The 115,343-nt window shown below is 46.9% G+C and carries 108 protein-coding genes, 1 tRNA gene, 2 pseudogenes and 1 riboswitch (1 of these 112 running past the window's edge); of the genes and pseudogenes, 70 read left to right on the top strand and 41 right to left on the bottom strand.

The features are described 5' to 3' along the window. A protein-coding gene (locus tag HWY38_RS00900) for a 3D domain-containing protein (RefSeq protein WP_032876757.1) crosses the window boundary here: on the top strand, positions 1 to 200 show its end. 442 nt of this gene lie to the left of the window's left edge; the window shows 200 of its 642 coding nt (coding positions 443–642); its start codon lies beyond the left edge, outside the window; its stop codon occupies positions 198 to 200. Positions 201 to 229: 29 nt separating this feature from the next. On the opposite strand, the gene HWY38_RS00895 is transcribed toward HWY38_RS00900, so the two are convergent. Beyond that, the gene (locus HWY38_RS00895) at positions 230 to 706 is read right to left on the bottom strand and encodes a divergent PAP2 family protein (RefSeq protein WP_224181083.1); all 477 of its coding nucleotides are present in this window, start codon (positions 704 to 706) and stop codon (positions 230 to 232) included. Positions 707 to 853: 147 nt separating this feature from the next. Between HWY38_RS00895 and HWY38_RS00890 the strand changes: the two genes are divergently transcribed. After that, entirely contained in the window at positions 854 to 2,344 is a 1,491-nt protein-coding gene (locus tag HWY38_RS00890; protein ID WP_224181082.1) for a leucyl aminopeptidase, read from the top strand. A gap of 132 nt (positions 2,345 to 2,476) precedes the next feature. Next, positions 2,477 to 3,805 (top strand): Na+/H+ antiporter NhaC family protein, encoded by a 1,329-nt coding sequence (locus tag HWY38_RS00885; protein ID WP_224181081.1) that lies wholly within the window; start codon positions 2,477 to 2,479, stop codon positions 3,803 to 3,805. 46 nt (positions 3,806 to 3,851) lie between these two features. Here the strand turns inward: HWY38_RS00885 and HWY38_RS00880 are convergent, their stop codons facing one another. Next, on the bottom strand, positions 3,852 to 4,445 hold the full coding sequence (locus HWY38_RS00880; protein ID WP_003151994.1) for a biotin transporter BioY: 594 nt from the start codon (positions 4,443 to 4,445) through the stop codon (positions 3,852 to 3,854). A gap of 99 nt (positions 4,446 to 4,544) precedes the next feature. Here HWY38_RS00880 and HWY38_RS00875 point away from each other — a divergent pair, with 99 nt between their 5' ends. From HWY38_RS00875 to HWY38_RS00840, 8 genes are all read left to right on the top strand, one after another. After that, on the top strand, positions 4,545 to 5,141 hold the full coding sequence (locus HWY38_RS00875; protein WP_224181080.1) for a sulfite oxidase-like oxidoreductase: 597 nt from the start codon (positions 4,545 to 4,547) through the stop codon (positions 5,139 to 5,141). A gap of 175 nt (positions 5,142 to 5,316) precedes the next feature. Continuing rightward, positions 5,317 to 6,186, top strand: a complete 870-nt coding sequence (locus HWY38_RS00870) for an alpha/beta hydrolase (protein WP_224181079.1) — start codon at positions 5,317 to 5,319, stop codon at positions 6,184 to 6,186. Between the two features lie 135 nt (positions 6,187 to 6,321). Next, complete coding sequence (locus HWY38_RS00865) at positions 6,322 to 7,107, top strand: 2,3-dihydro-2,3-dihydroxybenzoate dehydrogenase (RefSeq protein WP_224181078.1); 786 nt, start codon at positions 6,322 to 6,324, stop codon at positions 7,105 to 7,107. Positions 7,108 to 7,130: 23 nt separating this feature from the next. Continuing rightward, entirely contained in the window at positions 7,131 to 8,327 is a 1,197-nt protein-coding gene (dhbC, locus tag HWY38_RS00860) for an isochorismate synthase DhbC (RefSeq protein ID WP_224181077.1), read from the top strand. A gap of 18 nt (positions 8,328 to 8,345) precedes the next feature. After that, on the top strand, positions 8,346 to 9,971 hold the full coding sequence (locus HWY38_RS00855) for a (2,3-dihydroxybenzoyl)adenylate synthase (protein WP_224181076.1): 1,626 nt from the start codon (positions 8,346 to 8,348) through the stop codon (positions 9,969 to 9,971). 17 nt (positions 9,972 to 9,988) lie between these two features. Then, complete coding sequence (locus HWY38_RS00850; RefSeq protein ID WP_224181075.1) at positions 9,989 to 10,915, top strand: isochorismatase; 927 nt, start codon at positions 9,989 to 9,991, stop codon at positions 10,913 to 10,915. Positions 10,916 to 10,930: 15 nt separating this feature from the next. Beyond that, positions 10,931 to 18,058, top strand: a complete 7,128-nt coding sequence (locus HWY38_RS00845; protein ID WP_224181074.1) for an amino acid adenylation domain-containing protein — start codon at positions 10,931 to 10,933, stop codon at positions 18,056 to 18,058. Between the two features lie 18 nt (positions 18,059 to 18,076). Then, complete coding sequence (locus HWY38_RS00840; protein WP_224181073.1) at positions 18,077 to 18,292, top strand: MbtH family protein; 216 nt, start codon at positions 18,077 to 18,079, stop codon at positions 18,290 to 18,292. Between the two features lie 44 nt (positions 18,293 to 18,336). Here the strand turns inward: HWY38_RS00840 and HWY38_RS00835 are convergent, their stop codons facing one another. The 3 genes from HWY38_RS00835 to HWY38_RS00825 all read right to left on the bottom strand — a co-directional run bounded on the left by HWY38_RS00835 (position 18,337) and on the right by HWY38_RS00825 (position 21,597). Further along, positions 18,337 to 19,014, bottom strand: coding sequence for a YukJ family protein (locus HWY38_RS00835; protein WP_015418117.1), 678 nt, complete (start codon positions 19,012 to 19,014; stop codon positions 18,337 to 18,339). A gap of 119 nt (positions 19,015 to 19,133) precedes the next feature. Further along, positions 19,134 to 20,264 carry an alanine dehydrogenase gene (ald, locus tag HWY38_RS00830; protein ID WP_003152011.1) on the bottom strand — a complete coding sequence of 377 codons (1,131 nt, stop codon included), beginning with the start codon at positions 20,262 to 20,264 and terminating at the stop codon, positions 19,134 to 19,136. Positions 20,265 to 20,367: 103 nt separating this feature from the next. Next, positions 20,368 to 21,597 carry a PucR family transcriptional regulator gene (locus HWY38_RS00825; protein ID WP_014418775.1) on the bottom strand — a complete coding sequence of 410 codons (1,230 nt, stop codon included), beginning with the start codon at positions 21,595 to 21,597 and terminating at the stop codon, positions 20,368 to 20,370. A gap of 315 nt (positions 21,598 to 21,912) precedes the next feature. Between HWY38_RS00825 and HWY38_RS00820 the strand changes: the two genes are divergently transcribed. From HWY38_RS00820 to HWY38_RS00745, 16 genes are all read left to right on the top strand, one after another. Continuing rightward, positions 21,913 to 22,206 (top strand): WXG100 family type VII secretion target, encoded by a 294-nt coding sequence (locus tag HWY38_RS00820; RefSeq protein ID WP_015418116.1) that lies wholly within the window; start codon positions 21,913 to 21,915, stop codon positions 22,204 to 22,206. Positions 22,207 to 22,281: 75 nt separating this feature from the next. Next, the gene (locus tag HWY38_RS00815) at positions 22,282 to 22,521 is read left to right on the top strand and encodes an EsaB/YukD family protein (protein WP_007408690.1); all 240 of its coding nucleotides are present in this window, start codon (positions 22,282 to 22,284) and stop codon (positions 22,519 to 22,521) included. Between the two features lie 14 nt (positions 22,522 to 22,535). After that, a complete protein-coding gene (gene essB / locus HWY38_RS00810) occupies positions 22,536 to 23,822 on the top strand; it encodes a type VII secretion protein EssB (RefSeq protein WP_224181072.1) in 1,287 nt (428 codons plus the stop codon). A gap of 54 nt (positions 23,823 to 23,876) precedes the next feature. After that, positions 23,877 to 28,352, top strand: coding sequence for a type VII secretion protein EssC (gene essC, locus HWY38_RS00805; RefSeq protein ID WP_224181071.1), 4,476 nt, complete (start codon positions 23,877 to 23,879; stop codon positions 28,350 to 28,352). Continuing rightward, the gene (gene esaA, locus HWY38_RS00800) at positions 28,349 to 31,465 is read left to right on the top strand and encodes a type VII secretion protein EsaA (protein WP_224181070.1); all 3,117 of its coding nucleotides are present in this window, start codon (positions 28,349 to 28,351) and stop codon (positions 31,463 to 31,465) included. Before essC ends, esaA begins: the two co-directional genes overlap by 4 nt. Positions 31,466 to 31,472: 7 nt before the next feature. Then, positions 31,473 to 31,946: a type VII secretion protein EssA gene (gene essA, locus HWY38_RS00795; protein WP_014418771.1), complete on the top strand. Its 474-nt coding sequence runs from the start codon at positions 31,473 to 31,475 to the stop codon at positions 31,944 to 31,946. 60 nt (positions 31,947 to 32,006) lie between these two features. Continuing rightward, the gene (locus HWY38_RS00790) at positions 32,007 to 32,738 is read left to right on the top strand and encodes a (S)-benzoin forming benzil reductase (protein WP_032876789.1); all 732 of its coding nucleotides are present in this window, start codon (positions 32,007 to 32,009) and stop codon (positions 32,736 to 32,738) included. Positions 32,739 to 32,901: 163 nt separating this feature from the next. Continuing rightward, on the top strand, positions 32,902 to 33,432 hold the full coding sequence (locus HWY38_RS00785) for an HD domain-containing protein (RefSeq protein WP_007613450.1): 531 nt from the start codon (positions 32,902 to 32,904) through the stop codon (positions 33,430 to 33,432). Between the two features lie 137 nt (positions 33,433 to 33,569). Beyond that, positions 33,570 to 33,806, top strand: coding sequence for a DUF2642 domain-containing protein (locus tag HWY38_RS00780; RefSeq protein WP_014418770.1), 237 nt, complete (start codon positions 33,570 to 33,572; stop codon positions 33,804 to 33,806). A 135-nt stretch (positions 33,807 to 33,941) separates the two neighbouring features. Then, positions 33,942 to 35,048, top strand: coding sequence for an AI-2E family transporter (locus HWY38_RS00775; protein WP_224181069.1), 1,107 nt, complete (start codon positions 33,942 to 33,944; stop codon positions 35,046 to 35,048). Positions 35,049 to 35,109: 61 nt separating this feature from the next. Continuing rightward, a complete protein-coding gene (locus HWY38_RS00770) occupies positions 35,110 to 35,331 on the top strand; it encodes a spore germination protein (protein ID WP_007408682.1) in 222 nt (73 codons plus the stop codon). Between the two features lie 72 nt (positions 35,332 to 35,403). Next, positions 35,404 to 35,652, top strand: coding sequence for a YueH family protein (locus HWY38_RS00765; protein WP_003152028.1), 249 nt, complete (start codon positions 35,404 to 35,406; stop codon positions 35,650 to 35,652). Between the two features lie 65 nt (positions 35,653 to 35,717). Then, positions 35,718 to 36,116, top strand: coding sequence for a YueI family protein (locus HWY38_RS00760; protein WP_224181068.1), 399 nt, complete (start codon positions 35,718 to 35,720; stop codon positions 36,114 to 36,116). A gap of 96 nt (positions 36,117 to 36,212) precedes the next feature. Next, the gene (locus tag HWY38_RS00755) at positions 36,213 to 36,764 is read left to right on the top strand and encodes a cysteine hydrolase family protein (protein ID WP_003152033.1); all 552 of its coding nucleotides are present in this window, start codon (positions 36,213 to 36,215) and stop codon (positions 36,762 to 36,764) included. A 17-nt stretch (positions 36,765 to 36,781) separates the two neighbouring features. Continuing rightward, on the top strand, positions 36,782 to 38,248 hold the full coding sequence (locus HWY38_RS00750) for a nicotinate phosphoribosyltransferase (RefSeq protein WP_014418767.1): 1,467 nt from the start codon (positions 36,782 to 36,784) through the stop codon (positions 38,246 to 38,248). A 129-nt stretch (positions 38,249 to 38,377) separates the two neighbouring features. Further along, positions 38,378 to 39,601, top strand: coding sequence for an EAL and HDOD domain-containing protein (locus HWY38_RS00745; RefSeq protein WP_007613436.1), 1,224 nt, complete (start codon positions 38,378 to 38,380; stop codon positions 39,599 to 39,601). A gap of 6 nt (positions 39,602 to 39,607) precedes the next feature. Here HWY38_RS00745 and HWY38_RS00740 read toward each other — a convergent pair whose 3' ends face one another. Next, positions 39,608 to 39,949 (bottom strand): hypothetical protein, encoded by a 342-nt coding sequence (locus HWY38_RS00740; RefSeq protein WP_224181067.1) that lies wholly within the window; start codon positions 39,947 to 39,949, stop codon positions 39,608 to 39,610. A 465-nt stretch (positions 39,950 to 40,414) separates the two neighbouring features. Between HWY38_RS00740 and degQ the strand changes: the two genes are divergently transcribed. The 6 genes from degQ (at position 40,415) to HWY38_RS00710 (ending at position 45,215) form a co-directional block, all read left to right on the top strand. Beyond that, positions 40,415 to 40,555, top strand: a complete 141-nt coding sequence (gene degQ, locus HWY38_RS00735; RefSeq protein WP_003152043.1) for a degradation enzyme regulation protein DegQ — start codon at positions 40,415 to 40,417, stop codon at positions 40,553 to 40,555. Between the two features lie 151 nt (positions 40,556 to 40,706). Continuing rightward, a complete protein-coding gene (locus HWY38_RS00730; RefSeq protein ID WP_079891857.1) occupies positions 40,707 to 41,618 on the top strand; it encodes a polyprenyl synthetase family protein in 912 nt (303 codons plus the stop codon). Continuing rightward, entirely contained in the window at positions 41,618 to 41,782 is a 165-nt protein-coding gene (comX, locus tag HWY38_RS00725; protein ID WP_007613432.1) for a competence pheromone ComX, read from the top strand. Before HWY38_RS00730 ends, comX begins: the two co-directional genes overlap by 1 nt. 11 nt (positions 41,783 to 41,793) lie before the next feature. Continuing rightward, positions 41,794 to 44,085 carry a histidine kinase gene (locus HWY38_RS00720; RefSeq protein ID WP_224181065.1) on the top strand — a complete coding sequence of 764 codons (2,292 nt, stop codon included), beginning with the start codon at positions 41,794 to 41,796 and terminating at the stop codon, positions 44,083 to 44,085. 80 nt (positions 44,086 to 44,165) lie between these two features. Further along, a complete protein-coding gene (locus tag HWY38_RS00715; protein WP_003152052.1) occupies positions 44,166 to 44,810 on the top strand; it encodes a response regulator transcription factor in 645 nt (214 codons plus the stop codon). 21 nt (positions 44,811 to 44,831) lie between these two features. Beyond that, complete coding sequence (locus HWY38_RS00710; RefSeq protein WP_007613430.1) at positions 44,832 to 45,215, top strand: hotdog fold thioesterase; 384 nt, start codon at positions 44,832 to 44,834, stop codon at positions 45,213 to 45,215. A 39-nt stretch (positions 45,216 to 45,254) separates the two neighbouring features. On the opposite strand, the gene mnhG is transcribed toward HWY38_RS00710, so the two are convergent. From mnhG to HWY38_RS00675, 7 genes are read right to left on the bottom strand one after another with little or no spacing between them, the layout of a single operon-like run. After that, a complete protein-coding gene (gene mnhG / locus HWY38_RS00705; RefSeq protein WP_123117416.1) occupies positions 45,255 to 45,629 on the bottom strand; it encodes a monovalent cation/H(+) antiporter subunit G in 375 nt (124 codons plus the stop codon). After that, the gene (locus HWY38_RS00700) at positions 45,613 to 45,897 is read right to left on the bottom strand and encodes a Na(+)/H(+) antiporter subunit F1 (RefSeq protein ID WP_017419420.1); all 285 of its coding nucleotides are present in this window, start codon (positions 45,895 to 45,897) and stop codon (positions 45,613 to 45,615) included. The genes mnhG and HWY38_RS00700 overlap by 17 nt, the downstream gene beginning before the upstream one ends. Further along, a complete protein-coding gene (locus tag HWY38_RS00695; protein WP_224181064.1) occupies positions 45,897 to 46,373 on the bottom strand; it encodes a Na+/H+ antiporter subunit E in 477 nt (158 codons plus the stop codon). Before HWY38_RS00695 ends, HWY38_RS00700 begins: the two co-directional genes overlap by 1 nt. A gap of 5 nt (positions 46,374 to 46,378) precedes the next feature. Next, positions 46,379 to 47,860: a Na+/H+ antiporter subunit D gene (locus HWY38_RS00690; RefSeq protein ID WP_038459658.1), complete on the bottom strand. Its 1,482-nt coding sequence runs from the start codon at positions 47,858 to 47,860 to the stop codon at positions 46,379 to 46,381. After that, a complete protein-coding gene (locus HWY38_RS00685; RefSeq protein ID WP_082998530.1) occupies positions 47,853 to 48,194 on the bottom strand; it encodes a Na(+)/H(+) antiporter subunit C in 342 nt (113 codons plus the stop codon). Before HWY38_RS00685 ends, HWY38_RS00690 begins: the two co-directional genes overlap by 8 nt. After that, entirely contained in the window at positions 48,194 to 48,625 is a 432-nt protein-coding gene (locus HWY38_RS00680; protein WP_007613424.1) for a Na(+)/H(+) antiporter subunit B, read from the bottom strand. The genes HWY38_RS00685 and HWY38_RS00680 overlap by 1 nt, the downstream gene beginning before the upstream one ends. Continuing rightward, positions 48,622 to 51,024 (bottom strand): Na+/H+ antiporter subunit A, encoded by a 2,403-nt coding sequence (locus HWY38_RS00675; protein WP_224181063.1) that lies wholly within the window; start codon positions 51,022 to 51,024, stop codon positions 48,622 to 48,624. Before HWY38_RS00675 ends, HWY38_RS00680 begins: the two co-directional genes overlap by 4 nt. Positions 51,025 to 51,267: 243 nt before the next feature. On the opposite strand from HWY38_RS00675, the gene HWY38_RS00670 reads away from it, so the two are divergent. Next, positions 51,268 to 51,486, top strand: a complete 219-nt coding sequence (locus HWY38_RS00670; RefSeq protein WP_224181062.1) for a hypothetical protein — start codon at positions 51,268 to 51,270, stop codon at positions 51,484 to 51,486. Positions 51,487 to 51,529: 43 nt separating this feature from the next. Here HWY38_RS00670 and nupQ read toward each other — a convergent pair whose 3' ends face one another. The 6 genes from nupQ to malK form a co-directional block, all read right to left on the bottom strand. Then, on the bottom strand, positions 51,530 to 52,489 hold the full coding sequence (gene nupQ / locus HWY38_RS00665; protein WP_003152071.1) for a guanosine ABC transporter permease NupQ: 960 nt from the start codon (positions 52,487 to 52,489) through the stop codon (positions 51,530 to 51,532). Continuing rightward, complete coding sequence (locus tag HWY38_RS00660) at positions 52,490 to 53,536, bottom strand: ABC transporter permease (RefSeq protein WP_224181061.1); 1,047 nt, start codon at positions 53,534 to 53,536, stop codon at positions 52,490 to 52,492. Continuing rightward, the gene (locus tag HWY38_RS00655; protein WP_224181060.1) at positions 53,529 to 55,061 is read right to left on the bottom strand and encodes an ABC transporter ATP-binding protein; all 1,533 of its coding nucleotides are present in this window, start codon (positions 55,059 to 55,061) and stop codon (positions 53,529 to 53,531) included. Before HWY38_RS00655 ends, HWY38_RS00660 begins: the two co-directional genes overlap by 8 nt. A gap of 141 nt (positions 55,062 to 55,202) precedes the next feature. Continuing rightward, positions 55,203 to 56,276, bottom strand: coding sequence for a BMP family protein (locus HWY38_RS00650; protein ID WP_007408665.1), 1,074 nt, complete (start codon positions 56,274 to 56,276; stop codon positions 55,203 to 55,205). 400 nt (positions 56,277 to 56,676) lie between these two features. Beyond that, on the bottom strand, positions 56,677 to 57,384 hold the full coding sequence (locus HWY38_RS00645) for a response regulator (protein ID WP_029326021.1): 708 nt from the start codon (positions 57,382 to 57,384) through the stop codon (positions 56,677 to 56,679). Next, positions 57,377 to 58,978 carry a malate sensor histidine kinase MalK gene (gene malK, locus HWY38_RS00640; protein WP_003152078.1) on the bottom strand — a complete coding sequence of 534 codons (1,602 nt, stop codon included), beginning with the start codon at positions 58,976 to 58,978 and terminating at the stop codon, positions 57,377 to 57,379. Before malK ends, HWY38_RS00645 begins: the two co-directional genes overlap by 8 nt. 174 nt (positions 58,979 to 59,152) lie before the next feature. Here malK and HWY38_RS00635 point away from each other — a divergent pair, with 174 nt between their 5' ends. Continuing rightward, positions 59,153 to 59,710, top strand: coding sequence for a YufK family protein (locus tag HWY38_RS00635; protein ID WP_007408662.1), 558 nt, complete (start codon positions 59,153 to 59,155; stop codon positions 59,708 to 59,710). Positions 59,711 to 59,724: 14 nt separating this feature from the next. Here HWY38_RS00635 and HWY38_RS00630 read toward each other — a convergent pair whose 3' ends face one another. The 3 genes from HWY38_RS00630 to HWY38_RS00620 all read right to left on the bottom strand — a co-directional run bounded on the left by HWY38_RS00630 (position 59,725) and on the right by HWY38_RS00620 (position 63,368). Further along, the gene (locus tag HWY38_RS00630; RefSeq protein ID WP_007408661.1) at positions 59,725 to 60,138 is read right to left on the bottom strand and encodes a thiol-disulfide oxidoreductase DCC family protein; all 414 of its coding nucleotides are present in this window, start codon (positions 60,136 to 60,138) and stop codon (positions 59,725 to 59,727) included. 21 nt (positions 60,139 to 60,159) lie between these two features. Further along, positions 60,160 to 62,034, bottom strand: a complete 1,875-nt coding sequence (locus tag HWY38_RS00625; protein ID WP_012118304.1) for a transglycosylase domain-containing protein — start codon at positions 62,032 to 62,034, stop codon at positions 60,160 to 60,162. Between the two features lie 89 nt (positions 62,035 to 62,123). Beyond that, positions 62,124 to 63,368, bottom strand: a complete 1,245-nt coding sequence (locus tag HWY38_RS00620; RefSeq protein WP_072589511.1) for a multidrug efflux MFS transporter — start codon at positions 63,366 to 63,368, stop codon at positions 62,124 to 62,126. Between the two features lie 151 nt (positions 63,369 to 63,519). Between HWY38_RS00620 and kapD the strand changes: the two genes are divergently transcribed. Continuing rightward, positions 63,520 to 64,137, top strand: a complete 618-nt coding sequence (gene kapD, locus HWY38_RS00615; protein ID WP_003152084.1) for a 3'-5' exonuclease KapD — start codon at positions 63,520 to 63,522, stop codon at positions 64,135 to 64,137. Between the two features lie 24 nt (positions 64,138 to 64,161). Here the strand turns inward: kapD and HWY38_RS00610 are convergent, their stop codons facing one another. The 3 genes from HWY38_RS00610 to HWY38_RS00600 all read right to left on the bottom strand — a co-directional run bounded on the left by HWY38_RS00610 (position 64,162) and on the right by HWY38_RS00600 (position 67,166). After that, positions 64,162 to 64,548, bottom strand: coding sequence for a kinase-associated lipoprotein B (locus tag HWY38_RS00610; RefSeq protein ID WP_015240473.1), 387 nt, complete (start codon positions 64,546 to 64,548; stop codon positions 64,162 to 64,164). A gap of 47 nt (positions 64,549 to 64,595) precedes the next feature. Beyond that, positions 64,596 to 65,879 (bottom strand): sensor histidine kinase, encoded by a 1,284-nt coding sequence (locus HWY38_RS00605; RefSeq protein ID WP_224181059.1) that lies wholly within the window; start codon positions 65,877 to 65,879, stop codon positions 64,596 to 64,598. Between the two features lie 123 nt (positions 65,880 to 66,002). After that, positions 66,003 to 67,166: a MalY/PatB family protein gene (locus HWY38_RS00600; protein WP_224181058.1), complete on the bottom strand. Its 1,164-nt coding sequence runs from the start codon at positions 67,164 to 67,166 to the stop codon at positions 66,003 to 66,005. A gap of 86 nt (positions 67,167 to 67,252) precedes the next feature. Here HWY38_RS00600 and HWY38_RS00595 point away from each other — a divergent pair, with 86 nt between their 5' ends. Next, positions 67,253 to 67,513, top strand: coding sequence for a DUF1871 family protein (locus HWY38_RS00595; RefSeq protein WP_224181057.1), 261 nt, complete (start codon positions 67,253 to 67,255; stop codon positions 67,511 to 67,513). 24 nt (positions 67,514 to 67,537) lie between these two features. On the opposite strand, the gene HWY38_RS00590 is transcribed toward HWY38_RS00595, so the two are convergent. Then, on the bottom strand, positions 67,538 to 68,359 hold the full coding sequence (locus tag HWY38_RS00590) for an alpha/beta fold hydrolase (RefSeq protein ID WP_224181056.1): 822 nt from the start codon (positions 68,357 to 68,359) through the stop codon (positions 67,538 to 67,540). Positions 68,360 to 68,510: 151 nt separating this feature from the next. Here HWY38_RS00590 and HWY38_RS00585 point away from each other — a divergent pair, with 151 nt between their 5' ends. The 3 genes from HWY38_RS00585 to yugI all read left to right on the top strand — a co-directional run bounded on the left by HWY38_RS00585 (position 68,511) and on the right by yugI (position 70,771). Then, complete coding sequence (locus HWY38_RS00585; protein ID WP_224181055.1) at positions 68,511 to 69,011, top strand: Lrp/AsnC family transcriptional regulator; 501 nt, start codon at positions 68,511 to 68,513, stop codon at positions 69,009 to 69,011. Continuing rightward, complete coding sequence (locus HWY38_RS00580) at positions 69,012 to 70,181, top strand: aminotransferase (protein WP_025285179.1); 1,170 nt, start codon at positions 69,012 to 69,014, stop codon at positions 70,179 to 70,181. It begins immediately after the preceding gene. 197 nt (positions 70,182 to 70,378) lie between these two features. Then, positions 70,379 to 70,771, top strand: coding sequence for a S1 domain-containing post-transcriptional regulator GSP13 (yugI, locus tag HWY38_RS00575; protein ID WP_007408653.1), 393 nt, complete (start codon positions 70,379 to 70,381; stop codon positions 70,769 to 70,771). A gap of 52 nt (positions 70,772 to 70,823) precedes the next feature. On the opposite strand, the gene HWY38_RS00570 is transcribed toward yugI, so the two are convergent. Beyond that, positions 70,824 to 71,060, bottom strand: coding sequence for a DUF378 domain-containing protein (locus tag HWY38_RS00570; protein ID WP_003152104.1), 237 nt, complete (start codon positions 71,058 to 71,060; stop codon positions 70,824 to 70,826). Positions 71,061 to 71,290: 230 nt separating this feature from the next. Here HWY38_RS00570 and HWY38_RS00565 point away from each other — a divergent pair, with 230 nt between their 5' ends. Further along, entirely contained in the window at positions 71,291 to 72,454 is a 1,164-nt protein-coding gene (locus tag HWY38_RS00565; protein WP_088461331.1) for an iron-containing alcohol dehydrogenase, read from the top strand. An 86-nt stretch (positions 72,455 to 72,540) separates the two neighbouring features. After that, positions 72,541 to 73,713: an iron-containing alcohol dehydrogenase gene (locus HWY38_RS00560; protein WP_003152109.1), complete on the top strand. Its 1,173-nt coding sequence runs from the start codon at positions 72,541 to 72,543 to the stop codon at positions 73,711 to 73,713. Positions 73,714 to 74,021: 308 nt separating this feature from the next. On the opposite strand, the gene ycaC is transcribed toward HWY38_RS00560, so the two are convergent. Then, positions 74,022 to 74,666 carry an isochorismate family cysteine hydrolase YcaC gene (gene ycaC / locus HWY38_RS00555; RefSeq protein ID WP_014418745.1) on the bottom strand — a complete coding sequence of 215 codons (645 nt, stop codon included), beginning with the start codon at positions 74,664 to 74,666 and terminating at the stop codon, positions 74,022 to 74,024. Positions 74,667 to 74,790: 124 nt separating this feature from the next. Next, a pseudogene (locus tag HWY38_RS00550) lies at positions 74,791 to 75,358 on the bottom strand (NADPH-dependent FMN reductase). A gap of 397 nt (positions 75,359 to 75,755) precedes the next feature. On the opposite strand from HWY38_RS00550, the gene HWY38_RS00545 reads away from it, so the two are divergent. Genes HWY38_RS00545 through HWY38_RS00535 form a run of 3 tightly spaced genes read left to right on the top strand, consistent with a single transcriptional unit; the run spans position 75,756 to position 77,955 of the window. Beyond that, entirely contained in the window at positions 75,756 to 77,108 is a 1,353-nt protein-coding gene (locus tag HWY38_RS00545; protein ID WP_044801734.1) for a glucose-6-phosphate isomerase, read from the top strand. Positions 77,109 to 77,129: 21 nt separating this feature from the next. Further along, a complete protein-coding gene (locus HWY38_RS00540; RefSeq protein ID WP_317986204.1) occupies positions 77,130 to 77,528 on the top strand; it encodes a transporter in 399 nt (132 codons plus the stop codon). 22 nt (positions 77,529 to 77,550) lie between these two features. Next, positions 77,551 to 77,955 (top strand): YugN-like family protein, encoded by a 405-nt coding sequence (locus HWY38_RS00535; protein WP_015418088.1) that lies wholly within the window; start codon positions 77,551 to 77,553, stop codon positions 77,953 to 77,955. Here the strand turns inward: HWY38_RS00535 and HWY38_RS00530 are convergent. Continuing rightward, the gene (locus HWY38_RS00530; protein ID WP_224181054.1) at positions 77,952 to 78,938 is read right to left on the bottom strand and encodes a potassium channel family protein; all 987 of its coding nucleotides are present in this window, start codon (positions 78,936 to 78,938) and stop codon (positions 77,952 to 77,954) included. The genes HWY38_RS00535 and HWY38_RS00530 overlap by 4 nt on opposite strands. Next, positions 78,935 to 79,189, bottom strand: a complete 255-nt coding sequence (locus HWY38_RS00525; RefSeq protein ID WP_015418086.1) for an Atypical membrane-integrating protein — start codon at positions 79,187 to 79,189, stop codon at positions 78,935 to 78,937. Before HWY38_RS00525 ends, HWY38_RS00530 begins: the two co-directional genes overlap by 4 nt. A gap of 132 nt (positions 79,190 to 79,321) precedes the next feature. Between HWY38_RS00525 and HWY38_RS00520 the strand changes: the two genes are divergently transcribed. From HWY38_RS00520 to HWY38_RS00490, 7 genes are all read left to right on the top strand, one after another. Beyond that, the gene (locus tag HWY38_RS00520; protein WP_015418085.1) at positions 79,322 to 79,585 is read left to right on the top strand and encodes a hypothetical protein; all 264 of its coding nucleotides are present in this window, start codon (positions 79,322 to 79,324) and stop codon (positions 79,583 to 79,585) included. 46 nt (positions 79,586 to 79,631) lie between these two features. Then, positions 79,632 to 80,309 (top strand): zinc metallopeptidase, encoded by a 678-nt coding sequence (locus HWY38_RS00515; protein WP_224181053.1) that lies wholly within the window; start codon positions 79,632 to 79,634, stop codon positions 80,307 to 80,309. A 42-nt stretch (positions 80,310 to 80,351) separates the two neighbouring features. After that, on the top strand, positions 80,352 to 81,641 hold the full coding sequence (locus tag HWY38_RS00510; protein WP_007408640.1) for a hemolysin family protein: 1,290 nt from the start codon (positions 80,352 to 80,354) through the stop codon (positions 81,639 to 81,641). 89 nt (positions 81,642 to 81,730) lie between these two features. After that, positions 81,731 to 83,389, top strand: coding sequence for a glycoside hydrolase family 13 protein (locus tag HWY38_RS00505; RefSeq protein WP_224181052.1), 1,659 nt, complete (start codon positions 81,731 to 81,733; stop codon positions 83,387 to 83,389). A gap of 121 nt (positions 83,390 to 83,510) precedes the next feature. After that, complete coding sequence (locus HWY38_RS00500) at positions 83,511 to 83,933, top strand: secondary thiamine-phosphate synthase enzyme YjbQ (RefSeq protein WP_007613358.1); 423 nt, start codon at positions 83,511 to 83,513, stop codon at positions 83,931 to 83,933. After that, on the top strand, positions 83,926 to 84,957 hold the full coding sequence (locus tag HWY38_RS00495; RefSeq protein WP_224181051.1) for a nitronate monooxygenase: 1,032 nt from the start codon (positions 83,926 to 83,928) through the stop codon (positions 84,955 to 84,957). The genes HWY38_RS00500 and HWY38_RS00495 overlap by 8 nt, the downstream gene beginning before the upstream one ends. 25 nt (positions 84,958 to 84,982) lie before the next feature. Next, positions 84,983 to 85,234: a hypothetical protein gene (locus HWY38_RS00490; RefSeq protein ID WP_032876847.1), complete on the top strand. Its 252-nt coding sequence runs from the start codon at positions 84,983 to 84,985 to the stop codon at positions 85,232 to 85,234. A gap of 17 nt (positions 85,235 to 85,251) precedes the next feature. Here HWY38_RS00490 and HWY38_RS00485 read toward each other — a convergent pair whose 3' ends face one another. Further along, complete coding sequence (locus tag HWY38_RS00485) at positions 85,252 to 85,989, bottom strand: protein-glutamine gamma-glutamyltransferase (RefSeq protein ID WP_007408635.1); 738 nt, start codon at positions 85,987 to 85,989, stop codon at positions 85,252 to 85,254. 141 nt (positions 85,990 to 86,130) lie between these two features. On the opposite strand from HWY38_RS00485, the gene HWY38_RS00480 reads away from it, so the two are divergent. From HWY38_RS00480 to HWY38_RS00460, 5 genes are all read left to right on the top strand, one after another. After that, positions 86,131 to 88,116: a methyl-accepting chemotaxis protein gene (locus HWY38_RS00480; protein WP_224181050.1), complete on the top strand. Its 1,986-nt coding sequence runs from the start codon at positions 86,131 to 86,133 to the stop codon at positions 88,114 to 88,116. Between the two features lie 184 nt (positions 88,117 to 88,300). After that, positions 88,301 to 90,289: a methyl-accepting chemotaxis protein gene (locus tag HWY38_RS00475; protein WP_224181049.1), complete on the top strand. Its 1,989-nt coding sequence runs from the start codon at positions 88,301 to 88,303 to the stop codon at positions 90,287 to 90,289. A 127-nt stretch (positions 90,290 to 90,416) separates the two neighbouring features. Next, positions 90,417 to 92,402: a methyl-accepting chemotaxis protein gene (locus tag HWY38_RS00470; protein ID WP_224181048.1), complete on the top strand. Its 1,986-nt coding sequence runs from the start codon at positions 90,417 to 90,419 to the stop codon at positions 92,400 to 92,402. 115 nt (positions 92,403 to 92,517) lie between these two features. Beyond that, on the top strand, positions 92,518 to 94,524 hold the full coding sequence (locus HWY38_RS00465) for a methyl-accepting chemotaxis protein (RefSeq protein WP_224181047.1): 2,007 nt from the start codon (positions 92,518 to 92,520) through the stop codon (positions 94,522 to 94,524). 65 nt (positions 94,525 to 94,589) lie between these two features. Further along, positions 94,590 to 95,114, top strand: coding sequence for a type 1 glutamine amidotransferase domain-containing protein (locus HWY38_RS00460; RefSeq protein ID WP_016938163.1), 525 nt, complete (start codon positions 94,590 to 94,592; stop codon positions 95,112 to 95,114). 31 nt (positions 95,115 to 95,145) lie between these two features. On the opposite strand, the gene HWY38_RS00455 is transcribed toward HWY38_RS00460, so the two are convergent. After that, positions 95,146 to 96,132, bottom strand: a complete 987-nt coding sequence (locus tag HWY38_RS00455) for a Gfo/Idh/MocA family protein (RefSeq protein ID WP_224181046.1) — start codon at positions 96,130 to 96,132, stop codon at positions 95,146 to 95,148. A 179-nt stretch (positions 96,133 to 96,311) separates the two neighbouring features. Between HWY38_RS00455 and HWY38_RS00450 the strand changes: the two genes are divergently transcribed. The 3 genes from HWY38_RS00450 to HWY38_RS00440 all read left to right on the top strand — a co-directional run bounded on the left by HWY38_RS00450 (position 96,312) and on the right by HWY38_RS00440 (position 98,594). Continuing rightward, positions 96,312 to 97,472 (top strand): AI-2E family transporter, encoded by a 1,161-nt coding sequence (locus tag HWY38_RS00450; protein ID WP_007613339.1) that lies wholly within the window; start codon positions 96,312 to 96,314, stop codon positions 97,470 to 97,472. A 91-nt stretch (positions 97,473 to 97,563) separates the two neighbouring features. Beyond that, positions 97,564 to 98,394, top strand: a complete 831-nt coding sequence (locus HWY38_RS00445; RefSeq protein WP_007613337.1) for an undecaprenyl-diphosphate phosphatase — start codon at positions 97,564 to 97,566, stop codon at positions 98,392 to 98,394. A 127-nt stretch (positions 98,395 to 98,521) separates the two neighbouring features. After that, positions 98,522 to 98,594 (top strand) — tRNA-Ala (locus tag HWY38_RS00440). 176 nt (positions 98,595 to 98,770) lie between these two features. On the opposite strand, the gene HWY38_RS00435 is transcribed toward HWY38_RS00440, so the two are convergent. Both HWY38_RS00435 and HWY38_RS00430 read right to left on the bottom strand, forming a co-directional pair. Next, positions 98,771 to 99,277 carry a hypothetical protein gene (locus HWY38_RS00435; protein WP_224181045.1) on the bottom strand — a complete coding sequence of 169 codons (507 nt, stop codon included), beginning with the start codon at positions 99,275 to 99,277 and terminating at the stop codon, positions 98,771 to 98,773. A gap of 125 nt (positions 99,278 to 99,402) precedes the next feature. Next, entirely contained in the window at positions 99,403 to 99,606 is a 204-nt protein-coding gene (locus tag HWY38_RS00430) for a hypothetical protein (protein WP_038464241.1), read from the bottom strand. A 391-nt stretch (positions 99,607 to 99,997) separates the two neighbouring features. Here HWY38_RS00430 and HWY38_RS00425 point away from each other — a divergent pair, with 391 nt between their 5' ends. The 3 genes and pseudogenes from HWY38_RS00425 (at position 99,998) to HWY38_RS00420 (ending at position 102,771) form a co-directional block, all read left to right on the top strand. Continuing rightward, positions 99,998 to 101,128 (top strand): tetratricopeptide repeat protein, encoded by a 1,131-nt coding sequence (locus HWY38_RS00425; protein ID WP_224181044.1) that lies wholly within the window; start codon positions 99,998 to 100,000, stop codon positions 101,126 to 101,128. 134 nt (positions 101,129 to 101,262) lie between these two features. Then, positions 101,263 to 101,388, top strand: a complete 126-nt coding sequence (locus HWY38_RS19100) for a hypothetical protein (RefSeq protein WP_258334715.1) — start codon at positions 101,263 to 101,265, stop codon at positions 101,386 to 101,388. A gap of 1,062 nt (positions 101,389 to 102,450) precedes the next feature. Beyond that, positions 102,451 to 102,771 (top strand): annotated as a pseudogene (locus HWY38_RS00420) (hypothetical protein). Between the two features lie 66 nt (positions 102,772 to 102,837). Here the strand turns inward: HWY38_RS00420 and HWY38_RS00415 are convergent. Further along, entirely contained in the window at positions 102,838 to 103,479 is a 642-nt protein-coding gene (locus HWY38_RS00415) for a cupin domain-containing protein (RefSeq protein WP_224181043.1), read from the bottom strand. 217 nt (positions 103,480 to 103,696) lie between these two features. On the opposite strand from HWY38_RS00415, the gene hmpA reads away from it, so the two are divergent. After that, positions 103,697 to 104,872 carry an NO-inducible flavohemoprotein gene (gene hmpA, locus HWY38_RS00410; RefSeq protein ID WP_224181042.1) on the top strand — a complete coding sequence of 392 codons (1,176 nt, stop codon included), beginning with the start codon at positions 103,697 to 103,699 and terminating at the stop codon, positions 104,870 to 104,872. A 141-nt stretch (positions 104,873 to 105,013) separates the two neighbouring features. Then, entirely contained in the window at positions 105,014 to 105,859 is an 846-nt protein-coding gene (locus tag HWY38_RS00405; RefSeq protein WP_224181041.1) for a glucosaminidase domain-containing protein, read from the top strand. A 33-nt stretch (positions 105,860 to 105,892) separates the two neighbouring features. Here the strand turns inward: HWY38_RS00405 and HWY38_RS00400 are convergent, their stop codons facing one another. The 3 genes from HWY38_RS00400 to cudC form a co-directional block, all read right to left on the bottom strand. Beyond that, positions 105,893 to 106,561 carry a potassium channel family protein gene (locus HWY38_RS00400; protein ID WP_007613331.1) on the bottom strand — a complete coding sequence of 223 codons (669 nt, stop codon included), beginning with the start codon at positions 106,559 to 106,561 and terminating at the stop codon, positions 105,893 to 105,895. 164 nt (positions 106,562 to 106,725) lie between these two features. Further along, positions 106,726 to 107,265 (bottom strand): biofilm surface layer hydrophobin BslA, encoded by a 540-nt coding sequence (bslA, locus tag HWY38_RS00395; RefSeq protein ID WP_015240450.1) that lies wholly within the window; start codon positions 107,263 to 107,265, stop codon positions 106,726 to 106,728. Positions 107,266 to 107,425: 160 nt separating this feature from the next. Continuing rightward, positions 107,426 to 107,980 (bottom strand): choline uptake/conversion transcriptional regulator CudC, encoded by a 555-nt coding sequence (cudC, locus tag HWY38_RS00390; protein ID WP_007613329.1) that lies wholly within the window; start codon positions 107,978 to 107,980, stop codon positions 107,426 to 107,428. Positions 107,981 to 108,180: 200 nt separating this feature from the next. On the opposite strand from cudC, the gene betB reads away from it, so the two are divergent. The 3 genes from betB to HWY38_RS00375 all read left to right on the top strand — a co-directional run bounded on the left by betB (position 108,181) and on the right by HWY38_RS00375 (position 111,532). Then, complete coding sequence (betB, locus tag HWY38_RS00385; protein WP_032876872.1) at positions 108,181 to 109,653, top strand: betaine-aldehyde dehydrogenase; 1,473 nt, start codon at positions 108,181 to 108,183, stop codon at positions 109,651 to 109,653. Between the two features lie 17 nt (positions 109,654 to 109,670). Continuing rightward, positions 109,671 to 110,879 (top strand): choline dehydrogenase, encoded by a 1,209-nt coding sequence (gene gbsB / locus HWY38_RS00380; RefSeq protein ID WP_224181040.1) that lies wholly within the window; start codon positions 109,671 to 109,673, stop codon positions 110,877 to 110,879. Between the two features lie 71 nt (positions 110,880 to 110,950). After that, positions 110,951 to 111,532, top strand: a complete 582-nt coding sequence (locus tag HWY38_RS00375; protein WP_224181039.1) for an MOSC domain-containing protein — start codon at positions 110,951 to 110,953, stop codon at positions 111,530 to 111,532. A 1-nt stretch (position 111,533) separates the two neighbouring features. Here the strand turns inward: HWY38_RS00375 and HWY38_RS00370 are convergent, their stop codons facing one another. After that, complete coding sequence (locus tag HWY38_RS00370) at positions 111,534 to 112,022, bottom strand: DinB family protein (protein WP_224181038.1); 489 nt, start codon at positions 112,020 to 112,022, stop codon at positions 111,534 to 111,536. 146 nt (positions 112,023 to 112,168) lie between these two features. Between HWY38_RS00370 and HWY38_RS00365 the strand changes: the two genes are divergently transcribed. Continuing rightward, on the top strand, positions 112,169 to 112,699 hold the full coding sequence (locus HWY38_RS00365; RefSeq protein ID WP_007613318.1) for an NfeD family protein: 531 nt from the start codon (positions 112,169 to 112,171) through the stop codon (positions 112,697 to 112,699). Positions 112,700 to 112,718: 19 nt separating this feature from the next. After that, positions 112,719 to 114,248: a flotillin family protein gene (locus HWY38_RS00360; protein WP_224181037.1), complete on the top strand. Its 1,530-nt coding sequence runs from the start codon at positions 112,719 to 112,721 to the stop codon at positions 114,246 to 114,248. A 30-nt stretch (positions 114,249 to 114,278) separates the two neighbouring features. On the opposite strand, the gene thiT is transcribed toward HWY38_RS00360, so the two are convergent. Beyond that, positions 114,279 to 114,860 carry an energy-coupled thiamine transporter ThiT gene (gene thiT, locus HWY38_RS00355; protein WP_224181036.1) on the bottom strand — a complete coding sequence of 194 codons (582 nt, stop codon included), beginning with the start codon at positions 114,858 to 114,860 and terminating at the stop codon, positions 114,279 to 114,281. Between the two features lie 100 nt (positions 114,861 to 114,960). Continuing rightward, positions 114,961 to 115,061: riboswitch (TPP riboswitch) on the bottom strand. Between the last annotated feature and the right edge of the window lie 282 nt (positions 115,062 to 115,343).

Genomic DNA, 115,343 nt, shown 5'->3' with positions numbered 1-115,343 from the left:
GCTCAAAAATTAAAGGCAGCCGCCTTGACCTCTACTTTGACACCGTCAAGGACGTCTATAACAATTGGGGCAAAAAAACACTTGAGGTCTACATGATTAAAAAAGGGAACGGCACAGTGACCGAGGACGAACTTGTAAAGCTGAACGAAACAAAGTCGATGCAAGTGTTCAGAAATCAATACAAAACGGTAAAAGAATAAAAACGCTTCAGCATCCGCTGAAGCGTTTTTTACATAAAGAGATAATCTAAAATCAATGTCAGCACAATACCGGTGACGCCGCCGAAGAACACTTCAATCGGCTGATGGCCGAGCAGTTCTTTCAGTTTCTTCTGTTTTTCCTTCTCTTCCGCTTTCTGAAAGTCCTTCGCTTCGCTGACAAACCGATTAAAGTCGATGACCAGTTTATTAATGACCGTCGCCTGTTCACCCGCATGCCGCCTGACACCTGTAGCGTCGAACATCGTAATGACGGCGAAAATCGCGGCGACTGCAAACAGGGACGAGTCCAGCCCCTGTTGCAAAGCGACTCCGGTTGACAGCGCAGTGACGGCGGCGGAATGGGAGCTCGGCATGCCGCCGGTGCTCGTCACAAGAGACCAGTCAAGTTTTTTGGATACGATAAATTGAATAGGCACTTTTACAACTTGGGCAAAAATAATGGCGGCAAAACTCGCCAGTAAAGGAAAATTCATAAGTACATCCATATGCGACATCCTTTCTGTATCTGCTGATTCCAATCGTATCGAAAAACTGCAGAAAACGCCCTTAGTTTGGTAAAATAAAATCAATGAAAAATGTTTTTTCATTATACCACTTTACATAACAAATACCCACATAAGGAGTGTGTACTCATGTTTTATGCATCTGATCAACTGCGGCATCCCGAAACACTGGTCATCGGTCTTTTTCAAAAAAGCACGCTGAACGGATTTACGAAGGAATTGGATGATAAATTGGACGGTCATCTGACCCAGCTGTTAAAGGATGGTGATGTGTCCGCCAAACGCAATCGTGTATCAAAAGTATACCCTCCGGCTCCGACCGGTATTAAACGTATTTATTTTATCGGCCTGGGAAGAGAAGCGGATTATTCGTTTGAAGATACGAAAGAATGCTTTGCACGAGTATTTCAGCAGATTCATCAAGATAAAAAACAGGAAGTATCTGTTTTGCTCGATACATTCGTCTCCGGTGAAGTGCCTGCCGCCGATGCCGCTCATGCGCTTTCAGAAAGCTGTCTGCTTGCGGTTTACGAAGTGCAGGATTATAAACATAAATCGAATGAGCCGGATCAGGAACTGAAATCAGTCTGCGCCGTGACCGAAGAAGACCTGAGGGAAGTGCAGGCCGGCCTGAACGTCGGCGCGGCATACGGCCAAGGGACGAATTCAGCCCGCACGCTTGTAAATATGCCGGGTAATATGCTGACGGCCACCGATTTGGCGTCATATGCCGCTGAGCTGGCGGCAAAATACGATTTTGAGTGTGAAATTTTAGAAAAAGATGAAATGGAAGAGCTCGGCATGGGCGGGCTGCTTGCAGTTAACAAGGGCTCATCCGAACCGCCGAAAATGATCGTTCTGAAGTATCAGGGCAAAGATCAGTGGGAAGACGTCATCGGCCTGGTCGGTAAAGGAATTACCTTTGATACGGGCGGATATTCAATTAAGCCGAAAACCGGCATCGTCGGCATGAAAAGCGATATGGGAGGAGCCGCTTCGGTATTGGGCGCGATGGAGATTATCGGCGAACTGCGGCCTGAACAAAACGTGCTCGCTGTCATACCGTCTACGGACAACATGATTTCGTCCGATGCGATGAAGCCGGATGATGTCATCGTTTCGCTCAGCGGAAAAACCATTGAGATTCTGAACACCGATGCGGAAGGGCGTCTCGTGCTTGCCGACGGCATCACATACGCCAAGCAGCACGGAGCCTCTGTCCTCGTAGACGTCGCAACGTTAACGGGCGGTGTCATTGTCGCCTTAGGAAACGAAATGACGGGCGCCATGACCAATCACGCCGCGTTTTATGAACAGGTGGCGGAATCGGCGAAAGAATCCGGCGAGCCGATCTGGCAGCTTCCGATTACAGAAAAGGATAAAAAACGGGTGAGAAACAGTCAGATGGCTGATTTGAACAATTCTCCGGGAAGAGAAGGCCACGCGATTATGGCGGGGGCATTCATTGGTGAATTCGCGGAAAACACGCCGTGGGTTCATCTCGATATTGCGGGAACCGCGACGGCGAATAAAGCGACATGCTTCGGCCCTGCCGGCGCAACAGGCGTCATGGCAAGGACGTTGGCTGTTTTGACTGAGCGCTTTACGCCCGAAAGATAACAGCATCCCGCTGCCTTGATGCAGCGGGTTTTTTGATTTCCAAAATCTTTAGTTGACTAAAGCGCAGAATATATGTTAACTTTAATTATCTACTACATTAGCAAACTAAAGGATTTTTGGAGGGACTCATCAATGAATGCTGTTGTTGTCGCAGTATTGCTTATGCTCGTCTTAAGCCTGCTGCGTGTCAATATTATTATAGCTTTAATGATCGGCGCGCTTGCCGGCGGGCTGACCGGCGGCTTAGGCCTCGGAGAGACGGTGAAGGCTTTTACGGACGGTCTCGGCGGAAATGCCACCGTCGCGGTCAGCTACGCGCTGCTCGGAGCATTTGCCGCGGCGCTGACAAAGACGGGGCTTCCCGATGCAATGGTGGAAGCGTCTGTCAAACTAATCGGAAAAAAGGAAGATTCGCGGAAAAAAGCACTGTCAAAAGTGTTAATCGTACTGATTATTTTAATCATATCCTGTTTCTCGCAAAACGTGGTGCCCGTTCACATTGCGTTTATTCCTGTATTGATTCCGCCGCTTTTAAAAATATTTAACGAACTTGAAATGGACCGCAGACTGATCGCGTGTGTGATGACATTCGGACTGACTGCGCCGTATATCGTTCTGCCTGTCGGTTTCGGACAGATTTTCCAGGGGATGCTGAGAGATAATATGGCGTCAGCCGGTTTAAAGGTGCCGCTCAGTGATATCCCGTTTGCTTTAATCATCCCGACGGCCGGGATGGCGGTCGGTTTAATTTTAGCCGTCATCGTCTTCCGGAAACCGAAGAAATATGAGACGAAGGAGATTGCCGGACTATCGTCTTCTCCTTATACGAAAAAAAGCATTGCCATCGCCCTGATCTCCATTGCCGTGTCGCTTGCCGTTCAGCTTTATCTGTCCCAGGTGCTCGGAGTGGAAGGTATGATCATGGGCGCGCTTGCCGGCTTGTTTACGCTGTTTATCAGCGGAGTTATGAAACGCAATGAAGCGGATAAGCTGATCACGGACGGCATGATTCTGATGGCTTTTATCGGGTTTGTCATGCTTGTTGCGGCCGGTTTTTCAAATGTATTGAATAAAACGGGCGATGTGGCTTCCTTGGTCAAAGCGTCAACAGGATGGATCGGCCACAGCCAATCAGTAGGCGCGCTCCTGATGCTGATCGTCGGTTTATTAATCACGATGGGAATCGGGTCATCATTTGCAACCGTACCCGTCATTACGACCATATTCGTTCCGCTGTGCGCTCAGCTCGGATTCAGCCCGATGGCGACGGTCGCGATAATCGGAGCGGCTGCGGCTGTCGGTGATGCGGGTTCTCCTGCAAGTGACAGTACGCTCGGGCCGACATCAGGCCTCAGCGCCGACGGCCAGCACCACCACATTTGGGATACGTGCGTACCGACATTTATTTTCTATAACATTCCGCTTGTGATATTCGGCTGGATTGCCGCACTTGTTCTGTAAAAAAAGGCTCCCGGAAAGGGGAGCCTTTTTTTATGCTGAGAACATCTTACGCCGGATTTCTGCTGAACCCCGTCGCTTTATGAATAGACCTGTAAACGGCAGGCGCGATTGATGCCAATAACAATGCTAAAATGATATCTTTTATGAAAAACCATATCATGTAAAACCAGGCCATTCCGTAGCTGATCGGAGCATGAAGCCATAATTTCAGCGCAATATACGTATAGGTCGTGCCAATGATATAAATGACGGCGGTACCGATCAAAGAGGCCCATGCATAATGCAGGCGGCCGGGTTTTTTTGTTTTTTCCAGCAGCCATCCGGCTGCAAATGCCGCCGGGATGTAAGCGAGAATAAATCCGCCGCTCTTTCCGATAAACGGCGCAAAGCCTGCTGAGAATTGGGCGAAAACAGGCGCCCCCGCGAGTCCGGCCAATGCGTATACCGTCATTGCGATGGCTGCCCGTCTGGCGCCGAGAAGCATCGCGGCTAACAGACAAAAGAAAGGCTGCAGCGATAACGGAATTCCCGCAACTTGCAAAAAAGGAGCCATTGATGTAATGTTGGCGCCGACGGCCATCAGTGCGGCAAACATGCCGATAAGCGCCATATCGCCCGCGCGAAGGTTGCGTTGTTTCATTTGTTTTTCCCCCTTACACTTGTACCAGATTAGCGTAATCGAAGGGTGATTGATTGTCAACAAAGATTTAATATAGGTTTACTAAATGGAGGGAGCCATATGTTTTTCGGGAAAACGAAACAAACAAAACATTCGGAACGGATTCCGCCAAACCAAAATGTCACAACGAAGTTTCCCGTGCTTCACGCCGGAAATGTTCCTTATTATGAAGATATGTCAAAATGGAACCTGCAGGTGTACGGGCTTGTTGACCGTCCTATGCTGTTAAGCTTTGAAGATATCAAAGCCTTTCCTGAAGCCGAAGTGAAAAATGATATTCATTGCGTCACGGGCTGGTCCCGTCTTGATAATATCTGGCAGGGCATACGCGCCAAAGACATCGCTGAGAAAGCGGGCGTGCACAAAGAAGCCGGTTTCGTCATTTTGCACGCTGAAGAGGGCTGGACGGCCAATCTGCCGCTTTCTGATTTTACGCGGGAGACATCCCTGCTGGCATATGCGCATAACGGCGAGCCGTTAACGCCAGAGCACGGCTATCCGCTCAGAGGCGTTTTCCCCCACCTTTATTTTTGGAAAAGCGCCAAATGGCTGCGCGGCATTCAGTTCACAAAGGAAAACCACCCCGGCTTTTGGGAGAAAAACGGCTACCATATGAGGGGAGACCCATGGAAGAATGAGCGCTTTACATGGGATTAAGCCCGTATCACTATATAGTTCTTAGGTACCTTATTGAAATAAGGTGCTTTTTTTATATCAAAAATCCATTGACTTTGTTTGGCAAAAAACCTATTATTTGAGGTGTCTTTTGATATTGAAAATCATTATCAATAAGCATAGATAAAGCAATTGCCGCAAAGGGGATGAACATATAATGGACGGAAAACAAATAAAGCGGGGTTTCACGCCGGCCGGCCGATACGCGGTTCCGGGCACAGAAGTAAGAGAAATGCGCTCTAAAGGAGGCCGTACGTATCGTATCTTTGTCTCTTTTCCTCAGGAAGAGCCGCCTGCATCCGGCTTCCCCGTCATATACCTGCTCGATGCGAATTCTGTGTTCGGCACAATGACCGAAGCTTTGCGGGTGCAAAGCCGACGGCCTGAAAAAACAGGCGTTGTTCCGGCGGTGATTGTCGGAATCGGCTACCCGACAGATCAGCCGTTTTCCGCCGAACGCCACAGTGATTTTACGATGCCGCTTTCTGAATCAGAACTGCCGGTGCATCCGCGCGGCGCGGCATGGCCCGAACAGGGAGGGGCGGAAGCATTTCTGGAGTTTATAGAAGAAGAAGTAAAGCCCGCGATGGAGCGGGATTATCCGATCGACAGAGGCAGGCAGACAATTTTCGGCCATTCGCTGGGCGGTCTTTTTGTGCTGCAAGTGCTTTTGACGAGGCCGGACATGTTTCAGACCTATGTTGCCGGGAGTCCGTCAATTCACTGGAACAAGCGTTTTATTCAGGAAAAAGCGGAACGTTTGTCAGACCGGCTCTCTGCGGAAAATCTTCAAGTCAGCGTATTGCTGGCTGCGGGAGAAATTGAAAAAACACATAAAAGCAGAATCCCGCAGCACGCAGAGACGCTGTACTCTTTATTATCGGGATTTGAAGATGATGGAGTCCGTGCTGAATACAGCGAGTTTGAAGGAGAGGGCCATATTTCTGTCCTGCCCGTTTTAATCAGCAGAGCCCTGCGTTTCTGCCTGAATCCGGGAGGGCCGCATACCCCGTATTCTCCCGCATGAGAAAAAACAGGCCCTTCGAACTAAATGCGGCTGATTCTAATTTTCTAATTGACTGCGTGTTTTGATTTGGATATGATTGTCTTGAATCATAAGTGATAATGATAATCATTATCAATATAGAAAGGGAATGATAATATGGACGCATTGGGAATGAAAGGGAAAACGGCCGTTGTCACCGGCGCCGCTCAAGGCATCGGAGAAGCAACAGCGCTTGCCCTTGCTGAACAAGGCGTAAATGTGGCAGCTATAGATACAAATGAAGACCTGCTTCTCAGGCTTACTGACAGACTCCGGCAAAAAGGCGTGCAGGCGCAGGGTTTTGCCGCAGATGTATCTGACAGTGCGGCTGTCAATAATATCATCGCCGCCGTTGAACGCGACATGGGGCCTATTGAAATATTGGCGAACGTTGCGGGCGTGCTGCGGCCGGGTCCGGTGCAATCTCTCAGTGATGAAGATTGGGATCAAACATTTTCTGTTAATACGACCGGCGTATTTCATGTGTCACGGGCTGTAAGCCGGTACATGATTGAGCGGAAAAAGGGCGCCATCGTTACGGTCGGTTCGAATGCAGCCGGCGTTCCGCGTGCTTCCATGGCGGCTTATGCGGCGTCAAAAGCGGCTGCCGCCATGTTTACGAAATGCCTCGGACTGGAGCTTGCGGCCCATCATATCCGCTGCAACATCGTATCTCCGGGTTCAACGGAAACCGACATGCAGCGGGCGCTGTGGCAGTACGAGAACGGAGCCCGGGACGTCATCAGAGGTTCGCTTGATACATATAAAACGGGAATTCCGCTTCAAAAGCTGGCGAAGCCTTCTGATATTGCAAATGCCGTTTTGTTTCTGGCTTCTGAACAGGCAAACCATATTACGATGCATGATTTATGCGTTGATGGCGGCGCTACTTTAGGCGTTTGATTTAACGAGAAGGAGGGACAAACATGACAAATCAACATGTATTGACGGAAGTGTCTGCAAAAGAGGTGCTGGACGCTTACAAGCCCGGGGCGTTCTTTTTAGCTTCCCCGAAAGGTACGATGCTTGCGGAAGGAATGTTTGCGGAAGTGCCTGATACAGACACGGAAAATCAGCTGGATTCACTGCCTGAACGCGTGAGACAGACGCTTCTTGAGGCAAAGAAAGCCGGCATCAAACATCCGATTGCGGCCGGCGCCATTCCTTTTGACGGCAGAAAAGCTTCCCGGCTTTTTGTACCGAAGAATGTCCATACGGCAGGCCCGCTTTCGTTTGCGGAATCTTCCGCAGAAAAGCCGCAATCCAATACATATGACATCCGTCCCATTCCGGAGCCTGAGGGCTTTATGAGCGGTGTGGAACAAGGCGTATTCAACATTACGGACGGTCCGCTCAGCAAAATCGTGCTGTCAAGGACGCTTCATCTGACCGCTGAAAAGAATATCGACATTCCTCAGGCCGTCAAGCATTTGGCGCAGCACAACCCGCGCGGCTATACATTCGCTGCGGATGTGACGGGAACGTCAGAAACAAGAAAAACGCTTTTCGGCGCAAGTCCTGAACTGCTGCTGTCCAAAAACGGAACATCGATTCTGTCCAATCCGCTGGCAGGTTCCAGACCACGCAGCACAGATCCCGCCGAGGATCAGAGAAGAGCGGAAGAACTGCTGCAATCAGCAAAAGATCTGCATGAACATGCCGTAGTTGTGGCCGCCGTGGCCGCCGCCCTTAAACCGTTCTGCCGTGTGCTTGATGTGCCGGAAAAACCGTCACTCATTAAAACTGAGGCGATGTGGCACCTGTCCACCGAGGTAAAGGGAGAGCTGCGTGATCCGTCAACGACATCACTTGAGCTGGCCATCGCCCTGCATCCGACACCCGCGGTATGCGGAACACCGACAGATGCGGCGAGAGAAGCGATTCAGGATATTGAGCCGTTTGACCGCAATTTCTACACGGGAATGGCGGGCTGGTGTGATGCTGAGGGTGACGGAGAATGGATTATCGCACTTCGCTGCGCCGAAGCGGAAACAAGGTCTCTCCGGCTCTTTGCGGGTGCTGGAATTGTCGCCGGATCAAAGCCGGAGGATGAACTGGACGAGACATCGGCGAAATTCCGCACCATGCTCCGGGCGATGGGACTTTACCAAGATGAGTTGTAAAAAAGGAGGGAACGGATCGTGCTGACTGGATTTACGCCATGGCCGGAAGAATGGGCTGACAAATACCGAAAAGACGGCTGCTGGAAGGGTGAGACGTTCGGAGGAATGCTGAAAGAGCGCGCGGCTTTATACGGAAATCAAACTGCCGTGACGTGTAAAGATGTACATTGGACCTACAAAGAATTAGATGAAAAGGCCGATCGTTTAGCGGCGGGGCTGCATGAGCTCGGAATTCAAAAGGAAGACCGCGTTGTCGTTCAGCTGCCGAATATCGCTGAGTTTTTTGAAGTGATTTTCGCGCTGTTCCGCCTCGGAGCACTGCCCGTTTTCGCGCTGCCTTCTCATAGAAGCAGTGAGATTACGTATTTCTGCGAGTTTGCAGAGGCGAAAGCATACATCATTCCTGATATGCATTCAGGTTTTGATTACAGAGCGCTTGCCAGACAGGTGAAAGACAAACTTCCGGATTTGGCGCATGTTATTGTAGCCGGCGAAGCTGAAGAGTTTCAGGAACTGAGCAGCCTGCATAGAGAGCCTGTTCAGCTTGAAGATGTAAGCCCGGCGGAAGTCGCCTTTTTACAGCTTTCAGGAGGCAGTACGGGGCTGTCCAAGCTGATTCCGCGAACACACGACGATTACATATACAGTTTGCGCATCAGCGCGGAAATATGCGGCTTGGATCATCACAGCGTTTATTTGGCCGCTCTGCCGACAGCGCATAATTATCCGCTCAGCTCGCCAGGTGTGCTGGGAACTTTATATGCCGGGGGCCGGGTTGTTCTGTCACCGACGCCGAGTCCGGATGACTGCTTCCCGTTAATTGAAAAAGAACGTGTCACGATTACAGCGCTCGTCCCGCCGCTTGCGATGGTGTGGATGGACGCATCCGGTTCGCGAAGTGATGATTTATCAAGCCTTCAAGTGCTGCAGGTAGGAGGCGCCAAATTCAGCGCTGAGGCGGCCCGCCGCGTAAAGAGCGCTTTCGGATGCACCCTTCAGCAGGTTTTCGGAATGGCGGAAGGATTGGTGAATTATACGAGACTGGATGATCCTGAAGAGATCATTGTCAATACGCAAGGCAGACCGATGTCACCTTTTGATGAGGTGAGGGTTTTAGACGATGACGGGCGGGATGTAGCCCCCGGTGAAGCGGGACATTTGTTTACACGCGGCCCTTACACGATTCGCGGATATTATAAAGCGCCTGAACATAATGAAAGATCATTCACAGCCGACGGATTTTATCAGACCGGCGATATCGTCAAACTGACGGCGGACGGCTATATCATCGTCGAAGGACGTGCGAAAGATCAAATCAACCGGGGCGGTGAAAAAATAGCCACTGAGGAGGTGGAAAATCACCTTCTTGCGCATCCTGCCGTTCATGATGCGGCTATGGTTTCAATGCCGGATGATTTTCTCGGGGAGCGATCCTGTGTGTTCGTCATCCCGAAAGGAGAAGCGCCGAAACCGGGAGAGCTGAAAGCATTTTTACGGGAGCGCGGACTGGCGGCATATAAAATCCCCGACCGGATTGAATTTATCGCTTCTTTCCCGAAAACTGGCGTCGGCAAGGTCAGTAAAAAGGATCTTCGCGAAACGATCGCCCAAAAAGTAAAGCCGGCTGAAATCAAACAATCTTAAAAAAGGAAGTGTTTACATTGGCTATACCGTCTATTCCCGCATATGCGCTGCCGACAGCGTCAGATATGCCTGAAAATAAAGTATCGTGGACGCTGAATCCGAAACGCGCGGTGCTTCTGATCCATGACATGCAGAATTATTTCGTCGATGCTTTTGCGAAAGGTGTCGCTCCGATCACAGAGGTGTCTCAGAATATCAAAAAAATAAAAGAGCAATGCAAAGCACTCGGCATTCCGGTGGTGTATACCGCGCAGCCGGGCAGCCAAGACCCGGCGGACCGCGCGCTGCTGACGGATTTTTGGGGGCCGGGGCTAAAAAGCGGGCCTTATGAAGAAAAGGTCATTCCGGAGCTTGCCCCGGATGATCAGGACATTGTCCTCACAAAGTGGAGATACAGCGCGTTTAAACGGACGAATCTCCTTGAGATCATGCGTGAAAGCGGCAGAGACCAGCTCATGATTACGGGAATTTATGCACACATCGGCTGCCTCGTCACAGCATGTGAAGCATTTATGGATGATATCCAAAGCTTCTTTATCGGAGATGCCGTTGCTGATTTTTCTTCAGAAAAACATAAGATGGCCATCGAATATGCGTCTCAGCGCTGCGCTTACACAGCTTTGACAAACGAAGTGCTGGAGCTGCTGGACGGCGCGCCGGTTTCTGAAGGAGAAGAGAAGGTTTCCGCCGTATTGACAAAAGACCGGGTGCGGGAACAAATTGCGGCGATTCTTCAAGAATCACCGTCTGATATTCCGGATCATGAAGACCTGCTGAACAGAGGTCTTGACTCCGTCAGAATCATGAGTCTTGTCGAACAATGGCGCCGTGACGGAGCCGAAGTGACGTTTGTGGAACTGGCGGAGAACCCGACGCTGGAAGAGTGGTGGAGACTTCTTTCTTCCCGATCTCAAAAAGTCTTGCCGAACGCAGATTATTTATAAAGGGGAGAGAATAGAATGCATGATACACAACAGCTGCCTCTGACAGGCGCACAGGCCGGTATCTGGTTTGCGCAGCAGCTTGATCCTGATAATCCGATTTACAATACAGGCGAGTACGTTGAGATAAACGGCGCGATCGATGTGAACATATTTAAAACCGCTCTCGAACGCGTGCTGACGGAAGCCGCGTCATTACACGCCCGCTTCGAAGAGGGAGCAGACGGGCCGAAGCAGATCATCAATCCTCCATTTGAGGCTGCGATCGATGTCATAGATGTGAGTTCAGAAGCTGATCCGAAGCAGGCCGCACTCAGACTCATGCAGACAGATTTGGCTGAGCCCGTTGATATGGTGGCCGGGCCTTTGTTCCGCGACATTTTATTTCAGGCGGGACCGGAACGCTTTTTCTGGTATCAGCGCATTCACCACATTGCGATAGACGGCTACGGTTTTTCACTGCTGGCACGGCGCACGGCGCAAATGTACACCGCAATACGGGAAGGACGTCCGGATAACGGGCGCTCCTTCGGCTCTTTGGAGGAGCTGATAAAAGAAGAACAAGAATACCGCGCGTCTGATCAATTCCTGAAAGATCGGGAATTTTGGATGGAGAAATTTGCGGATGAACCTGATGTCGTCAGTTTGGCGGAAAGAGCGCCGCGAACGTCAACAAGTTTTCGGAGAAGTACGGCTTATCTTTCTGAAACGGCTTTACAGCATGTAAAAGCGATTCCGAACTGGCATGAAGCCGTCACTGCCGCAGCGGCGGTATATGTCCACCGGATGACAAACGCAGGGGATATCGTGCTCGGTTTGCCGATGATGGGGCGGATCGGCTCGATTTCACTGAATATTCCGAGTATGGTCATGAATCTTCTGCCTTTACGGCTTTCTCTCCGCCCGGATATGAATTTTCATGAGGCCGTCAGCCAAGTGGCAAAAGAAATCCGAAACATCCGGCGCCATCAGAAATACCGCCATGAAGACATGCGCCGCGACCTTAAATTGCTCGGAGAAAATCGCAGGCTGTTCGGCCCGCAAGTCAATGTGATGCCGTTTGACTACGCGCTTGATTTCGCCGGAGCGCGGGGAAGCGTCCATAATTTGTCAGCAGGGCCCGTTGATGATTTGTCAATTAACGTTTACGACAGAGCGGACGGAAGCGGAATGCGTGTGGACTTTGATGCGAATCCGGAAGTGTACAGCGCCGAAGATATTGAAAACCATCAAAAACGCTTCCTGCTTCTGTTGGAATCCGCTGTGAAAGACCAGACACAAAAAATCGGCACACTCAACCTTCTGCTTGAAAGTGAACGTCTCCGCGTACTGGAAAGCTGGAATGACACGCGCAAGGCCGAGAAGCAGAAAAGTCTGCCGGAGCTGTTCTACGAACAGGCCGTGAAAACACCGGACCGGCCGGCAATCATCACCGAAAACGAAGAGCTCAGCTATGCCGAATTGAACAAGCGCGCGAACCAGCTTGCCGGCATGCTAAAGGAAAAGGGGCTGGGACCGGAACAATTTGCCGCTTTGCTGCTTCCGCGGTCACAGGAGTTGGCCGTGAGCATGCTGGCCGTTTTGAAAACGGGAGCCGCATACCTGCCGCTTGATCCTGATTTTCCTTCTGAGCGGATCACATACATGCTCAAAGATGCACAGCCTGCCTGCCTGATTACAACGATGGAATTATCCGGACGCTTGCCGGAAGACAGTGATGCAAAAAGGATCATTCTCGATGACCCGGATACGGTAAAAACCGTTGCCGCTCAAAATGCTGACTGTCCCGCTCAGGCGGAATGTTCGCCTTTGCACCCCGCTTATATCATCTATACATCGGGTTCAACGGGCAAACCGAAAGGCGTAGTCGTGACATTAAAAAGCGTAAGCAATTTCCTCTTATCCATGCGGGAAATGTTCCCGCTCGGCGAACAAGACCGCCTGCTTGCCGTTACGACAGCGGCGTTTGATATTTCCGGACTTGAGCTCTTCCTTCCGCTCATCAGCGGGGCGGGGTGCGTCATCGCACGTAAAGAGACGATTCAGGAACCGCGGGCGCTTGCGCACATGATTCACTCATACGGTATTTCAATCATGCAGGCAACACCGACATTGTGGCATTCATTAGTCACCAATGAACCGGATTCGCTCCGGGCGCTGCAGGTGCTTGTCGGAGGTGAGGCGCTTCCGAAGGCGCTTATGCATGCTCTGCTTGAATCAGGCTGTACGGTGACGAATCTGTACGGGCCGACTGAAACAACAATCTGGTCGGCCGCACAGCCGCTTGCAAAAGGCCATACAGGGGCGCCTCCGATCGGAAAGCCGATTTGGAACACGCGGGTATACGTGCTGGACGCCGCATTGCAGCCCGTCCCGCCGGGAATTGCGGGCGAGCTTTATATAGCGGGCGAGGGGCTTGCCAGAGGTTATTATAACCGTCCTGATTTAACAGCTGAAAGATTCATTGCCGATCCGTACGGGTCCGCGGGCGCGAGGATGTACCGGACGGGAGATCTCGTGCGCTGGCGTGAGGACGGCTCGCTTGATTATATCAGCAGAGCCGATCACCAAATTAAAATCCGCGGGTTCCGGATAGAATTAGGAGAAATTGAGTCAGTGCTGTCGAAATATCCGGGTATTTCGCAGGCCGCCGTCATTGTCCGTGAAGACCAGCCGGGAGATAAGCGGCTGGCGGCTTATGCTGTCGCGGATCAGCCCCTTGATATCGGCGGACTTCGTGCATATATGGCCGAAAGCCTGCCGGATTATATGGTGCCGGGCGCGTTTGTACAGCTGAAAGAATTGCCGCTGACGCCGAATAAGAAGCTCGATCGCAGCGCTCTGCCTGCACCTGATTTTTCCGCTGTCCTGTCTGACAGAGGGCCGCGGACACCGCAGGAAGAAATATTATGCGATCTGTTTGCCGAGGTTCTCGGTCTCGCGCGGGTCGGAATTGATGACGGGTTCTTTGAATTGGGCGGACATTCGCTCTTAGCCGGACGCCTGATGAGCCGGGTTCGGGAGACAATGGGCGCAGAGCTTGGCATCGGCCGTCTGTTTGATACGCCGACCGTTGCCGGGCTCGCCGCACAGCTTGACACCGCAAAGAGCGCGCGGCCTAAGCTCAAGCCGTTTGACCGGCCGGAGCACATCCCGCTGTCATTTGCGCAGCAGCGTCTATGGTTTCTCTACTGTCTTGAAGGGCCAAGCCCGACTTACAACATTCCGGTGATTGTCCGCATGTCAGGCAAGCTTGACCAATCAGCGCTGAAACACGCCTTTTACGATGTTGTCAGCCGTCATGAAAGCCTGCGCACCATTTTTCCGGAAAATAAGGGATCATCGCATCAGCTCATTTTATCTGCTGAAGAAGCCCGCCCTGTGTTTACAGTGACGCGTGCAGACAAAAACGAGCTCCAAGACATGCTTGCCGCTGCGGCACGATATCGGTTTGATCTCACTAAAGAACCGGCCGTCCGGGCTGAGCTGTTTGATCTTGGTGACGGCGAGTATACGCTGATGATTCTCCTGCATCACATCGCAGGTGATGGCTGGTCCTTGAATCCGCTCATGCGTGACTTATCCATAGCCTATATCACCCGGCAAACAGGTGAAAAAGCAGAATGGGCGCCGCTGGCGGTTCAATATGCGGATTATGCGCTTTGGCAGCAGCAGCTTTTAGGCAGCGCGTCTGATTCTGAGAGCTTAATTGCGCGCCAGCTGGATTTCTGGAAGAAAACGCTTGAAAATGTACCGGATCAGCTGGAGCTGCCGTCTGATTTTCCGCGTCCCGCTGAATCAAGCTACAGGGGCGGCGTCATTCCGGTCAACATCGGCCAAGAGCTTCATGCCCGTCTTCTCTCACTTGCCAGAAAGCAGCGCGTAAGCCTGTTTATGGTGATTCAATCAGGGCTTTCTGCGTTACTGACCCGGCTCGGTGCAGGGACCGATATTCCGATCGGCAGTCCGATAGCCGGCCGCAGTGATGACGCATTGGGAGACCTTGTGGGTATGTTCATTAATACACTCGTGCTGAGAACCGATACCTCTGGCGATCCGAGCTTTTGTGAGCTCCTTGAAAGGGTCAGAGAAATGAATCTCGCAGCATATGAACATCAGGATGTGCCGTTTGAACGTCTCGTGGAAGAATTGAATCCGAGTCGTTCCCGATCAAGACATCCGCTGTTCCAAGTGATGCTCGCATTCCAAAATACGCCTGACCCTGTACTCAGTCTTCCTGATATGGAAACAAGCCTGCAAATCAGCAGTGTCGGATCGTCCAAATTTGATTTGACGCTGGAATTGGCGGAACAGCGCCATGACGACGGCACGCCTGCCGGTATTGAAGGCCTGCTGGAGTTCAGTACGGACTTATTCAGAAAAGAAACGGCTGAAGCACTTGCCGGACGCCTGCTTCTTCTGCTCGAAGATGCTGCATCACATCCGGAAAAACCGATCGGAAGCTTAACCATTCTTTCTGATGAAGAGCGCCGGAAGCTTTTGCCGGTTAAACAGGCAAAACAGCATATTCAGCCTCGGCAGACACTGCCTGAACTGTTTGAAATACAGGCCGCCGCAAAATCGGATGAAACTGCGGCAGTATTTGAAGAGAGCGGTCTCAGTTATAAAGAGCTGAATGAAAAAGCCAATCAGCTCGCGCACATGATGATTGCCCGCGGCGTCGGCCCGGAGCAGTTTGTCGCACTGGCGCTGCCGCGTTCTTTAGATATGATTGTCGGGCTGTTAGCCGTCCTGAAGACGGGGGCAGCGTATTTGCCGCTTGATCCTGATTATCCCGCGGACCGCATTGCTTTTATGTTACATGATGCCAAGCCTGTATTTATGCTCACCAACCGTGAAGGCGCAAGTAAGCTCTCTATCGAAAGCGGCATGCCGCCCTTCATCTTGGATGATCCGCAGAACAAGGAAACACTTCGGCAATATGCCGTCACGAACCCTGAGAATGCCGACCGTATTCGTCCGCTGTCACCGCTTCACCCGGCCTATGTCATTTACACGTCGGGATCAACAGGTGTGCCGAAAGGTGTCATCATTCCGCACAGCAATGTTATCCGGCTGTTTGAGTCGACGCGGCATTGGTATCACTTTCATTCTGATGATGTATGGACGATGTTTCACTCCTACGCTTTCGATTTCTCTGTCTGGGAAATGTGGGGGCCGCTGCTTCACGGCGGACGTCTCGTCGTCGTGCCGCATGACATCAGCAGATCGCCGGAAGCGTTTTTACATCTTCTCGTGAAAGAGCGGGTGACCGTGCTTAACCAAACGCCGTCAGCGTTTTACCAGCTGATGCATGCGGAAAAAGAACACAAAGAGCTGGGGCGTCAGCTCGCACTCAGATATATCATCTTCGGCGGCGAGGCGCTTGAGCTGAGCCGGCTTGAGGATTGGTACAGCCGCCACGCGGACAATCAGCCGGTGCTCGTGAATATGTACGGCATTACGGAAACGACGGTGCACGTCAGTTACCTTGAATTAGACAAAAACATTGCCGAGCTGAGAGCAAACAGCCTCATCGGCTGCGGCATTCCTGATCTGAACGTATATGTGCTTGATGACCGGCTGGAGCCTGTGCCCCCGGGCATCACTGGCGAAATGTATGTGGCCGGAGGAGGCGTGGCACGCGGCTACTTAGGGCGGCAAAGCCTGACCGCCGAACGCTTTGTGGCTGATCCGTACGGCCCGCCGGGAACGAGAATGTACCGGACGGGGGATTTAGCCCGTGTGCGGACAGACGGTTCTCTTGATTATATGGGCAGGGCGGACCACCAGATTAAAATCCGCGGCTTCCGGATTGAATTGGGAGAAATCGAAGCGGTTCTCGTCAAACATCCGGATGTCGAGGATGCCGCCGTAGTCGTCCGTGAAGACCGGCCGGGAGATAAACGGCTGGCCGCCTACCTTGTCCGATCTGCCGGCAGCACCTTGGACACGGGGGACATGCGCCGGTTTGCCGAAGAAAGCCTTCCGGATTACATGGTTCCGTCAGCTTTTGTCCAAATGAATGAACTGCCGCTGACACCGAATGGAAAGCTTGACCGAAAAGCGCTCCCTGCGCCTGACTTCCAAACGGAGGTCACCGGCCGGGGACCGAGAACGCCGCAGGAAGAAATGCTGTGTGAGCTGTTCGCAGAGGTGCTTCATCTGCCGCGTGTCGGTATTGATGACAGATTTTTTGATTTAGGCGGCCATTCTTTGCTTGCGGTTCATTTAATGAGCCGTATTCGGGAAGCGATGGGAGCCGAGCTCAGTATCGGAACACTATTTGAAGCTCCTACGGTGGCAAGCCTTGCTGAAAGACTTGAGTCAGGAACGGGCGCAAGCGCGCTTGATGTTCTTCTTCCGCTCAGAACGGCAGGAGAAGAAACACCGTTGTTCTGTGTCCATCCGGCCGGCGGTCTCAGCTGGTGTTATGCCGGGCTGATGTCTTCTTTAGAGGCTGATTATCCGATATACGGCTTACAGGCGAGAGGCATCGGAAAAAAAGAACCGCTTCCGCAAAGCTTAGATGACATGGCGGCGGATTATATTGAAAAAATCCGCACCGTGCAGCCGAAAGGGCCGTACCGTCTGCTCGGCTGGTCTCTTGGAGGGAATGTCATTCAGGCCATGGCGACACAATTACAGAGCCGGGGTGAAGAGGTTTCGCTTTTGGTGATGCTTGACGCGTATCCGAATCATTTTCTGCCGATAAAAAATGCGCCTGATGACGAGGAAGCCGTCATTGCGCTGCTTGCCCTGGGAGGGTACGACCCGGACAGCCTCGGGGATCAGCCGCTTGATTTTGACACCGCGCTGACCATTCTCCGCCGTGAGGGAAGCGCATTAGCCAGTCTGGACGAGTCAGTGATGATGAATCTGAAAGACACGTACATTAATTCTGTCGGGCTGTTAGGAACATACAAGCCGAAGCCGTTCCACGGAGATGTGCTGTTCTTCAGATCCACGATTATTCCGGAGTGGTTTGACCCGATTGAGCCGGATACTTGGAAACCGTATATTACGGGGAAAATCGAGCGGTATGACTTAGACTGCCGCCATAAAGATATGTGCCAGCCGGGCCCGCTTGCCGACATTGGCGCGATTCTGGCAGAGAAATTAAACGGACGGCGTACAGTCCGGTAAAGAAAGGAAAGAGATGATATGACAAATCCATTTGAACGGGAAGACGGCTCATACCACGTGCTCGTCAATGCTGAAGGCCAGTACTCACTGTGGCCGGCCTATCTGGATGTGCCGGACGGCTGGGAAACCCGCCTCACGAATGAAACCCGCCCCGTTTGTCTCGAATATATTGAAACAAACTGGCGTGATATGAGGCCGGAAAGCCTGAAACAGGGCGAAACCGCTAAAATGTAATAAGAAAAGCCTGCCGTTATTTCGGCAGGCTTTTTATGCGGACATCAGCCGTTAAGCTGTGTATGATCACAAAATGTATAAGGGTGGCCTTCTTCATCCGTGCACCATGACTGAGACAGAAAAGCCAAAAAGACCGCGGCCCACTGGTCTGCAAACTGGATTAAAATACCGCCGTCGTGCCACGTTCCGTTATCCTTCTTCCAGCGTGTATCAATTGGGTTTCCCTGATTCATATGAATATTATGCATGCCGTTTGTCGGCTTGAACCCGAAAATCTTATCAGCGCCCGGCTCCGGCCCGAATTTAGAGCCGTAAATATATACGGTGGCTTTTTCTGATTTGGCTTTTTGCATGTACGTCTCAATAAAGTCATTTAAGTCATTATCCGGACCGGTGACTTCATGCGGGAGGGGCACCATGTTCCGGGGATCAAACAATCCGCCGCGGACATAATCCAGCGCCAGCTCACGGCTGGTTTCATCAATTGGGGTATATCCATACGGAATGTTGGGCAGCAGGGTGATCGCGCTTGCGTCAAAATGATCGCGTGCCGCATAAAGAACCTCTGATTCTTTTGAACTTGACATGACATTGATTGCACAGCGATAGCGCGTATCAGGCTCGCCTAGCACCTCGACTTGAAAATGCGGAGAATCATCATCTGTTTCCCTTTTCATATCTGACACAGTGCCTTTTAATACACCATAGTGCTGAACAGCCATATGAAAATCCTCCTTTTTCTTTCGGGATATGAATTGATATTCGAGACAGGGGGCCGGTTTTCCTTTTATGAGAAAGAAAAAAGGACAGCCCGCTGATCAGGCTGTCCTCTTCATATCTATTAAGCTTTTGCAGCCGAACCTTGCATTGCTTTTTCAGCAGGCACGTAGTCATAGCCTAAGTCTTTGGCTACCGCTTCATACGTGACATGTCCGTTAGCCGTATTTAAGCCCGCTTTAAGCGCAGGGCTGTCTGCAATGGCTTGTGCCGCGCCTTTATTGGCGATTTGAAGCGCGTAAGGAACGGTTACATTCGTTAATGCGAGCGTAGACGTACGCGGTACGGCGCCCGGCATATTGGCGACAGCGTAGTGAACGACGCCGTGTTTTTCGTAAGTCGGATTATCGTGGGTTGTAATATGATCAACGGTTTCCACAATGCCGCCCTGATCGATGGCAACATCAACAATGACGGAACCCGGTTTCATTTGTTTAACCATTTCTTCCGTAACGAGAGTCGGCGCTTTGGCTCCCGGGATGAGCACGGCGCAGATTAGAAGATCCGCTTCCGCGACGGAATCCGCGATATTTACAGGGTTTGACATCAAGGTTTTAATCTGATGCCCGAAAATATCATCAAGCTGACGCAGGCGGTCTGCGTTCAAATCGATCATTGTCACATCGGCACCGAGTCCGACAGCCATTTTCGCGGCATTTGTTCCGACGCCGCCCCCTCCGATGATCGTGACTTTTCCGCGGGATACACCCGGTACGCCGGCTAATAAAATTCCTTTTCCGCCCTTTGGTTTTTCAAGAAACTGAGCTCCGATTTGCGCGGCCATTCTGCCGGCCACTTCGGACATCGGCGTAAGCAGCGGAAGGGAACGTCCGTCCGTTACCGTTTCGTACGCGATAGCTGTCACGCCTTTTTCTGTAAGCGCTTTAGCTAATTCCGGCTCTGCAGCTAAATGAAGGTAAGTGAATAAGACCAGACCTTGACGGAAATACGCATACTCTTCAGCCAGCGGTTCTTTTACCTTCATGACCATTTCCGCATCCCATACTTGCTTTCTGTCCTCCAGAATTTCCGCCCCTGCTGATACATAATCTTCATTTGTAAAGCCGCTTCCGAGTCCCGCTCCGGATTCCACAAGAACCCGATGGCCGTTTCCGATAAGCTGTGAAACGCCTCCAGGTGTTAATGCCACTCGATTTTCATTGTTTTTGATTTCCTTTGGAACCCCGATAATCATGTCTGTTTCCCCCAATGTTTGTGTGATGCTTCAAGTGTAGCGCGATTTTTGCGAAAATTCTTTGTTTGAAACAGAAAATAAAAAAACACGGATTTGTGAAATTTCACGAACCCATGCTGCGAAGTTTGATATCAAGGTAAATCGTAAACTTTTCATTCACATTTTTTAAGTCGATTTCTGCGATCTGGCTGATTCTTTTCAGCCTGTAATTCAATGTATTGACATGGATGTTAAGCGCTTTAGCGGCGGTGTTGACGTTGCTGTCGGCATCAATAAAATGTTCGAGCGTTTTTACCATATCGGCTTGGTGCTCCCTGTCATACTGCTCAAGCTTTGAGAGGGAATAGTTCATATAGCCGCTGTGCTTGCGTTTTTCATCCAACACATCCAGGTACTGATAAATGCCGAGTTCCGAGAAGCTGAAAAGGTGTTTGGTTTCTCTCACAAACCGCTCTTTCGCTTTTAATACGGAAAGCGCTTCCTGATAGGAGCGGTAAACATAAGAAATCGATTCGTAAATACCGCCGACCGCAATCGACGCATCCTCAATTTTATATCGTTCCTTCAGCTGTTTTTGAATATGAAGGGCGAAGTGCTTTAAATCTTTAAAAGGCTGATCGGTTTTCGGCGCGGCTAATAAGATTAATTCATTTGAATCGACAGTCGCCAGCATGACATGAATCTGCTGTGTCGTTTCCTGCAAATATTGCAGCTGCTGTTCCGTCTTTTCAGTCAGCTCATCATGTAAACGGATGATCATGACGCTGAACACGGACGGCAGCGCCATTCCGAGCTTATGAAACCCTTCGGCCATCTCGGCTTCCTGATAAATATGGCCGGTCAGCATTTTCCAAAAAAACTCCTGGCCCCGCTCTTCGATTTTCGTTTTGCGGATCTGCAGGTGCAAAAGTTTGTTCCGCACCGCTTTGGCTGCCAGCTGAAGTGTCTTCAGGTCCTCGTCATTGAGCTTTTTTTTGATCTCAAGCGCCCAAATAAATCCGAGAACCTGACTGTTTTTCCAGATGGAAATCGCCACGCGGTTGCTTAGTCCCACCTCGTCAATTTCTTTCACTTTGATCGGCTGGTCCGTTTTTAAAAGAGCCGGAATGGTTCCGTCTTTCCAGAGTTTGTTGATGACTTTCTCCGGCACCCTCCGCCCGATAATCGTCGACGTCCGGGCCGGATCTGTACAATCGCTGTGCGTGCTGTATGCAAGCAGTTTATGATTAACGTCTTCTATTGTAATGGGGCATTGAAGAACTTCACTGATATGGTCGGCAACATCTTCAAGCCTGTCGAAACTGTACTTAAATGGATCCTTTGGATTGGTCATCTGTATCCCTACTTTTTCATAGCTTCATATCTTGATCTTACCATCTTGCTTTTCAGACTGAAAGGCATCTTTGCAGGGAAATGGACTAGGACAATAAGATCATTCGATGAAAACGAAAATAATAAGAAAATCATACTACTACATTTACAAAATGTGTAAATATACCGAAAAATCCAATATATCATAAGACTCATTTTGTAAAATTAAAACAGATTTGTTTGACTGTACCGAATGGTTGTTTTTATAATAATGACGTTCAAAAAATAAGTGAATTAGCCCATATTTAGGCTGATGACACAGGAGGGTATAAGGAATATGTCTGGATTAATTCGTGTCACACCCGAAGAGCTAAGAGCGATGGCTAAGCAATATGGCGTTGAAAGTCAGGAAGTCATGAATCAGGTTGACCGCCTGAACCGCATGATTTCTGATTTGAAAAGCATGTGGGAAGGTGCTTCAAGTGAAGCATTTGCAGATCAATATGAGCAGCTGAAACCTTCATTTATTAAAATGTCTGAATTGCTTCAAGATGTGAATCATCAGCTCGATCAAACGGCAAATACGCTTGAGTCTACTGACCAAGATATCGCTAACCAAATTCGCGGATAATAAGATGAATGAAGAAACGGAGCGCCTGATTCAATCAAGAAGACGGCGCTCTTTCTATGTAAGGGTGATATGAATATGTATATCGATATTACAATAGATTTAACACATTATAACGGCAGCGTCTTCGATCTCAGATTGTCAGATTACCATTCTGTGAAAAAAGTCATCGATATTGCCCGGCAGGCTCAGCATGTATCCGTTCCGCCGCGTGAAGGCTATTGGATCAGAGTGGTCAATAAAGAAGCGGTTTTTTCCGGAGAACAAAAGCTATCTGACTGCGGCATTACGAACGGAGACCGCCTTGAAATTTTATGAAAGGACATGGTGGAATGACAGATCATAACAGATCTTATTTAGAAACAGAATTAGACGCCGTCCGGGAAGAAACCGAATCAGGCTTCACGTTCACCTTCCAGCGGGAAAAAATCAAGCTTCTTGACGGGCTGGAAGCAAACGTGATTAAAGATGCTGATCCTTTTTTTCAAAAAGAGGTCTCAGTTTCAGAAGACGAAGTAACCATCACAATTAAACCTCCTTCTTCTTATCAGGCTTTCCGCTATATAAAAGGAAAAGATAAAAAAAGCAGGTGGCAATTTGCCTACCGTCTCGTCCAAGCCGTGAAACAGCATAAGCTGAAACGTCTCAATCTGATTGCCGCCCCTGAAAATATCGTGTTTGATAAAGCGCTGACGCCTTACTTTCTTCATTACGGCGTAAAGGAGAGCCTTCCGCCTTATGAGGAAGATAGAGAAAGGGTGTTAAAAGAGCTTAAAGCCTGTGCGGCGCTTGCAGCTGACGGGGCGTACACCTTCGATGAATATTTGAAGTACAAGGAGACGCTTCACTTCTCTCCTGAGGTGAAAAGCGTGCTAGAGGCGGAGACGATTGAAGAACTGGAAGAAACCATTCAAACCGCAATTCATTCCCTCGAAGAAAGGGACAAGACATACATAAAACTGCCGAAAAAGAAATGGAAAATCCAAAGATACGCCGGTCTGGCGCTTGCCGTCCTCCTTGTGCCGACACTTCTTTACTCCTTATACGTTCTGTTTTTCGCCCAGCCAAAGCAAGAGGCAATTACAGAAAGCAACCGCTATTTTTTAAATCAGCAGTACAGCAAAGTCATTGACACACTCGCTAAATACGATGCGGAAAGCCTCCCGGAATCTGTCCAGTACGAGCTTGCTTCCTCTTATGTGGCAGTTGAAAATCTGAGGGAAGAGCAGCGGAAAAACATCGGGAATCTGGTGACGCTGCAATCAGACCCGAAGCACTTCCTTTATTGGATTGATATCGGCAGAGGGGAAAATGAAGAAGCCATCAAAATCGGCCGCAATCTTGAGTACAACCCGTACATCTGGCTCGGACTTACAAAATATAAACAGCAATTATTAGCGGATGACAGTATGAAAGACGACGAAAAGCAGAAAGAACTGGACGCCGTGGAAAGCGAGCTTGCGAAGGCGAAAAAAGAGGCGGAGGAGCAGCATAAAGATGCGGAGGAAAACGGTGACACCGCCGAAGCTTCCGCCGGACAGGATGAAAGCAAACAAGACAAAGCGAAAGATAACAAAGAGAACGACAAGAAAGATGAGAAAAAAGATGAAAAAAAATAACAGCACACATCAAATGGCCGCAGGTAACGATCAGGCTGTCAGGAGGTTCGCCATATGAGTCTGTTATGGGTCTTTTACCGAGAGCACGTACAAAAGATTCAGCTGTCTGAACTCCCGCCGTCTCAGCCGATTACGATCGGTCCGGATATGAAAGATACAATCACGGTCGGCACACTTCCGTTACGGCAAAACGCCGCAACCCTTTATCGAAAAGAAACAGATCGTTATGATGTTTTCCTGGGAAATAACTGTGCCGGCGAATTGACAATAGGAAATGAAATGCCCTGCCGGATTGAAGAAGAGACGATGCGGCTTCTGCTCACCCCTGACAAAGAAGAATCCTCCGTTTATTTTATCGGCGGGAAGGATGAGATCGTTTTCTCATCAGAAACAGAGGAAGCGGATATATACAAAGAGCCGTCCTCCGCTCAAACAGGGGCTTTTTATCTGCGAAAGTCGGGAGGATGCTGGTCTGTCGTCCCTGATGGCCAGGGCGTTTATGTGAACGGAAAGCTTGCAGAAGCTCCCGAAAGGCTCCGGACGGGAGATGAGCTGCTGTGGAATTTTCTGCGTGTGAGGCTGATGGAGGACGACCTTTTAGAAGTCGTTCATCACGAAAAGCTTCAAACCGGTTTAACCAAAACGGTAAAACCAAGCACCGAAACGAAAAAGAAATACCCGCTATATCGAAGAACGCCGCGCATGGTCTACGATCTTCCAGAAGACCGCGTTTCATTCAGCTTTCCCTCGCAGGAAAGCGAACAGAATAACCGGGGGCTGTGGCTCGTCATTCTGCCTCCTTTGGTCATGCTGATTGTAATGGGGGTTGTCGCCATTATACAGCCGAGGGGCATATTCATCCTAGTCTCTTTGGCGATGTTTATGATGACTCTCATTACCTCCACCGTGCAGTATTTCCGTGAAAAAAACCAGCGGAAAAAACGGGAGGAGAAGCGGGAGCGTGTGTACAAGCAGTATTTAGAAAACAAACGGAAAGAGCTTCAGGCGCTGTCGGAAAAACAGCTGCAAGTGCTGACGCATCATTTTCCCCCGTTTGAAAAAATGAAATATTTAACCTCTGAAATCAGCGGCCGCATTTGGGAGAAATCGCTGGAAAGCAGGGATTTTCTGATGCTTCGGCTCGGAACGGGCACGGTCCCGGCAAGCTACGAGATTTCAATGAGCGGCGGAGACCTGGCGAACCGTGATGTAGATGACTTGATGGAGCAGTCGCAGCACATGCAGCGTGTGTATAAAGATATCCGTCATGCGCCCGTGACCGTTGATTTACAAGAAGGGCCGATGGGGCTTGTCGGGAAACCTCAGATCGTCAAAAATGAAATTCACCAGCTGATCGGCCAGCTCGCGTTCTTCAACAGCTACCATGACCTGCGATTTGTCTTTATCTTTCATGAGGACGAATATAAGGAATGGGAATGGATGAAGTGGCTGCCGCAATTTCAGCTGCCTCATATGTATGCGAAAGGATTTATTTACAATGAACAGACCCGCGATCAATTGTTATCGTCCATTTATGAGCTGCTGCGGGAGCGGGATTTGGAAGAAGATAAAGAAAAAAAGATCTTCCAGCCGCATTTTGTCTTTGTCATCACAAATCAGCAGCTGATCGCAGAGCACGTCATTTTAGAATACATCGAAGGCCGGCATGAGCATCTCGGCATCTCGGCAATCATCGCCGCGGAAACGAAGGAAAGCCTGGCAGAAAACATTCACACCCTCGTCCGCTACATTAATGAAGATGAGGGAGACATTCTCATTCAGCAGAAAAAAGCGGTGCAGATCCCGTTTAAGCTGGACAGGCACGAACGGAAAAACAACGAGCGGTTTTCCCGGACGCTTCGGACATTGCACCATCAGGTCGGAATGACGAATTCCATTCCTGAAACGGTCTCATTTCTGGAGCTGTTTCATGCGAAGGAAGTAAAAGAAATCGGCATCAGGCAGAAGTGGGAGACAAGTGAGTCTGCAAAATCGCTGGCTGTTCCGATCGGCTATAAAGGAAAAGACGACATCGTCTATTTAAACCTGCATGAAAAAGCGCACGGGCCGCACGGATTGCTGGCGGGAACGACCGGCTCCGGGAAAAGTGAATTTCTGCAAACGTACATCTTGTCATTGGCAGTTCACTTTCACCCGCATGAAGCGGCGTTTTTGCTGATTGACTATAAGGGCGGAGGAATGGCGCAGCCGTTCCGCAAAATGCCGCACCTTCTCGGGACCATCACGAATATTGAAGGAAGCAGAAACTTCAGTATCAGGGCGCTTGCATCCATTAAAAGCGAGCTGAAAAAACGGCAGCGGCTGTTCGATCAATATCGCGTCAATCACATCAATGACTATACAAAGCTGTATAAACAGGGAGAAACGGATATTCCGATGCCGCACCTGTTTTTGATTTCAGATGAATTCGCCGAGCTGAAAAGCGAAGAGCCTGACTTTATCAGGGAGCTTGTCAGCGCGGCCCGCATCGGACGGAGCCTTGGTGTGCATTTAATTCTCGCCACGCAAAAGCCGGGCGGCATCATTGACGACCAAATATGGAGCAACTCACGCTTTAAGGTCGCGCTGAAAGTGCAGGATGCAAGTGACAGTAAAGAAATCCTGAAAAACAGTGATGCGGCGAATATTACGGTCACCGGACGCGGCTACTTGCAAGTCGGAAATAACGAAGTGTATGAGCAGTTCCAGTCTGCCTGGAGCGGCGCCCCTTACATGGAAGATGTATACGGCACCGAGGATGACATTGCCATCGTTACCGACACCGGCTTAATTCCGCTGTCTGAGGTGGACGCGGATGATGCGGCGAAAAAAGACGCCCCGGCAGAAATAGAAGCCGTAGTCGAAGAAATCGAGCGGATTCAAAATGAAATGGGCATTGAAAAGCTGCCGAGCCCGTGGCTTCCGCCGCTTGCCGAACGTATCCCGCGCACGCTTTACCCCGCGCAGGAAAAAGACCGCTTCTTCATCGCCTGCGTGGATGAGCCTGATCAGCAAAGACAGGCGCCTCTCGCTTATACGATGATGGATGACGGCAACATCGGCATTTTCGGCTCATCCGGCTACGGCAAGTCAGTGGCTGCCATCACCTTCCTGATGAACTTCGCGGAAGGATACACGCCGGAAGAGCTTCATATGTACATCTTTGATTTCGGAAACGGTACGCTTTTGCCATTGGCAAAGCTTCCGCACACCGCAGACTATTTCTTAATGGATCAAATGAGAAAGATCGAAAAATTCATGATCCGCATCAAGGAAGAAATCGAGCGGCGGAAACGGCTGTTCAGAGAAAAAGAAGTCAGCCATATCAAAATGTACAATTCGCTCAGTGAAGAAGAGCTGCCGTTTATATTTATCACAATTGACAATTTCGACATCGTAAAAGATGAAATGCATGAATTAGAAACGGAATTTATCCAGATTTCACGCGACGGGCAAAGCTTAGGCATTTACTTCCTGCTGACCGCAACGAGGGTGAACGCCGTCCGCCAGTCGCTGTTAAACAACATAAAAACGAAAGTCGTCCATTATTTAATGGATCAGTCAGAAGGATACTCCATTTACGGGCGTCCGCCGTTCAGTCTCGAACCGATCCCGGGCCGCGTCATGATCCAAAAAGAAGAACTGTATTTCGCGCAAATGTTTCTTCCGGCTGAAGCGGAAAATGACCTCGAGATGTTCCAGGCGCTGAAAGATGATGTCAAAGCTTTAGCTGAGCGCCACGCCGGAACAGCCGGCCCAGACCCGATTCCGATGCTTCCGGATAGGCTGACGGCCGGCGAATTTTCACTCCGTCTCGGCCCGGATCAAGAACCGTTCCGCATTCCTGTCGGGCTTCATGAGGAAAAGGTCAGCCCTGTGTACTTTGATCTGGGTAAAAATAAACATTGTCTTATTTTGGGCCAGACACAGCGTGGAAAAACAAACATCCTGAAAGTGATGCTGAATCACCTGCTGCGTGAAGGTACGGAACGGGTCGGGCTGTTTGACTCGATTGACCGCGGACTGTCGCAGTATGCGCAGGAAACAAAGGTCAGCTATCTGGATACAAAAGAAGACGTCCGGCAGTGGATCGAAACGGCAGAAGCCATTTTCACGGAGCGCGAAGCTCAGTATGCGCAGGCCGTCAAAAATGGCGATGTGCACAAACTCAGTTTCTCTCCGGTTGTGTTAATGGCCGACGGCATTACAAGATTTCAGCAGACGATCGACACCGCCATTCAGGACAAGCTGGCGATGTTTATGAAATCGTACGCGCATGTGGGCTTCAGTTTTATCCCGGCGGGCAATCACAGCGAATTCTCAAAAGGCTATGATTCCTTAACGACGGAAATGAAACAGATCCGCCACGCGATGCTGCTTGTGAAAAAATCCGAACAAAATGTCATTCCGCTGCCTTACCAAAGGCAGGAACCGGATATTCAGCCGGGCTTCGGCTATTTGGTTGAAAACGGGAAGGAGCAAAAAATCCAAATACCTTTATGTTCAGCGGAAAGGGAGGCCGTCAGATGACTGAACAACGAAAAAGCCTGATCAAATTAATAGCCGCGGTCGTCATCATTCTGCTGCTGCCGGTGCTGTTTTTCCGGTTTATCGGCGATGACCCGGGAAAACAAAAAATCAACGCCACCCGCCAAATCGCAGTCGTGAATGAAGACATGGGCTTACAAACAGATGAAAATGAGGAAGAGGAATCCGTCCATTTCGGCAAAGAAGTAGCGGCCGCTCTCGGCGGCCGTCCGGATTATTCATGGACGGTTGTCAACAGGAGCGCGGCTGAAAACGGTCTGGCGGCTAAGAAGTATGACGCCGTCGTTTACATTCCATCCGATTTTTCAAAAGATATCTTAAGCTATGACAAGGAGCGTCCGCAAAAAGCCACGCTGACATTCAATATTCAAAGCAACCTGAACGCCGTCAACAAAGAAAAGGTGCAGCGTGAGCTAGAAGACGCCCAAAAATCAATGAATAAAAAAATGTCGGCATTATATTGGAATTTCGTCTCACAAAAAGTGAACAACGTCCGAGGCGATTTTGACAAGATCGTCAATAAAGAATCAGAGTTTCAAAACGTCATGTACAATTTTTACAAGCCGAGCTCCAATGACTTGGCAGGTGAAATCAAGCGGCAAAAAGACCTGATTGACGAACTGAAAAAATCAATGAATGAAGCGCAGGGCGCGGCAAAAGAAAAATTGACCTCGGCAGATGAAGCCAAAACCACGCTCAAAGACTTTGCCGATACGGTCGAGCGCTATAAACAATATCAAGAAAATCAGAAAAAACTGCTGATGGCCGCGCAGGAACAAAATCAAAAGCAAATCACAACCGGACTGAATGCCATTAAAGCACAGCAGGCCGCCAACCAGTTCAGCACGATGATGAGCGGGCTGTCTTCAGACATAAACCGGGCGCAGACACAGCTTGACCAGACGGGATCGGCTCTTTTTGCCGCCCAACAGGTGAGAGAAGCGCAGGTTCCTGATCAGGAACGCGGGATGGCGAATATTCAATCCAATTTACTGGACAATTATTTGACTCAATATAAAGCTCAAGCAAGATTTGAAACACTGAACAGCATCCAAACCCTTATGAAAAGGGATCGGCAGGCATTAACCGTTCCGGAAAAGGACCCGGGGGATGACGGCTCGGATGAACCGAAAGAAGAAGAAAAACCGGAAGAAGAAAAACCCGGCGATTTGAAAATTGACCTTGACGATCAGCGTGACGAATTAAAGCGCATCTCCGCTGAAATCAATCACATTTCTGACGGATTAAAGGAACCGGAAAAAGAAAATCCGGCCCCTGAAAAACCGGGCCAAGGTGATGACGGTGAAAACTCCGGCGATACCGATCCGAATAACGGAACGAATCCCGGAGAAGACGGAAAAACGGAAGACGGCACAAAAGATCAGCAGCCTGCTTCCGATAACACAGGTGATCAGGAGCCAAAAACCGTCCAGACCGCCACTGCCGCTAAAAACGTCACTCCGCCTGCTGATGAGCCGGCGGACGATCCGAACGATTCTGAAGGAGACGGCGGCACGGACATATCTGAGGCAAAAGAAAGGCTGAACCAAGCCGCAGAGCGGATTCAGCAAATTGAGAAAGAGCTGGAAGAAAAACAGCAAACTCATAATGAAGAACTGAAAAAACGTCTCGATGCTCTTGATGAAGAAATCCAAGGCCTTCAAGACCAGATTGATGACGTCAAAAAACGTGCAAAGAAAAAGCTAGAAGAATTGGAAGAAAAGAGAAAACAGGACTTCAATACCATTTACAGAATGATTGTAAGAACAGAACAGAACATTTTGAACTACCCGTCATTGGATAGCGGCCGCAAATCTGCTCTTGAACAGATATTTGCCGCTGACATTAATACAAAAAAGATATCAGATTTAATGAGTTACTATAATGATTTATCTCTGTATGAGGCGACACTCTATCACTCTCTTGACGCGGGCTCGCTGCCTGATGTGAAAAACAGGGTGCTGAAAGCCCAGCAAGGCGAAGTTCAAACCGTTCTCGCCATCAAACCGGTGGAAACGGCAAGCTGGGAAAACCTTAAAAATAACAAGATGCAGACAGATGAAGACATCAGCAATTTCATTAAAGGCATGACCGAATTCTCGGATAACTACAGTACCTATATCAGAGATGAACAAGCCGGAGTGCTCGATGAGCTCGCCAGCATTTCAGACAGCGCGGCGAAAGCATCCGATCAGCTGGCTGAAGGCGCTGTGCAGGAAGCGGCCGCATTCAGCGGAGACGGATTAACCGGAACGATGGCGCTCGGCGCTCAGGATACCGTCGGCCGCGAAGTCCTGCAAATGTCTGACACGATGGGCCATCTGTCAGAACGCCAGTCCGGCATCATCAGCTATACCGACAATATGCAGCAAAGCGTAAATGACGTCCAGCAAAAAGCGGACACCTTAAACAGCAACTGGGGCAAAAACGTCGATTCCACGAAATTGATCAGAAATGACGTGTACGGCATTTTAGGGAACGCGCTCGTTGACGGACAGGAAAACGGCTACGTTTACGATTATCTCGCCAACCCGCTTAAAATCAGCGGAGAGGTGCCGGAAGATCGGGTTCAGAATGTTCCGCCGGTCGTCATTTTGGTAATCGTTCTGATCAGCAGTCTTCTGATCGGCTATTTCAGCTCGTATTATCAGCAGGCGCCGCTTCTTGTCAAAGGCGCGCTCTTTGGGATTTTAAACATTATGGTCGGATTGATGATCAGTCTGTTCGGTCTGAATATCTACTCGCTTCCGGACGATCAGACGATTAAATGGTCAGTCTTTACGATTCTCTTGCTTGCGGCGAGTTCTGCTTTTATCCGGGCAGCCTTTGTCTTCAGCTCGATTACCGGATGGATTGCATCATCCGCGCTCATTCTCTTTTATGTGGCGCCTTTGATCGACCTGATTATGCCGAACTTCACCTTTGACAGTCCGGTTTCGAAAGTCTATATCGATATTCAATACGGAACGGGCCATCTGTTTGCGATGGGGGTAACGGTTCTTGCGATCATTACGCTGATTGCGGCGGCGCTTCCGCTCGTCATTCGGCTGTTTGCGGAAAAAACGGAGGAAAGTGATCAGTCTTATGAGGCGTAACACAATCATGGAAAAAGGATTGCTGCTGTTTGCTCTCTCCTTTTTCCTTTTCCTTCCCCAAGCCGCAGCCGCGAATGAGGAAAATACTGATGTCAAGCCGAATGAATATGAAAAGAAAGACATTGAAATTCGTACGGATTACCTGCACGACGATGCCTACTCCGAGGAAAAAACGGCGCTTCCGAAAGAACAGAAGGATATTACCTTTGATCAGCCGGCCGAAAACCCGGATGACAAACTGATATCAAATTTGTTTACATCGTCAGACACGGAGCCGAATACGATCAAAGCGCAATCGAAAAAACTGGGTATCACATTTGCCGAGCCTGCGGTGAGGCGTACCTCGGCAGATATGGAAACGGAAGAGAAAAAGACTTCTTATCTGCTTCCTGTCATTTATGCCGTCTTGATCCTCCTCGGGATTGCGGCGATGATCTATCTGATCCCGAAAGTCACGGCGCAGGAAAAGGCAAAGCGGTAAACGAATCGCTTGTGTTTGCGGGAAGACAGCCCGTAAAATAAGAAAAAAAGGAGGAGTTTCATGCAGTTTTTTCTTATAACAGGCGCGTCAAAAGGCTTGGGCCGGGCGCTTACGGAACAGGCGCTTCAAGAAGGAGCCGAAGTCGCCGCGCTTTCAAGAACGATAAGCGGGGAAAAGCGCGAGGGGCTGACAGAATACAGTGTTGATTTAACCGATCTGGCAGATACCGGGCGGCAGATGAAGGCGATTCTTGATCAAGCAGAGGAGAAGGGGTACTCCGCTGTCACACTGATCAACAATGCCGGAATGGTGGAACCGATCAAGCGGGCGAAAGAGGCTTCCGCCGAAGAATTGAACCGTCATTACACCCTTAATCTGACGGCGCCCGTTTTGCTCAGCCAAATGTTCACAAAGCGTTTCGAAGCGTTCAGCGGCAGCAAAACAATTGTCAACATCACATCGGGCGCAGCGAAAAATCCTTATAAAGGCTGGAGCGCGTATTGCAGCTCAAAAGCGGGGCTTGATATGTTTACGAGAACATTCGGGTTTGAACAGGAAGATGAAGAACTGCCGGTCCGCATGATCTCATTCTCGCCGGGAGTGATGGATACAGACATGCAGGCTGTCATCCGTTCTTCGTCAAAAGAAGATTTTCATGACATCGAACGGTTCCGCAATCTGAAAGAAACGAAAAACCTCAGAAGTCCTGAATACATCGCCGGCGTCATTCACTCACTGGTCGCGGGCGAGCCGGAAAACGGACGGATATACGATATCAAAGAATTTTTGTAGAGCAGCGTTCACGCTGCTCTTTTTTGTTTGTACAATCACTTCGGGGTCCGGCGGCATATGATGAATGAAACAACGTATAAGGGGTATAAGAAATGTATCAGATGAATTGAGTTTCTTCTCGATTTATGTTAGGATTCTAAAAATATATGAAGGAGGGGTTTCCATGAGAAATGTAACGTTAATGGATGTCTTCACCCATCCAATCGCACAAAAGTATTTACAGCGTTCCGGTGTCGCCCATGCGATTGCCTGCGCGTTTCATGCATACCGTCTTGCCGTAAAAGCAGGTGTCAGCCCGGATCTTGCGGCGAAAGCGGCTTTACTGCATGACGTCGGCCATTATGAATGGTACACAGACGGCAAATGGGATTATGAAAAGTACAGAAGAAACGATATCCATGCCATTAAAGGCGCGGAACGGGCGCATAAGCTGCTCATCCGGCTCGGTGAAGAACCGAAAGCGGCGAAGGACATTGCGCTGGCGATTCTGCTTCACACCGATTCCTATCTGCCTGAAGGCGAACTGGACAAGAATACGCTCCAGCAAATCGTGAAACAAGCAGATGAACTCGATGAAGAACCCGGCGGGCATCACCATTACCGCCAAATGGATCACACGGCCGCGCTCAAACAAATCCAAAAGCTTGATCAGTTAATTGACCAAGCCCAATATCCCATAAGAAGCTCAGTCTAGGCCACTCATGCGGCCTTTTCCGCTTACATAACTCCGCATGCTCACTAACACCTTTTCCGCTCCGATAGACGTACTGTGTCAAAGCCTTTGTCCGCTGCATATGCTGAAGGAAAACATAGTAAAGGGGATCAGCGAAAATGGCCCATCAAGGAAGCCCGCAAATCGTCTCGTTAGTGGATCCTTACGTTTATCAGACCATCCATAAGCTTATCGGCTCAAGGTTTATCATTCAAACCGTCAGACGCATTATCAGAGGACGGCTGATTGATGCCACTCCAGATCACATCGCCATTGAAGAAACGCATGACCGTGTATTTTATATCAGAAACCGTCATGTAGTTTCCGTCATGCCTGATTATACCGAACGCGTGTAACAGCACGAATAAGGCGCAAACCGGAGGCGGCCCTATAGAACCCCGGTGCGTCTTCTTTTTGAGATACATAGATGCACGGCGGCTTTTTTTGGTACAATCACAGTACAAGTTCACATGACAATAGGAGGAAACCGCTTGTTGAAATCAAAGGTCCATTTTTGGACGCTGCAAATTTTGCTCGTTTTGCTCATTATTTACGTATCAACGAAAGTCTCGTTTATTTTTCAGCCGTTTTTCGGTTTTATCACCACTCTGTTTTTTCCGATTTTGATTTCGGGCATTTTGTTTTTCATTTTTAATCCGATCGTGCGCCTGCTTGAGAAAAAAATCCCCCGGACATTGGCGATCCTGCTCATTTATCTCGTTTTCATCGGCCTGATTGCCTTTATGTTCACCGCCATCGGACCGATTGTGGCTTCCCAGGTCACGGGGCTGATTAACAATTTCCCTGATTACATTCATCAGATTCAAGTCTTGACGGCGCAATTATCCCATTCCAAATGGTTTACGTGGATGATGACGCAGGATTATGTGTCGATAGAAAAAATCCAGCAGTCTCTGACGGGATTTTTACAAAGACTTCCGCAAAATATTACGGCAAGCCTGTCGGCCGTGTTCGGCGTCGTTACGAATATCACGCTTGTCGTGATCACCGTTCCGTTCATTTTGTTTTATATGCTGAAGGACGGCCGGCGGTTTCCGCTCTTGGCAGTCAAAATCCTGCCTTCTTCCTATCGGGCGGAAGGTCGGAAAATATTTAATGACTTATATGTCACATTGGCCGCCTATTTCCAAGGCCAGCTGCTGATTTGTCTCTTTGTCGGAACGGCATGCTTTATCGGATATTGGATCATCGGCCTGCAGTATGCGTTAATTCTCGGGATGGTGATCGCCGTCACCAATATCATTCCGTACCTGGGACCGTTTCTCGGGGCGGCGCCCGCGGTGATTATCGCGTTTATGGATTCGCCGGCTAAGGCGCTGTTTGCCGTTATTGTTGTCGTTGTCGTCCAGCAGCTTGACGGGAACCTGCTTTCTCCGCTTGTCATCGGGAAACGGCTCAATACCCACCCGCTCACCATTATTCTTCTGCTTATCGGAGCGGGCAGTTTCGGCGGCATTCTCGCAATGATTCTGGCCGTGCCGGTTTACGCGGTTTTAAAAGCTTTTGTCTTAAATATCGTCCGGCTTATCAAACTTCGTCAGCGGTCAAAGATTGAAGACAGCCGCAAGCCGAAATAAAAACGGGCACAACTCCCGATGCAGCGCATAAAATGCTGTAAAGAAAAGCGGAGGTGTGGGTATGCCTGCAATTGTGGGACCGATTTATATTATGAGTTTAGCCGGAGACGCTGCGGCGAGCTTCGGTGACGTGTTTGCCATTTCTCCCAAAGCCGTTGACCACTCAGGCGCGGGGGCAGGGGCGTTTCATTCCGGAGATTTTGTCAAAGTCACTAATAAATTCAGCAAAACGCGCTTTGAAGACATCGATGTGTTTGACGAACCTGATTGGTTTAACGCGTGACAGCCTCCTTTTAGGAGGCTGTCGCTTTTTTGTAGTATAATAGAATCAGTCTTTATAAAAGGGGAATTTTTTATGAAAATCAGAAAAGCGAATATTACCGTGCAGTCCGGAATGATCGGTGATGTATATCTGCATGAAAATAAAAAAGAACAGCATACCCTTGTAGCCGTTCCGGAACTTGAGTGGAGCACGATCATTTCCTATGAGGAAGAGAAAAAGGCGCTGGCGCAGCGGCTTTTACAATCATTCAGCAAGCTGATTGAAGAAGAGCCCGCGGGAGAGCTCGCCGGCAAGATCTCCCATTGGGTGGCTGAAATGTAACGAAGCGGTTTACCGCGTCCCGTCCGGGGAGATAATTGTAAAACAAGCTGAGGAGGGACAGGCCGATGAGCGACAAAACGGTTGACCTTTATTTACAGCAGGGGATGTACGGCCCTCTGCAGACGAAACCGGATGAACGCCATTTATTTTTAGGCTCGCTCCGTGAAAGAGTCATCATTGCCCTGACGAAGGGGCAGGTGCTGCAAAAGCAGCCGTATGAAGAAGTGAAACAGGCGCTGAAAAGCCGAAAAGACGCGGTGCTCTATATAAACGGAAGGCTCCCGTATCATGCTTATTCACCATATATGAAGCTTGCCGCACTTGCCGGTGTCCGAAGCTCCGTCATTTCGGACCTTCAATTCGAAACGCCGCTCGGCCTGGTTTTTGCCGCCGATTATGCCGTGAACCTTGACGGCATTTACGTTCAGGATGGCATTTTTCAGCGCTCACTCCTGAAATCTTAAAAGGGCAAAACACCGTTTGTTATTTTACAATGCCAATTCACTTACAAGTGGAGATAGGATATAATGGTTTTCATATGAATGGCGGGGAGGCCGGCTATGAAAAAAGCATTTATATGCATTGATTATACGAATGATTTTGCAGCTGAGAACGGGGCATTAACCTGCGGAGAACCCGCGAGACAGATTGAAGATACGATTGTCAGTTTGACGCAAGCATTTATAGAAAACGGTGATTACGTTGTCTTTGCGGTAGATTCGCATGATGCAGACGATGACTTTCATCCCGAGACACGCCTGTTTCCTCCGCATAATATCAACGGCACGGAGGGCAAAGAGCTGTACGGAAGGCTATCGCCTCTTTATGAGAAACATAAACACGCAAAAAACGTAAATTATATGGAAAAAACGAGATATTCTGCTTTTGCGGGAACGGATTTAGAGCTGAAACTGCGGGAACGGCAGATCACTGAGCTGCATCTTGCGGGCCTGTGCACGGACATCTGCGTTCTTCACACGGCGGTTGACGCCTACAACAAGGGCTTTCAGATCGTCATTCATCAAAACGCTGTGGCCAGCTTTAATCCGGAAGGGCATGAATGGGCCCTGTCCCATTTTAAGAACAGCATCGGAGCGCAAGTGGCAGAGTAAGGAAGGGGAAAATAATTTTGGTGGAGCATGGTTTTAAAGACGACAGTTTGTCTTTACATACAGATCTTTATCAAATTAATATGGCCGAAACGTACTGGAGAGACGGCATTCATGAGAAAAAAGCGATTTTTGAGCTTTTTTTCAGAAAGCTTCCCTTTGAAAACGGCTATGCGGTATTTGCGGGCTTAGAAAAAGCAATCGAATACTTGGAGAACTTCAAATTTACCGACAGCGATCTGAATTATTTAAAAACGGAATTGCACTATGCTGATGATTTCATTGATTATTTACGGGATCTTTCTTTTACCGGATCTCTTTACAGCATGAAAGAAGGCGAGCTCGTTTTTAACAACGAACCGATTATGCGGGTCGAAGCGCCCCTGATCGAAGCCCAGCTGATTGAGACGGCTCTGCTTAACATTGTGAATTACCAAACATTAATCGCCACGAAAGCGGCCCGCATTAAAGGCGTTGTCGGTGACGAAGACGCCCTCGAATTCGGAACGCGGCGCGCCCATGAAATGGATGCGGCTATGTGGGGAGCGAGAGCGGCTCTGATCGGCGGCTTCAGCGCGACGAGTAATGTAAGAGCCGGAAAGCGTTTTAATATACCCGTATCCGGCACGCACGCTCATGCGCTCGTACAAGCGTACCGCGATGAATATACGGCATTTAAGAAATATGCGGAGACCCACAAAGACTGCGTGTTTCTCGTAGATACGTACGATACGATCCGTTCGGGTATGCCGAATGCGATTAAAGTAGCAAAGGAATTCGGCGATCGGATCAACTTCATCGGCATCCGCCTGGACAGCGGGGACTTGGCGTACCTGTCAAAAAAAGCGCGTGAAATGCTTGATGAAGCGGGTTTCACAGACGCAAAGGTCATTGCTTCAAGCGATCTTGACGAGCACACGATATTAAACCTGAAATCGCAAGGAGCGAAAATCGATACGTGGGGCATCGGCACGAAGCTGATTACCGCATACGATCAGCCGGCTCTCGGCGCGGTTTACAAGCTTGTCGCCATTGAAGAGGACGGCAAACTGACCGACACCATTAAAATTTCGTCAAACCCTGAAAAAGTGACAACGCCGGGAAGAAAGAGAGTATACCGGATTATCAACAAGCTGAATCACCACTCGGAAGGTGATTATATCGCGCTTTATGACGAGCGGGTAAATGATCAGAAACGCTTAAAAATGTTCCATCCCGTCCACACGTTCGTCAGCAAATTCGTCACTGACTTCTATGCGAAAGACTTGCATGAGCCGATCTTTGAAAACGGCGTTTTATGCTATGATAATCCCGAAATTACCGACATCCAGCAATACGTGCAGGATAACCTCAAACTTCTGTGGGAGGAATACAAACGGATCAGCAAGCCGGAAGAATATCCGGTCGATTTAAGCGAAGACTGCTGGAGCAACAAGATGCAGCGGATTCATGAAATCAAAAGCGAGCTGAAACGGGAACTTGAATAGAAGACAAAGCGGCCTTTCCTTTCTCTGGAAAGGCCTTTTTGTTGTGATAATATTTTTCACATTTAGACAAATTTCAACAAGTTATTTGATATACTTATGTTCGAAGGCCGCATCTAAGGGGGTAAATGAATGAAGGTGTTTGTTGCGAGACAGCCTATCTTCAACAGAAACGAACAGGTTGTTGCTTATGAACTTCTTTACCGGGAGAGCGAAGAGAACCGTTATTCGGCCGCTGACGGAGATAAAGCTACGACGGATCTCATTATTAACAGCTTTATCAACATCGGAATCGAAAAGCTGACTGAGGGGAAACGCTGCTTTGTGAATTTTACAGAAAGCCTGATGTTTTCAGATCTCCCTACCTCCTTTGATCCTGACCAGCTTATTATCGAAATTCTTGAGGACATACCGATCACTCCGGCACTCATCTCAAGATGCAGACAGCTGAAGAAATTAGGATATACATTAGCACTTGATGATTTTTACGCCATCAATCCGGAAAATGAAGAGTTAGTGGAACAGCTGATGAAATATATTGATATTTTAAAAATCGACTTTTTGCAATCCTCGCGTCTGGAGCGCAAAAAAATCATTCAGACGTACAGCTGTAAAAGTCTGATTTATTTAGCGGAGAAAGTGGAGACGAGAAAAGATTATAAACAGGCGGCCATAGACGGCTTTCACCTGTTTCAAGGATATTTTTTCAGTGAACCGCGTGTCATCAGCGGAAATGATCTGACGTTTCATTTTCATTCTTACTACCAGCTTTTAAGCGAATTAAACAATGACCAGCCCAATATACAGCGCGTGACGGAATACATAGAGCGGGACGTCAGCTTATCGTATCAGATTCTGCGTTTTTTAAACGGATCGCAAACAAGGCTGAAAAAAAAGATAGACAGCATCCAGCAGGCCATCATGATGCTCGGGCTGAATGAGATTAAGCGCTTGATTTACATTCTTTCATTCAGAGATTTAACGGCGAAAAGCCACTCAAGCCAAAAAGAAATCATTAAGATTTCCTTAATCAGGGCCAAGCTGTGCGAACTGCTGGCGAAAAGAACCGGAAGGCCCCAGCCCTCTTCTTACATGCTGATCGGCATGTTTTCGCTCATCGATACGCTTCTCCACAGGGAGCTGGAGGATATCATCAAAGAACTGCCTTTAATCGATGAAGTCGGACAGGCGCTGCTCGGTTATGAAAACGATTATTATAAGATGCTCGCGCTTGTCAAAGCCATTGAATGCAACAACTGGGACTGTGATGAGTGGGGAAAAGAACTGAACAAAGAAGAAGCGTATGAATGTTACCTACAGGCGATCGAATGGTGCCGGCAGCTGATCGTGGATTGAGCCGCTTTAAGCCGACCACCTGAGGGCGATGATAAACCGGCTTTGCTCTCTGACCAGACTGACACGGATGCCGTCGGGATTATACGTCACGTCAAAGTCATTTTTGATGCCGGTCTGCTTAATGAGCCGCTTGACCGCTGCGGTGTCAGATGATTGCGCTGCGGTGAGGATGCGGCGCGCAAGCTCTTTTGACGCCGACAGCCGCGCAAGGAGCAGGCGCGCATCCTCCAGCATGCCCGCAGCTTCTTTTGCGGACGCTGTCAAAATATCTGCGTGAACCGGGGGACTGGGCGCAGGATGCCGGTATGGCGCGGTGAAAACAGGGCAGCATGGATACACATAATGCATACGGCGGCCTCCTTCCTGAGAAAACATTCGTTATACATGAGTATAGGCGGCGTGATAACGAGTTATGACAAGCAAAAAGACCACAATGCGGGGGTTGCGGTCTTTTCGGTGTTTGTCGGTGGTTATGCGACGCTGTTCGCCCATTCTGTTTTGAAATTGCGACGTCAGGGACTATAGTCCTTGCCGGTTTGTCGGAAAACCGTTGAAAAAACAGCAGAACCGCCAGATTGGTCTGCTTCATCCTAAACGTCTGCCTTTCTGGTAGTTATATAGTCCTGTTCGCTAAATGCTCTGTTCGGGACTATGGGATTACCCTGGTTTGCGGTGTCACGCAGATACTTTTACACATACTTTTCGGTGAAAAATCCCGCAAAAACGTTTACACTATTAGTAACAGATCAAATACCTAGGACTCGTTCACCATACACAATTCATTGATCTTTCAAAAAAAGGAGTGTGGAAACGGTGGAAAACAAATTAGAAGAAGTAAAGCAATTATTATTCCGACTTGAAAATGATATCAGAGAAACAACCGACTCATTACGAAACATTAACAAAAGCATTGATCAGCTCGATAAATTCTCATATGCAATGAAAATTTCTTAAAAAGACTTGGAAACAAGTCTTTTTTTTGTGCATTTTTTATCCATTTCATGGATAAAGTATTATACGATTGTTAAAAAACGAAAAACCTGCTGTCTTTCATCACCTGCATTTAGTAAAATAGAATGGGAGGGTGAAGACAATTATTGAGCAAATGTGTTTAGATGCCAAAACGATTAAAGAGAAAATGAAGGAAATTGTGGAGCACAATATATGCAATACTAACTTGAAAATGTACCTTCTAAAATTTATTGCATCAAAAGATTCATTTGGATTTGCTGAATTGGCATATCAACATTACAAAGCGTTCAATGGCAGAGACACAGAGGCGATTTTAAAGTTAGCCGTAGGCATAGAATTATTAGTCCTGTCATACGACATTTATGATGATTTAGAAGATAATGATAATCTGAAAATGGAATGGATGAAAACAGGTCTCCCCATTACGCTGAATACTGTAACGGCCCTCTATACATTAAGTATACAGGTTATGAATCAGATTAGTGAAAATCCGTATTTTCTTAAGCAAATATTAAACTTTGCTTTGAATTCAATTGAGGGCCAGCAAGATGATATTTTGAATGCACCGCAAACTGAAGAAGAGTGTTTGAAAATGATTAAGAATAAATCTGGCTCTTTAACTGCATTGCCTTGCGTTATGGGCGCGATGCTGGCTACAGGAAAGTTAAATCCAATCGTTCAATCATATTCATATGAACTCGGAATAATATCCCAGATTGATAATGATTATCAAGGTTTGTTTTACTTGAATAATGATTTTGTTCAACGCAAAAATACACTTGCTTATTTATACTTAAAAAAGAAATTCAATAAAGCTTCTGAAGAAATCTTACAATGGTATGAAAACCCAGAGTTATTCAAAACCTTAAAGACCCGAGACATAAAAAAGAAATTAATTGAAGCAGGTGTAACCCAATACTTATTGGTTTTGAAACATTTGTCGTTAAAAAAAATAAAAAGTAAGATATTTGAATTGGAGATAGAGAGAAATAAAACGGAAACTTTATTAAATGCGATTGTTAATTTAGAGGAGGATGAAAAATAATGCAGGAAATTGTAGGATACTTAACCAAAAATCCAGAAGTTTTAAATAAAGTGATTGAAGGCAATGCTAGTCTGATTGGAGTTAGCCAGGATCAAACAGATTGTGTTATAAATGCGTTTAAGGGTATAGATGTTATTTCTTTCGGCGGTGATTGGAAATATTGAGGATGATATAAATGAAGTCCAAGTACAATAAGGTTTCAGTTGTCTTAATTCTGCTTACATTGGTATATGTCATTTATCTGACTTATATAAGCACAAATAATCTTTTAGTCGGCGCCACAATTTCTGAAAATAAACAGGGCGAAATTAAAATAAAAGATGTAGAAGATTTTACAATGGCATATTACGCCGGAGTGCAAAAGGGAGATATAGTAAAGAATATTAACCACCAAAATGTAAAGTCAATTAATATTCAAATGAATAAGCTGAAAAATGTAAACTCGATGGTCGTTGATAGAAACGGTCATGATATTGAGATTAAGCTCAATTTATTTAATGATAGGAACTTCAGTACTTACTTAATACCGATAATTTTTTATGTAGTATGTTTATTTTGCTGTTTCTTCATCATTAAAATAAATGAAGAAAAAAACTTGAAATCTGCTTTGGTGCTAATTGTATTTCTTTTGTCTGCTTCAATTGCATATATTAGTGCTGGAGGATCGGCAAAAGGCGATTTGCTTAGCAGATGTATCATGTTGTTAACATTAATAACTGTACCTTTAAATTATCTTCTGTTTCTTTATCATTACTTTAAAGAATTAGGTACAGTGCTTTTCAGCAAAAAAGTTTTCGTTTTGTATTTATTTCCAACTATAAATATATTATTTGAATTATTTCGGTCGCGATTATCTTTTGGTGATTTTATTCCAAAATTTAATTTGATTTCGTTTTTTCTTCTTTTTTTGATTGTAGCATATTACTTTATTGTTATTTTGAGAAGAAACAAAGATACTGATCAGGCACATATTATAAAGGTGCTTGTAGTTATAAATATATTGGCATTTTCGCCTTTTTTATGTCTGTATCTTATACCGTATGTATTTTTTAATGATTATTATGTCTCTTCTTTCTTAACAGCATCATTTATGCTGCTAATACCTTTTTCACTTGTATATCAATTCATGTCGAATAAAATATATAACGTTGATTTTATCTTAAGTAAGTTAAAATATTATGGCTTTTTAGCGTTAACCCCAACTATAATTCTGGTTACGACAATAGAGTTATTACGTGAGCCGGAAGAAAATTTTTACAATCTCAAACTGACATTTTTAATTTATATTTTAATGTTAGCTGTTTTTTATTATAAAGAAATACTCGATTTCCGGTTTAAATTAAAAAGGGTCTCTGAAAGATTCAATTACCAAGACAGTATTTATAAGTTTACCCAATTAATCAGAAACTCGTCTTCTTTAAATCAGGTTTTTGGAGAATTAAAAACCACCATTCTCGAAGTAACTCTTACAAGTAAAGTGTATATATTTGAAGTTACGTATGATGGGAATGTAAAGGCATTTGACGAAAGAGATTCAAGTTTGATAGATGATTATCAAGTGCTTTTAAATAGTGTTACTGTTGAGATAGGAAAAATAACGGAGTTTAATCAAGGTTTCGCAATGAAAGTAGGAGAACGGGGAGATAGATCATTCGTTGTTCTCTGTTTGTCTAAGATGAATACGCCCCGTTTGTCACGTGAAGAAATTTCTTGGTTAAAAACATTATCTTTTTACGTTAATGTTTCAATAGAAAACGTGATGAAAATCGAAGAACTTATGAATCATCTCGAAGATTTAAAGAAACAAGAGACAAACCCGGTCTGGCTCAAAAAGCTGATGTTTACGATCGAGGAAAAGCAGCGGTCGGATTTGGCCCGTGATCTGCATGATTCAGTGCTGCAGGACTTGATTTCTTTGAAGCGCCAGTGTGAGCTGTTTCTGGCCGATTTTAAGAAAGAGGAGCCTTGCCAGTTAGAGGTGCAGGACAAGCTTCATCAGATGAATGAGCAGATGTCGGATGTCATTTTGATGACCCGGGAGACGTGCCATGAGCTTCGGCCTCAGCTGCTGTATGATTTGGGTCTGGTCAAGGCGGTATCCAAGCTTGCCGCACAGCAGCAGGAGCGTGCGCCGTTTCATATCCGTCTGAATACGGGCCGGTTTACGGCGGCGCTGGATTTGGATACGCAGCTGAATTTGTACCGCATCATTCAGGAATTTCTTTCGAACGCCATGAAGCATTCACAGGCGAATGAGGTGCTGATTATGCTGATCAGCATTCAAAATAAAGTGATTCTGCATTATGAAGACGACGGTGTCGGCTGCAATCAGGAAGAAGGCGGCGGGCAGTCGATGAGCATGGGTCTTTCGGGTATTAAGGAGCGCGTCCGTGCGCTTGACGGACGGATGAAAATCGACACAAGTGAAGGAAACGGTTTTAAAGCGGATATTGAAATGGAATTGTAACCAATTTATCACCAAATCGACTTGGCAGAAGCCAAGTCTTTTTAATAAAATGGAAATGAGTGAGTAAAAGGGAGGAAACCATGAAAAAGATACTAGTGATTGATGATCATCCGGCTGTCATGGAGGGCACCAAGACGATTCTGGAAACGGACACGAATCTTTCTGTCGATTGCCTCAGTCCTGATGCCAGTGAACAATTTGTTCTCCGGCATGATTTTTCAGCTTACGATCTCATATTAATGGATTTAAATCTGGGTGATGACATCAGCGGCATAGAGCTTTCCAAGAAAATCTTAAAAGAGAATCCTCTCTGTAAAATCATTGTCTACACAGGCTATGAGGTTGAAGATTATTTTGAAGAATCCATCCGCGCGGGCCTGCATGGCGCCATCAGCAAAACCGAATCTAAAGAGAAAATCATGCAATACATATATCACGTGCTCAACGGACAGATTTTAGTTGATTTCTCCTATTTCAAACAGCTGATGACCCAGCAAAAAACAAAAACGTCTTCTTCCCCTCAAAGTGAGCAGGATCGGTTAACCCCGAGAGAGCGCCATATTCTCCAAGAGGTCGAAAAAGGTTTGACCAATCAGGAAATCGCAGATGCGCTTCACTTAAGCAAGCGGTCGATTGAATACAGCCTGACATCCATTTTTAACAAGCTGAATGTCGGCTCCCGCACTGAAGCGGTGCTGATCGCCAAGTCAGATAACGTACTATAAATCTTGAAGGGAGAATGACCTATGAATCTGAACAATACATTGCTCGGCGCACTCGGTATTGAAATCACTGAAAACACGCCGGAGAGATGCGTGGCGGTGATGCCGGTGGATAAGAGAACGGTGCAGCCTTTCGGATATCTGCACGGGGGCGCGTCAGCAGCGCTGGCGGAGACTGTTGCAAGTGTCGGGGCCCAGCATTTTATTGACCGGTCGAAACAGGCGTGTGTCGGGCTTGAGATTAATGCCAATCATTTAAAATCCGTGAAAGAGGGCGGGACGGTTACGGCAATAGCGGAACCCGTTCACACGGGCAGAGCAACCATTGTGTACGGGATTAACATTTTCGATGAAAGGGAAAGGCTGATCTGTGTTTCCCGCTGTACGCTGGCTGTTATAACAAAATAAACAAACAGCCGGAACCCTGAATCGTCCGGCTGTTTGTTTTTACAAATATGAATCTTCTTTTCGTTTGATCACAAAGTTTCTGATCCCTTTGTAATCATCCTGAACGCTTCTTTTATCAAGCGCCGCTCCCGAATTGTACGCGGCCCTGCATATGAGGTGCGCTCCGACCGGCGCCGTCAGCAGGATAAAAATGATGCCGAGCAGTATTTTTACAGAAATTTCTCCGGTCAGCATCCACAAGTAGCCTAACACCCCGAGCAATATCAAATTAACCCCTAGTGTCGAGCCTTTTGAAGAGGCGTGTGCGCGTGTATACACGTCAGGAAGCCTGAGTGTGCCGATAGACGCGACCAGGCAGATCAGCGCCCCCATCAGAATACAAACGGCGACGGCCCATTTAACGATTTCGATCATTTTCGATAATCTCTCCTTTCTCTAAAAACTTAGCAAAGGCAATCGTGCCGATAAACGATAAAATGCCGAGCAGCAGAATGATGTCCAAAAAGGCCGATGTGTTTAAGAGAATGGATACAAGCGCGGTCATGGCAATCAGATTAATGCCGATTCCATCAAGCGCGACAACCCGGTCCGGTACCGTAGGCCCTTTTATGACGCGAATGACGTACAGAAGAGTCGAAACCGCCATAATGCCGAGTGATAATTGCAGAATAAACGTAAACATCAGCGGCTCACCTCCTGAATGGCTTTCTCAAAAGAGACGCGGATGTCATGAATCGCTTTCTCCGCATCTTCAATGTCCATGGCGTGTATATAGAGAATCGACCGGTCATCGGAGATATCCATCACGAGCGTACCCGGTGTTAAAGTGATTAACAGCGAGAGCAGCGTGATCTCCCAATCCTCCGTCAATTCCGTCTTAAACGCGAAAATGCCCGGACGGATGTTCAGTTTCGGAGATATAACGGTTTTCAGCACGCTGACATTGGCCAGATATAATTCCTTTATAAAGATCAGCATCAGTCTGATGACCGACCATATTTTCCAAATGTAAAACGGCCGCGAGAAGAAGCGCCGGAAAAAAAACAGCGCCACCAAGCCCGCGATAAATCCGGTCATAAAACCTCCGGCGCTGAGGCTGTTTGTGAGAAACATCCAGCAAACAGCGAGAAGAACATTTAATAATAGTTGAAAAGCCATGCCATCTACTCCTTCAAAACAGCTTCAATGTATTTTTCCGGATTCAGCAGATTCTCAGCCGTCTGATTGACATACGGTGAAACCCATTCGGTTCCGAGCCCGAACAGAAGCGACAAAAGGAGAAAAGCGGCTGCCGGATAAAGAAGTCCTTTTGCGGACCGTCCGCCTGCGCCGGGGATTTCTTTTTCTTCCCCCCAAAAAGCCGTCGTAAAAACCTTCAGCACGGAATAGAGCACAAGCAGGCTGGATAAGAGAATCAATACGGAAAACAATGTTTCCCCCTTATCGAACCCGCCTTCCGCGATCTTCAGCTTGCCCACAAATCCGCTGAACGGCGGGATGCCGGCCAAAGATATGGCTGAAATAAAGAACATCCATCCTAAAACGGGATAACGGGTGATCAGTCCGCCCATTTTATGCAGGCTGGCAGTGCCTGTCAATGCGATAAGCGTGCCGGCAAGCATAAACAGCGCTCCTTTAATCAGCATATCGTGAATCAAGTAATAAACCGCTCCTTGAATGGAGGCCGGCGTGTTCATGGCAATGCCGAACAAAATCACGCCGACGGCTGTAATAATATTGTAGATGACGATTTTCATGACATCCGAAAAGGCGATAGATCCGATTACGCCGAATAGCACCGTCAGCATCGCAAGCCACATCATCAATTGGTGGGTAAAGCCCGTATCGTGAATAAAGATCAGGGTGAATACTCTTAAAATGGCATACAGGCCGACTTTCGTCAAAAGAGACCCGAATAAGGCCGAAATCGCAGCCGGCGGGGCGTAATAAGAGCCCGGCATCCAGAAATACAGCGGGAATATCCCGCCCTTTAAACCGAATACGACGAGAAATAAGACGCCGATGACGGTGATCAGCCCGGTCTGGCCCGATTCGCTTATTTTTACGCTTAGATCAGCCATATTCAGCGTGCCCGTCACCGCATATAAGTAACCGACGCCGATGACAAAAAACGCGGATGACACAATGTTAAACACGATATACTTCAATGATTCTCTTAATTGAATTTTCGTTCCGCCAAGCACGATCAGCATGTAGGACGCGATAAGCAGAAGCTCAAAAAAGACGTACATGTTGAACAGGTCACCCGTCAAAAACGCTCCGCTTACGCCGGCCAGAAGAAACTGCACCCCTGAATAATAGAAAGCGCGCTCCCTTTTTTCTCCGATGGAGCGGAAGGAGTACAGGGTGACGAGCAGCCCGATTATGGCGGTTGTCAAAACAAGCAGTGCGGCGAGCTGATCCGCGGCGAGCACAATGCCGTACGGCGCTTTCCATCCGCCGAGTGTCAGCGTCTGAATCCCGTGTGTGAAAACCGTCTGAACGAGAGCGGCGCTGATGACGATGGAGACACAGGAAGCGGCAGTGCTGAATATCCGCATCAGCATCACGCGCCTGTTCATAAAAATCAGCAGCACTGCGGCAAGCAGCGGCACCAGAATAGGCAATATCACAAAGTTATTCATGTTGATCATTTCCCCTCATTCGATCCATATCGTCCGATTTCAGTTCCTGATAGGCGCGAAACGCCATCACAAGCAAAAAGGACGTGACGCCGAACGAAATAACGATCGCCGTCAGTATGAGTGCCTGCGGCAGCGGATCGACAAACGACGTGCTTTTTCCGCCCAGTATGGGAGGAGCGCCTTTTTTCAGTCCGCCCATGGTCAGAAGCAGCAAATGGACGCCGTGGCTTAAAAGCGCGGTGCCGATAATCACGCGCAGCAGACTTTTAGAAAGCAGCAGGTAGGTTGCCGCCATAAACAAAATACCGGCAATGACAGACATTAAGATTTCCATTATTCTTCCTCTCCAATCGTTTGAATAATGGTCATCGTCACGCCGACAACAACGAGATACACACCTAAATCAAACAAAGTGGCCGTCGCAAGCTCCGTATTCCCAAGCACCGGGAGATGAAAATGGCCGAATGTATGGGTGAGAAAGGGTGCTCCGAATAAGAACGAACCTGCACCCGTTGCAATCGCGATAAGCAGACCCGCGCCCGCCACATAAATAAAATTGACGGGCAAAATCGATTTGACGGTTTTTAAATCAAAGGCCAAAAGCAACAGCACGATGGCCGAAGACGTAATCAGTCCGCCGACAAATCCTCCGCCGGGAGCGTTATGCCCCGATAAAAATAAATAGAAAGAGAAAAGCAGAATGATAAAAGATACAAGCTTCGTTGCCGTCTGAAGGATGATGTCGTTTGTTTTTTGCTGTCTCAACGCTCTTCTCCCTCCTCTTTTACTTTCGTTCTGATCATGCCGTAAATACCGAGTGCGGCAATCGACAGCACCGTGATTTCAAACATCGTATCAAATCCCCTGAAATCAACGAGGATGACGTTGACGATATTGTTTCCTCCCCCGAGCTTATGGCTGTAAGCGGTGAAAAAGGAGGAGATGCTGTCTTTTGTTTTTTCGCTGGAAGACGCGATTCCGAGCATTGTCACGATGACGCCGACACCGAGAGAAATGATAAAATTCGTCATCCGGAATGTTCTTGTCTTCTTTTTCCGCCGCATTTTCGGCAGATGGTAAAAACAAAGAAGAAACAAGGCGACGGATATCGTCTCAATGACGAGTTGCGTGAGCGCCAGATCGGGCGCTCTGAAAATCACGAAAAACAGCGCGAGTGTGTACCCGACAACACCGAGTGAGATAATGGCCGTCAGCCGCGATTTGGCGAACACAGTCGCAACTGTTGCGCTCACCATAACGAGGGACAGCACGATCTCATAAAGGCCGATCTCAGCCATTCCTTTCGCTGTCATGGAAAAGCCGCCTTTCATGACGATTGCCGTTCCGATGAGAATGATAAACGCCGCAAAAATATACAGCAGATAATCCCGTAAAAATCCGGTCATATAAGATGACGTCAGCTGGTAAGACCTTTTTTCCATACTGCCCCTCACCGCATCGTAGAGCCGGTTCAGCGTCAGTTTTTTCGGAAACAGACCATACAGCCGCTCCCATTTAGACAGCGTTACGTAACCGATCGTGCCGACAATGATGATACCGAGGGTCATCATTAGCTCAGCCGTCACCCCGTGCCACTGGGAAATATGGACATGGAATGTATCTCCGCCGGTTAACAGAGCCGGATAAATGGAGTTCATCGCCGGTTCAATCAGGCTGTAAGACAAAACGTTCGGTGCAAAAAACAGACTGACGGCGCAAGCGGCAAGAATGACCGGCGAAATCAGCATGCCGAGCGGTGCTTCATGCGGCGTCTTTTCAAGCTGATCAGGTTTGCGCGCGCCGCTGAACGTTCTGAAAAACAGCTTCATGCTGTAGATGAAAGTGAAGACGCTCCCGATCCATGCGAGAACGGGGAACAGCACGCCCCACGTATCCAGGCTGAAAATATCTGCATGAGCAATCCGCAGCATACTTGTAAAGAACATCTCTTTACTTAAAAAGCCGTTAAACGGAGGGAGGCCCGCCATGGAAAACGTTCCGATCAGTGAAACGGTGAACGTTACTGGCATAAGCGCCATCAGGCCGCCGAGCCTGCGGATGTCCCGTGTTCCCGTTTCATGGTCGATAATGCCGACCGCCATAAATAAACTTCCTTTAAAAGTAGCATGGTTAATTAAGTGAAACACAGCCGCGGTGACAGCCGCCGTAAAATACTCTGAATGCTGGTAATGAAGCGCGGCGGCTCCTGCGCCGAGCATCGATACAATCATACCGAGCTGACTGACTGTGGAAAATGCCAGAATCGCTTTTAAATCGGTTTGTTTAATCGCATTGAAGGAAGCCCATACCATCGTGATCAAACCGACTGAGGCAACCGTCCAAAACCAGACGGGTGAAAATGCAAAAACCGGACTGAATCTGGCAATCACATAAATGCCCGCTTTCACCATTGTAGCCGAGTGCAGATAGGCGCTGACAGGAGTCGGCGCCTCCATGGCATCAGGCAGCCAGATATAAAACGGAAACTGCGCTGATTTCGTAAAGGCTCCCAATAACAGGAGAACCATCGCCGGAATAAAGAACGGATGGCCTGCGATAATATGCACCTGGTTGACCATTTCCCTGATACTGAAAGAATCCGTCATCAGATACAGCAGGATAAAGCCGCCGAGCATGCACAGCCCGCCGCCGACGGTAATCAGCAGTGACTTTTCCGCCCCGTAGCGTGATTTCTTCCGCTTATGCCAATACCCGATTAATAAGAAGGATGACAGGCTTGTCAGCTCCCAGAACATATAAAGAACGATAACGTTATCGACGAGCACAACGCCGAGCATCGCGCCCATAAACATCAGCAGGTACACATAAAAGGGGCCGAGCTTTTCTTTGTCCTTCGATAAGTAAAAAATACTGTAAAGCGTCACCAAAGAGCCGATGCCCGTAATCAATAAAGCGAATAGCAGCCCGAGTCCGTCAATATAAACGGTATAGTTAATACCGAGTGACGGAATCCATTCGGCCGCATACCGGACGGTTTCTCCGGCCATTGTGACAGGGAGCTTGCTGATAAAGTAAACAAACAGCACAATGGGCAGTATCAGCACAAACCAGCCTGTATGGACTTGTTTTACCCGTTTATAAAGAAAGGGAACGATAAATGCAAATAAAAAAGGCGCCAAAATCGCGAAATGTAACAGCTGCAACAGAAGACCTCCTTTGCTTGTTTTTTCATCAAGCAACTGCTTTATGTAAGAGTGAATCAATCAATTCACGGTCATAGGACCCAGTACAAATTATATCGCACTTTTTTTTACCCTGCTACGGCATAATGTATTCCTTTCTGTGATTTTGTGGTCTTTTGAACCTAAAATAAATTTATCAAATATCCTGATCTTTGTATATACATTTATCTTTCAGATCAAGCTTTTAAAAAAGGAGCTGATCAGATGAAGAGAAAAGCGGCGGCCTGTATTGGAATATTTTGTTCTATTATCGCAGGAACATTCATAGCAGATGATTTCTGCAAAGAGCGGCAGCAGGCGGAGGCAGATGAATGGGAACGTTTTTTTCTCGGTGCGGAATACGCGGAAGACAAGCTGAGTGCGGCTGAATCAATGCAAACACCGTTTCAGCCGCGTGAGTATATCAGAATCGTATATAGATGAAAAGAGTTCCGGCACCAGGGTGCGGAACTCTTTTTTGTGGCAATCAGCGTTTTCCTTTAATGTAAGGGATGCCGTTGGCCTTAGGCGCATCCGCGCGGCCGATGAAGCCGGCAAGCGCGAGAATGGTCAGAATGTAAGGAGCCATCAGCATGTATACATTCGGAATGTCTTTGAACAGGGGCAAAAGCGAGCCGATAATGCTCAAACTCTGTGCGAACCCGAAGAACAGCGCAGCCCCGAGCGCGCCGATCGGATGCCATTTGCCGAAAACCAGTGCGGCAAGAGCGATAAAGCCTTGCCCGGAAATGGTGGAGTGCGTGAAATCAAGCGCGATCGTGGAAGCATACACACCGCCGCCGAGCCCGCCGAACAGTCCGCTGATCATGACGCCGATATAGCGCATGCCGAACACGTTGATTCCCATCGTATCGGCCGCCATCGGATGTTCCCCGACAGAACGGATGCGGAGGCCGAACGGCGTTTTGAATAAAATAAACCAGGAAACAAAGGCCAGTACGATGGCTAAAATCGATGTATAATATACGTCGGAAAAGAAAATCTTTCCTAAAACCGGAATATCGCTTAACCCGGGAATGTTCGTTTTGTAAAAGGGCTCCGGGATTTTATCAGTCTGCGCCTTTCCGTAGATCAGCTTGACGATAAACAGTGTCGCTCCTAACGCGAGCATATTGATCGCCACACCGGTTACCGTCTGATCGGCGCGGAAAGAAACCGCGGCGGCCGCGTGGATCAGTGAGAACAGTCCGCCGGCAATCATAGCCGCAGCCAGAGCGAGCCACGGAGCGGCGGCGCCAAGCTCGCGTCCGAAAAATAAGTTAAACATGACGCTTGTAAAGGCGCCGATAATCATCAGTCCTTCAAGACCGATGTTGACAACCCCAGATCTTTCAGAAAACACGCCGCCGAGAGCGGTTAAAATAAGCGGAGCCGCATATACGAGTGTTGCCGGGACAATAATGGATAAAATCTGCAGGAAGTCCACTTACTTCGCCCCCTTTTTCTTCAATTTATCAAGGATGAGACGGATGGCGTAGCTTGATGCCACAAACAAAATAATAATGGCGATGACGATGTCAACAACTTCAGAAGGCACGCCGGATTCAATCGGCATATTTAATGCCCCGATTTTAAGGCCGCCGAGAAGACATGCCGCCAGAACAACGCCGATTGCCGTGCTGCCGCCGAGAAGCGCAACCGCAATGCCGTCGAAGCCGACGCCGGTAAAGGCGCCCTTAACCGCCGCGTATTGAAAGGTTCCGAGTCCTTCCATCGCGCCGGCAAGCCCTGCGAAGGCGCCGGAAATCATCATGGCGTACATCATATTTTTTCTGACGCTCATTCCGGCGTATTGTGCGGCGTGCTGGTTAAAGCCGACAGCCCGGAATTCAAATCCGCTTTTTGTTTTATGAATGATAAACCACATGAGGACTGCCGCAAACAGAGCGATTAGAATGCCCCAGTGAAGGCGGGAGTAATCTGTCAGCTGTTCTAAAAACGGCGAGCGGAGCGACGCGCTTTCATGAATTTTGTCTGTTTTGTCCCGGTGGTCCGTCATGACATCGGAAATGAGATAATTGGTTAAATGAAGAGCGATATAATTCATCATGATCGTGACAATCACTTCGTGGACAAAAAAACGGGCTTTTAAAAATCCGGGAATCAGACCCCAAATGCCGCCCGCAGCCGCGGCCGCCAATAACGAAAGCGGAAGGTGGATGTAAGCGGGGGCGTCAAAGGAAGCGCCGACCCACACCGCGGCGGTCCAGCCGACAAGGAGCTGTCCTTCAACCCCGATATTAAACAGGCCGGTCCGAAATGCGAATGCCACGGCCAATCCGGACAAAATATATGGCGTAATCTGCCGGATCGATTCCCCGATGTAATACACTTCACCGAAAATGCCGCTCCAAAGAGCCGAATACCCGCTTACGACATTGTAGCCGCTTGCGAGCATGATGACCGCACCCGCAGCTAACCCAAGGATGATCGCAATCAGCGGCACAGCCAGATGAGAAAGTCGATTAATCATGTGTTTTCCCCGCCTCCATTTGCTTACTTCCCGCCATTAAAAGCCCGAGCTCCTGCTCGTTTGTTTCAAGCGGATTGACGTTTGCGATGATGCTGCCTTCAAAGATGACGGCGATGCGATCGCTGAGATTCATTATTTCATCAAGTTCAAAAGATAACAGAAGCACCGCTTTACCGGCGTCACGCTGCTCAATGAGCTTTTTATGGACGAATTCAATCGCGCCGACATCGAGTCCCCGCGTCGGCTGGGCCGCAATTAAAAGATCAGGATTTCTGTCCACTTCCCGGCCGATAATGGCCTTTTGCTGATTCCCTCCGGAGAGAGCGCGCGCAGGCGTATATTCATCAGGTGTCTTGACATCGTATTCTTCAATCAGGCTTCGCGCTTTGTCATAAATCGTGTGTTTATTTAATATGCCGAAAGAAGAGTAGGGCTTTTGGTAATAACTTTGCAGCACGATATTTTCTCCGATCGGAAAATCAAGGACGAGCCCGTGTTTATGCCTGTCCTGCGGAATATGCCCGATGCCGGCTTCAGTGACTTTCCTGGGCGGCATGTTTTGCAGCTGTTTGCCGTTTAACGTGATCGTGCCGGCATTTGTTTTTCTGAGACCTGTAATGGCTTCAATTAATTCAGACTGGCCGTTTCCGTCAACGCCCGCAATGCCGACGATTTCACCGGCTCTGACAGAGAGGGAGAGCTGCTTGACCGCCTCAACGCCGCGTGCGTCTTTAATCGTTACATCAGAAAGCGAAAGCACTTCTTGTTTCGGATCGGCCGGCTTTTTATCCGTCTTGAATGACACTTCGCGTCCGACCATAAGGCTTGCCAGTTCATCTTGATCCGTATGTGCGACATCGAGTGTTGTAATGCCTTTTCCTTTCCGGATGATGGTGACACGGTCGCAGACTTCCATAATCTCTTTTAATTTGTGGGTGATGAGGATAATTGATTTTCCTTCATTGACAAGATTTTTCATAATCTGAATCAGTTCTTGAATTTCGTGCGGAGTCAGCACCGCGGTCGGCTCGTCAAAAATGAGAATGTCGGCGCCCCGGTAGAGGGTCTTTAATATTTCCGCCCGCTGCTGCATACCGACGGAAATATCGGCAACTTTGGCTTCAGGATCAATGTGCAGGCCGTAACGGTCGGAAATATCGCGCACGTCCCGGTCGGCGCGCTGTCTGTCAATTCGGCCGAATGTTTTCGGCTCTTTTCCGAGAATGATATTTTCTGAGACGGTAAAGGTGTCCACAAGCATAAAATGCTGGTGCACCATCCCGATGCCGAGATCGTTGGCTTTGTTCGGGCTGTTGATGTGAACGCGTTCGCCCCGCACCCGGATCTCGCCTTTTTCCGGCTGATACAGACCGAATAAAACGTTCATGAGTGTCGATTTTCCGGCGCCATTTTCACCGAGAAGGGCGTGTATTTCGCCTTTTTTCACTTGAAGCGTGACGTCATCATTGGCGACGATTCCGGGAAATTCCTTGCGTATATTCAGCATTTCAATGATATAATCCACCGATTTGACGCTCCTTTTCAGAGATACTTTGATGAGAAAGAGCTTGGCAAAAGAAAAGCTGCAAGAGATGCAGCTTTTCCTTCACCGCTCTTTTCATAAAAGAGAGGGGATAAGCACGGAAGTCTCCTTATCCCCTGGTTCTTACTCAGCCTTGAAGGATTTCAATTCTTTTTCAGTTGAAGGGATCTCGAGTCCGTCCGCGATTTTCTTCTTCCAATCGTCTGTTGCTTTGATGACATCGTCAGAAAGGTTCTCCTTGTGATCCGAGATGCCGACTGCATCTTGCGCCAAACCGTATGTTAATGTTTTGCCGCCCGGGAATTTCCCGTCACTCGCTTTTTTAGTTAAGTCCTCTACGGCTGTATCCACTTTTTTCACCATTGATGTCAGAGTGACATTGTCTTTTGTGCCTTTGACTTGACCTTCCGCGTACTGGTCTTTATCAACACCGATAACCCATACGTTCCGCTTCGGATCTTCTTTTTTCAGATTTTTCGCTTCTGTGAAGACGCCCGTTCCCGTTGCGCCGGCCGCGTGATAAATGACGTCAACGCCTGATTTGTACATGCTTTCAGCTGTCGCCTTACCGACATCGGCTTTGTCAAATCCGCCCGCATATTTCACTTCGACGGTCGCTTTCGGATTTGCGGCTTGTACACCCGCGCGGAATCCGATTTCGAATTTTTTGATCAATTCAGACTCCATTCCGCCAACGAATCCGACTTTTCCCGTTTTGCTCGATAGCGCAGCGGCCGCTCCCACGAGGAATGAACCTTCCTGCTCCTTAAATGTAAGGCTCGCCACGTTGTCTTTTTTGACAACGGCGTCAATGATCGCAAAATTTGTGTCTTTGCGCTGATCGGCGATTTCGCTGATGGAATCCTGCATCAGATACCCGACGCCGTAAATCAGGTCAAAGTGCTCCCGCGCTAATTTATTTAAGTTCGTTGTATAATCTGCATCTGATTTTGATTGAAGATAGTCAAAACCGCTTTTGCCTTTTGTAAGCCCGTTGTCTTTTCCGAATGCCTGGATGCCTTCCCAGGCGGACTGGTTAAATGATTTGTCATCGACACCGCCGATATCCGTTACCATGCCGACGGTAAAGTTTTTGCTGCCGGAGCCGTTTGCTTTGTCACTTGAACCGCATGCGCTTAATATGGTTCCGGCCGCCGCGATGAGCGCCATCGCCATTCCGATTTTGCGTTTTTTCAAAGATATAACCCCCCTGTAAAATATGGCTGTGCTGTTCAATTCAGACTTGATTCCCCGTACCGGATGCAGAATCGAAAAAACTTTCTGATAATAGTGATGAGACGTCTCTCTTTTTCCCGCCTTGAGCGGCTGTCTCTTCCGAGTTCGGGACTTATGACTTATCTGAAAAGATCTGCTAACCAATCATAATTTATCATTTTACCCGCCATAAATAAATAGAAATTTGCTTATTTTTAAAAAATATCAATTTTATGAATCGGCTTCCTCATCTGGTTAAAACAGAGGAGAATCAGCCGGGTCATTATCCTTATATAGCATATCAAAAAGGAATCTCAAGCCTTTTGTCACGGGATATGACAGTAAAAAAGCACCGTTCACAGCGGAACGGCGCTTTTTGACATTATAAATATTGTTTGATGCTGCTGACATTGCCTGTGTTGATATGGTATTGAAAGACGGGCCTTCCGATTGTGCCGTACGCCATCTCTACATTCAGCACTTGAATGTCTTCCAGAAATTTAAGGTACTTCCGGATGGAGACTTGCGAGATTTCAGTATGCTTGGCGAGATCTTCCGTAGTAAAAGAACTGTCGCCGAAAGACTCAATGCTCGCCCAGATGAGTTTAAGCGTGCTTTTTGTCAATCCCTTCGGAAGGTGAACCTTTTCCGCCGCTTCTTTCTTTTGAAAAAGCTCGGCATCCAATTCTTTCTGTGTCATGCTTCTGTGTGATTGATAAACTTTCTGTTTGCGTCTGTAGTCGGAAAGAGCGGTTTGAAAGCGGTCAAATTCAAATGGTTTGATTAAATAATCGACGGCGCCGTATCGAAGCGTTTTTTTGATGACGTCCAGCTCGCTAGCGGCCGAAATGACGATGACATCAACCGATTCATTCTGCTTGCGGATTTCCGTTAAAAGCTCAAGCCCGTTTTTTCCCGGCATGTAAATGTCAAGAAGGATGAGATCGATATGATGCTCGCTCAGCACGTGCAGCGCGCTTTGAAAGGATGATGCGATCCCTTTCAGCTGAAATCCTTCAATCTGGCTGAGATAGCGTTTATTTAATTCACCCACCATGGGGTCGTCTTCAACTATGAGTACATTAATCATCATTTTCCTCCTTCGGTTCATACGGAATGCGAAGACTGAAAGTCGTTCCTTCATTCTTTTCACTTGTCACAATCATATGGCCTTTTAAATTTTCTGTTGCCTGCTGGGTGAAATAGAGGCCGAACCCCCGGTTTGTCCCTTTCGTGGAATAACCTTGTTCAAAAATACGGGCTTGGTCTGCCGCAGACATTCCGGCTCCCGTATCCGTAATCTCTATATCAAGCTGGCGATCCTGAAACCGCATCGAGCACGTAATGTTTTTTTTCGGCATCTGCGCCACCGCGTCGAGCGCGTTGTTTAACAGATTTCCGATAATCGTAATGAGCTCATGGATGACGGCCGGATCTGCCGCATTCGGGATCAGGCTGCCGAGCTGAATGTCCAGATCAGCGCCCTGTTCGCGTATGTAGCTTTGTTTTCCTAGAAGAAACCCTGCGAGAACCGGACTTTTGACATCGCTTATAATCTCGCTTGTTTCCGTCTTCTGCTGAATGGCAATGTCTTTAATATAAGTGCCGAGATCATCGTATTCTTTTAACTGGACAAGCCCTAAAATGACATGAAGCTTATTCATGAATTCATGAGACTGGGCTCTTAATGCGTTTGCATACATTTTAACACCGGACAGCTGTTCTGCTAAATGTTTGACCTCCGTTTTGTCCCTGAACGTGGCGATCGCTCCGACGGTTTGTCCTTTCAGATGAATCGGAACCTCATTAAAGACCAGCTCAAGTCCGTTAATGCGGATATCCCTGTCCTGAAGCGGTTTTTTCGTTTCAATCACCTGTTTCAGCCGGCTTTTCGGGAGAATATCGTTCACATCTTGATCGACCGGATTAGTCGGAATACCCATTTTAATAAAAAGCCGTTTCGCCTCCGCATTGGCGAGCTTTATTTTTCCCCGCGCGTCAACCGCCAGAATGCCTTCCTTCGTTGATTCGAGCATGGCGCTCCGCTCTTCCAGGAGGGTGGCGATTTCATAAGGCTCAAGGCCGTACATAATGTTTTTGACGGTGCGGGCGACAATGACGGCTCCGATGACGCCGACAAAAATACTTACGCAGATGATGAAATAAAGCGGTCTCAAACTGTGGCTGACGACATCCTGTATTTTGTTAAGCGAAATTCCGACCGAAACGACGCCCACTTGTTTTTTATCTTTTCCATAGATGGGTACGAAGGCTCTCATGGATTTTCCGAGAGTTCCCGCTGATGTGCTCGTTTTGATATGGCCGTGCATCGCCGGCTGTTCGTCTCCGCCGGTGAATTTCTTCCCGATTTTATTTGCGTCGGGGTGGGTGAGGCGGATGCTGTTCATATCCATCACCACGACAAATTCGGTTCCTGTCGTATGCTGGACATCCAGTGTATAATTTCGGAGCTCTTTCAGCCCTTTTCTTGTTTGCAATGCCTGCGCGACACTCGGTGTTTCCGCGACCAGCTTTGCGGTGCGCAGCGCGGTTGTCCGTTCTTCTTCTTTCACGCGGTCAGCTGTTTGGACGCTGATCGTGAAAAAGGTGATACAAAGTGCGATAAGGACGACAATACAGACGAATATCGTTAATCGGGTTTGCAATTTTAATGTTTTTTTCATAACAGCCTTCCTTACGTTTATCATTCCCGCGTTCTACTTTACTCCGAAAAAGCCGGTTTGTGAAGATCAGGCCCTTATTTCGTAAAAGTGAGGAAAAATGGAATTTTTTATCTTGTCAATGTGTTTTAAGTCCTCCATAATAAGTGAGGTAGATTACAGAAAGGGACTTTTTATATGAAAAATACTTATTGGACGGGTTATTTTCCGCTCGTTGCGATTCTGCTTTTTAGTTCGTCATTATCCATTTCTACCTCGCTTTATGTCATGAAGATACTTCAGACGCTCGGCATGTATCAGGGGATGCTGGATTATTTCTCTGAGAAAGGGATCAGACTGGCGCTTTTTGCAGCGTTCGCCCTTGTGTATTTTATGCTTTTTTCGGCTTTGAAGCTGATTGCAAACACAGTGACAGAGCTGTCTCTTTTGTTTTTCACAAATGACCCTGAGGGGGACAATCTGAAAAAAATCAGATTAGGCTCTTTAATTTATGTAGGCGGAGGAATTCTTTCCTTTGCGCTCGTGCAGAATGGTTTTTGGATTGCGGCGTTATTTGCCGTTGTTACGCTCGTTTATTTGATTTTCATGGTGTACAGAATCTATTCGACACTCTCTATCGTTTCGCTGATCGGTTTTATATTGCTTGAGATTCTGTTTTGGTTTACTTTTGTTATCGGTATTTTGTACATCTTTATCAAGCTTTATAATAGCATAATGGCTAGCTTACCTGTGTAAGCTAGCCATTTTTGTTAAGACAGAAATCTATTTTTGATCTCAGGGGAGGGGAGCATGCATGCTTCCCTTTTTCCGAACCATTTGTAACGGCGCCGAGCGATGAAAGAATAGGCTCTGTCCCTGAGGGGGCGGGGCACTGCGAAAAAAACCGCTGACAGCCGCCAGGCTCCGCGGAGATGACGGGAAACCTTTAACACGGCTGCGGATTTTTTGTATATCCGCCCGTTCTCGATAAAAATCATGCTGTCAAATTGTTCTGTCGGAAGTCCTTCTGATGCCAAAAGCTCCCGGGCGGTATCTGATTGCAATGATGCAAATGAGATTTTGCCGGCCGGATCGCGTTTAATGATGAATTGAACGGCGCCGTTGCATAAGTTGCAGACGCCGTCAAACAAAAGTACGCGGTCCGGAAGCTGAGCTGGTTTCAAAGCGGATCCCCTCCGTTATCTTTAATAAGCTGCCTGCAGCGTGTTTTTCCAGATCGAAAGCTGAGGGCTTGCGTCATGAAGATATTCGACGCTTGACGGTGTATCCTTGCCGACCCATACCCCCATCGTATAAGCGTCCGTCAGACCGACAAACCACATATCGTGATAGTCATTTGACGTTCCTGATTTTCCGCCGACGTACGGAGCTTTAAAGTTCGCTTTTTTTCCTGTTCCGCTTTTGACGACGGCTTTCATCATTTCTTTGATCTGCATGTTAGTCCGCACGCTGAATACCTGCGTCGGCTCATCTTTCCATTTTAATATCGTTTTTCCTTTTAAATCAGTCACTTTTGTAATCGCGTGACTCGGCGTATAAACGCCGTTATTGCCGAACGTGGTGTACGCATTGGTCATTTCAAGCGGCGTCATGCCGTTTGTAAAACCGCCAAGCGCCGCAGGCAGACGGTAATCCGCGCTGACCAGCTTCGCGAAATGAAACGGTTCAAGGTAGCTGAACGCCTTATTGACGCCGACGCGGTCCATGATTCTGATGGCCGGTGTGTTGTACGAGTATTTAAACGCCGTTTCCAGTGTGACCGTACCGTACGTGCGGTTATTGTAGTTCTGCGGGCAGTAATCCGCGCTGCAGAATTTGCTTGCGTCAATCTTGCTGTGTGGCGTTGCGCCGGTTTTTTCAATGTAAGGTCCGTAATCAAGCAGCGGCTTAATGGAAGAACCGGGCTGTCTGTATGCTTGATAGGCGCGGTTGAAATCATATTTATGATAATCTTTCCCGCCTGAAAGCGCGATAATCTGATGTGTCTGATGATTAATCACGGCCGCTCCGCCCTGGACGCCTGCATACGGCAGATTTTGATTCACTTGGGCGACGACCTGGTTTTGCATATACGGATTCAGCGCCGTATAAATCTTCACGCCGTCTTTTAACAATGTGCTGACTCTGTCGGAAAGCTCACTCTGTATTTTTTGTTTCGCCTTTCCGGAAGCTTTTTCAAGACGTTTGTCATAGCCTTCGGATGATGAAACAAGCTGTGTGAATTCATCATTTACATAGGAAACATAGTCAGGATATTTATTTGTTTTTTCGTTTATATCAAGCTTGATCTTTTCCTTTTCAGCTTTTTTCAGCTGTTTCCCGGATATAACGCCTGCTTTTTTTAATCCGTTAAGCAATCTGACTTGTCGTTTTTTCGTATAATCAAAATGCTTGAGAGGATCATATAATGTAGGGTTATTAGGGATGGCGCAGATAAAGGCCATTTCTCCCAAAGTGAGAGATTTCAGCGGCTTGCTGAAATAAAATTGTGCCGCCGAACCGACACCGTATACGCCGTTATTAAAATAAATCGTATTTAAGTAGCCTTCTAAAATCTCATCTTTGCTGTATTTTTTCTCAAGCTGATAGGAATAGGCCAGCTCCGTCAGTTTTCGGCTGAAGGTGCGTTCATGGCTTAAATACACATTCCTTGCCAGCTGCTGGGTGATGGTGCTGGCGCCCTGATCAATTTTATGATCTTTGAAATTGGAGGCGGCCGCCCTGACCATCCCCATAAAGTCAAATCCTTTATGCTCATAAAAATGACGGTCTTCAGAGGTTAAAAACAGTTGTTTTACCTCATTCGGTATTTTATTAAAGGGCACGATCACGCGGTTCTCATGATCGCTGACAATCTCAGAAACAAGGCTTCCGTCCCTGTCATACATGTAACTGTTTTGAACCAGGTTGATCGCTTTTAAATCAATATGTTTATCGAGCACCTGATCAAAAGGCTTGATTTGTTTTACCTCTTTGCCGGAAGCAATAACTGTAAATGCACACAACGGGATAATGCCGAGCAGCAAAATCCATCCGATTATTTTACGTACCATGGTCACTCTCTTTTCTCCTGATTTCTAGCCATATCGTATCATTCTTTTAAGAATACGAGAAGGTTAAATTTAGAAGAAATCGTGATCGCTGCCGGTCAGCCCGCATTTGACGCTGTATCCTTTTGCAGATGTCCCGCCATCCATAAAAGCCCCGCGCCTATTAAAAAGAGAAAGGCGGTGACGTAGAAAGCAGCCGAAATGGAAAAACCGCTCGAGACCGCACCTCCGAGCAGAGGGCCGAGCACATTTCCGAGAAAACGAAAGCTGACGTTATAGCCGAGCACCTCTCCCTGGATGCTGCCCGGCGCCCTGACGCGGATCGCGGCCGTAATGCAGGGGAGCGTGCCGCCCATGACCATGCCGAACAGAAATCTGAAGACTAACAGAATGGAGAGGGAGGAGGCGAGCGCCTGCGGAATGAAAAACACCGCTGAGGCAATCAAAAGCACGATTAAGATCCGGCTGTGGCCGAAGCGGTCGCCGAAGTCCCCCCATTTCCGGGCAAGCAATAAGCTTCCGAGTCCGGTCGCTGAAAACGCCATTCCGGAGAAAAAAGCTAAATTAACAGGTCCGTGCAGCTCATTGACATATAAAGCGAGCAGCGGCTGAATACTGAAATTGCCGGTCTGCACGATCATAGTAAGCACCATCATCGCCCAAAGCGCGGGCTGGTGAAAAATATAGGAGAGCACCTGTTTTCTGGAATAGGTTTTCCGCTTGTTTTGTTTCTCGCCGAGCGGCTGCTCATTCACCTGAAATAAAACGAGAAGCACAGATGCGAAAATAACAAAAGACGTAATAAAAAACGTGTACGTAAACCCGAAGCTGTCAGCGAGCAGCCCGCCCAGCATCGGTCCGAATAAAGTGCCTGACACCTGACCCATCTGCAGTGTGCCGAGCGTCTTCCCGGCAGTCTCTTTCGGCGTCTGCGCCGAAATCATGGCAAGCGATGTCGGAACAAAGCCTGTTACAAGACCCATAAGCAGCCGCAGGACAAACAGCTGATAAACGGATGTCACAAACCCCATCAATAAAATGCTGACGGCAATGCCGGTTCCTGTAATCAAGAGAATTTTTTTGTAGCCGCGCTTATCGCCGAATCTGCCCCAAAACGGGGAAATCACAAACGCCATTAAAAACGTGACGCCGAACACATACCCGCTCCATCTCTGCACATACCCGCCCGAATGGGGGCTGATCGTTTCGATATATAACGAAAGAAACGGAACAATCATGGTCATGCTGGCGGAAATAAAGAAATTTGTAATCCAAATGACGACGAAGTTCTTCTTACGGACAGAAATAACATCACCTTCTTTACTTTTCGTGTGTCTAATCATAAGTATATAGGAATGAATCCGGTATTTGTATTTTCGATGCGGATATAGGAAAATTCATTATTTTTAGAAAATGAAGAAAGTTTCAGAGGGGAAACTGATATACTATCATAAAATATCATTTTTGATCGGAGGAAAGGCAGGTGTAAAAAAAGTGGATCAGCGCAGTCTGCTCATTATTGATTTTGAATTTACAATGCCTGACGGAAAATACAGCCCGCAAAATTTCTTTCCCGAAATTATTGAAGCGGGAATTGTCAAGACGGTGAATGATGAAGTGACTGAAACGTTTTCGAGTTATATCAAACCGAAAAAATTTCCGAAGCTGACGAAACGATGCAAAACCTTTCTGAACATCACCCAAAAAGACGTGGACGGCGGAATCACGTTTAATGAATTCATCCGCAAATTAAATGAGCTTGATCCTGATAAAAACTGCACGATCGTCACCTGGGGCAATATGGATATGAAAGTGTTAAAGCAAAATTGCATGTTTAACCACATCCCTTTTCCGTTCAAAGGAGAACTTCGGGATCTGTCCCTTGAATACAAAAACTTCTTCGGCGACAGAACATTGACCGGCCTTTGGAAAGCGGCAGAAGAGTATGGCGATAAAGGGACGGGCACGCATCATAAAGCACTGGATGATGCGCGGACGACATACAAATTATTCAAGCTTGTCGAGCGGGATAAACAATATCTTGAAAAACCGAAACCTCCCACGATCGGTGATCGCGTCGATCTGACTGAACTGTTTCGCCGGGCCACATAAAAAAACCCAATCATGCCGACTGGGTCAAGTTCTTTTAAAATAATCGCGCTCTAACGCGGCCAAGTTGTCGAGCGAACGTTCCGCCCATTCTGAGCCGTCCGCTGTAAGCTGATCTTTCAGCCGGGCAGACGCCGCTTGTAAGGAAGCCGTATAATCAGGCACCTCGCCATCAAACGGTTTGACCATCTGATGCGGTATGTTTGTCTGTTCCCCGAATGCAAGCGCTCTTCTTTCATGAAAAAACGGAACATCCGCCTGCTTCGGATGATGAAGATCTCCTTGAGCGGGATGCGTCAGAACGGCTTTAATTTTCACTAAATAGTGATTGGGCCTGACGTCTGTCACTTCCCCTATGTATGCTCCTGTTTTATAAAACCCTTTTACGATTGTGCCGATTTCAAACGTATTCATAGCGTTCACCTCTCTCTAGTTATTCTATAAAAGATCAACGCGGTTGGCTAGTGAACAGCTACCGGAAGCCTGACTGAGGCCGTTGTGCCCGAGTGCTCGCCGCTGGTGAAATAGACGGAGCCTTCATGATGCTGAATAATCGAGAATGTCACGGTAAGCCCGAGCCCGGTGCCGTTCGTTTTCAGCGTATAATACGGTTTGCCGAGTTTCTGCAGTTCTTCATCGGACATGCCGATTCCGTTATCCGTAATCTGAATGAGAATCATCTCTTCCTGTTTTTGGACGGAGACCTCGATTCGGCCGTTTTCAGAGGGCACGGCTTCAATACTGTTTTTAATCAGATTAATGAAGGCCTGTTTCAGTTTTTTTACATCGCCGAACACATATAAATCAGGCTCGCTTCGAACCGTAACGGTCACCGATTTAAAATGGGCATAAGACTCCATTAAGGAACCTGTTTCCTTTACGAGCAGAGAAATATCAAACTTTTCTTTTTCATAGTCGTCCTGCTTCGCCATATCGAGATAATTCGTAATGATCGTCTGAGCCCGGTCAAGTTCGGAAAGCACAAGTTTCTGATATCCGGAGTTGGATTTGTCCTGAAGCTGCTCGCCGCTGAACAGCAGCTGCACAAAACCTCTGACGACCGTAAGCGGATTGCGGACTTCATGGGCGACGCTTGCCGCAAGCTCGCTGACGACGGCCATTTTTTCTGAGTGAATCAGCCTTGCCCGCATGGATGCATTCTCATCAATGATCTCAATCAAATAAATGCACAGCAAAAGGGCGCTGACTTGAAAAAAAACAGATACTGCCGCCTCATAATAAACGGAAGATGGATTTTGAAAATTGAAAATATTGGTCGCGGAATAGATGAAGACAGATGCGGTTAATAAGGCGGTTTCAGTGCAGCCGATGAGAAGAGCGAAAAACAGTTTCTTCCGCTTTGAAAAAAAAGGCCATTTCGTTTGGAGCTGGATAGGGATGATGATTAAAAAAGGAATTAAGGATAAGAAAAAAAGAGCGGAAGGTTCAAACCATATGAGCTGAAAAAAAACGGATGCCGCCCCTGCGGCAAGTCCTGCGGCGGTACCGGAATAAAGCAGGCAGACGATAATGGGAATCAGCTGCAAACCGTAACGGACGGAATGAAGCTCCTCGATGGGAAAAGCCGTACATAATAAGGAAGATGACGCTGCAAATACGGCGACCAGCAGGCGGTTCGCTCTCGGCACAAGCAAATCAGGCTTGCTGAGCCAGAAGACTTGATAAAGAAAAATAGGGAATAGAATAAAAGAGAAGTGAAGCAGGTAATCCTTTACAATCTCCATTTATGCGAAATCCTTTCCTATGTAAATATGAATCTATTATAACATCTTTACCGGAAAAAAAAGTATATATTTATCTAAAGCGAACGCCCTTATCTCATCTGATAAAGGCGTTACTTTCCGCTGCTAAGCGAGCGCTGCTTTCATTCTCTCAAGCCCTTCTTTTACGGCGGCGGCTGAACAGCCGACATTAAGTCTCATAAATCCTTCGCCGCCCGGTCCGTATTTTGTTCCCGGCTCTAATATGATTTTCCCTTTTTTGAGCATTCTTTCTTTGAGCTCGGCATCCGAAAATCCGTATTCGCTGAAATCCATCCAGATCAAATAGGAAGCGTCAGGCTTCATCATACGGACTTTCGGCAATTCTTTTCTTAAAAAGTCCTCAGCCAATTTCATATTTCCTTCAATGTAAGAAATCAGCGCGTCAAGCCAAGGGCCTCCCTTTATATAGGCCGCTTCGATTGCTGCAACCGCAAATGTGTTGAGGCTGGAAATCCCGTTCTGATGCAATGCGGCGGAGAATTTCGCCCTCTTATACCGATCGGGAATGATAATGGCGGATGCCTGAATGCCGGCAATATTAAACGTCTTGCTCGGCGCGACACAAGTAACGGAAATCCGCGCAAACTCCTCAGACAGAGAAGCGAAAGGCGTATGCGGCTTTCCGTACAGCATCAAGTCGGAATGTATCTCGTCAGAAACGACGGTGACGTTATGAGCGGCGCACAGCGATCCGAGCTTCATAAGCTCATCCCGGCTCCACGCTCTGCCGGACGGATTGTGGGGATTACAAAGAATCATCAGTTTGACCTCAGAATCGTTCAGCTTTTTCTCAAGATCCTCAAAATCCATGCAGTAGACGCCGTTTTCTTCCCGTAATGGGTTATGTAAAACCTGCCGTTTGTTTTCCTTGATCATCTGATAAAAAGGCGTATACACCGGTGATTGAATCAACACCGGATCGCCCGGTTCGGTAAAGGCTTGTACGGCCATGCTGATTGCCGTGACAACACCGGGACTGAACGCGATGCTTGCGGGATCGGGCCGGTAGCCGTGCCGCGTCTCAAGCCATGAAGCGACGGCTTCTCTTGTGTTTTCGTCAGGAGACGTATAACCGAATATGCCGTGGTCAAGGCGGGCTTTTAAGGCGTCAGTGACCGCTTCGGGAGCGCGGAAATCCATATCGGCAACCCACATCGGAAGCGCATCCGATACGCCGAATAACGCTTCCGCCTTGTCCCATTTCACCGATTGTGTGCCAAGACGGTTTTCTCGAAGATCAAAGTTCATGTATGTCACTCCTGTAGTATCATTATTTTGCACAGCGTATCTATGATAAAATAGAATTGCAAACTTTATTATAAGCGGTGATGAAAATGGAAGAAAGCCAAGCGGTCATGGAAATGATGAAAATCATTGCCAAGTGGGACCCGTTTAAATATGGAGAAGATTTTTATGAGACAGAAGCTGTCGACATCGTTCAGGCCGTCTACAGTGAAGACCGTGCCGACAAGCTGGCAGCAGCCATTCAGGATATCTTTGAAGCTTCATTTGAGCAAAAGCTTCCGATCGAAGGCTGCCATAAGGCTGCCGAGCAGCTTCTGTTCATAAAAGAAAGCAGCTCCTGCACTCCTTAAAAACCGGCGGTTCCGCCGGTTTTTTTATTGAATAAATTCAAAAATCCGCTCCGAAACAAACTCCGGGCGCTCTTCGGGTACGAGGTGCCCCGTATCCTTGAGTGAATAAAGAATGGAATCCGGCAGGTCGTCATGAAGCCGTTTTCCGACTGAGACCGGAACGACCCGATCTTCTTCTCCCCAGATTAAAAGAGCGGGGTTTTGCACTTTCTTCAAATCCTCGGGCTTTAAATCGCCCTCCCTGTGTCTGATAAACCTTGTCATCGCTTTGAAAATCTGGCGGTCTGTAAATGGTTTTTCGTAACCGTCAATCATTTCCTGATCGATAAGCGTCCGGTCGTGAACGACATTTAACAGGTTGTTCAGCACGCCGTCTTTTGAAAGCCAATACTTAAGATACAGGTCAAAACAAGGCAGATGCGTCCCGAATATAATCGACGGGTGCGAGCGCTTTAAATACCCCGAGCTGCACAGCAGGACGATTTTAGAAAAAAGCTCGGGTCTGAGAAGAGACGCGGATAAGGAAATCTGGCCGCCCATTGAATGGCCGATGAGTGAGGCCCGGCTGATACCGAGCTTTTCCAGAAGTCCGATCAGAAGCTTGGCGAGGTTTGCGTAAGTATATACGAAAGTCCGTGACTTTTCCGATTGCCCGAAAGGAGGCAGGTCAACGGCGATAATATCATAATGGTTTCTGAGCAGCGGGATCAGTTTTCTGAAGCTGAATGCCGAAGATAAAAAACCGTGTACGCAGACGAGTGTCTGTCTGCCGGGATTTTCATAATGCTCGTAATACAGCTCAACTCCGTCTATCGCGGCCCGTTTAATCGGTGAAACAGCTTCCATGAGAGCCTTCGCGTCCTTTCTTTGTTGTAATGTAAAGGCTTTTTTGATTGTCAGATTTTAGCTCTGGTTTCTTTCGGGTTTTTCTTAGCATTTGTCGAAAATCGTGATATAATGTCATGAAGATTTTTGATAATGCAAAGGTGTGAAACGTATGAAGCTGACCGAAAAAGAAACAGAAATATTAGAAATTTTAGACGAAAACAGCCGCATTGATGCGGAAACGATTGCGAAAATGGCAAACATTCCCGCTGAAGAAGTTAAAAGCATCATTGAAAAGCTTGAAAAGGAAAAAGTCATCATTGATTATGCGGCCATGATCGACTGGCGCAAAGTCGACGGTTTGGAAGGCGTCACGGCGATGATTGACGTAAAAGTCACTCCGAAACGAAATGTCGGCTTTGATGAAGTCGCTGAGCGGATATACAGATTCCAGGAAGTTGAATCAGTGTACCTGATGTCAGGGGTGTATGACTTATCCGTCGTTATTCGCGGCAACACGATGTCAGACGTGGCAAGCTTCGTGTCTGAAAAATTGTCCACCCTTGAGTCTGTCGTTTCCACGACAACGCACTTCATCCTGAAAAAATATAAGCATGACGGCAAAGTCTTTGAAAGCGGAGACGATGACAAAAGAATCGTGGTGTCTCCGTAAATGGAAACGAAGACTTCTTATTTATCTGACTACGTGCAGCAGATTAAACCGTCAGGCATCCGCAAGTTCTTTGATCTGGCCGCTACGATGGAAGGCGTCATTTCACTGGGAGTGGGAGAGCCTGACTTTGTGACGGCCTGGAACGTGAGGGAAGCGAGTATTCTTTCTTTAGAACAGGGTTATACGGCTTATACGGCAAATGCGGGTCTTTATGAACTGAGAGAAGAAATCAGCCGCTACTTAGATCAGCGGTTCGGCCTGAGTTATTCGCCTGACAGTGAACTGATCGTTACTGTAGGGGCAAGCCAGGCGCTTGATCTCGCTGTCCGCGCCATTATGAATCCTGGAGAGGAAATGTTAATTCCCGAACCGTGTTTTGTCGCATATGAATCACTCGTGACCCTGACGGGGGCGAAGCCGGTGCCGATTCAGACTGTCGCTGCAAAAGGTTTCAAAGCATCAGCCGCCGATTTTGAAGCGGCCCTGACGGACAAAACAAAAGCGCTGCTTCTATGCTCGCCGTCAAATCCGACAGGTTCTGTCTATTCGAAAGAAGAGCTTGAATCCATCGCTGCTTTCGCTGAAAAACACGACTTGATCGTGCTTGCCGATGAAATTTATGCCGAGCTGACGTATGATGAGCCATTCACGAGCATGGGGGCCATCCGCGGCATGAAGGAACGCACGGTTCTCATTTCCGGCTTCTCCAAAGCATTTGCCATGACGGGATGGAGACTCGGATTTACGGCGGCGCCTCCCGTAATCAGGGATGCCATGCTTAAAATTCATCAGCACGCGATGATGTGCGCGCCTTCCATGGCACAATACGCGGCGCTTGAAGGGCTGAAAAACGGCCAGGAAGATGTCGAAAGAATGAAGAAAAGCTATCGGAGACGCCGAAACCTGATTGTGGAAACATTGAACGAAATCGGACTCGGCTGCCACCACCCCGGCGGAGCATTTTACGCCTTTCCTTCCATTCAGTCGACCGGCATGAGTTCAGAAGAATTCGCGGAACAGCTGCTCATTGAAGAAAAAGTAGCCGTCGTTCCGGGGAATGTGTTCGGCCCGAGCGGCGAAGGCTACATCAGATGTTCCTATGCGACATCCATTGAGCAGATTCAGGAAGCGCTCGTCAGAATCAAACGGTTTGTTGAAAAAAGGGCATAAAAAAAGACACGAACCCGGTTCGCATCCAAATAAAAGGGGGGGAATACTAGAAAGCCTTCGTAATCATAGTATACCCCCATTTTTCTGTGCTTAAACATGATCATGTAAAAAAGTTCTCTTTGCGAAAAACAAACTTGTATGATATAATTTTAAATTGCGTATAATCTGTATTTAATTTAACTTAGGAGTTGTTATGAATGGCAGCAAAATTTGAAGTGGGCAGTGTTTACACTGGTAAAGTAACAGGATTACAAGCGTATGGTGCGTTTGTTGCATTAGATGAAGAAACTCAAGGACTTGTTCACATTTCTGAAGTCACTCACGGTTTCGTAAAAGACATTAACGAGCACCTTTCAATCGGTGACGAAGTACAAGTAAAAGTACTTGCGGTTGACGAAGAAAAAGGCAAAATCAGCCTTTCTATCCGTGCGACTCAAGCGGCGCCTGAAAGAAAAGAAAGCAAACCAAGAAAACCGAAAGCGGCTCAAGCTTCTGAAGAAACATCTGCTCCGCAAGGTTTCAACACATTGAAAGATAAGCTTGAAGAGTGGATTGAACAGTCCAACCGCAAAGACCTTATCAAAAAATAATCCATCAAAAAAAGCACCGGATATGTATGTTCGGTGCTTTTTTTATGTTTGTTTATCTGACTTCCGGATTTGCCGCTTCCTCGCGGGATGTTTCTTCGTTCGGCTTAAACAGCAGGCCGAGGTTGATCAGACCGGCGATGCCGACAAGACCGTAAATAATCCGCGACAGAGCTGATCCTTGGCCGCCGAAGATGGCTGCTACTAAATCAAATTGGAAAAATCCGATCAGTCCCCAGTTAATAGCGCCGATAATCGTTAATACGAGACAGATACGCTGAATAACACTCATGTAAACAACCTCCTCTATGAATTCGTGAAACAGTTATAGATTGTGACAAAGCAAAGAATCTATGCATACTACATTCTCCGCTGTGTAAATCACACACTGTCTCAAGCTGTACAAGTGCCTTTCCCGCGAAGCCGCTGTCTGTAAACCGTGTGATGTGCCGTCAAAAAAGCGGATTGCTTTACATTGAATGTCATCTTTCTGCATAATATAAATCCAAAGGAGGAGATGTCATGCAAAACTTTACATATTGGAATCCGACCAAATTGATTTTCGGAAAGGGAGAGGTCGAAAAACTTCCTGAAGAAATCAAGCCGTACGGAAAGAACGTACTGCTCGTATACGGGGGCGGCAGCATTAAGCGCAGCGGTCTTTATGATCAAGTAACCGAACTGCTGAAAAAAGCAGGAGTTACCGTACATGAATTGGCAGGCGTAGAGCCGAATCCGCGTGTCTCAACGGTGAACAAAGGTGTTGCGCTCTGTAAAGAAAACAGCATCGATTTCTTATTGGCCGTCGGCGGCGGAAGTGTCATTGACTGCACGAAAGCCATTGCGGCGGGCGCTAAATATGACGGCGACGCGTGGGATATCGTCACGAAAAAACACCAGCCGAAAGAAGCGCTGCCGTTCGGAACAGTGCTGACCCTTGCGGCAACCGGTTCAGAGATGAACTCCGGATCAGTCATCACAAACTGGGAGACACAAGAGAAATACGGATGGGGGAGCCCGCTCGTTTACCCTAAATTCTCTATTCTCGATCCGGTAAACACATTTACCGTTCCGAAAGACCACACCATTTACGGCATGGTCGATATGATGAGCCATGTGTTTGAACAATATTTCCACCACACGTCAAACACGCCGTATCAGGACCGCATGTGTGAATCGCTTCTGCGCACGGTGATTGAAACAGCGCCGAAGCTGATCAATGATCTGGAGAACTACGAGCTTCGTGAGACGATTTTATATACAGGCACGATCGCATTAAACGGAATGCTGTCAATGGGCGCAAGAGGGGATTGGGCCACACACAACATCGAGCATGCGGTATCAGCGGTTTACGATATACCGCACGCCGGAGGTTTAGCGATTCTGTTCCCGAACTGGATGAGACATGTGCTCAAAGAAAATCCGGCCCGCTTTAAACAGCTTGCCGTCCGTGTCTTTGATATTGACGAGACAGGCAAATCAGATGAAGAGATCGCACTTGAAGGAATCAGCAAGCTGTCTGATTTCTGGACGAGCCTCGGCGCTCCGAACAGACTCGCTGATTATGATATTTCTGATGAGAAGCTGGATACGATTGCAGATAAAGCGATGGCAAACGGAGCATTCGGACAGTTCAAGTCACTGCAGAAAGAAGACGTGCTTGCGATACTGAAAGCATCATTGTAATAACATAAGGGGGGCGGCCGGATTGGCAGCTCCTTTTTTTCTGTGTTATAGTAATTCCCTTACGATTTTTTTGGAGGTCATGATAAATGGAGAACTTTACGTACTACAATCCGACGAAACTGATTTTCGGAAAAGGTCAAATCGACCAATTGAAAAAAGAGCTGAAGCAATACGGGAAAAACGTGCTGCTTGTATACGGAGGCGGCAGCATTAAGCGAAACGGCCTGTATGACCAAGTAACAGGCATCTTAAAAGAAGAAGGCGCAACCGTTCATGAGCTTGCGGGTGTAGAACCGAACCCGCGTCTGGAAACGGTAAATAAAGGAATTGAGCTGTGCAGACAGCATGAGATTGATTTCCTTCTCGCAGTCGGCGGCGGAAGTGTCATTGACTGTACAAAAGCGATTGCGGCCGGTGCGAAATATGACGGCGACGCATGGGACATTTACAGCAAAAAAGTAACGGCGCAGGACGCGCTCCCGTTCGGCACGGTGCTGACGCTTGCGGCGACAGGCTCTGAAATGAACCCTGATTCCGTTATCACAAATTGGGAAACAAACGAAAAATTCGTATGGGGCAGCAATGTCACTCATCCGCGTTTCTCCATTTTAGATCCTGAGAATACTTTCAGCGTTCCGGAAAACCAAACCGTATACGGCATGGTGGATATGATGAGCCACGTATTTGAACAATACTTCCACAATGTTGAAAACACGCCGCTTCAGGACAGAATGTGTTTTGCGGTCCTTCAGACGGTAATTGAAACAGCGCCGAAACTTTTGGAAGACCTTGAGAACTATAAGCACCGTGAAACGATTTTATACGCGGGTACGATCGCATTAAACGGCACGCTGCAAATGGGCTATTTCGGCGATTGGGCTTCCCATACGATGGAGCACGCCGTATCAGCGGTTTATGACATCCCTCACGCGGGAGGACTTGCGATTCTGTTCCCGAACTGGATGAGATACACGCTTGATACAAATGTAGACCGTTTTAAAAACCTGATGCTCAACATGTTTGACATTGATACTGAAGGCAAAACGGATAAAGAAATTGCGCTTGAAGGGATCGATAAATTGTCCGCGTTCTGGACAAGCCTCGGCGCACCGTCCCGCCTTGCGGATTATGACATTGGTGAAGACAAGCTTGAGCTGATCGCAGACATCGCCGCAAAAGAAATGGAATACGGCGGATTCGGCAATTTCCAAAAACTGAACAAAGATGACGTACTTGCCATCTTAAAGGCGTCACTGTAAGATACATTCCCGGCCGGGGTGAAGATGAAATAGATTTTCAAGCTGCAGATGCAACCGTTTTGGGAGTCCCTCTTTCCAGATTTTCATTAGTGCATCAAGAGCAAGTGAAACACCCCTTGCCATGAGACAACTATGGGAATCTCACATGCTGCGGTTTTGACTCCCTGTTTCTGTACATTTAGCAGAAAAGGATCAATTAACTTTGCGATTGCCGATCATCTATTTACACAAAATCTAAATCATGAAGATGAAGAGCCTTGCTATACTTCGAATTTAAAAAAGGAGCGCTGATTCAATCAGCGCTCCTTTTATGCATTTTGTGTACTAAGGTCCCGCTGAGCCCCCATATAGCTTCCCATTAAGTTTTGATAACCGGGAAGATGACTGGAGATTAATGCGCCAAAACCTTCAACATCGTTGCGCCAATCACGCTGAAGCTCGCATGCTACGCTGAACCAGTTCATAAGCTGCGCGCCGCCATGAGCCATACGCGTTAATGATGCATCTGCTACTTGCTTATTAAACGTCCCCGAAGCATCTGTCACAACAAACACTTCGTAGCCTGCTTTAATGGCAGAAAGCGCAGGAAAAGCAACGCAGACGTCTGTTACGACCCCCGCAATAATCAGCTGTTTTTTGCCGGTCGCTTCAATGGCTTTAACAAAATCTTCATTGTCCCATGCATTAATTTGTCCGGGACGGGCTATTTTTGGCGCATCAGGAAAGAGATCAACGAGTTCTTGCATGAGCGGTCCGTTGGGTCCATTTTCAAAACTCGTTGTTAAAATAACCGGTAAATCAAAGAATTTAGCCGTATCACCGAGAGCCAATACATTGTTTTTAAATTCATCAACGCCATAGTCACGCACGAGACCGGAAATAAGGCCGGTTTGATGGTCAACTAAAAGCACGGCAGCATCATCTTTTGAAAGACGGGAATAAAGATCAGACATTTTATAATCCTCCTTGAATTAAGGCAAGTAAGTTTGTGAATTGAAAACGGTAAATCTATTCATATGCTGTGTAGATAGAAAGTTATTTCTGAGGTGACTTTTCGTGAGGGTGATGATCCTTTAATTAATCTGGAACGGGAACCGGAGCATGATCAATCCAATGGATGAACTGTTGTAAATAGCGTTGAAGATAACGTTTTGTTTGTTCATCCGTAAGTATGTTTTGAGCGGAATCAATTTTCTCATGGACTTGCGAAATCAGCATTTTTTGAAATGGCAAAACATTGACTTGCATAGCTTCGAGTACTTCTCTCAATTGCGTTTGACCAAAGGCAGTGCCGAACCCTCCGGGGGGTTGCTCCGATTAAGCCAACCGGTTTTCTGTTTAAAACAGAAGAGGTCCGCGGTCTCGATGCCCAGTCCAATGCATTTTTTAATACCCCCGGAATTCCGGAATTGTACTCTGGACTTACAATAATGACGCCGTCAACGTCTTGTATATCAGCTCTAAAGGATGTTACGGAGTCTGGTGCTCCGGCAATTTCTAAATCTTCGTTAAAAAAAGGAAGACTGTCTATTTCAACCCAGCGAAATTGAGCCGCATTATCGAAGTCAATCAATGATTGAGCAATTGCTCGATTATACGAGTTTTTTCGTAAACTTCCACAAATAAGACCAATGGTTTTAGTCATAAAATCACCTCCCGGTATAAAATCACTTTCATCTTAACACGGTACCCCAAATATAGACACTATTTTTAAAAATGGACATTTATTACTTAATTTGCCTGTGCGGCAGCCTCTCAAGAGGAGTACTATATAAAAAGAACCGGCCCACCGGGATTGGCGATGGATGTCATCCTGCTCCAAAGTAAAGGTGATACGTTCCTGGATCACCAACATTCGATTTGTTATCCCTCTCACGATTATTACAAATATAACCATATCGAATCCGGGATATTGTATAAAAAATGAACGCATCTTTAGCGCAAATCCCGTATTCATCTGGCCTTCTTCATGACTTGATTTAGCGGGTGAGTTCATATAAAGTGAAAGAGAAAACAATTCACCGTGATGGAGGGACAAGCAAATGACGCATGTACGCTTTGATTACTCAAGAGCGTTACCTTTTTTCAATGAACATGAACTTACATACGCACGTGATTTCGTAAAAACGGCACACCATAATATCCATGAAAAAACAGGCGCCGGAAGCGACTTTTTAGGATGGGTGGACCTCCCTGAAAACTACGATAAAGAAGAATTCGCGCGCATTAAAAAAAGCGCTGAAAAAATCAAATCAGATTCAGACGTGCTTCTCGTCGTGGGTATCGGCGGTTCATACTTAGGCGCCCGCGCGGCGATTGAAGCGCTCAATCATTCTTTCTATAATGTTCTGCCGAAAGACAAGCGCAAAAACCCTCAAGTTATCTTTATCGGCAACAATATCAGCTCAACTTATATGAAAGATGTTATGGATCTTTTGGAAGACGCTGATTTCTCTATCAATGTCATTTCTAAATCAGGCACGACGACGGAACCTGCAATCGCTTTCCGGATTTTCCGCAAACTTCTTGAAGAAAAATACGGAAAAGAAGAAGCGAAAGCGCGGATTTACGCGACGACAGATAAAGAGCGCGGCGCTTTAAAAACGCTTTCTAATGAAGAAGGCTTCGAATCATTCGTTATACCTGATGATGTCGGCGGACGTTTCTCCGTTCTGACTGCGGTAGGTCTTCTGCCGATTGCGGTAAGCGGGGCTGATATCGATGAAATGATGAAAGGCGCTCTTGATGCAAGCAAAGACTTTTCCAGCTCGGAATTAGAAGAGAACGCGGCTTACCAATACGCCGTCGTCCGCAACGTTCTGTATAATAAAGGAAGAACTATTGAAATGCTCATCAACTATGAGCCTGCGCTGCAATACTTTGCGGAATGGTGGAAGCAGCTCTTCGGCGAAAGTGAAGGAAAAGATGAAAAAGGCATCTATCCTTCTTCCGCTAACTTCTCAACAGACCTTCACTCTCTCGGTCAATACGTGCAGGAAGGCAGACGCGATCTGTTTGAAACTGTATTAAACGTTGAAAAACCGAAGCATGAGCTGACAATTGAAGAAGCGGAAACTGATCTCGACGGCTTAAATTACTTAGCCGGCAAAACGGTCGATTTCGTCAACAAAAAAGCGTTCGAAGGCACGATGCTTGCCCATACAGACGGAAAAGTGCCGAACTTAATTGTCAACATTCCGGAGCTTAATGCATATACATTTGGATATCTCGTCTATTTCTTTGAAAAAGCGGTGGCGATGAGCGGTTATCTGCTCGGAGTCAACCCGTTTGATCAGCCGGGTGTTGAAGCCTATAAGGTGAATATGTTCGCGCTTCTCGGCAAACCGGGCTTTGAAGAGAAAAAAGCAGAGCTTGAAAAACGTCTTGAAAAATAAAAAGAAGGGCTGGCCCTCAGCATGACGGGTCAGCCTTTTTTAAACCGTGAAAGGTGTGATGATGAATTGATGCGGCTCTTATGTAAGCATGCCGTCATTTCCGTCTGTTCCGCCACTATTGTTTATTCGGCACTAAAACTGTCTCCTGAATCCCTCTTACAAACCATCCTGTTTTTCGCCCTCCCTCTCGGCTTGTTTACGGACATGGTCCGGCTGAAACTGAAGATTGGCCGGATGCAGTCGCTGATCACGAAGTGCTGTCTCTATGCCGCCGTTTTCTATATGTCAACGGAAGCCGTTCTCTCCGCAATTGTGACGTATGTTCTGATTGAATGCGCCGTTACCTCTTTCCAGCGTCTGTCTGCCGCTCCCTATTCTTCCCGGACACCGTATGAAGATGCCGCAGAGCGGGGACGCTAAAGACAAAAAGGAGCATATGCACATGATCAGCATACCATCTTCACTTGAGGGGCAATCTTTTTTACTCCGCGAATTGGAACAGGTGCTGAAACCGATCGGTTATACCATCGGAGGCGGCTGGGAGTATGACCGCGGGTTCTTTGATTACAAAATTTCTGATCAGGACGGCTATTTATTTCTCCGCATCCCTGTTGAAGCAAATAAGGGACACCTGGATGAACGGGGGGCCGCCGTTACAATCGGCACACCCTTTTTGCTGAGGCACGTCTATCAGCAGGAAACGGATGATCACGCAGGCGGCGGTGTTTTTGAGTCATTATTCAACCAATTCTCCGAGCCGAAACGGCGGGATGCGGCGATTGACCGCTCATATACAGATATCGGCATCTCGCTTGTGAAAGAGCTGGAAGACGTCCTGTTGCATTAAAGAGCCAAAAACAGATCAGTATCGAGCACCTGGTATGACAGGGGAGGGGTCAGCATCGGCCCCTCTTCTTTTTGTATGCCGATGATCGTGGTATTCCGTTTGAGATAATAGAGCGCACAGTCATGATAAGATGAACCCTTTAATTCCTCGGGGACGGGAATGATGCGCACCTTTTTCTCCAGCGTCAGATCTGACAGCGTTTGCGGTTTGGCAAGCTGCAGCTTGACTCGGTAATGCTCAAACATCACCCGGCTCGACAGCCGTGATGTGCACAGAATCTTATTGGCTCCTGCGCGCTCGGCGTTTTTGACATACCGTTCCGTTAAAATTTCTACGATACAATAAATGGACGGATGCAGCCCTTTGATGGCGAGAAGCGTTAATACCGACAGCATATCAGCTTCGGATTCATTTTTCTGCTGATCCGCTGTCAAAATGACGGTATCGGCTTCCGTAATATTCGCTTTATTAAGCGTGCTGTCATCAGCGGCATGTCCGCGGATGAAATGGACGTTTTCAATAAGCGGCCCTTCCCTTAATGAATCATCAATCAGGACGACAGTTTTTGACGGTGCGATGTGCTGCAGTTCTTTCAGCAGCATATGCGATTTTTCATTCCATCCGATAAGAATGACGTGCCCCTTGCCTTTAAAGGCGACCTTCCCTTCGACATAGCGATGCTGTTTGCTGAATACGGCTGAAGAAAGCGTGGCGAAATAGGCGGTCACAAAACTCGCTCCGCTTAATACAAGCACCATACCGGCAATCTGCCCGAGCGGCGTCTGGGGAACGTAATCGCCGTAGCCGACTGTGGCCACCGTAATCACCGCCCACCAAACCCCTTCAAACACAGACGTGAATTGCTTCGGTTCGAGCATGTAAATGAGTTGGCCGAACAATAAAATCAAGGCGATAATGATCAGCCCGATCCGAACATATAACGGCCATCTCAGCCAGGAAATAAATAAACGGTTTGATTTCATTCGTCCGGCTCTTCTTTCGACAGAGAGATGGATAAAATCTGCTTAATAATGGTGTTTAGTTTTTCGTCCAGCTGTTCCTGGCCGTATGAGTCACGCGCATGTCTGATTAAATCGGCCGTCTCATCTTCAAACTGAATGAGAGGTTCATCGTTTTCCGCTTCATTATAGAGCTGGATGAAGGCGTCAAGCCCTTCGTTCATTCTGTCTATCGCATTGCTCAGCTGTTCTTTCTCGCCATTTGTCACTTTCATGTCGATCACACCTGTATCTTTTTTTATACAGTATGTCCCAGTTCGTTTGATGTCTTTCAAAAATCACCGAAAACATATTCACCCTTATTTTTTCATATGATAAAGAAAGCGGACCGAAAAAGGGTGAGTCAAATGACAGTCATTCAAAAACTGCTGGCGGCGCTGGCCGGAGCGCAGCTGCTCGCTTCGGCGGCCGTATTGCTTATTTTCGATTTGAATGGATACAATCACATGTCCGGCGGATTCTCATGGCTTGTTTTTGCAAAGGAGACCGCAGGCACGTTTCCGTTTTACATCGGATTGGCCGGGTGTATCCTCATCATGCTCGGAGGATTGATTCCTGTCAGAAAAAAGAAGCGGATTTCTGTACAGGAAAGCGGACAATCATTAAAATAATATATAAGCAGATCGTACGATATAAGAGAAAAAGGAAGAGGATAATATGCTGTTTATCTTTTTAACAATTGCTGCATTGGGATTGTCGTTTTGGGCACAATTTAAAGTGAAAAGCAATTTTCAGAAATACTCAGACGTGGAAGCTTCCAGTCAGCAGACGGGGGCGGAAACGGCAAGACGGATTCTTGATATTAACGGTTTATATGATGTGCCGGTAGAACCGGTAAGAGGCACTTTAACAGACCATTACGACCCGACGGAGCGGGTGGTGCGTTTATCTGAGCCGGTATATTACGGCCGCTCCATTTCCGCCATTTCCGTCGCTTCCCATGAAGTCGGACATGCTTTGCAGCATCAGGAATCATACGGCGCGCTTGTGCTGAGGCACAAAATTTTTCCGGTCGTCAATTTTGCCTCCGGGGTTGCCCCTCTGCTTTTCTTGGGCGGGATGCTCCTGGGCAGCTTGAACTTAATCGGACTCGGCATTATTTTGTTTTCGGCCGCTGTTTTTTTCCAGCTTGTCACACTGCCTGTCGAGTTTAATGCCAGCGCGAGGGCGAAGCGGATTATCGTGTCGGAAGGATTCATTCGCAACAGTGAAGAACACGGCGTGAATAAAGTGCTGAACGCCGCCGCGCTGACGTATGTGGCTGCGGCGCTCGTTTCATTATTCGAGCTGCTTCGTTTTGTGATGATTTTCTTAAATGGTCGTGATGAGAATTAACACGAAGGAGGTGGCCCCTTACCGTTTGCGGTAGGGGTTTTTTTGCTTATATTAAAACTGATTCTCATTATGTTGTTAATCGGATTAACGGCCATCTTTGTCGCTGCGGAATTTGCGATTGTCAAAATCCGCGGTTCAAAAATTGCGGAACTGGTTGAAACCGGAGACAGCCGGGCGCTCGCGGCGCACAGGGTGATTTCAAATCTCGATGAATATTTATCAGCGTGCCAGCTCGGCATTACGATTACGGCGCTCGGACTCGGCTGGCTCGGTGAACCGACGATTCAGCGGCTTCTTCATCCTGTTTTCAGCCTGATCGGAATGCCGTCATCTATTACGCACGTCGTCACGTTTATTGCGGCGTTTATCGCCGTCACGTATCTGCACGTCGTCATCGGAGAGCTTGCGCCTAAAACGATATCCATTCAAAAAGCCGAAGCCGTCAGTCTGTGGACGGCGAAACCGCTCATTCTGTTTTATAAAGTGATGTATCCGTTTATTAAGCTGTTAAACGGATCAGCCGGGTTTTTAGTCAAGCTGTTCGGTTTTCATTCGGTGAAAGAACATGAGGTCGTGGTCAGTGAAGAGGAATTGCGGCTGATTTTGTCCGAAAGCTATAAAAAAGGTCAAATCAATCAATCTGAATTCCGTTACGTCAATAAAATATTTGAATTCGATAACCGGGTCGCCAGAGAAATCATGGTGCCGCGCACCGAAATCGCCGCCATCTCGCTTGAACAGTCAGTTGATGAAGCCATACATTTGATCATCAACGAACGGTATACGCGATATCCGGTTATTAAGGAAGACAAAGATCACATTCTCGGCATTATTAACAATAAGGATTTATTTAAAGCGTATTTTCTCGGCCGCTCCATTGAATTAAAAGAAATTATGCGTCCGGTCATCAGAGTCATTGAAAGCATCCCCGTTCAGGAGCTTTTGATCCGGATGCAGAAGGAGCGGATTCATATGGCGATTCTCGTTGACGAATACGGCGGCACGGCGGGGCTTGTGACCGTCGAAGACATATTGGAGGAAATCGTCGGGGAAATCCGTGATGAATATGACCAGGATGAAATGCCCCACATCGTCAAAAAAGGCGAACACCACTATGTGATGGACGGCAAGGCGCTCATAGAAGAGGTGAATGATCTCCTTGATATCGCCATCGAAAATGAAGACATTGACACGATTGCCGGCTGGCTCTTAACACAAAAAATGGAGCTGAAAAATGGTGATGTGTTTCATGCCGAAGGGTGTGAATTTAAGGTGCTGGAAGCGGAAGACCATCATATCCGCTTCGTTGAAATTAAAAAAACTGATTTCTGAGCCTCCTGCTTTTGCAATGAGGCTTTTTTTATGGAAAAAATGCTTCTTCGTCCCGCTCCTTCATATGCTGTAAAGAAAGGAGTGTCGGTATGAAAACGGATTGGTGGAAAACGGCGGCCGTCTATCAAATTTATCCCCGAAGCTTTATGGATTCGAACGGGGACGGAATCGGCGACATGAACGGCATCAGAGCAAAGCTTCATTACATAAAAGAGTTGGGGGCGGATGTGATCTGGCTTTGTCCCGTTTTTGACTCGCCGGGCGCGGACAACGGCTACGATATTCGGAATTATAAACAAATTGCCGGCGAATTCGGGACGATGGAGGATTTTGACCGGCTCCTTGCGGATGTCCATGCGCTCGGCATGAAGCTGATTATAGACCTCGTCATCAACCATACAAGCGATGAGCACCCTTGGTTTATCGAATCACGCTCAGCGAAAGATTCCGAAAAACGGGACTGGTACATCTGGAGAGACGGAAAAAACGGCAAAGAGCCGAACAATTGGGAAAGCATTTTCGGCGGATCAGCGTGGGAATATGATCAAGAGACCGGCCAGTATTACCTGCACCTCTTTGACAAAAAACAGCCTGATTTAAATTGGGAAAACGAAGCGATGAGGCAGTCCGTTTATGAAATGGTCCGCTGGTGGCTTGATAAAGGCATAGACGGCTTCCGGGTGGATGCCATTTCTCACATTAAGAAAAAAGAAGGGCTCCCTGACATGCCGAATCCGGACGGTCTCCCGTACGTCCCGTCTTTCCCGTATCATATGAACGGGGAAGGCATAATGGATCTCTTAAAAGAGCTGAAACGGGAAACATTTTCGCGCTATCCGATCATGACGGTCGGCGAGGCGAACGGAGTGGCGGCTTGGGAGGCGGCTGATTGGGCCGGTGAAGAAAACGGCGTCTTTCAAATGATTTTTCAATTTGAACATCTCGGCCTCTGGGATACCGAAGATGATCAAAGCATCTCCATTCCGGCGCTTAAGCGCGTCTTGTCCGGCTGGCAGAACAGTCTTGAAGGAAAGGGCTGGAACGCGTTGTTTATGGAGAACCACGATCAGCCCCGTTCCGTCTCGGTATGGGGTGACGAACGGTTTTTGACAGAAAGCGCCAAGGCACTCGCCGCGATGTATATGCTGATGAAAGGCACGCCGTTTATTTACCAGGGGCAGGAGCTCGGAATGACCAATGTTTCGTTCCCATCCATTGAAGATTATGATGATGCCGCAATGAAATATTTGTATGAAAAAGAGACGTCCCGCGGCGTTCCGCATGAAAAAGTGATGAAGATCATCTGGAAGAAGGGCCGGGATAATTCACGGACACCGATGCAATGGAGCGATGAGGCGAACGGCGGGTTTTCTGATGCTTCTCCGTGGCTCGGAGTGAATCCGAACCACACATGGCTGAATGCTGCATCACAAATGCAGGATGAAACATCCGTATACCATTTCTACAAACGGCTGCTCGCCCTCAGGAAAGAATACAGCGTATTGATCAGCGGCACATACGAATTGCTGCTTCCGAATGACCGGCAGATTTATGCCTATCTAAGAAAAAACGGAACAACAACCGCCCTGATCATCACAAATCTGTCTCGAACCCCCGCTTTATACAGACATCCCGGTTATCCGCTTGACTCCGATTCTCTCGTGCTTGCAAACGCGGAAACAGAAGCGCACCGCCATGTGACATCCTTTCTTTTAAAGCCTTATGAGGCCCGCGTATATATATGGTGAAAAACTTCAGTCCCGAGGCTGAAGTTTTTTGTGATCTGCGTTTATCATCGCGATCCGACAGGAAAAGACAATTACAGAAACGAATATGGGAAAGGAAGAGAAAAAGAAAGGAGGCATTTATATGCTGAAAAAATTGCAGATTCAAACAAACAGACGGGATGAAATGATCGACATCACACATGAAGCTGAAGCGTTTCTCCGCGAAACAGGCGTGAAAAACGGTTTGGCGCTCATATACTGTCCCCATACAACCGCCGGCATTACCATAAATGAAAATGCCGACCCGGATGTGAAGAGGGATATGCTCAGAAGGTTTGATGAAATGTATCCGTGGGAGCACGAACTGGACCGGCATATGGAGGGAAATACGGCGGCACATATGAAAGCGAGTACAACCGGCGCCTCCCAGCATGTCATCATAGAAGACGGGCGCCTGATACTCGGAACATGGCAGGGCGTTTATTTTTGCGAATTTGACGGTCCGCGAAACAGAACATGTTATATCAAAATACAGGCTGAACCGGAGGAAAACACAAATGAGTGAGTGGATGAGTGCATTATCATTAACAAAGCCCGTCATTCAGGCGCCGATGGCCGGCGGGCTGGTCACGCCGCGTCTGGCTTCGGCGGTATCAAATGAAGGGGCGCTCGGAAGCCTTGCTTCAGGATACGTCAGCCCGCAAGCGCTTGAAAAACAGCTTATCGAGATGAAAGAGCTGACGGACCGCTCCTTTCAAGTAAATCTTTTCGTCCCGGAAGAAAGGCAGATGCCTGAGGCGGAACTGGTTGAAAAATGGAAAGCCCGCATTCCGAGGGCAAAAGACGCCAAGCCGTTCTCTGATCTGAAAGAAGAATGGAATGATTTTGAGGAAAAAGCGGAGCTTCTGATCCGTTACGGAGTCAAAGCGTGTTCATTCACCTTCGGCCTGCCGCCGGAAGAAACGGCGGAAAAGCTGAAGAAAAGCGGTTGTTTCCTTTTCGGCACGGCGACAACGCCGGAGGAAGCGAAGGCTTTTGAAGAACGGGGGATGGACGCCGTTATCCTTCAGGGAATAGAAGCCGGCGGACATCGCGGGTCGTTTCTGCCGGTTAAAGGAGAACCGGCTCTCGGCCTTATGGCGCTGATTCCGCAGGCTAAAGACGCGCTGAATATCCCGGTGATTGCGGCAGGCGGCATTTTTGACCGCCGCGGCGTGCAGGCGGCCCGATGTTTGGGTGCGGACGGCGTTCAAGTAGGAACACCGTTTCTCCTTTGTGAAGAAAGCAGCGCCTCACCGGCATATCAAAAAGCCATTACCGAATCAAAAGGAGCCGACACGCGGCTGACCACCCTGTTTTCGGGAAAACAGGCGCGGGGAATCGTGAATCAGTTCATGAAAACATATGAGGCTGACGAGGGAAATACGCTGCCTTATCCGCTGCATAATACGCTGACAAAGCCGATGCGCGGGCACGCGGCTCAATCAGGAGACGCGGAGTATATGTCTTTATGGGCCGGCCAGTCCGCCGCGAAACTTGAAGGGCCGACAGACGTGAAAACCGTTTTGGACGGATTGTGCGAATCATAATCCATAAATCGTGAGGTGATGGATGATGAAGATTCTTCAAATGTCCTACGAAAAAAGAGGGACTATTGAGTTTGTTTTTGAAGATTTTCCGCATTCCAAAGTCACCATGGCGCCGATTAAAGGGTATTACTTTGTCCGCGCCATTAAATGGAGCCGACGGGACAGAGCCGTCACCCGCCATGATTTAGAGAAGTTTGAATGGGCTGCAAACCAAGCGCTCGGCACGACGGCTTTTTACCGGAAAAGAAAAGCATTCCGCATCCCATCGTCACAATGACAGACGATGGGATTGTTTTAATGCATGATCTGATAAAGCGCGGGTGCATCAAGCCTTGTTGCCTGGTTAAGCAGATAAGCCGGCTGCACGGCATTTTTTTTTCTTAAAGAATTCAATCTCTGGATGATTTGTTCAGCGGTCAGAATCCCGAGACCGTGGGCGAAATATTGATCATTCCCCATCACAATGACATTCTCTCCCCGCCACTGAGCCTTTGCAGGATTAAAATCAGGATTTTTAAAATATAAACAATCTCCCCGTAAAAAGTGGCTGCCGGTTTCCGTGTAGATCGGCAGATGCTCATAGTGCCAGTCATACAAAGTGATATCCCGGAAACGCCGGTTAAACCGTTCTTCACCGATTGTCTTTAAGACGGCCAGATAATAAATTACAACAATGGCGGTAGCGCATTCAAATGCGTAAAACGCCCCGTTTTCAATAATGTCCCGAATCGCTTTTGAAGCGGGGATTCTGTACTTCAGCTCCAAGGCTCCTTCCGGCGTCACTCTCCAATAAGCCGTATTTCCGTATGTTTTGGCGAAAGTTGCAAATTTCACACCTGATCCGTGCAGTTCTCTTGCGGCTTCCACAATATGGCGGCGCAGCCGCACCTCGAACATCAGTTCAGCAATCGACCCGTAATCGAATTGTACGGGAGAATTGAGCAGTTCATTTATATACGGAACAAGGCTTTCTTCCGTCTGCCAGTTCGCGATGTCCTGAGGCCGAAGCACTTGGCCGGATATGATAATCATCTTCGCGCCCCCTATCTTTTTTTATAAGATATGCAGGAAGCTTGGGCAATGAAAATCAAGTCGTAAAAAAGGAGGGAATGTTAACAAAATGTGAAGACTGAGCCGATATATAAGGTATCACACTTGAGGGAGCAGCTTAATATGAAAAAATTCATCAATTGGTGCACAAAGGCATCGATTTCACGTAAATTAATCATTTCATTTATCGTGATCTTAATCATACCGATTCTCGTGTTAGAATTCAGTTCATACCATACGGCGAGCAATTCGCTGGATGATCAGATTTCAGGCAACGCGAAAAATAACATTGAATCTTTTAACACAACCATTACAAATGATATCGGCGCAAAAGCAAAGGCGATTGAATTTTTCAGTGAAACGTTAAAAGGGTCATCCTTCTCAAAGAAAAACATGTCTGCTCTTGAAGAAAAGTTCGGGCAATACACGTCTATTCATAAGGACGTAGCCCGCATTTACGGAGGAACGGAAGACGGCAGCTACGCACAGGCGCCGAAGGAGAATACTCCGGCCGATTACGATCCGAGAACACGCACTTGGTATAAAGACGCTGTGAAGGCTGGCGGCACGCTCGTTGTCACCGACCCTTACACCGCGGCAAGCGACGGCAGCATGGTCGTCACCGTGGCAAAGCAGATGCAGGACGGAACAGGCGTAGTGGCCATGGATATTACGATTGACCAGCTGCTGAAGCAGATGCAGGGAATCAAAATCGGACAAAAAGGATTCGTGTTTATCACGTCCAAAAATAAAACCTATGTCGCGCATAAAGACCACAAACCGGGTGATAAAGTTTCAACCCCGTGGCTGAATGAGGTATACAGCAAAGACAGCGGCATTATTTCATACAAGCTCGATGATCAAAATAAAAAAATGGCGTTTACGACAAATAAACTGACCGGATGGAAAATAGAAGGGAGCATGGAGCTCAACGAAATTAAAGACGCCTCACAACCGGTGCTGACGATGGGAATGATCGTCCTTGCAGCATCCATTATTATCGGGGGAATTTTAATTCTGTTCATTGTCAGATCCATTACGTCACCGCTGAAACGGCTTGTCCGCTCTTCTAAACAAATCAGCGGTGGAGACTTGACCGAGACCATTGATATCCGCTCGAAAGATGAATTGGGCGAACTCGGTGCGAGCTTTAATGAAATGGGAGAATCTCTGCGCGGACTGATCAGCGCGATCCAAAACTCTGTCGACAACGTGGCCGCGTCATCGGAAGAGCTGACCGCTTCAGCTTCGCAGACAAGCAAAGCGACGGAACATATTACAATGGCGATTGAGCAGTTTTCAAACGGAAACGAAGAGCAAAGCGAAAAAGTCGATTCAAGCTCAGCTAAGCTGAATCATATAAATGACGGACTCGCCGCCGTTTCCCACACGTCATCATCCATTACGGAAGCATCTAAACAATCGAAGGAAGCTGCCGGCACCGGGGAAGAATATGTGCAGCAAACCGTCGGGCAGATGAATCTCATCAATCAATCGGTCCAGCAGGCGGAAGCGGTTGTAAAAGGCCTTGAGGCCAAATCAAAAGACATCACTCATATTTTAAGAGTCATCAACGGTATTGCCGATCAGACAAACCTGCTTGCGTTAAATGCAGCCATTGAAGCGGCAAGAGCCGGTGAATACGGCCGGGGCTTCTCAGTGGTAGCCGAAGAAGTGCGCAAGCTTGCCGTCCAATCCGCCGGTTCTGCCAAAGAGATTGAAAAACTCATTCAGGAAATCACGGCTGAAATTAATACGTCGCTTCACATGTTCACATCGGTTAATGAAGAAGTTCAATCCGGACTTGCCGTAACGGACCGCACGAAAGAAAGCTTCCAGAATATCTTCGGCATGACAAACGACATCGCCGAGAAGCTTCAATCGATGAACGGCACGGTTGAACAGCTGTCAGACAGCTCTCAGCACGTTTCAGCCGCAGTGACCGATATTGCGGACGTCTCACGGGAAAGCGCAGCAAGCATTCAGGATATTGCCGCATCCGCAGAAGAACAGCTTGCATCAATGGAAGAAATCAGTACATCCGCCGATACTTTGGCGCAAATGGCCGAAGAACTGCGGGAATTAACGAAACAATTTAAAATCAACTAGTAAAAAAGGACGCTTTCCGGATGGAAGGCGTCCTTTTTTATAGTGACAGCCGGAAAATTAAATAAAAAGTCTTGCATACAAAGGGAGTACATAGAACTATTTTTCATTTATGACTTAATTTTCAATGTAATAAAAAGGGAGTCGGCCGATATAAACAGTAAATGATTGAAAGAGGTTTACAAAATTGAAAAAAACAGCAAAAAAAATCGCCAGAAAATCAATAGCCAAAAAACTTATCATTTCATTTTTACTGATCTTAATTATTCCGGTAGCAGTATTGGCTGCCGGCGCCTACCGTTCGGCGGCTTCATCCGTTGAAAAGCAAATGATGGAAAGCGCCGAAGGAAATGTGCAAATCTTAAACAATATGATTGATGACCGGATCGGAATGTTTACAAAAAGCTCAGCATATTTCAGCGAATGGGCGACAAGCGCCAAATTTAAAGAAAAAAACCAAACGGAAATGCAAGAAAGGTTCAAGCAGTTTATTGAAAGCAATGATAAAGCGTCCGCCGTATTTTCAAGCAGCAAGGAAGGAACGTTTACCCGTTATCCGCATGCCGATATGCCGGCCGATTTCAACCCGCTTGAAAGAAGCTGGTATCAGGAAGCCATGGAGAATAAAGGCCAAACCATCATCACGGACCCTTATGAGTCCATCTCAAACAAAAAGATGGTCGTCACTATGGCCCGCGCGGCGCAAGACGGATCAGGCGTCGTCGCCATTGATATAAAAATCGACGATCTCATCACGATGACAAAAGAAGTGAACATCGGAAAAGAAGGATATGCCTTTATCCTCAGCAAAAATAAAAAAGCCGTTGCGTACAGTGATGAAAAAGCCGGCTCGGCGGTATCGGGAAAATGGGTTGATACATTATACAGCGGGCAAAAAGGCGACTATGAATATACGCTGAACGGGAAAGCGAAAAAAATGGCGTACGTGACCAATGAAGCGACGGGCTGGAAGATCAGCGGAACCATGTCCGTGGATGAAATCAAAGATGCGGCAAGACCGGTTCTGACTCTGGCCGTTATCATATTGGCGATAGCCATTGCCGCAGGGATGATTTTCATTTATTTTGTCATCCGCTCAATTACCAAACCGTTAAAGCGTCTCGTAGCTTCAGCGGAAAAAATCAGCAGCGGAGATCTGACGGAAACCATTGATGTCAGCTCTCAAGATGAGCTCGGCGTGCTCGGTAAAAGTTTTAATCATATGACAGATTCACTCCGTTCGCTTATTCAGGGAATTCAGGACTCTGTTGAACATGTCGCTTCTTCCTCAGAGGAGCTGACGGCTTCGGCTGAGCAGACGAGCAAAGCAACGGAACATATCACCCTTGCGATTGAACAGTTTTCTAATGGAACGGAAGACCAAAGTGAGAGTATTGATAAAGCGACAGCCCAAGTGAATGAGATGAAAGACGGGCTCAGCGATCTGGCGGAAGCGGCAGCCGTGGTGACGGAAACGTCAATTGAATCGGCGGAGATATCCGGCGCCGGTGAGCGGCTTGTCAAGAAAACAGCCGGCCAGATGGGCGCCATTGACCAATCCGTAAGTAAAGCGGAGCAAGTCGTACAAGGGCTTGAACTCAAATCGCAGGACATCACCAGCATTTTGCGCGTCATTAACGGCATTGCCGATCAAACGAATCTCCTTGCTTTAAATGCAGCCATTGAAGCGGCAAGAGCGGGAGAATACGGACGCGGTTTTTCAGTCGTTGCCGAAGAAGTGAGAAAGCTTGCCGTCCAATCCGCCGATTCAGCGAAAGAAATCGAATCCTTAATTCATGAAATCGTCAAAGAAATTCATACTTCGCTCGGAATGCTGGAATCCGTCAATCACGAGGTGAAAAGCGGACTTCAGTTAACGGAAGAAACGGAAAAAAGCTTCCGGGACATTTCCGTTAAAACAAATCAGATTGCCGGTGAACTGCAAAATATGAATGCAACCGTGGAACAGCTTTCTGCCGGATCTCAGGAAGTATCAAACGCTTCAGAGGATATCGCGGCCGTCTCCAGACAAAGCGCGGCCGGCATTCAGGACATCGCGGCTTCAGCTGAAGAGCAGCTTGCGTCCATGGAGGAGATCAGTTCCTCCGCCGTCACGCTGGAAAAAATGGCGGAAGAATTACGCGAACTGACAAAGCGTTTTAAGATAAATTCTTAATTGAGTCTAAAAGACTAATTTAACAATAGGTAAAAAGTATGTTTCGTTATATTTCTTCTTTTTGGATGTGTATATTTACCCATAATTGCCGATATGAAGGGTAAACACGCAAGAGGAGATATAGCAGATGAAAAAAATTGTGCAAATCATCAAGCAGAGATCGCTTACAAGAAAACTGCTCATTTCTTTTTTGGCCATTCTTATTCTTCCTATTTCAACGCTGGCTTTTATCGCCTATCAATCGGCGGTAAGCACGCTTGACAGGCAGATGATGGGAAGAGCACTAGATAATGTGCAGCAGATTAACGATATGATCAACACAAGCATCACCCAAAAAGAAGACGGAACGGCATATTTCAGTGATTGGCTCACAAAGGATCGGTACAAGCCGAAAAACCAATCGCAAATTACCGATAAATTCACAGAGTACATGAAGATCAATAAAGACGTGGAATCCATCTATACGAGTGACACGGAAGGACACTTCACACGGTATCCGGATCTGCAGATGCCTAAAGGATATAATCCGATTGAAAGAGACTGGTATAAAAAGGCCGTGGAAAATAAGGGGAAAGTTGTTGTAACAGATCCTTACCGCACGGCTTCCACCAATACGATGGTCGTAACGGTCGTTCAGCAGACGAAAGACGGCTCAGGAGTCGTCGCCATCAATATGAAAATCGATGAGCTTCTGAAAACGACAAAGAAAGTGAACATCGGAAAATCAGGCTACGCTTTTATCCTGACGAAAGACAAAAAAGTGGTCGCCCACCCGAACCGCACATCAGGCACAGTATTAAACGGGGAGTGGGCCGAACGTCTGTTCACCAGCAAAAAAGGTGATTTTCAATACAAATACGACGGCCAGGAAAAGAAAATGGCTTATGATACAAACGGGCTGACAGGCTGGAAGATTACCGGAACGATATATCTGGACGAAATTCATGAAGCGGCCCTGCCGATCCTTCATCTGTCCCTGCTCGTTCTCGTATTAGCGATTGTGATCGGAACCATCGTCATGGTGCTGATTATCCGTTCAATCACAAAACCGCTCAAGCAGCTTGTGACATCATCGAAACAGATCAGTGAAGGCGATTTAACGGAAACGATCGAGATTCAGTCAAAAGATGAATTAGGCGAGCTAGGCAAAAGCTTTAACAATATGGCCGCTTCGCTCAGGTCTCTCATCCATGCCATCCAGGATTCCGTGAATAACGTCGCATCTTCCTCAGAGGAGCTGACGACTTCAGCGGAGCAGACAAGCAAGGCAACCGAACATATCACACTGGCGATCGAACAATTTTCTAACGGAAATGAAAGCCAAAGTGAAAATATTGAAAGCGCGGCGGAACATATTTACCAAATGAACAGCGGGCTTAAAGATATGGCGAAAGCATCTGCCGTCATTACCGAATCCTCCGCCACATCAGCGGAAGTCGCCAATTCAGGCGGAAAGCTCGTCCACCAGACGGTCGGCCAAATGAACGTCATTGACCGGTCAGTGAAAGAAGCTGAACAAGTGGTGCGCGGACTTGAAACAAAATCAAAAGACATTACAAACATTCTCCGTGTCATTAACGGAATCGCTGATCAGACAAACCTTCTTGCGCTGAACGCGGCAATTGAAGCCGCGCGTGCGGGTGAATACGGCCGGGGCTTCTCAGTCGTCGCCGAAGAGGTCAGAAAACTTGCGGTCCAGTCTGCCGATTCAGCGAAAGAAATTGAAAGCTTAATTATAGAAATCGTCAACGAAATCAATACATCTCTCGGCATGTTCCAATCCGTCAACAAAGAGGTGGAGAGCGGACTGGATATTACGAATCAGACCGAAACAAGCTTCAAACGGATTTCTGAAATGACGAACCAGATCGCCGGAGAAATTCAAAATATGAATGCGACGGTAGAACAGCTGACAGCAGGATCTCAGCAGATTTCAGGAGCTTCTGAGCAAATCGCGTCCATCGCAAAAGAAAGCTCCGCCAGCATTCAGGATATCGCGGCCTCCGCCGAAGAACAGCTGGCTTCAATGGAAGAAATCAGTTCGTCTTCGGAAACGTTATCCCAAATGGCGGAAGAATTACGTGATATGACGAAACGATTTAAAATAGAATAATAGGTCATAGAACACCCAAATGTGCTGTTTGGGTGTTTTTTTTAATTTTTTTAGTAAATCTTTTGTCCTAGCTGACGATATTAGATTTAGCTTTTCAAAGAAGGAGACTGAAAAAATGAAACAACTGATACATTGGATCAAACAGCCATCCATCAGCAAGCCGCTGATCGCAGCATTTTTAGCCGTATTGGTGCTTCCGATCGGCATACTCGCCTACTTCAGCTACCAAACGGCGGGGAGTACATTAGAAAGCGAACTGACCCACAGCGCCCAGGGAAATGTCAGCGAACTGAACAGCGTGCTGGAAAACATGCTCGAAGGCAAGCTGAAAGCGATTGACTACTACAGCGAATCAATCACAAAGGAAAAACTGAACACAAAAAATAAATCGGTACTGCTTGAAAATATGAAGCAGTATGTCACCGTAAATAACGATGTCGTGTCAATTTACGCCGCGTCTCGCGACAAAGCGTTCGTGAAATATCCGTCCGTTGATATGCCGTCCGATTATAATCCGCTCACACGCGAGTGGTATACAAAAGCGGTTGAAAAAAGCGGACAGCCGGTGTTTACCGAGCCTTATAAAGACGCTGCAACCGGACAGACGGTTGTTACGATCGCCCAGCAGACAAAAGACGGATCAGGCGTTGTGGCGCTTGATATTAATCTGGGCGACCTGCTGAACGCTTCCGAACGCGTGCAGATCGGTCATAAAGGATTTGCCTTCATTACAACGGGAGATAAAAAATACATCGCCCATCCGACTATAAAAGCGGGAACGGAAGGCTCCGGAGAGTGGACGAAAGAAGTGTTTTCCAAATCAAGCGGATCGTTTGAATACATGTTTGAAGGACAGCAGAAGAAAATGGCCTTCACGACAAACAAACTGACGGGCTGGAAAATCGCCGGCACATTTTTTGTCAGTGAGATCCATGACGCAGCCTCGCCTGTCATGAAAATGGCGCTGATCATCCTGGCGGTTTCTCTTATCGTCGGCGGTATTTTAATCTTTTTTATCATTCGCTCGATTGCAAAACCGCTCAAAAAACTTGTTTCGACATCAGCTAAAATCAGTGACGGCGATTTAACGGAAGTCATTGACATCAAGTCGAAAAATGAATTCGGGCAGCTCAGCCAAAGCTTCAATGAGATGTCGGCATCACTCCGGTCTGTCATCGGCGTCATACAATCATCCGTCGAACATGTCGCTTCTTCATCCGAAGAGCTGACGGCATCCGCCGGACAGACGAGCAAGGCGACAGAGCATATTACACTGGCGATTGAACAATTCTCAAACGGAAACGAATCACAAAGCGAGAAATTGGAAGAAAGTGCTGATCACCTTTCCCAAATGAATGCCGGCATTGCCGAGACGGCGAATGTATCGGCGGAAATCACTGAATCCGCCATCCAAACCTCTGAAACGGCCGGAAGCGGAGAAGAATTAGTGGCAAAAACGGTAGGCCAGATGAAAACAATTGATCGTTCCGTACAGCAGGCGGAAGCGGTCGTAAAAGGGCTGGAAACGAAGTCGCACGACATTAAGAGCATTCTCAACGTCATTAACGGCATTGCCGATCAAACAAATCTGCTTGCCTTAAACGCTGCCATTGAAGCGGCCAGAGCCGGCGAATACGGGCGGGGCTTCTCCGTCGTTGCGGAAGAAGTGAGGAAGCTTGCCGTACAATCAGCCGGCTCCGCGAAGGAAATCGAAACGCTGATTCAGGAAATCGTCAAAGAAATCGCCACATCGCTTTCCGTATTCCAAGCGGTGAATCAAGATGTGAAGGAAGGCCTCGATATTACGGATCAAACGGCCGAAAGCTTCAAAAAAATCTCAGAAATGACGACTCAGATTTCAGGCGCCTTGCAGCATATGAACGGAACGCTTGAGAAGCTTGCAGCCGGGTCGCAAAATGTGACAAACGCGGTGGAGGACATTACCTCAGTCGCCAAAGAAGGGTCCGCCGGCATTCAAGACATCGCCGCCTCAGCTGAAGAGCAGCTGGCCTCCATGGAAGAAATCAGTTCATCCGCCGAAACGCTTGCGCATATGGCTGAAGAACTGCAGCAGGTCACACGGAAATTTACGATTCAGTCTGAAGACGAAGAACAGCTGTAGCGAGCTGTTTCTTTTCCTCATCTGAAAAAAGCGATACACTAGTATAAAAGAAGGGAGTGGCAGTGATGAGATTAGAAGGCAAAAAAGTCATAGCGCTTGTCAGTGACGATTTTGAAGACTTAGAGCTTTGGTATCCCGTCTACCGGATGAGAGAGGAAGGCGCGATCGTTCATTTAATAGGAGAAGAAGCGGGCCGTTCATACAAAGGAAAATACGGCGTGCCCGCGACGGCGGATTACGATTTTAAGAGCCTGATTATTCAGGAGTATGACGCCGTGCTCGTGCCTGGCGGCTGGGCTCCTGACAAACTGCGAAGATATCCCGAAGTTTTGGACATCATCCGTACGATGAACGAGCAGAAAAAGCCGATCGGCCAGATCTGCCATGCGGGCTGGGTGCTCATATCTGCCGGAATTCTCGCAGGAAAAAAAGTAACGAGCACGCCCGGCATCAAAGACGACATGACAAATGCAGGGGCACAGTGGCTGGATGAAGCAGTCGTAACTGACGGCCACATTGTATCAAGCCGCCGCCCGCCCGACCTTCCGCAGTATGCAAAAGCGTTTGCTGACCTGTTAGCGTCCAAATAAAAAACATCCGCCCGAATCCGGGCGGATGTTTTTAGTTTTGATCGGCGGGAAAGACAATTCCGATTTGTTTTCTCGCTTCCTCCATAATGCTTGCCGTAATGAAAGAACGTTCAAATGTATTTTCGGAAGACTCCCGCTGTCCGTTTCGAAGAAGATTGATGAATTCAGCCGTTTCGTAGTACATTGACGGTTTCAGATCAGGGACTGAAATGTCTTCCGTCCGTCCGTCACGATAGCGGATTTCCGCCCGTTCCGGTCCGTGAATGCTGTCCAGCACGATCGTGCCGTCTTCACCCTGAATTTCCGCCGGGGCAAACGAATTTGAGATTTTCGAATGCATCAGCACCGCTTCAAATCCGTCGTATGACAGAATGACCGTGCCTTCGCCGTCAACGCCGGATGAGAGTTTATGACCGGTCGCAATGACGTTTTTCGGTTTGCCGAACAGGACGACGGCCGGATAAATGCAGTACACGCCGATGTCCATTAACGAACCGTTCGATAATTCAGGCTTAAACGCGTTTAGCACCGTACCGTTCTTATATGCATCATATTGTGATGAATATTGGCAGTAGCTTGCCGTGAATCTCCTGACGGTTCCGATTTTATGTAAGTGGTTTTGAAGCATGCTGAAGTTCGGCAGGAACGTTGTTTTCATGGCTTCCATCAAGAGAACGCCGTTCGTTTTGGCTGCGTGAATCATTTCATCCGTTTCCCTTGCGTTAGACGCAAACGGTTTTTCACACAGTACATGCTTGCCGTGTTCCATAAAAAGGACCGCCTGCTCTTTGTGAAATGCATTCGGGCTGGCGAGATACACCGCGTCATAGGCTTCGCTTTCCGCCATTTCTTTCAGGCTGGTAAAATAATGAGCAGCGCCGTGTTTGCCGGCGAATTCCGCCGCACGTTCCTCAGTTCTGGAATAAACCGCCGTTAATTGAAAATCATCAATAGCAGAAGCCGCCTCCAGAAATCGTTCTGTAATCCAATTCGTTCCGACTGTTGCAAATCGAATCATTGCTATCGCTCCTTCTATGTATTGGCTTACATTATAGCTTTTTTTCTGAGAAACATAAATGGAAAAAAGGCTGGCAGCTAAAGAGATAGGAAAAATTCCCATAGAGACCGGTTATTATTTTTCATTACAGGAACGATAGTGTACAATTTAATTAAAATACATATGATGGAGGAACAATAGTGGAAACATTGCAAACATGGGGCGGCAGATTTAAACAGTTTTTCTTAGACAATAAATTTGTCTTGTTTTTGCTTGTATTGCTGCTCATCGGTCTCAATATCCTTGTCTTTATGAAGACATCATTTATTTTCACACCCATTATCGTCCTGCTCAAAACGATTGCGCTCCCCGTCATTTTGACAGGAATCGTTTATTATCTGCTTAATCCGATCGTAGATATATTGGAAAAAATAAGAGTGAAAAGAGTCTATTCCATCCTGCTCCTTTACCTCATTATTATAGGGCTGATTACGATTACGGTCGTTTCAATTATTCCGTTTTTAAAGGAACAGATCATGAGCCTGATCGACAATCTGCCGAAATATGTGGATATTGTTGAAGATCAGACGAAAAGCCTGATCGGAAGCGATTTTGTAAATCAGGCGCAAAAGACGATGAATATCAACATTTCCGATCTTGCTAATAAAGTATCGGCGCAGGCGGCGACAATTGCAAACAGCACATTTACCGGGGTCGGGAATTTTATCGGCGCGCTGACGGAAGTGATTATTTCAATTGTGACCGTGCCGTTTATTCTGTTCTATTTGCTGAAAGACGGCAAAAAACTGCCAATCTATATCTTAAAGTTTGTGCCCACCCGTCTGAAAGAACAAACGTATACGATGCTTAGTGAAATGAACCACAGATTAAGCTCCTATATTAGAGGACAGGTCATCGTCAGCTTCTGCATCGGGTTTTTATTATTTATCGGCTATCTGATTATCGGACTTGATTATGCGTCACTGCTTGCGGTCATTGCCGCTTGTACGAGCGTTGTTCCGTATTTAGGGCCGACCATTGCTATCACGCCGGCGATTATTATCGCGTTGGTCACTTCGCCCCTTATGCTGCTGAAGCTTGCGATTGTCTGGACCGTTGTCCAGCTCGTGGAAGGAAAATTAATTTCTCCGCAGATCATGGGGAAAAATCTTCACATTCACCCGATTACCATCATCTTTGTTCTTTTAACCGCCGGAAAGCTGTTCGGGGTTGTCGGCATTATTTTAGCCATCCCGGGGTATGCGGTCATCAAAGTGGTCACGACCCACCTGTTTGATTGGTTCAAAATGCGTTCGCATTTATATGAAGAAGAAAAAAATGATGCTGTATCGAAGTCATAAAATCGGAACGGACATGATATTTATTATAAGACAGGCTTTCCTTCAGAGGAGAGCTTCTCTTTTGTAAATGATGAATGAAGGGAAGAATGGGATGACACTATGGGAGATGTTCACAGCAGCCGTTTTAGGAATCGTGGAAGGGCTGACGGAATACGCGCCGGTTTCTTCCACGGGACATATGATCATAGCGGATGACATCTGGCTGAAATCCGGAAGCCTGATGAATCCGGAAGCCGCCAATTCCTTCAAAGTGGTGATTCAGCTCGGTTCGATTCTGGCGGTGGCCATTGTGTTTAAGGATCGGATATTACATTTACTCGGCCTTAAAAAAAACGTCACGCGCGATCAGCAGAAGGGATACAGGCTGACCATCGCGCAAATCGCCGTCGGTCTTGTTCCGGCAGCGGTGCTCGGCTTTTTATTTGAGGATTTCATTGACCGCTATTTATTCTCCGTCAGAACGGTCGCTTACGGATTAATTGCCGGAGCCGTGCTTATGCTTATAGCGGACTGGATCAATAAAAGGAAAGAAACGATCGATACGGTGGACAGAATCACCTACAAACAGGCTTTCTGTGTTGGATTATTCCAGTGTCTCGCCTTATGGCCGGGATTTTCCCGCTCAGGCTCAACGATTGCCGGAGGTGTCATTGTCGGCTTGAATCACCGGGCAGCCGCAGACTTCACATTTATTATGGCTATTCCGATTATGGCGGGCGCAAGCCTTCTGAAGCTGGTGAAATACTGGAGCAGTCTTTCTTATGACATGATTCCGTTTTTTCTTGTCGGCTTTATCTGCGCCTTTGTCGTCGCCCTCTTAGTCGTCAAGTTTTTTCTTCGGCTTATTAACCGGATTAAGCTTGTCCCGTTCGCCATTTACCGTGTCATCCTCGGCATCATTTTAATCATGCTCGTGCGATAAACGAAGAGGCCCCCGGAGGGTCTTCTTTTTATGTTCGAAAAACGTCTCAGGAAAATATGAGCAAACTGAATTTTCTGCTTGAAATTCATAGAAGAGTCGTCTATAATAAAACATGACGTTACAGCACGGGGCCATAGCTCAGCTGGGAGAGCGCTACGCTGGCAGCGTAGAGGTCAGGGGTTCGAGCCCCCTTGGCTCCATATCTTTAAACCCTTATTCTATAAGGGTTTTTTTGTTTGTCAGGAACAGAGCCAGCAGCCCTAAAAAGCAATTGGGGACAATTTGGGGACGAAAAATTTATTTTGAGGAAGTTTAGTTGCTTTTCGCCTTCAATTAGGATTGAAGAAGCCGCCTCTAAAGGCGGCTTTGTTGTTTATCAATTTTCTTGCGGAGCAATCTTTGCTGGTGTAGCACCGCAGAACAGGAAGAATGTAAATAATACTGGTGGAGAAATTGCTACACCTAATTTGCCCAGATATTCCAATACTGTCCACCAATCTCCTTTTTCAATTGCCTTTTGAACTTTATCTAATGCTCCTTTAGAGATACCAATAGCATCTTCAAGGCATCTTTGAACAGTGTTCTTTTGGACACTTGCATACTTATATTCCTTGTTCATATAGTTAGCGAAGGCGATCATACCCTCTTTTTGACCTTTGGTATAAGGAGACTTTTCAAGCTCACCCTCATTAACTGTGTAACCTGTTTCTTCATCAAAAATTACAATCTTAGTAAAGATGTACTCAACTTCTTTTAAAGATTTTTCAATTTGTTCTTTAGTTAATCCATCTAACCCGTTCTCTTCCTCTGCTGAAACTGTTGGCGCTATTGTAGCAATAGCAAGAAGTAGGGTCAACGCCAGTAAAACTAATCTTTTCAACATTATAACTCCCCCTTTTGGAAAATTGTACAAGCAACTACATGGTAACACATTTTTTTCCAAATGAGGGTATGTTTATCCAGTTTTAATCTGTTTAGACAGGATAAGTCAAATGTCGACAAAAAAGATTATGACCATAAACTCAAAGCAAGAGTCGAAACCCCCCATGCTATTATCCCAAACATTACAGAGAACCTAAGACAAGCTTCAAATTTTGAAAGCCCTCGCTCTCTTTTTGTTTTACCTAATTTCCAATAAATAGCGTACCCGGAGAACACCAAAATGATTATTCCAAGTCGTGTCATGTTTTCTAAAAATTCTATACCATCCATTGATTTTCACCTCGTTTTTATTTATGAGAAAAAATAAAGTAGACTTGTAGAGAGTCTACTTATACACGTTTATCCAAAGTACACATTTCTTTGGAGCTGAGAACGCTTGAGTGATAAAGTAAGGCTCATTTTAAAATGGCACATCCTTATCCCCTCCCCATTTGTATTCCCGACACATTAGTTTTATTATCGCAAATAGAATGGCCATTTCCAACAGTTATGTGAAAATAAGTAATGCGTAATATGTCTAATGGTATAAGAAATGATGTATCTTTTATCCAACAAAATCATGATTTTATAATCACTGTAGACCGCAAACAAATTGCGGTTTTTTTTCGTTCAAACATAATTTGGAAATGTTAGAATATGATATAAAAGGAGGAGTGGCCTTGTGAGTTCTGTTTTACCATCATCAGAGGTAGGCGTTAAGATTAATGAATGGTACAAAATGATACGTCAGTTCAGTGTTCCGGATGCGGAGATTTTGAAAGCGGAAGTGGAACAAGAAATCAATGAGATGGAAGAAGACGAGTATCTACTGATTTACTACACCCTCATGAAATTCCGCCATCAGCTCATGCTGGATTATTTAGAACCGGTGACTACCCGTGTGAGACCGACAATTGACGAGCTGCTAGAAAAAATCGAAGCATCAAATAAAGGAATTTCCGGCCTGCTGTGCTATTATTCTTTATTTTTCCGCGGCATGTATGAATTTGATCAAAAGCAGTATGTAAAGGCGATCGGCTTTTATAGAGAGGCTGAAAAACAACTCGTTCATGTGCATGATGAAATTGAGAGAGCGGAGTTTCATTTTAAACTGGCTGAAGCATATTACGGTATGAAACAAAGCCACGTCTCTATGCATCACGTAAAGCAAGCGCTCGATATTTACGATCAGTATGAGTTGTATAAGGTCCGGAAAATTCAATGTCTATTTGTCATATCAGGGAATTATGTTGACTTTAAACGCTTTGAAAAAAGTTTGCCGCATTTAGAAAAAGCTTTAGAGTTGTCGAAACAAGTAAACAATAATGAAAGGCTGCTCAGTTCTGCTTATTACAACATAGGAAAGAATTACGGCGACCTAGAAGAATACAGTAAAGCTGAAATCTACTTAAAAAAAGCAGCGGAGATATCTGAAAAGTATAAATTGGGTAACCTTCCGCATTCCTTGTTTACATACGCAAAGCTTCTATTTAAACAAGGGAAAACAAGCGAGGCGATTCAAATCAGCAAAAAGGGACTTTCATCAGCGATATTTCAAGGAGATAAGCTGTTTGAATCTCTGCAAAAATATTTGGAGGCTTTATATATTAATGCAATAGACCAAATGGGAATCAAACAAACAATTGATTACCTTGAGAAAAATAAAAACTATTCGTATGTAGAAGATATTGCTCTTGATACGGCTGCTGTTTATGCAGAGTCAAAGCAATATGACAAATCTTATTTTTATCATCAAAAAATGATTCAAACGCAAAAACAAATTCAGAGGGGAGAATGCCTGTATGAATTTTAGAAAGGGCGTATTTATCATTGTATCGGCTGTCGTTTTAATGTCAGGGGCCGGTCTAACGGCATCGTCTGTTTCATTTGATGGATCATATCAAGTTTCGTCTGATCGTAATCAAACCTAAGAAGGAGAGTGCCAGTATGAAAAAAAGCATCTTCATTATTTTGGGTCTGTCATTGCCTTTAGTATGTGGGTTGGGTATGAACTCAGTAGAAAAACAAGCACAAGATACAATCAAAGTAGCTTCAGATCGCCTTCAAACTTGAACAGCTTAAGCCTTTTCTACGGAAAAGGCTTTTTTAGTTTCTTCATTATATTGTTTCAAAACATCCACTTGTTTTTATTCTTATCCCATTCCAGCATACGCTGCTTCATGAGGTTCTTCACTGCTTCCCGGTTAGCGCGTTCATCCTTGCCGGTTTTTCTCTTCAATTCATCATTGGATCATGTTAAAGATAATCCGGTACACTTTTCGTTCAAAATCAGTCATTTGATCATCTCCCACTTCATAAGTCTCAACGGATAAAAGAGAATCAAATACAATAATGTATCCACCTTTAAGTTCTCGACACGAGTTTCCTTCCGTATGTGGTCCCGTAATGAACTGCGCAGATAACCGCGCGTATGTATCCGTCGTCATACAGCTCGAACGATAAATCTATGCTAATATTAAAAAAATATGGCACTCTATATTTTTAGATCTTAAAAATATATAAGAATTGATAAGCTCAATTTTCAAATTTAATGGAGGGAAAATAGAAAGGAGAGAAATGATAAAGTATTTTGGAATAGTGTCGCTTATCATCCTTTTATTCACATTGTACTTTCTGCCTCATATTCATTGGGCACTTGGAATTCTAGGAATTGTGGTGGGGAGTATTCTAGCAATCAAATCACCTAAAGGAATTGCTAAGTATATTTCTTTTGTTATCCTAGCACTTTGTTTACCTTTACTATTATTATTGATTGTGATGGGCGTTTTGATGGCAGGTCTAGTGGAAAATTAACTTTAATTTATAATCCTATTTGGGGACAGATGGGGACGAATTAGGGACCAACTTGTTCATTTTTAGCCAAAACAGAAGATTTTTTATCAGAAAGGCTGGTCAGCAAACCTTATAAAATAAGGTTTCAAAATAAAACGTCTGTTTGTATCAGAAAATTCATCTCCAGACTGGCAGCGTAGAGGTCAGGGGTTCGAGCCCCCTTGGCTCCATACCTTTAAACCCTTATTCTATAAATAAGGGTTTTTTTGTTTTTTCATCTTCTGCGGCAGCCTCTATGTTCTGCTTCATTTCTAACAACTCAAAATAAAGGAAAGAGAGAAAATGAAAAAGAAAATCTATCTTATATTATCTCTGTCAGCTGCACTGGCGCTTTTTTTGACAGCGCTTCTGCCTCTTTCTCCTGTCATCTTCACGTCTGCTTCAGAAAAAGGAGCCATCAGGCATGACATTTTATAAAAAAGGATATTCGTATCAAAGCTACTTTGCGATTCTTCAAAAAGAAGAAGGGGCGGAGAGGCCGGGAACCTTTATTATGTAAATTGGTTTGATTGGAAAGATGAAACCGGACAGACGCCGCGCGTATGTTATTCAAAAAAATCGTCCGAAGGCGATTACAAAGTAAGCTGCGGAACCGGACCGTAATGATCAAGAGCCCCTCTCCAATGAGGGGCTCTTTCTGTCGAGCTGAATGCCGCTCAGGCTCTCCGTTTAATATCCCCAATATAACGGCGTATCATAATGCCGATACGGATCATTCGGATAATGCGTATTTGGCTGATAAGGCTTATTCATATCATGAATACCCGTGTTTTCAGTCTGTCCGCAGTATTTATCGGGACCTATCACAGTTGATTGCCGGATCGGTGAAACGGCTTTTTCCCACTCATGCTCATTCAGACAGTACGTATGCGCCATGATCGCAGGCGGCGTCAGACGGAGAATATCCGAGCCGTATATCACTTCAGGCGAAGGGGCGTCAAATATGGCCAAAAGGTGGGTTTTGTCTGAAGTGGCAACTTCATAATGCCACCACCCCTGCGGAACATTCGCCACTTGTCCTGAAGAGATCGGATAATTCCGTATTTTCTGGGTGAACGGATTCAGCATCGACACCACCGCGGAACCCGAAATACAGTACACCAATTCAGCGGCATTTTGATGGGTATGCGGTTCAATCACATTTGTATTGCTCAGAAAGATATCTAATAATGAAATATTTTCAAGCGTGTTTAACTGTTTAATCCCCAATACATTGATAAAGTTCCGAGCATCTTTCGTAAAAAAACGGCTCTCATTCACATTATAAGTGAACTGTGTATTCGGAGACGTGTAATCGATATCGGAAACCATGCACTCCCCCGCTTTCATCTTTAAACGTATATTCCCAAATATATGTGTCCCTGTTTCACCGGGTGATAAAAAAGGAGGTGAAATCCATAAATTCCAAATCCAACACAATATTGTGACGACTTTTTTAAAGATTCATTTTCGATATATCTTTTATTCGAAATATCTCTTACTATAAAGATATATTGAAAATACATCTTTAGAAGGGTTGAGGATTAACATGCTGGATGAGAGAACAGTAGACATCATCAAAAGCACAGTACCCGTATTGAAAACACATGGAGAAAACATCACCGGACGCTTTTATAACCTGATGTTTCAAGATCATCCCGAACTGTTAAATATGTTTAACCAAACGAACCAAAAGAAACAGACTCAGCGCGCAGCATTGGCAAATGCAGTCATTGCGGCTGCGGCGAATATTGATCAATTAGAACAAATCATTCCGGCGGTCAGACAGATCGGCCATAAACACACAAGCATCGGTGTAAAACCGGAACATTATCCGATTGTCGGAAAGTATCTGCTTCTGGCAATTAAGGATGTGCTGCAGGATGCCGCAACTCCTGAGATTATGCAGGCATGGGAAAAAGCTTACGGTGTTATCGCGGAGGCTTTCATCGGCATTGAAAAAGACATGTACAATGAAGCCGGATGGCAGGGGTATAAAGAATTTACGGTTATACAGAAAACGAAAGAAAGCAAAGATATTACATCATTTTATATCAAACCGAGTGACGGTTCTTCGCTTCCTGGATTTGAAGCGGGACAATATATCAGCATTAAAGTGCGGATTGCGGATTCTCCTTATACGCACATTCGCCAATACAGCCTGTCTGATGCTTCTCAAAAAGGGGCATATCGGATTTCTGTGAAAAAGGACGGAGCGGTTTCTTCTCATCTCAACAATGAAGTTCAAGAGGGAGATAAACTTGAAGTCAGTGCACCCGCCGGAGATTTCAAGCTGTCTTCTTCCGAAAAACCGGTTGTTCTTATCAGTGCCGGTTCCGGAATCACGCCGATGATGAGCATGCTGAAAACAGCCGCCGAAAAACAGCCGGAGCGTTCCGTTACTTTTATTCATGCCGCGAAAAACGGAGAGTACGCCGCGTTCCGCAAAGAGGCTGAACAAGCTGCGGAGAATCATCCGAATATTAACGTCATTTATGTATACAGTGAACCGGCAGAACAAGACCGCTCAGGAGACAAGCCTTTTTACAGCGGCAGGATTGATCAAACCTTCTTAAAGCAGCTTCATCTGAATCAAGATGCTGAATTTTACTTGTGCGGATCAGCGCAGTTTATGACGCAAATGAAAGACATGATTCTTGCACTCGGGTTTGACTCTGATTCCGTTCAATATGAATTGTTCGGCCCTCAGCTGAGCATGGCATAACAAAAAAGACTCCTCAAAGAGGAGTCTTTTTTATTTGCGCAATGTGTTCTTTCTCCGTCTTTTTCCCTATTTTATTGAAATTTTCATCAATGACCAGTAAAATTATAAATCTAGTGATTCCGGAATTAAAGGAAGGTTGATATGAAAAAGAAAGCAAAGACCAAAAGGGTGCTTGGGTGCCTTTTTGCTGTATCTCTTATATTCGGATTATTTCTGGTATCAATGGTGTTTTCGAAATTCATAGTGACGGAAGAAAAACCGCCTGAAGAGGTGGACGAGCAGCAGGTCTTTATTGACAGTCTTTCCGGGTATGCTCAAATTTTATATGAGAAATATCATGTCCTTCCGAGCATCACCCTCGCACAGGCCATTCTCGAATCGGACTGGGGGAACAGTGAGCTTGCGGGGAAAGCGCGCAACCTGTTCGGTGTAAAAGGTGATTATAAAGGAAAACACGTCACGATGAAAACGGATGAATTTGAAAAAGGAAAACGAAAAACGATTCGGGCAAAATTCCGTAAATACAGCACGTTTTTTGAATCAATGGATGACCATGCCAAATTATTTGTCAACGGAACGTCTTGGAATAAAAAGAAGTACAAGCCCGTCATTGAAGCGGACAATTATAAAACTGCGGCGGCTGCCCTTCAAAAATCCGGCTACGCCACAGACCCCGGCTATGCTGAAAAAATTAAAGATGTCATAGAAACCTATAACCTGAATGAATATGACAAAATCAATGCCTCTCTTAAAGCAGTTGATATGAAAGGCGCCATCAAAGACCACGCCATTGAAGACGTGTGGTCGAAGCCGTCAAAAGAGCGGCATTCTATTAAACTGGCATCGGCGCAAAAGTTTACCGGCGAGCATATTAAAGTCGTATCTGAAAAACAAAACGGAGAATCCGTCTGGTACCAAATTCAAGTGAAAGATGAGCTGATCGGCTGGGTTGACCAAACCGCCGTCCAGTTAAGTGAAGAAACATAAGCATCAAAAAAAGCCGGCAGCCCGCCGGCTTTTTTACATTCCTTCAGTTTCAAACCTTTTAATATCACGTTTATGCCCCATCAGCACAAGACAGTCACATTCATGAATGACAGTCTCCGGAGAAGGGGACAGCTGAATGTCTCCATTATGTTTCAAGGCGAGAATGGTGCAGCCGAATCTGGCCCGGACGCCGAGATCAAGAATGGATTTTAAATGCAGCTTTTTTGTGGCTGAAAGCTCCACAATGCTGTATTCATCTGACAAATCAATGTAATTTAAGACATTTTCATCTGAAAGGCTTTGCGCAATCCGCACGCCCATATCCTTTTCGGGATGGATAATACGATCAGCGCCGATCTTTTCAAGCACTTTGTGATGATAATAGTTTTGCGCTTTCACCCAAATATTAGGGATGTTCAGCTCCTTCAATAACAGCGTCGTCAGCGTGCTTGCCTGAATGTTGGCGCCGATTGCTACGATGACATATTCAAAATTTCTGATGCCGAGCGACTGAAGCTCGCTTTCTTCCGTTGAATTTGCCCGCACAGCATGCGTGGCATAAGAGGAGTATGCGTTGACCCGCTCTTCGCTGATATCGACCGCAAGCACCTCATGCCCCATTTTAAAAAGCTCTTTACAGATGCTTCCGCCGAAACGGCCGAGTCCGATGACGGCAAATTGTTTATTTTTGATTTTTCCCAATCCTCATAACTCCTTAAGAAACTGTTTTCGTCACTCCAAATACAACAAACAAGAATGTACTCCTGTTTCAAGGGTTTGTCAATGCGAGGGCCGGAAGAAAGAAAACAGCACAAAAAAAAGACCGGCTGACAAGCGATGGGCCTGTGCCGGTCTTTTTTTCGCAATTATTTGCAGTTGCAAGGCTGTGTCGGCGGTGTGCTGCGTTTTTGAACAACAATTGTGTCCTCAGCATAGAATTTAGAGCCGATGCTTAATGATTTATTTTCTGCACGGAACTTATATGTACCTGCAGCAGGCAACGTTTTATTATTAAGAGAAAGCTTAAATTCCGCTGCGCCGAGCAAATCAATGTTTAACGGAAGTCTGACTGTTTTGCCGTTATTCAGAATCTGTCTTTCGCGTAAAGCGTGTCCGTTGACTGTATCTTTTGTTGTAGCCGCAAATCCGCTAGGAAGGGTAAATTCCATAACGCCTAAGCTCAGGATCGTGTTCGGACGGTACGTCAATTCGATATCAGAAAATGACCATTCCTGCTGGCTGGCACCTGTATATTTTGCAAATAAGGTAGCAGTCGCTTTCGTGGACATTTCCGGCTCGTGAACGGTTGAGCCTGACTCAGCGGCGAATGACGCTGTCGGCAGAGAAAGAAGCAAAACCAGGCCGAATAAACTTGCCATGACAGTTGAGAAAAATTTCTGTTTCATTTTCATAAATCCCCCTAAAAAAATTTTGCTGATTGTTCTTAAAAAAGAACGACCATACCTATAAAAATTTACCATCAATTTTAATGGAAGTAAATGGGGTTATGTTCCTATATTTTCTCAAAAATAATCAAATCACGACAAAAAAACGCCTGATTTTGATTCAGGCGTTTTTTTCGTCTGTTTCTATCGGAATAAATTTAAAAATCTCCCCGCTCTGAACCGAGTCGGCGAGCCGCTTCAGCCAATGATAATAAGCTTTCGAGCTTTCAAGCTGATCATATAACTGCCGCGCTTCTTCCTGTAATTCCGCGTTGCCTTTCTCGGCCAGCAAAACGGACTGCAAATCCGCCTGGGCCTGTTCAATGGCGGACAAATTCACCTGAACTTCACGATCCCATTTCGGCGGGAAGAAATTCGTGAAAAACGTAAAGAAATCTTTTTCCGCTACAAACGTATGCTTCCGTGTGCCGCGGTGAAAGGTTTTTTTCACCACATTTAAATCCTGCAGCTTTTTGACGCCTGTGCTCATACTCGGTTTGCTCATCTGCAGTTCCTCACGCATTTCGTCAAGCGTCATTTCATCCCTCATATACATTGTTCCGTATAAAATCCCGACACTCCGTGTGATTCCGTAAAGATCCATCGTCTCTGCAATGGAATCAATGACAAGATCCCTGGCTTGTTCTATAGCTGCGAATTCTGGATTCTCATCCATACTGTCCCTCTTTTCCACTTGAAGTTTAAATTTGTTAAGTCATTTCTTTATGTTCTTAATCTTAACGAATCATGACAAAATGTCAAAATCTAAACGGACTGACCGGGTTTTGACAGGCAAAAAAACATGTGTTAAATTAATATTGTTAAAAACATTAAATTTTTATTTAACAAACTTACTTTTCGGTAAGGAGGACTTTTATGAGCAAAACGCTTTATATCGGCGGCGAATGGATCAGTGCAGAAAAAAAACAGACCCGCCGTATCATTAATCCATTTAATCAAGAAGAAATTGCAACGGTATGCGAAGGAGACCGGAACGATGCGGTGAAAGCCATCGCCGCAGCCAGAAAAGCATTTGATGAAGGGGAGTGGCCGGTGCTTTCCGGGCTCGAGCGCGGACAATTTGTTCTGAAAATTGCGGAATTAATCAGACGCGATCTGAACGAATTAGCTGAGCTGGAATCGCTCGATACAGGAAAAACGATTGAAGAAAGTAAAGCCGATATGGATGATATCGCAAATGTATTTCAATATTATGCCGGTTTGGCGGATAAAGACGGAGGCGAGGTCATTTCATCTCCGATTCCTGATTCCGTAAGTAAAATCGTCAGAGAGCCCATTGGCGTATGCGGACAAATTACGCCGTGGAACTATCCGCTCCTTCAGGCGAGCTGGAAAATCGCTCCCGCTCTTGCGGCCGGAAACACGATCGTTTTAAAGCCGAGCGAGATTACTCCGCTGACAACCATTAAAGTCTTTCAATTAATAGAAGAAGCCGGTATTCCGAAAGGGGTCGCCAATCTCGTGCTGGGGCCGGGCGCTTCTGTCGGCGACGAACTGGCGAGAAACCTCGACGTCGATTTGGTCTCTTTTACGGGCGGAATTGAAACAGGAAAAAAAATCATGCAGGCGGCAAGCGGCAATGTGAAAAAGATTGCCCTGGAGCTTGGCGGCAAAAATCCGAATATCGTATTTCAAGATGCAGATCTCGAAACAGCTGCAGATCAAGCGCTGAACGCCGTGTTTTTCCATGCCGGCCAAGTTTGTTCGGCAGGGTCCCGTCTTTTGGTGGACGAAGCCATTCATGATGAATTTTTAGCCGAGCTGATCAAGCGCACGAAACGCATCAAATTAGGAAACGGTTTTCATGAAGATACGGAAAGCGGTCCGCTGATTTCCGCCGAGCATCGGGCCAAAGTCGAAAAATACGTAGAAATCGGCATCGAAGAAGGGGCAAAACTGGAAACAGGCGGCAAACGTCCTGATGATCCCGCCCTTCAAAACGGTTTCTTCTATGAACCTACTATTTTCTCAAACTGCAAGTCTGATATGCGGATAGTCCAAGAGGAGATCTTCGGCCCCGTTTTAACAGTTGAGTCATTTTCTTCTGAAGAAGAAGTGATCAGACTTGCCAACGATACCATTTACGGGCTGGCCGGAGCGGTATGGTCAAAGGATATTGAAAAATGCGAACGCGTAGCCGCCAAACTGCGGATGGGAACTGTATGGATCAATGATTTCCACCCGTATTTCGCGCAAGCGCCATGGGGCGGGTACAAACAATCGGGCTTCGGCCGCGAACTCGGCAAAATCGGTCTGGAAGAATACACGGAAATCAAACATATTTACCGCAACACGAAACCTGCGGCTGTGAACTGGTTTCAAGCATAACGAGGAGGAGATACAATATGACATTAAATATGAAAGTAGAAAGCATGCATAAATTCCATACATTCGAAATCCCGACAGTCATTAAACACGGAATCGGTGCGATTCAGCACGCGGGAAATGAAGTCAGAGCGCTTGGCGTCACAAAAGCGCTGCTCGTAACAGACCCGGGAATTTATAACGCGGGAGTGGCAAACCCGGTCATTGAATCTTTACAGGAAGCGGGCATCGAAGTCGTCCTGTTTAACAAAGTGGAGCCGAACCCGCCTGTACGTCTTGTAAACGAAGGATCAGAACTGTATAAAAAAGAAAACTGCAACGGCCTTGTGGCTGTCGGCGGCGGAAGCTCCATGGATACAGCGAAAGCGATCGGGGTAGAAGCGACACACGAAGGAAGCGTGCTTGATTATGAAGCCGCGGAAGGCAAAAAGCCGCTGGAAAACCGTATTCCTCCGCTGACAACGATCCCGACGACTGCGGGAACAGGTTCAGAGGTCACACAATGGGCGGTCATTACAGATGAAGAAAGAGAATTTAAATTCAATACGGGCGGACCGCTTATCGCCGCGCATTTAACGGTCATTGACCCTGAGCTGCACACGTCCATGCCTCCGCATGTGACGGCTATGACAGGTATTGACGCACTTGCGCACGCCATCGAGTGCTATACGATGAAATTCGCGCAGCCGATCACTGATGCCGTCGCTTTAATGGCCATTGAATATGCGGCGCATTATATTAAGCGCGCGTTTGCGGACGGAGAGGATTTGGAAGCAAGATACGGCATGGCGCAGGCGGCGATGCTTGCCGGCCTTTCATACGGCAGTGAATCAGCAGGCGCGGCGCATGCGATGAGCCAGACGCTCGGCGGCATCATCCCTGTCGCTCACGGACAATGCGTCGCAGCTATGATGGGGCCGGTAATGGAATACAACTGGAAAGGCTATCCGGAAAAATTCGCCCGCATCGCCAAAGCATTCGGGATCGATACAAGCAACATGACAACCGAAGAAGCGGCAAAAGCGTCCGTCAACTGGATGTATGATCTTGTAAAAGATTTAGAGGTACCGAGTTTAGAAGAACAAGGTGTGTCTCCGGACATGATTGAACGTTTATCAAAAGAAGCTATGAAAGATCCGCAAACTTTCGGAAATCCAAGAGATTTGAATGAGAAAGCATACAACTGGATTTACAAACGCTGCTTCGACTTAACGCCGAAAACGGTATAATAAATGAACCCCGCTCCTTTACAGAGCGGGGTTTTTTAAGGATAATGTCAAGAAAAAGGCGGTGGTGGCTGATGTGGAAACGCATAACAGCAAAGACGGAAGGCGTATATATAGCGGATACCGAACAATTTGTTACCAAAAAGATGGACATGCTTCGTGCGGAATACGGCGGGTTTCCCGGTGACCTGCATTTCGGACTGACAAAAAAGGCCGGCGCGCGTGAGCCGATGTATGAAAGAGGAACAGAAATTTTTAACCGGAGACAAATTTCAATCGTGTCCATGGAGGAATGTGATGACATTGCCGAGAAGATGGGAATTTCTCATATCTTTCCCGAATGGCTCGGCGCTAATATCGCAATCAGCGGTTTTTCTGCACTGACGCCGCTTAAAGAAGGAAGCAGAATGATATTTCCAAGCGGTGCGTCTCTGTTGTGCGAGGGAGAAAATGATCCGTGCATTCAGCCGGGAGAAGTCATTCAATCCTTTTATCAGGATCAGCCAAAACTCGCCGCGGCGTTTGTGAGGCACGCGATGGGCAGAAGAGGAATTGTCTGTATTGTTGAACGCCCGGGTGATATATGCACGGGAGATGCGGTCACCATCCATTCTTATGAACCGAAACGCGCCAAGAAAAAAATCGAAAAGGTCTGACTCAGACCTTTTCGATTTTTTGTTTGATTTCTTTTATTTGATTAATGTGACGCTTTTCATGATGGCCGATAAAATCAATCCACTGGCGGATCGTCAGTTCTTGAAAAACAGGATGCGGAAGCACACGTTCTAAGTCTTCCTCGTTTAATGATGAAATGACGGCGGTCAGCTGCTGTCTTGCCGTATCTAATTCCTGTTTTGCTTCAATGACTGATATTCGGTTTTGCTCAGGTTCGAGGTGTGACGGAGCCGGCCGTTTATTTGTTCTGTCCTCTATAAACCCCATCGGTTGTTCTTCTATTTCTTTTAACGGTGCGTCTTTTGCCTGCTTTGATAAAAGGGTTTGCGCTGTTTCGTCAATTTTCTTTAAATGGTCAAGGACTTCCCGCACGCTCCACTCATCAGCCGCGGGCTTTCGGTTGAATTCTTCATCAGAGAGTCCTTTCAGTTCTTCCCAGGTCTGCTGTCTGGCTTCATTAAAAATGCTCATCCTATCTCCTCCTTTAGAGTAAACATATCATATCCGGATTGGATAATCATGTAATCAGCCTTTCTTATCAGAAAATTGAAACCATTTACCTTTACATCCGTATATAAAGTAACACTCCGACACCTCGGCCGAAAGGAGGATAGAAGATGGACATATTTCATCTGCCGCTTGAAACGGTCTATCTTTACACATTGATTATTTCGGGAAGTCTCACGCTTTTGATTCTGTTTTTTCAAGATGTGTTTCACGGCCTCTCGGAAGCCATTCCTGTTTCATTTTTAAACCCTGCATTGATTCTGTCTTTTTTAACAATCTTTTCAGCCTCAGGTTATATCGGCGAAATCGCCGCTCCGCTATCAAGTCCTGTCATTGCGTTGCTTTCATTTGTTCTTTCGGTTCTTTTGGTCAGCCTGCTTCACTTCTTCGTCCTTGTCCCGCTTTCATCAGCGGAAGAATCGCTCGCATATCGGGAGACAGATTTAAAGGGCAGAGTCGGCAGGGTCATTACTTCCGTCCCGAAAGACGGCTATGGGGAAGTGATCATAGAGGGAATAGGGGGCGCCATTTCTAAATCAGCCGTCAGCTTTGATCAAGAACAGATCAAGTACGGAACGTCCGTATTAGTGATTGACGTAAAAGACGGAGTGCTTTTTGTGACGCCGCATGAACCAATCTGATATCTAAGGGGGAACTGTTATGAGTATGCCGATTATCATCGTTATCGGAATCGTATTCTTTTTACTCATCGCACTTATTGCTGTATTTATTACGAAGTACCGGACGGCGGGGCCGGACGAAGCCCTTATCGTGACCGGAAGTTATTTGGGGAATAAGAATGTTCACATTGATGAAGGCGGAAATCGTCTGAAAATCGTCCGGGGCGGGGGAACGTTCGTGCTCCCAGTATTCCAGCAGGCAGAACCTCTCAGTTTACTGTCAAGCAAACTTGATGTCTCTACACCTGAAGTCTATACAGAACAAGGCGTGCCGGTAATGGCCGACGGAACCGCCATTATTAAAATCGGAGGCTCCATCGGTGAAATCGCAACAGCAGCTGAACAATTTTTGGGGAAATCTAAGGAAGACCGTGAGCAGGAGGCGCGGGAGGTGCTGGAAGGCCATCTGCGCTCCATCCTCGGCTCCATGACCGTTGAAGAGATTTATAAAAACAGGGAAAAGTTTTCTCAGGAAGTCCAGCGGGTCGCGTCTCAGGATCTTGCTAAAATGGGGCTGATGATCGTTTCTTTTACGATTAAAGACGTCCGCGATAAAAACGGCTATCTTGAATCATTAGGTAAGCCGAGAATCGCCCAAGTCAAGCGGGATGCGGACATTGCCACGGCAGAAGCCGATAAAGAGACGAGGATTAAACGCGCGGCCGCTGATAAAGACGCAAAAAAATCAGAGCTGGAGCGGGCGACGGAAATAGCTGAAGCGGAAAAAATCAATCAGCTGAAAATGGCGGAATACAGAAGAGAGCAGGATACAGCAAAAGCCAATGCCGACCAGGCATATGATCTTGAAACAGCAAAAGCCCGCCAGCAGGTGACAGAGCAGGAAATGCAAATTAAAATTATTGAGCGGCAAAAGCAGATTGAATTGGAGGAAAAAGAAATTCTGCGCCGTGAGCGCCAATATGACTCTGAAGTGAAGAAAAAAGCCGATGCTGACCGTTACTCGGTGGAACAAGCGGCCGCGGCCGCAAAAGCGAAGCAGCTCGCCGAAGCGGATGCCGAGCAGTACAGTATCGAAGCGATGGCCAAGGCGGAAGCAGAACGCGTGAGAATTGACGGTCTTGCTAAAGCGGAGGCTGAAAAGGCGAGAGGGGAAACCGAAGCGGAAGTCATCCGCCTGAAAGGACTCGCAGAAGCGGAAGCTAAAGAAAAAATCGCCGAAGCATTCGAAAAATACGGTCAGGCTGCAATCCTTGATATGATTGTGAAAATGCTGCCTGAATATGCGAAGCAAGTCTCAGCGCCTCTTTCCAACATTGATAAAATTACCGTCGTAGATACGGGAGGAAGCGGTGAAAACGGCGGGGCCAATAAAGTCACAGGCTACGCAACCAATTTAATGGCCGGTCTTCAGGAAAGCTTAAAAGCATCTTCCGGAATCAATGTGAAAGAGCTTATTGAGAATTTTTCAGGCAAAGGAAACATAAAACAAAGTATAAATGAACTTACAAAAGAACTGAGTGATTCAAACGAACGGCACAGCCCGGAATAAAAAAACAGCAGGCGTAAACCGCCTGCTGTTTCAGTTCGTCCGCTTAGCTTCAAGAAGCCGCGGCGCAGTCATGAATAATAAGATAAGGACAATGGCCGAAAGGATAAAAGAAGGAATCATATAAGTCGCGTTATAGACGGACGAATAAACCCATACCGGCGTGCCTTTCGGAGCATAGCTTCCGAAAAAGACAGCTCCGGAGACCACATGTGCCGCATAGCGCAGCACACTGCCGATGAAAACACCGCCTAGAACATACATCGTTAAAGCGCCTCTTTTTTTATTCAATGCCGATTCCCGTACACCGGAAGCAAACAAGCCGCTGAAACCGAGGACTGCAAATGCCGCGATGTAATCAAGAAATAGCTGCACCGGGTGCTGCAAAAACAAATTGCCGATGGCGATCTGGACAATCCCTGTTAAAAAGCCTGTCGTAAGCCCGGCCTTCACTCCCCAGCGGAATGAAATCAAAAAAATCGGAATCATCATAATAGAGACCGAACCGCCTTGGGGCATCCGGAGAAACATGCCTGAGACAATGTCCAGAATGACAGCCGCCCCGGTCATAATCGCTATTTCAATTAAGCGCACAAGCTGTGTTGAATGATTCATAGTTTTCCCCCTGGTCAGACAACCGTATCAAGGATAAACAAAAAAGCAGCGCGGGGAAGGATGGGAAAAGGTCCGCGCGCTGCTTACATAAACTGCAAATCATTTGGCTTTGCCACATCCCTACGCCAGCGTTAACTAACAGGTTCAAAGGGTCAGAACAAAACGTTCACTCTCAGCTTTAATGCTCCCCTTGTGGTCATCAAGTATTTAGTTCAATCTTACTATACAAGAAAATATGCCAAACCACAAGACAGCTTGCCTTTCTATAGAAGAGAAACTGAAATAAGTATGAAAGAAAATAATCAATGATTTTTTTAAAAAAACTATTGTCATATTTTCAAAAGGGTGTTATATTATTAAACGTCGCTGGTGAACAGCAGACAACAACGAAAAGCTTCGGAAACAACTTGAAAAAAGTTGTTGACATAAAAGAAGCTGAGTGGTAAGATAATAAAGCTGCTTCAACAAGCGGTAATGATCTTT

Origin of the sequence: Bacillus sp. KS1 (assembly GCF_020075515.1) — a bacterium.
In the GTDB taxonomy this organism is placed as follows: Bacteria; Bacillota; Bacilli; order Bacillales; family Bacillaceae; genus Bacillus; species Bacillus velezensis.
Note: the sequence above shows the minus strand (reverse complement) of the source record. Positions and strands in the feature narration are given on the sequence as shown.

Bases quoted from the DNA above. Each gene is read 5' to 3' on its own strand.
- HWY38_RS00895 (WP_224181083.1), bottom strand. From the start codon at position 706: ATGGATGTACTTATGAATTTTCCTTTACTGGCGAGTTTTGCCGCCATT.
- HWY38_RS00890 (WP_224181082.1), top strand. From the start codon at position 854: ATGTTTTATGCATCTGATCAACTGCGGCATCCCGAAACACTGGTCATC.
- HWY38_RS00885 (WP_224181081.1), top strand. From the start codon at position 2,477: ATGAATGCTGTTGTTGTCGCAGTATTGCTTATGCTCGTCTTAAGCCTG.
- HWY38_RS00880 (WP_003151994.1), bottom strand. From the start codon at position 4,445: ATGAAACAACGCAACCTTCGCGCGGGCGATATGGCGCTTATCGGCATG.
- HWY38_RS00875 (WP_224181080.1), top strand. From the start codon at position 4,545: ATGTTTTTCGGGAAAACGAAACAAACAAAACATTCGGAACGGATTCCG.
- HWY38_RS00870 (WP_224181079.1), top strand. From the start codon at position 5,317: ATGGACGGAAAACAAATAAAGCGGGGTTTCACGCCGGCCGGCCGATAC.
- HWY38_RS00865 (WP_224181078.1), top strand. From the start codon at position 6,322: ATGGACGCATTGGGAATGAAAGGGAAAACGGCCGTTGTCACCGGCGCC.
- dhbC (WP_224181077.1), top strand. From the start codon at position 7,131: ATGACAAATCAACATGTATTGACGGAAGTGTCTGCAAAAGAGGTGCTG.
- HWY38_RS00845 (WP_224181074.1), top strand. From the start codon at position 10,931: ATGCATGATACACAACAGCTGCCTCTGACAGGCGCACAGGCCGGTATC.
- HWY38_RS00840 (WP_224181073.1), top strand. From the start codon at position 18,077: ATGACAAATCCATTTGAACGGGAAGACGGCTCATACCACGTGCTCGTC.
- HWY38_RS00835 (WP_015418117.1), bottom strand. From the start codon at position 19,014: ATGGCTGTTCAGCACTATGGTGTATTAAAAGGCACTGTGTCAGATATG.
- ald (WP_003152011.1), bottom strand. From the start codon at position 20,264: ATGATTATCGGGGTTCCAAAGGAAATCAAAAACAATGAAAATCGAGTG.
- HWY38_RS00825 (WP_014418775.1), bottom strand. From the start codon at position 21,597: ATGACCAATCCAAAGGATCCATTTAAGTACAGTTTCGACAGGCTTGAA.
- HWY38_RS00820 (WP_015418116.1), top strand. From the start codon at position 21,913: ATGTCTGGATTAATTCGTGTCACACCCGAAGAGCTAAGAGCGATGGCT.
- HWY38_RS00815 (WP_007408690.1), top strand. From the start codon at position 22,282: ATGTATATCGATATTACAATAGATTTAACACATTATAACGGCAGCGTC.
- essB (WP_224181072.1), top strand. From the start codon at position 22,536: ATGACAGATCATAACAGATCTTATTTAGAAACAGAATTAGACGCCGTC.
- essC (WP_224181071.1), top strand. From the start codon at position 23,877: ATGAGTCTGTTATGGGTCTTTTACCGAGAGCACGTACAAAAGATTCAG.
- esaA (WP_224181070.1), top strand. From the start codon at position 28,349: ATGACTGAACAACGAAAAAGCCTGATCAAATTAATAGCCGCGGTCGTC.
- essA (WP_014418771.1), top strand. From the start codon at position 31,473: ATGGAAAAAGGATTGCTGCTGTTTGCTCTCTCCTTTTTCCTTTTCCTT.
- HWY38_RS00790 (WP_032876789.1), top strand. From the start codon at position 32,007: ATGCAGTTTTTTCTTATAACAGGCGCGTCAAAAGGCTTGGGCCGGGCG.
- HWY38_RS00785 (WP_007613450.1), top strand. From the start codon at position 32,902: ATGAGAAATGTAACGTTAATGGATGTCTTCACCCATCCAATCGCACAA.
- HWY38_RS00780 (WP_014418770.1), top strand. From the start codon at position 33,570: ATGGCCCATCAAGGAAGCCCGCAAATCGTCTCGTTAGTGGATCCTTAC.
- HWY38_RS00770 (WP_007408682.1), top strand. From the start codon at position 35,110: ATGCCTGCAATTGTGGGACCGATTTATATTATGAGTTTAGCCGGAGAC.
- HWY38_RS00765 (WP_003152028.1), top strand. From the start codon at position 35,404: ATGAAAATCAGAAAAGCGAATATTACCGTGCAGTCCGGAATGATCGGT.
- HWY38_RS00760 (WP_224181068.1), top strand. From the start codon at position 35,718: ATGAGCGACAAAACGGTTGACCTTTATTTACAGCAGGGGATGTACGGC.
- HWY38_RS00755 (WP_003152033.1), top strand. From the start codon at position 36,213: ATGAAAAAAGCATTTATATGCATTGATTATACGAATGATTTTGCAGCT.
- HWY38_RS00745 (WP_007613436.1), top strand. From the start codon at position 38,378: ATGAAGGTGTTTGTTGCGAGACAGCCTATCTTCAACAGAAACGAACAG.
- HWY38_RS00740 (WP_224181067.1), bottom strand. From the start codon at position 39,949: ATGCATTATGTGTATCCATGCTGCCCTGTTTTCACCGCGCCATACCGG.
- HWY38_RS00730 (WP_079891857.1), top strand. From the start codon at position 40,707: ATGTGTTTAGATGCCAAAACGATTAAAGAGAAAATGAAGGAAATTGTG.
- comX (WP_007613432.1), top strand. From the start codon at position 41,618: ATGCAGGAAATTGTAGGATACTTAACCAAAAATCCAGAAGTTTTAAAT.
- HWY38_RS00720 (WP_224181065.1), top strand. From the start codon at position 41,794: ATGAAGTCCAAGTACAATAAGGTTTCAGTTGTCTTAATTCTGCTTACA.
- HWY38_RS00715 (WP_003152052.1), top strand. From the start codon at position 44,166: ATGAAAAAGATACTAGTGATTGATGATCATCCGGCTGTCATGGAGGGC.
- HWY38_RS00710 (WP_007613430.1), top strand. From the start codon at position 44,832: ATGAATCTGAACAATACATTGCTCGGCGCACTCGGTATTGAAATCACT.
- mnhG (WP_123117416.1), bottom strand. From the start codon at position 45,629: ATGATCGAAATCGTTAAATGGGCCGTCGCCGTTTGTATTCTGATGGGG.
- HWY38_RS00700 (WP_017419420.1), bottom strand. From the start codon at position 45,897: ATGTTTACGTTTATTCTGCAATTATCACTCGGCATTATGGCGGTTTCG.
- HWY38_RS00695 (WP_224181064.1), bottom strand. From the start codon at position 46,373: ATGGCTTTTCAACTATTATTAAATGTTCTTCTCGCTGTTTGCTGGATG.
- HWY38_RS00690 (WP_038459658.1), bottom strand. From the start codon at position 47,860: ATGAATAACTTTGTGATATTGCCTATTCTGGTGCCGCTGCTTGCCGCA.
- HWY38_RS00685 (WP_082998530.1), bottom strand. From the start codon at position 48,194: ATGGAAATCTTAATGTCTGTCATTGCCGGTATTTTGTTTATGGCGGCA.
- HWY38_RS00670 (WP_224181062.1), top strand. From the start codon at position 51,268: ATGAAGAGAAAAGCGGCGGCCTGTATTGGAATATTTTGTTCTATTATC.
- HWY38_RS00660 (WP_224181061.1), bottom strand. From the start codon at position 53,536: ATGATTAATCGACTTTCTCATCTGGCTGTGCCGCTGATTGCGATCATC.
- HWY38_RS00645 (WP_029326021.1), bottom strand. From the start codon at position 57,384: ATGATTAATGTACTCATAGTTGAAGACGACCCCATGGTGGGTGAATTA.
- malK (WP_003152078.1), bottom strand. From the start codon at position 58,978: ATGAAAAAAACATTAAAATTGCAAACCCGATTAACGATATTCGTCTGT.
- HWY38_RS00635 (WP_007408662.1), top strand. From the start codon at position 59,153: ATGAAAAATACTTATTGGACGGGTTATTTTCCGCTCGTTGCGATTCTG.
- HWY38_RS00620 (WP_072589511.1), bottom strand. From the start codon at position 63,368: ATGATTAGACACACGAAAAGTAAAGAAGGTGATGTTATTTCTGTCCGT.
- HWY38_RS00610 (WP_015240473.1), bottom strand. From the start codon at position 64,548: ATGAATACGTTTGAAATCGGCACAATCGTAAAAGGGTTTTATAAAACA.
- HWY38_RS00605 (WP_224181059.1), bottom strand. From the start codon at position 65,879: ATGGAGATTGTAAAGGATTACCTGCTTCACTTCTCTTTTATTCTATTC.
- HWY38_RS00600 (WP_224181058.1), bottom strand. From the start codon at position 67,166: ATGAACTTTGATCTTCGAGAAAACCGTCTTGGCACACAATCGGTGAAA.
- HWY38_RS00595 (WP_224181057.1), top strand. From the start codon at position 67,253: ATGGAAGAAAGCCAAGCGGTCATGGAAATGATGAAAATCATTGCCAAG.
- HWY38_RS00590 (WP_224181056.1), bottom strand. From the start codon at position 68,359: ATGGAAGCTGTTTCACCGATTAAACGGGCCGCGATAGACGGAGTTGAG.
- HWY38_RS00585 (WP_224181055.1), top strand. From the start codon at position 68,511: ATGAAGCTGACCGAAAAAGAAACAGAAATATTAGAAATTTTAGACGAA.
- HWY38_RS00580 (WP_025285179.1), top strand. From the start codon at position 69,012: ATGGAAACGAAGACTTCTTATTTATCTGACTACGTGCAGCAGATTAAA.
- yugI (WP_007408653.1), top strand. From the start codon at position 70,379: ATGGCAGCAAAATTTGAAGTGGGCAGTGTTTACACTGGTAAAGTAACA.
- HWY38_RS00570 (WP_003152104.1), bottom strand. From the start codon at position 71,060: ATGAGTGTTATTCAGCGTATCTGTCTCGTATTAACGATTATCGGCGCT.
- HWY38_RS00565 (WP_088461331.1), top strand. From the start codon at position 71,291: ATGCAAAACTTTACATATTGGAATCCGACCAAATTGATTTTCGGAAAG.
- HWY38_RS00560 (WP_003152109.1), top strand. From the start codon at position 72,541: ATGGAGAACTTTACGTACTACAATCCGACGAAACTGATTTTCGGAAAA.
- ycaC (WP_014418745.1), bottom strand. From the start codon at position 74,666: ATGTCTGATCTTTATTCCCGTCTTTCAAAAGATGATGCTGCCGTGCTT.
- HWY38_RS00545 (WP_044801734.1), top strand. From the start codon at position 75,756: ATGACGCATGTACGCTTTGATTACTCAAGAGCGTTACCTTTTTTCAAT.
- HWY38_RS00540 (WP_317986204.1), top strand. From the start codon at position 77,130: ATGACGGGTCAGCCTTTTTTAAACCGTGAAAGGTGTGATGATGAATTG.
- HWY38_RS00535 (WP_015418088.1), top strand. From the start codon at position 77,551: ATGATCAGCATACCATCTTCACTTGAGGGGCAATCTTTTTTACTCCGC.
- HWY38_RS00530 (WP_224181054.1), bottom strand. From the start codon at position 78,938: ATGAAATCAAACCGTTTATTTATTTCCTGGCTGAGATGGCCGTTATAT.
- HWY38_RS00525 (WP_015418086.1), bottom strand. From the start codon at position 79,189: ATGAAAGTGACAAATGGCGAGAAAGAACAGCTGAGCAATGCGATAGAC.
- HWY38_RS00520 (WP_015418085.1), top strand. From the start codon at position 79,322: ATGACAGTCATTCAAAAACTGCTGGCGGCGCTGGCCGGAGCGCAGCTG.
- HWY38_RS00515 (WP_224181053.1), top strand. From the start codon at position 79,632: ATGCTGTTTATCTTTTTAACAATTGCTGCATTGGGATTGTCGTTTTGG.
- HWY38_RS00505 (WP_224181052.1), top strand. From the start codon at position 81,731: ATGAAAACGGATTGGTGGAAAACGGCGGCCGTCTATCAAATTTATCCC.
- HWY38_RS00500 (WP_007613358.1), top strand. From the start codon at position 83,511: ATGCTGAAAAAATTGCAGATTCAAACAAACAGACGGGATGAAATGATC.
- HWY38_RS00495 (WP_224181051.1), top strand. From the start codon at position 83,926: ATGAGTGAGTGGATGAGTGCATTATCATTAACAAAGCCCGTCATTCAG.
- HWY38_RS00490 (WP_032876847.1), top strand. From the start codon at position 84,983: ATGAAGATTCTTCAAATGTCCTACGAAAAAAGAGGGACTATTGAGTTT.
- HWY38_RS00485 (WP_007408635.1), bottom strand. From the start codon at position 85,989: ATGATTATCATATCCGGCCAAGTGCTTCGGCCTCAGGACATCGCGAAC.
- HWY38_RS00480 (WP_224181050.1), top strand. From the start codon at position 86,131: ATGAAAAAATTCATCAATTGGTGCACAAAGGCATCGATTTCACGTAAA.
- HWY38_RS00470 (WP_224181048.1), top strand. From the start codon at position 90,417: ATGAAAAAAATTGTGCAAATCATCAAGCAGAGATCGCTTACAAGAAAA.
- HWY38_RS00465 (WP_224181047.1), top strand. From the start codon at position 92,518: ATGAAACAACTGATACATTGGATCAAACAGCCATCCATCAGCAAGCCG.
- HWY38_RS00460 (WP_016938163.1), top strand. From the start codon at position 94,590: ATGAGATTAGAAGGCAAAAAAGTCATAGCGCTTGTCAGTGACGATTTT.
- HWY38_RS00455 (WP_224181046.1), bottom strand. From the start codon at position 96,132: ATGATTCGATTTGCAACAGTCGGAACGAATTGGATTACAGAACGATTT.
- HWY38_RS00445 (WP_007613337.1), top strand. From the start codon at position 97,564: ATGACACTATGGGAGATGTTCACAGCAGCCGTTTTAGGAATCGTGGAA.
- HWY38_RS00435 (WP_224181045.1), bottom strand. From the start codon at position 99,277: ATGTTGAAAAGATTAGTTTTACTGGCGTTGACCCTACTTCTTGCTATT.
- HWY38_RS00430 (WP_038464241.1), bottom strand. From the start codon at position 99,606: ATGGATGGTATAGAATTTTTAGAAAACATGACACGACTTGGAATAATC.
- HWY38_RS19100 (WP_258334715.1), top strand. From the start codon at position 101,263: ATGAAAAAAAGCATCTTCATTATTTTGGGTCTGTCATTGCCTTTAGTA.
- HWY38_RS00415 (WP_224181043.1), bottom strand. From the start codon at position 103,479: ATGGTTTCCGATATCGATTACACGTCTCCGAATACACAGTTCACTTAT.
- hmpA (WP_224181042.1), top strand. From the start codon at position 103,697: ATGCTGGATGAGAGAACAGTAGACATCATCAAAAGCACAGTACCCGTA.
- HWY38_RS00405 (WP_224181041.1), top strand. From the start codon at position 105,014: ATGAAAAAGAAAGCAAAGACCAAAAGGGTGCTTGGGTGCCTTTTTGCT.
- bslA (WP_015240450.1), bottom strand. From the start codon at position 107,265: ATGAAACAGAAATTTTTCTCAACTGTCATGGCAAGTTTATTCGGCCTG.
- cudC (WP_007613329.1), bottom strand. From the start codon at position 107,980: ATGGATGAGAATCCAGAATTCGCAGCTATAGAACAAGCCAGGGATCTT.
- betB (WP_032876872.1), top strand. From the start codon at position 108,181: ATGAGCAAAACGCTTTATATCGGCGGCGAATGGATCAGTGCAGAAAAA.
- gbsB (WP_224181040.1), top strand. From the start codon at position 109,671: ATGACATTAAATATGAAAGTAGAAAGCATGCATAAATTCCATACATTC.
- HWY38_RS00375 (WP_224181039.1), top strand. From the start codon at position 110,951: ATGTGGAAACGCATAACAGCAAAGACGGAAGGCGTATATATAGCGGAT.
- HWY38_RS00370 (WP_224181038.1), bottom strand. From the start codon at position 112,022: ATGAGCATTTTTAATGAAGCCAGACAGCAGACCTGGGAAGAACTGAAA.
- HWY38_RS00365 (WP_007613318.1), top strand. From the start codon at position 112,169: ATGGACATATTTCATCTGCCGCTTGAAACGGTCTATCTTTACACATTG.
- HWY38_RS00360 (WP_224181037.1), top strand. From the start codon at position 112,719: ATGAGTATGCCGATTATCATCGTTATCGGAATCGTATTCTTTTTACTC.
- thiT (WP_224181036.1), bottom strand. From the start codon at position 114,860: ATGAATCATTCAACACAGCTTGTGCGCTTAATTGAAATAGCGATTATG.